Source organism: Synechococcus sp. BSA11S, assembly GCF_014224355.1.
Lineage (GTDB): Bacteria > Cyanobacteriota > Cyanobacteriia > PCC-6307 > Cyanobiaceae > Regnicoccus_A.
Genome location: NZ_VNWP01000006.1, coordinates 1 through 107239 on the forward strand (window position 1 = coordinate 1; position 107239 = coordinate 107239).

122 protein-coding genes and 2 tRNA genes (1 of these 124 cut by a window edge) are annotated in these 107239 nt (G+C 66.3%); 57 read left to right on the forward strand and 67 right to left on the reverse strand.

What is annotated here, in order from left to right:
- Positions 1–487 precede the first annotated feature (487 nt).
- On the forward strand, positions 488–733 hold the full coding sequence (locus FPZ61_RS06890) for a GlsB/YeaQ/YmgE family stress response membrane protein (RefSeq protein ID WP_185465399.1): 246 nt from the start codon (positions 488–490) through the stop codon (positions 731–733).
- Positions 734–804: 71 nt separating this feature from the next.
- Here the strand turns inward: FPZ61_RS06890 and FPZ61_RS06895 are convergent, their stop codons facing one another.
- The 3 genes from FPZ61_RS06895 to FPZ61_RS06905 all read right to left on the reverse strand — a co-directional run bounded on the left by FPZ61_RS06895 (position 805) and on the right by FPZ61_RS06905 (position 3079).
- Positions 805–1542 (reverse strand): hypothetical protein, encoded by a 738-nt coding sequence (locus FPZ61_RS06895; RefSeq protein ID WP_185465400.1) that lies wholly within the window; start codon positions 1540–1542, stop codon positions 805–807.
- Positions 1543–1648: 106 nt separating this feature from the next.
- Complete coding sequence (locus FPZ61_RS06900; protein ID WP_185474788.1) at positions 1649–1942, reverse strand: hypothetical protein; 294 nt, start codon at positions 1940–1942, stop codon at positions 1649–1651.
- Between the two features lie 24 nt (positions 1943–1966).
- Positions 1967–3079, reverse strand: a complete 1113-nt coding sequence (locus FPZ61_RS06905) for an META domain-containing protein (RefSeq protein ID WP_185465402.1) — start codon at positions 3077–3079, stop codon at positions 1967–1969.
- 274 nt (positions 3080–3353) lie between these two features.
- Here FPZ61_RS06905 and FPZ61_RS06910 point away from each other — a divergent pair, with 274 nt between their 5' ends.
- From FPZ61_RS06910 to FPZ61_RS15875, 4 genes are all read left to right on the forward strand, one after another.
- Positions 3354–3542: a hypothetical protein gene (locus FPZ61_RS06910; RefSeq protein WP_185465403.1), complete on the forward strand. Its 189-nt coding sequence runs from the start codon at positions 3354–3356 to the stop codon at positions 3540–3542.
- Between the two features lie 870 nt (positions 3543–4412).
- Positions 4413–5984 carry a class I adenylate-forming enzyme family protein gene (locus FPZ61_RS06915; RefSeq protein ID WP_185465404.1) on the forward strand — a complete coding sequence of 524 codons (1572 nt, stop codon included), beginning with the start codon at positions 4413–4415 and terminating at the stop codon, positions 5982–5984.
- Between the two features lie 362 nt (positions 5985–6346).
- Positions 6347–7015: an FAD-binding oxidoreductase gene (locus FPZ61_RS15290; protein WP_221629851.1), complete on the forward strand. Its 669-nt coding sequence runs from the start codon at positions 6347–6349 to the stop codon at positions 7013–7015.
- 175 nt (positions 7016–7190) lie between these two features.
- Positions 7191–7673, forward strand: coding sequence for a BBE domain-containing protein (locus FPZ61_RS15875; protein ID WP_221629852.1), 483 nt, complete (start codon positions 7191–7193; stop codon positions 7671–7673).
- 452 nt (positions 7674–8125) lie between these two features.
- Here the strand turns inward: FPZ61_RS15875 and FPZ61_RS06925 are convergent, their stop codons facing one another.
- Both FPZ61_RS06925 and dnaG read right to left on the reverse strand, forming a co-directional pair.
- Positions 8126–8326: a hypothetical protein gene (locus tag FPZ61_RS06925; protein ID WP_185465405.1), complete on the reverse strand. Its 201-nt coding sequence runs from the start codon at positions 8324–8326 to the stop codon at positions 8126–8128.
- Positions 8327–8430: 104 nt separating this feature from the next.
- Positions 8431–10506, reverse strand: coding sequence for a DNA primase (gene dnaG / locus FPZ61_RS06930; RefSeq protein WP_185465406.1), 2076 nt, complete (start codon positions 10504–10506; stop codon positions 8431–8433).
- A gap of 109 nt (positions 10507–10615) precedes the next feature.
- Here dnaG and FPZ61_RS06935 point away from each other — a divergent pair, with 109 nt between their 5' ends.
- Positions 10616–11473: a DMT family transporter gene (locus tag FPZ61_RS06935; RefSeq protein ID WP_185465407.1), complete on the forward strand. Its 858-nt coding sequence runs from the start codon at positions 10616–10618 to the stop codon at positions 11471–11473.
- Between the two features lie 82 nt (positions 11474–11555).
- On the opposite strand, the gene FPZ61_RS06940 is transcribed toward FPZ61_RS06935, so the two are convergent.
- Both FPZ61_RS06940 and FPZ61_RS06945 read right to left on the reverse strand, forming a co-directional pair.
- A complete protein-coding gene (locus FPZ61_RS06940) occupies positions 11556–12992 on the reverse strand; it encodes a glutamate decarboxylase (RefSeq protein WP_255476137.1) in 1437 nt (478 codons plus the stop codon).
- Positions 12993–13110: 118 nt separating this feature from the next.
- On the reverse strand, positions 13111–13629 hold the full coding sequence (locus tag FPZ61_RS06945) for a hypothetical protein (RefSeq protein WP_185465408.1): 519 nt from the start codon (positions 13627–13629) through the stop codon (positions 13111–13113).
- Positions 13630–13652: 23 nt separating this feature from the next.
- Here FPZ61_RS06945 and ruvA point away from each other — a divergent pair, with 23 nt between their 5' ends.
- The 3 genes from ruvA (at position 13653) to FPZ61_RS06960 (ending at position 15081) form a co-directional block, all read left to right on the forward strand.
- Complete coding sequence (gene ruvA, locus FPZ61_RS06950; RefSeq protein WP_185465409.1) at positions 13653–14315, forward strand: Holliday junction branch migration protein RuvA; 663 nt, start codon at positions 13653–13655, stop codon at positions 14313–14315.
- A 95-nt stretch (positions 14316–14410) separates the two neighbouring features.
- Positions 14411–14680, forward strand: coding sequence for a 30S ribosomal protein S15 (gene rpsO / locus FPZ61_RS06955; protein ID WP_006170432.1), 270 nt, complete (start codon positions 14411–14413; stop codon positions 14678–14680).
- An 8-nt stretch (positions 14681–14688) separates the two neighbouring features.
- Positions 14689–15081, forward strand: coding sequence for a PAM68 family protein (locus FPZ61_RS06960; protein WP_185465410.1), 393 nt, complete (start codon positions 14689–14691; stop codon positions 15079–15081).
- 4 nt (positions 15082–15085) lie between these two features.
- On the opposite strand, the gene FPZ61_RS06965 is transcribed toward FPZ61_RS06960, so the two are convergent.
- The 9 genes from FPZ61_RS06965 to FPZ61_RS07005 all read right to left on the reverse strand — a co-directional run bounded on the left by FPZ61_RS06965 (position 15086) and on the right by FPZ61_RS07005 (position 25786).
- Positions 15086–18598, reverse strand: a complete 3513-nt coding sequence (locus FPZ61_RS06965; protein ID WP_185465411.1) for a DNA polymerase III subunit alpha — start codon at positions 18596–18598, stop codon at positions 15086–15088.
- Positions 18599–18676: 78 nt separating this feature from the next.
- Positions 18677–20137: an Asp-tRNA(Asn)/Glu-tRNA(Gln) amidotransferase subunit GatA gene (gene gatA, locus FPZ61_RS06970; protein ID WP_185465412.1), complete on the reverse strand. Its 1461-nt coding sequence runs from the start codon at positions 20135–20137 to the stop codon at positions 18677–18679.
- Positions 20138–20166: 29 nt separating this feature from the next.
- A complete protein-coding gene (locus FPZ61_RS06975; RefSeq protein WP_185465413.1) occupies positions 20167–20415 on the reverse strand; it encodes a DUF1816 domain-containing protein in 249 nt (82 codons plus the stop codon).
- A gap of 82 nt (positions 20416–20497) precedes the next feature.
- A complete protein-coding gene (gene rlmB / locus FPZ61_RS06980) occupies positions 20498–22144 on the reverse strand; it encodes a 23S rRNA (guanosine(2251)-2'-O)-methyltransferase RlmB (RefSeq protein ID WP_185465414.1) in 1647 nt (548 codons plus the stop codon).
- Complete coding sequence (locus FPZ61_RS06985; protein WP_185465556.1) at positions 22141–22563, reverse strand: Mini-ribonuclease 3; 423 nt, start codon at positions 22561–22563, stop codon at positions 22141–22143. The genes rlmB and FPZ61_RS06985 overlap by 4 nt, the downstream gene beginning before the upstream one ends.
- A gap of 19 nt (positions 22564–22582) precedes the next feature.
- A complete protein-coding gene (locus tag FPZ61_RS06990) occupies positions 22583–22933 on the reverse strand; it encodes an STAS domain-containing protein (protein WP_185465415.1) in 351 nt (116 codons plus the stop codon).
- 94 nt (positions 22934–23027) lie between these two features.
- Positions 23028–24242, reverse strand: a complete 1215-nt coding sequence (carA, locus tag FPZ61_RS06995) for a glutamine-hydrolyzing carbamoyl-phosphate synthase small subunit (protein ID WP_255441444.1) — start codon at positions 24240–24242, stop codon at positions 23028–23030.
- 14 nt (positions 24243–24256) lie between these two features.
- Entirely contained in the window at positions 24257–25303 is a 1047-nt protein-coding gene (gene trpD, locus FPZ61_RS07000) for an anthranilate phosphoribosyltransferase (protein WP_185465416.1), read from the reverse strand.
- Between the two features lie 153 nt (positions 25304–25456).
- Complete coding sequence (locus FPZ61_RS07005; protein ID WP_185465417.1) at positions 25457–25786, reverse strand: DUF3288 family protein; 330 nt, start codon at positions 25784–25786, stop codon at positions 25457–25459.
- Between the two features lie 39 nt (positions 25787–25825).
- Here FPZ61_RS07005 and FPZ61_RS07010 point away from each other — a divergent pair, with 39 nt between their 5' ends.
- The 3 genes from FPZ61_RS07010 (at position 25826) to msrA (ending at position 28697) form a co-directional block, all read left to right on the forward strand.
- Positions 25826–27577: an ABC transporter ATP-binding protein gene (locus FPZ61_RS07010; protein ID WP_185465418.1), complete on the forward strand. Its 1752-nt coding sequence runs from the start codon at positions 25826–25828 to the stop codon at positions 27575–27577.
- Positions 27578–27650: 73 nt separating this feature from the next.
- Positions 27651–27914, forward strand: coding sequence for a hypothetical protein (locus FPZ61_RS07015; RefSeq protein WP_185465419.1), 264 nt, complete (start codon positions 27651–27653; stop codon positions 27912–27914).
- Between the two features lie 24 nt (positions 27915–27938).
- Positions 27939–28697, forward strand: a complete 759-nt coding sequence (msrA, locus tag FPZ61_RS07020; protein ID WP_185465420.1) for a peptide-methionine (S)-S-oxide reductase MsrA — start codon at positions 27939–27941, stop codon at positions 28695–28697.
- Between the two features lie 15 nt (positions 28698–28712).
- Here msrA and FPZ61_RS07025 read toward each other — a convergent pair whose 3' ends face one another.
- The gene (locus FPZ61_RS07025) at positions 28713–29066 is read right to left on the reverse strand and encodes a hypothetical protein (RefSeq protein WP_185465421.1); all 354 of its coding nucleotides are present in this window, start codon (positions 29064–29066) and stop codon (positions 28713–28715) included.
- A gap of 684 nt (positions 29067–29750) precedes the next feature.
- On the opposite strand from FPZ61_RS07025, the gene FPZ61_RS07030 reads away from it, so the two are divergent.
- Complete coding sequence (locus FPZ61_RS07030) at positions 29751–30410, forward strand: cupin domain-containing protein (RefSeq protein ID WP_185465422.1); 660 nt, start codon at positions 29751–29753, stop codon at positions 30408–30410.
- Between the two features lie 405 nt (positions 30411–30815).
- On the forward strand, positions 30816–30983 hold the full coding sequence (locus tag FPZ61_RS07035) for a chlorophyll a/b-binding protein (protein ID WP_255441460.1): 168 nt from the start codon (positions 30816–30818) through the stop codon (positions 30981–30983).
- 118 nt (positions 30984–31101) lie between these two features.
- Here the strand turns inward: FPZ61_RS07035 and FPZ61_RS07040 are convergent, their stop codons facing one another.
- Entirely contained in the window at positions 31102–33432 is a 2331-nt protein-coding gene (locus FPZ61_RS07040) for a sulfatase-like hydrolase/transferase (RefSeq protein ID WP_304623118.1), read from the reverse strand.
- A 508-nt stretch (positions 33433–33940) separates the two neighbouring features.
- Here FPZ61_RS07040 and FPZ61_RS07045 point away from each other — a divergent pair.
- The 3 genes from FPZ61_RS07045 (at position 33941) to FPZ61_RS07055 (ending at position 35314) form a co-directional block, all read left to right on the forward strand.
- The gene (locus FPZ61_RS07045) at positions 33941–34597 is read left to right on the forward strand and encodes a tetratricopeptide repeat protein (RefSeq protein ID WP_185465424.1); all 657 of its coding nucleotides are present in this window, start codon (positions 33941–33943) and stop codon (positions 34595–34597) included.
- Positions 34598–34777: 180 nt separating this feature from the next.
- On the forward strand, positions 34778–34999 hold the full coding sequence (locus FPZ61_RS07050; protein ID WP_185465425.1) for a GlsB/YeaQ/YmgE family stress response membrane protein: 222 nt from the start codon (positions 34778–34780) through the stop codon (positions 34997–34999).
- 105 nt (positions 35000–35104) lie between these two features.
- Complete coding sequence (locus FPZ61_RS07055; RefSeq protein ID WP_185465426.1) at positions 35105–35314, forward strand: hypothetical protein; 210 nt, start codon at positions 35105–35107, stop codon at positions 35312–35314.
- Here the strand turns inward: FPZ61_RS07055 and FPZ61_RS07060 are convergent.
- Positions 35304–35750, reverse strand: a complete 447-nt coding sequence (locus tag FPZ61_RS07060; RefSeq protein WP_185465427.1) for a TspO/MBR family protein — start codon at positions 35748–35750, stop codon at positions 35304–35306. The two genes, FPZ61_RS07055 and FPZ61_RS07060, sit on opposite strands and share 11 nt — an antisense overlap.
- A 101-nt stretch (positions 35751–35851) precedes the next feature.
- Between FPZ61_RS07060 and FPZ61_RS07065 the strand changes: the two genes are divergently transcribed.
- The 8 genes from FPZ61_RS07065 (at position 35852) to FPZ61_RS07100 (ending at position 39735) form a co-directional block, all read left to right on the forward strand.
- A complete protein-coding gene (locus FPZ61_RS07065; protein ID WP_185465428.1) occupies positions 35852–36394 on the forward strand; it encodes a DUF4334 domain-containing protein in 543 nt (180 codons plus the stop codon).
- Positions 36395–36430: 36 nt separating this feature from the next.
- Positions 36431–37432: an NAD(P)-dependent alcohol dehydrogenase gene (locus FPZ61_RS07070; protein ID WP_185465429.1), complete on the forward strand. Its 1002-nt coding sequence runs from the start codon at positions 36431–36433 to the stop codon at positions 37430–37432.
- A 25-nt stretch (positions 37433–37457) separates the two neighbouring features.
- The gene (locus tag FPZ61_RS07075) at positions 37458–37874 is read left to right on the forward strand and encodes an NUDIX domain-containing protein (protein WP_185465430.1); all 417 of its coding nucleotides are present in this window, start codon (positions 37458–37460) and stop codon (positions 37872–37874) included.
- Positions 37871–38662 carry an ABC transporter ATP-binding protein gene (locus FPZ61_RS07080; protein WP_185465431.1) on the forward strand — a complete coding sequence of 264 codons (792 nt, stop codon included), beginning with the start codon at positions 37871–37873 and terminating at the stop codon, positions 38660–38662. The genes FPZ61_RS07075 and FPZ61_RS07080 overlap by 4 nt, the downstream gene beginning before the upstream one ends.
- A 66-nt stretch (positions 38663–38728) precedes the next feature.
- Positions 38729–39085, forward strand: coding sequence for a hypothetical protein (locus tag FPZ61_RS07085; RefSeq protein WP_185465432.1), 357 nt, complete (start codon positions 38729–38731; stop codon positions 39083–39085).
- Between the two features lie 4 nt (positions 39086–39089).
- Positions 39090–39275: a hypothetical protein gene (locus tag FPZ61_RS07090; RefSeq protein ID WP_185465433.1), complete on the forward strand. Its 186-nt coding sequence runs from the start codon at positions 39090–39092 to the stop codon at positions 39273–39275.
- 5 nt (positions 39276–39280) lie between these two features.
- Complete coding sequence (locus FPZ61_RS07095; protein WP_255441445.1) at positions 39281–39646, forward strand: hypothetical protein; 366 nt, start codon at positions 39281–39283, stop codon at positions 39644–39646.
- Positions 39647–39661: 15 nt separating this feature from the next.
- Positions 39662–39735: transfer RNA gene (locus FPZ61_RS07100), tRNA-Pro, on the forward strand.
- A 4-nt stretch (positions 39736–39739) separates the two neighbouring features.
- Here FPZ61_RS07100 and FPZ61_RS07105 read toward each other — a convergent pair.
- Positions 39740–40690, reverse strand: a complete 951-nt coding sequence (locus FPZ61_RS07105) for a CHAD domain-containing protein (RefSeq protein ID WP_185465434.1) — start codon at positions 40688–40690, stop codon at positions 39740–39742.
- A 127-nt stretch (positions 40691–40817) separates the two neighbouring features.
- On the opposite strand from FPZ61_RS07105, the gene FPZ61_RS07110 reads away from it, so the two are divergent.
- Complete coding sequence (locus FPZ61_RS07110; RefSeq protein ID WP_185465435.1) at positions 40818–41264, forward strand: hypothetical protein; 447 nt, start codon at positions 40818–40820, stop codon at positions 41262–41264.
- Position 41265: 1 nt separating this feature from the next.
- Here the strand turns inward: FPZ61_RS07110 and FPZ61_RS07115 are convergent, their stop codons facing one another.
- On the reverse strand, positions 41266–41526 hold the full coding sequence (locus FPZ61_RS07115) for a Nif11-like leader peptide family natural product precursor (protein ID WP_185465436.1): 261 nt from the start codon (positions 41524–41526) through the stop codon (positions 41266–41268).
- Between the two features lie 365 nt (positions 41527–41891).
- The gene (locus FPZ61_RS07120) at positions 41892–42452 is read right to left on the reverse strand and encodes a hypothetical protein (RefSeq protein WP_185465437.1); all 561 of its coding nucleotides are present in this window, start codon (positions 42450–42452) and stop codon (positions 41892–41894) included.
- Between the two features lie 84 nt (positions 42453–42536).
- On the opposite strand from FPZ61_RS07120, the gene FPZ61_RS07125 reads away from it, so the two are divergent.
- From FPZ61_RS07125 to FPZ61_RS07135, 3 genes are all read left to right on the forward strand, one after another.
- On the forward strand, positions 42537–42761 hold the full coding sequence (locus FPZ61_RS07125) for a hypothetical protein (RefSeq protein WP_185465438.1): 225 nt from the start codon (positions 42537–42539) through the stop codon (positions 42759–42761).
- A 495-nt stretch (positions 42762–43256) separates the two neighbouring features.
- On the forward strand, positions 43257–44087 hold the full coding sequence (locus tag FPZ61_RS07130) for a 1-acyl-sn-glycerol-3-phosphate acyltransferase (RefSeq protein ID WP_255441446.1): 831 nt from the start codon (positions 43257–43259) through the stop codon (positions 44085–44087).
- Between the two features lie 141 nt (positions 44088–44228).
- Complete coding sequence (locus FPZ61_RS07135) at positions 44229–44924, forward strand: alpha/beta fold hydrolase (RefSeq protein WP_255441447.1); 696 nt, start codon at positions 44229–44231, stop codon at positions 44922–44924.
- A 224-nt stretch (positions 44925–45148) separates the two neighbouring features.
- Here FPZ61_RS07135 and FPZ61_RS07140 read toward each other — a convergent pair whose 3' ends face one another.
- From FPZ61_RS07140 to FPZ61_RS07175, 8 genes are all read right to left on the reverse strand, one after another.
- Positions 45149–45526: a hypothetical protein gene (locus FPZ61_RS07140; RefSeq protein ID WP_185465440.1), complete on the reverse strand. Its 378-nt coding sequence runs from the start codon at positions 45524–45526 to the stop codon at positions 45149–45151.
- Between the two features lie 126 nt (positions 45527–45652).
- Positions 45653–45937 (reverse strand): hypothetical protein, encoded by a 285-nt coding sequence (locus FPZ61_RS07145; protein WP_185465441.1) that lies wholly within the window; start codon positions 45935–45937, stop codon positions 45653–45655.
- Positions 45938–46042: 105 nt separating this feature from the next.
- A complete protein-coding gene (locus tag FPZ61_RS07150; protein ID WP_185465442.1) occupies positions 46043–46315 on the reverse strand; it encodes a Nif11 family protein in 273 nt (90 codons plus the stop codon).
- 119 nt (positions 46316–46434) lie between these two features.
- Entirely contained in the window at positions 46435–47538 is a 1104-nt protein-coding gene (gene corA / locus FPZ61_RS07155; RefSeq protein ID WP_255441448.1) for a magnesium/cobalt transporter CorA, read from the reverse strand.
- On the reverse strand, positions 47535–47687 hold the full coding sequence (locus tag FPZ61_RS07160) for a hypothetical protein (RefSeq protein ID WP_185465443.1): 153 nt from the start codon (positions 47685–47687) through the stop codon (positions 47535–47537). The genes corA and FPZ61_RS07160 overlap by 4 nt, the downstream gene beginning before the upstream one ends.
- Positions 47688–47739: 52 nt before the next feature.
- Positions 47740–49377 carry a Na/Pi cotransporter family protein gene (locus FPZ61_RS07165; protein ID WP_185465563.1) on the reverse strand — a complete coding sequence of 546 codons (1638 nt, stop codon included), beginning with the start codon at positions 49375–49377 and terminating at the stop codon, positions 47740–47742.
- A gap of 2 nt (positions 49378–49379) precedes the next feature.
- A complete protein-coding gene (locus FPZ61_RS07170) occupies positions 49380–49637 on the reverse strand; it encodes a hypothetical protein (protein WP_185465444.1) in 258 nt (85 codons plus the stop codon).
- A 122-nt stretch (positions 49638–49759) separates the two neighbouring features.
- Positions 49760–50650 carry a 3'-5' exonuclease gene (locus tag FPZ61_RS07175; protein ID WP_185465445.1) on the reverse strand — a complete coding sequence of 297 codons (891 nt, stop codon included), beginning with the start codon at positions 50648–50650 and terminating at the stop codon, positions 49760–49762.
- Positions 50651–50730: 80 nt separating this feature from the next.
- Here FPZ61_RS07175 and FPZ61_RS07180 point away from each other — a divergent pair, with 80 nt between their 5' ends.
- The 3 genes from FPZ61_RS07180 to FPZ61_RS07190 all read left to right on the forward strand — a co-directional run bounded on the left by FPZ61_RS07180 (position 50731) and on the right by FPZ61_RS07190 (position 52397).
- The gene (locus FPZ61_RS07180; protein ID WP_370593392.1) at positions 50731–51228 is read left to right on the forward strand and encodes a peroxiredoxin; all 498 of its coding nucleotides are present in this window, start codon (positions 50731–50733) and stop codon (positions 51226–51228) included.
- A 5-nt stretch (positions 51229–51233) separates the two neighbouring features.
- A complete protein-coding gene (locus tag FPZ61_RS07185) occupies positions 51234–51989 on the forward strand; it encodes a DUF1350 family protein (RefSeq protein ID WP_185465446.1) in 756 nt (251 codons plus the stop codon).
- Positions 51990–52079: 90 nt separating this feature from the next.
- A complete protein-coding gene (locus FPZ61_RS07190; protein WP_255441449.1) occupies positions 52080–52397 on the forward strand; it encodes a DUF805 domain-containing protein in 318 nt (105 codons plus the stop codon).
- 20 nt (positions 52398–52417) lie between these two features.
- Here the strand turns inward: FPZ61_RS07190 and acs are convergent, their stop codons facing one another.
- Positions 52418–54385, reverse strand: coding sequence for an acetate--CoA ligase (acs, locus tag FPZ61_RS07195; protein ID WP_185465448.1), 1968 nt, complete (start codon positions 54383–54385; stop codon positions 52418–52420).
- A gap of 47 nt (positions 54386–54432) precedes the next feature.
- Between acs and FPZ61_RS07200 the strand changes: the two genes are divergently transcribed.
- Positions 54433–55083, forward strand: coding sequence for an HAD family phosphatase (locus FPZ61_RS07200; protein ID WP_185465449.1), 651 nt, complete (start codon positions 54433–54435; stop codon positions 55081–55083).
- Between the two features lie 34 nt (positions 55084–55117).
- Here the strand turns inward: FPZ61_RS07200 and FPZ61_RS07205 are convergent, their stop codons facing one another.
- The 4 genes from FPZ61_RS07205 to FPZ61_RS07220 all read right to left on the reverse strand — a co-directional run bounded on the left by FPZ61_RS07205 (position 55118) and on the right by FPZ61_RS07220 (position 57275).
- Complete coding sequence (locus tag FPZ61_RS07205) at positions 55118–55339, reverse strand: hypothetical protein (protein WP_185465450.1); 222 nt, start codon at positions 55337–55339, stop codon at positions 55118–55120.
- A 64-nt stretch (positions 55340–55403) separates the two neighbouring features.
- Positions 55404–55688, reverse strand: a complete 285-nt coding sequence (locus FPZ61_RS07210; RefSeq protein ID WP_370594272.1) for a hypothetical protein — start codon at positions 55686–55688, stop codon at positions 55404–55406.
- Between the two features lie 195 nt (positions 55689–55883).
- On the reverse strand, positions 55884–56819 hold the full coding sequence (locus tag FPZ61_RS07215; protein ID WP_185465451.1) for a phycobilisome rod-core linker polypeptide: 936 nt from the start codon (positions 56817–56819) through the stop codon (positions 55884–55886).
- Positions 56820–57008: 189 nt separating this feature from the next.
- The gene (locus FPZ61_RS07220; RefSeq protein ID WP_185465452.1) at positions 57009–57275 is read right to left on the reverse strand and encodes a hypothetical protein; all 267 of its coding nucleotides are present in this window, start codon (positions 57273–57275) and stop codon (positions 57009–57011) included.
- A 278-nt stretch (positions 57276–57553) separates the two neighbouring features.
- On the opposite strand from FPZ61_RS07220, the gene FPZ61_RS07225 reads away from it, so the two are divergent.
- Positions 57554–57865 carry a hypothetical protein gene (locus tag FPZ61_RS07225; RefSeq protein WP_185465453.1) on the forward strand — a complete coding sequence of 104 codons (312 nt, stop codon included), beginning with the start codon at positions 57554–57556 and terminating at the stop codon, positions 57863–57865.
- 25 nt (positions 57866–57890) lie between these two features.
- Here the strand turns inward: FPZ61_RS07225 and lipA are convergent, their stop codons facing one another.
- Together lipA and recR are read right to left on the reverse strand one after the other, a co-directional pair.
- Positions 57891–58805, reverse strand: coding sequence for a lipoyl synthase (gene lipA, locus FPZ61_RS07230; RefSeq protein WP_185465454.1), 915 nt, complete (start codon positions 58803–58805; stop codon positions 57891–57893).
- Between the two features lie 5 nt (positions 58806–58810).
- Complete coding sequence (recR, locus tag FPZ61_RS07235) at positions 58811–59389, reverse strand: recombination mediator RecR (RefSeq protein ID WP_185465565.1); 579 nt, start codon at positions 59387–59389, stop codon at positions 58811–58813.
- Positions 59390–59502: 113 nt separating this feature from the next.
- Between recR and psbP the strand changes: the two genes are divergently transcribed.
- A complete protein-coding gene (gene psbP, locus FPZ61_RS07240; protein ID WP_185465455.1) occupies positions 59503–60087 on the forward strand; it encodes a photosystem II reaction center PsbP in 585 nt (194 codons plus the stop codon).
- A 12-nt stretch (positions 60088–60099) separates the two neighbouring features.
- Positions 60100–61227, forward strand: coding sequence for an NAD(P)/FAD-dependent oxidoreductase (locus FPZ61_RS07245; RefSeq protein WP_370593398.1), 1128 nt, complete (start codon positions 60100–60102; stop codon positions 61225–61227).
- Between the two features lie 8 nt (positions 61228–61235).
- Here FPZ61_RS07245 and FPZ61_RS07250 read toward each other — a convergent pair whose 3' ends face one another.
- From FPZ61_RS07250 to FPZ61_RS07265, 4 genes are all read right to left on the reverse strand, one after another.
- Positions 61236–62156 (reverse strand): LCP family protein, encoded by a 921-nt coding sequence (locus FPZ61_RS07250; protein WP_185465457.1) that lies wholly within the window; start codon positions 62154–62156, stop codon positions 61236–61238.
- Positions 62157–62399: 243 nt separating this feature from the next.
- Positions 62400–63041, reverse strand: coding sequence for a ParB-like protein (locus FPZ61_RS07255; RefSeq protein ID WP_185465458.1), 642 nt, complete (start codon positions 63039–63041; stop codon positions 62400–62402).
- A 58-nt stretch (positions 63042–63099) separates the two neighbouring features.
- Positions 63100–64896 (reverse strand): ABC transporter ATP-binding protein, encoded by a 1797-nt coding sequence (locus FPZ61_RS07260; protein WP_185465459.1) that lies wholly within the window; start codon positions 64894–64896, stop codon positions 63100–63102.
- A 74-nt stretch (positions 64897–64970) separates the two neighbouring features.
- Positions 64971–65297, reverse strand: coding sequence for an RNA-binding protein (locus tag FPZ61_RS07265; RefSeq protein WP_185465460.1), 327 nt, complete (start codon positions 65295–65297; stop codon positions 64971–64973).
- Positions 65298–65632: 335 nt separating this feature from the next.
- Between FPZ61_RS07265 and FPZ61_RS07270 the strand changes: the two genes are divergently transcribed.
- Entirely contained in the window at positions 65633–65833 is a 201-nt protein-coding gene (locus tag FPZ61_RS07270) for a hypothetical protein (protein WP_185465461.1), read from the forward strand.
- Between the two features lie 2 nt (positions 65834–65835).
- Here the strand turns inward: FPZ61_RS07270 and FPZ61_RS07275 are convergent, their stop codons facing one another.
- The 4 genes from FPZ61_RS07275 to FPZ61_RS07290 form a co-directional block, all read right to left on the reverse strand.
- Positions 65836–66198 (reverse strand): hypothetical protein, encoded by a 363-nt coding sequence (locus tag FPZ61_RS07275; protein WP_185465462.1) that lies wholly within the window; start codon positions 66196–66198, stop codon positions 65836–65838.
- A 38-nt stretch (positions 66199–66236) separates the two neighbouring features.
- Positions 66237–68093: a DEAD/DEAH box helicase gene (locus FPZ61_RS07280; protein WP_370593399.1), complete on the reverse strand. Its 1857-nt coding sequence runs from the start codon at positions 68091–68093 to the stop codon at positions 66237–66239.
- A gap of 275 nt (positions 68094–68368) precedes the next feature.
- Entirely contained in the window at positions 68369–68734 is a 366-nt protein-coding gene (locus FPZ61_RS07285; RefSeq protein WP_185465464.1) for a phosphomannose isomerase type II C-terminal cupin domain, read from the reverse strand.
- 22 nt (positions 68735–68756) lie between these two features.
- Positions 68757–68978, reverse strand: a complete 222-nt coding sequence (locus FPZ61_RS07290; RefSeq protein ID WP_185474789.1) for a hypothetical protein — start codon at positions 68976–68978, stop codon at positions 68757–68759.
- 170 nt (positions 68979–69148) lie between these two features.
- Here FPZ61_RS07290 and FPZ61_RS07295 point away from each other — a divergent pair, with 170 nt between their 5' ends.
- A complete protein-coding gene (locus tag FPZ61_RS07295; RefSeq protein WP_185465466.1) occupies positions 69149–71317 on the forward strand; it encodes a glutamine synthetase III in 2169 nt (722 codons plus the stop codon).
- A gap of 25 nt (positions 71318–71342) precedes the next feature.
- Here FPZ61_RS07295 and FPZ61_RS07300 read toward each other — a convergent pair whose 3' ends face one another.
- Genes FPZ61_RS07300 through FPZ61_RS07315 form a run of 4 tightly spaced genes read right to left on the reverse strand, consistent with a single transcriptional unit; the run spans position 71343 to position 80905 of the window.
- A complete protein-coding gene (locus FPZ61_RS07300) occupies positions 71343–73043 on the reverse strand; it encodes an AAA family ATPase (RefSeq protein WP_185465467.1) in 1701 nt (566 codons plus the stop codon).
- Positions 73040–76909: a UvrD-helicase domain-containing protein gene (locus FPZ61_RS07305; protein WP_185465468.1), complete on the reverse strand. Its 3870-nt coding sequence runs from the start codon at positions 76907–76909 to the stop codon at positions 73040–73042. The genes FPZ61_RS07300 and FPZ61_RS07305 overlap by 4 nt, the downstream gene beginning before the upstream one ends.
- Positions 76906–80214, reverse strand: a complete 3309-nt coding sequence (locus tag FPZ61_RS07310; RefSeq protein ID WP_185465469.1) for an exodeoxyribonuclease V subunit gamma — start codon at positions 80212–80214, stop codon at positions 76906–76908. Before FPZ61_RS07310 ends, FPZ61_RS07305 begins: the two co-directional genes overlap by 4 nt.
- A 10-nt stretch (positions 80215–80224) precedes the next feature.
- Positions 80225–80905, reverse strand: coding sequence for a metallophosphoesterase (locus tag FPZ61_RS07315; RefSeq protein ID WP_185465470.1), 681 nt, complete (start codon positions 80903–80905; stop codon positions 80225–80227).
- Positions 80906–81033: 128 nt separating this feature from the next.
- On the opposite strand from FPZ61_RS07315, the gene FPZ61_RS07320 reads away from it, so the two are divergent.
- Both FPZ61_RS07320 and FPZ61_RS07325 read left to right on the forward strand, forming a co-directional pair.
- Positions 81034–81378, forward strand: a complete 345-nt coding sequence (locus tag FPZ61_RS07320; RefSeq protein WP_185465471.1) for a hypothetical protein — start codon at positions 81034–81036, stop codon at positions 81376–81378.
- Between the two features lie 147 nt (positions 81379–81525).
- Positions 81526–81717, forward strand: coding sequence for a hypothetical protein (locus FPZ61_RS07325; protein ID WP_185465472.1), 192 nt, complete (start codon positions 81526–81528; stop codon positions 81715–81717).
- A 42-nt stretch (positions 81718–81759) separates the two neighbouring features.
- On the opposite strand, the gene FPZ61_RS07330 is transcribed toward FPZ61_RS07325, so the two are convergent.
- Entirely contained in the window at positions 81760–82098 is a 339-nt protein-coding gene (locus FPZ61_RS07330; RefSeq protein ID WP_185465473.1) for an MgPME-cyclase complex family protein, read from the reverse strand.
- Positions 82095–82844 carry a pyridoxine 5'-phosphate synthase gene (locus FPZ61_RS07335; RefSeq protein WP_185465474.1) on the reverse strand — a complete coding sequence of 250 codons (750 nt, stop codon included), beginning with the start codon at positions 82842–82844 and terminating at the stop codon, positions 82095–82097. Before FPZ61_RS07335 ends, FPZ61_RS07330 begins: the two co-directional genes overlap by 4 nt.
- A gap of 180 nt (positions 82845–83024) precedes the next feature.
- Here FPZ61_RS07335 and FPZ61_RS07340 point away from each other — a divergent pair, with 180 nt between their 5' ends.
- Genes FPZ61_RS07340 through grxD form a run of 4 tightly spaced genes read left to right on the forward strand, consistent with a single transcriptional unit; the run spans position 83025 to position 85017 of the window.
- Entirely contained in the window at positions 83025–83780 is a 756-nt protein-coding gene (locus tag FPZ61_RS07340) for a lysophospholipid acyltransferase family protein (protein WP_370593393.1), read from the forward strand.
- A 28-nt stretch (positions 83781–83808) separates the two neighbouring features.
- Entirely contained in the window at positions 83809–84345 is a 537-nt protein-coding gene (locus FPZ61_RS07345; RefSeq protein WP_185465476.1) for a hypothetical protein, read from the forward strand.
- A 54-nt stretch (positions 84346–84399) separates the two neighbouring features.
- Positions 84400–84642: a BolA family protein gene (locus tag FPZ61_RS07350; protein WP_185465477.1), complete on the forward strand. Its 243-nt coding sequence runs from the start codon at positions 84400–84402 to the stop codon at positions 84640–84642.
- Between the two features lie 51 nt (positions 84643–84693).
- A complete protein-coding gene (grxD, locus tag FPZ61_RS07355) occupies positions 84694–85017 on the forward strand; it encodes a Grx4 family monothiol glutaredoxin (RefSeq protein ID WP_185465478.1) in 324 nt (107 codons plus the stop codon).
- A gap of 74 nt (positions 85018–85091) precedes the next feature.
- Here the strand turns inward: grxD and FPZ61_RS07360 are convergent, their stop codons facing one another.
- Entirely contained in the window at positions 85092–85358 is a 267-nt protein-coding gene (locus FPZ61_RS07360; RefSeq protein WP_185465479.1) for a DUF6761 family protein, read from the reverse strand.
- Positions 85359–85533: 175 nt separating this feature from the next.
- Between FPZ61_RS07360 and FPZ61_RS07365 the strand changes: the two genes are divergently transcribed.
- A complete protein-coding gene (locus FPZ61_RS07365) occupies positions 85534–86271 on the forward strand; it encodes a response regulator transcription factor (RefSeq protein WP_185465480.1) in 738 nt (245 codons plus the stop codon).
- A 9-nt stretch (positions 86272–86280) separates the two neighbouring features.
- Here the strand turns inward: FPZ61_RS07365 and FPZ61_RS07370 are convergent, their stop codons facing one another.
- The 6 genes from FPZ61_RS07370 to FPZ61_RS07395 form a co-directional block, all read right to left on the reverse strand.
- The gene (locus FPZ61_RS07370) at positions 86281–86850 is read right to left on the reverse strand and encodes a hypothetical protein (protein WP_185465481.1); all 570 of its coding nucleotides are present in this window, start codon (positions 86848–86850) and stop codon (positions 86281–86283) included.
- Between the two features lie 5 nt (positions 86851–86855).
- On the reverse strand, positions 86856–87089 hold the full coding sequence (locus FPZ61_RS07375; protein WP_185465566.1) for a hypothetical protein: 234 nt from the start codon (positions 87087–87089) through the stop codon (positions 86856–86858).
- A 98-nt stretch (positions 87090–87187) separates the two neighbouring features.
- Complete coding sequence (gene crtH, locus FPZ61_RS07380; RefSeq protein ID WP_185465567.1) at positions 87188–88723, reverse strand: carotenoid isomerase; 1536 nt, start codon at positions 88721–88723, stop codon at positions 87188–87190.
- 64 nt (positions 88724–88787) lie between these two features.
- Positions 88788–90149: an FADH(2)-oxidizing methylenetetrahydrofolate--tRNA-(uracil(54)-C(5))-methyltransferase TrmFO gene (gene trmFO, locus FPZ61_RS07385; RefSeq protein WP_185465482.1), complete on the reverse strand. Its 1362-nt coding sequence runs from the start codon at positions 90147–90149 to the stop codon at positions 88788–88790.
- On the reverse strand, positions 90149–90271 hold the full coding sequence (locus tag FPZ61_RS07390; RefSeq protein WP_185465483.1) for a photosystem II protein Y: 123 nt from the start codon (positions 90269–90271) through the stop codon (positions 90149–90151). Before FPZ61_RS07390 ends, trmFO begins: the two co-directional genes overlap by 1 nt.
- Before the next feature lie 86 nt (positions 90272–90357).
- The gene (locus FPZ61_RS07395; RefSeq protein WP_185465484.1) at positions 90358–90861 is read right to left on the reverse strand and encodes a gamma carbonic anhydrase family protein; all 504 of its coding nucleotides are present in this window, start codon (positions 90859–90861) and stop codon (positions 90358–90360) included.
- 119 nt (positions 90862–90980) lie between these two features.
- Between FPZ61_RS07395 and FPZ61_RS07400 the strand changes: the two genes are divergently transcribed.
- From FPZ61_RS07400 to FPZ61_RS07410, 3 genes are all read left to right on the forward strand, one after another.
- Positions 90981–91052: transfer RNA gene (locus tag FPZ61_RS07400), tRNA-Lys, on the forward strand.
- A gap of 112 nt (positions 91053–91164) precedes the next feature.
- The gene (locus tag FPZ61_RS07405) at positions 91165–91380 is read left to right on the forward strand and encodes a hypothetical protein (RefSeq protein ID WP_185465485.1); all 216 of its coding nucleotides are present in this window, start codon (positions 91165–91167) and stop codon (positions 91378–91380) included.
- Between the two features lie 344 nt (positions 91381–91724).
- A complete protein-coding gene (locus tag FPZ61_RS07410) occupies positions 91725–93416 on the forward strand; it encodes a SulP family inorganic anion transporter (RefSeq protein WP_185465486.1) in 1692 nt (563 codons plus the stop codon).
- 22 nt (positions 93417–93438) lie between these two features.
- Here the strand turns inward: FPZ61_RS07410 and FPZ61_RS07415 are convergent, their stop codons facing one another.
- From FPZ61_RS07415 to FPZ61_RS07425, 4 genes are all read right to left on the reverse strand, one after another.
- Positions 93439–93864 (reverse strand): hypothetical protein, encoded by a 426-nt coding sequence (locus tag FPZ61_RS07415; RefSeq protein WP_185465487.1) that lies wholly within the window; start codon positions 93862–93864, stop codon positions 93439–93441.
- 245 nt (positions 93865–94109) lie between these two features.
- Complete coding sequence (locus FPZ61_RS15520) at positions 94110–94241, reverse strand: hypothetical protein (protein ID WP_255441451.1); 132 nt, start codon at positions 94239–94241, stop codon at positions 94110–94112.
- A 117-nt stretch (positions 94242–94358) separates the two neighbouring features.
- The gene (locus FPZ61_RS07420; protein WP_255441452.1) at positions 94359–94880 is read right to left on the reverse strand and encodes a hypothetical protein; all 522 of its coding nucleotides are present in this window, start codon (positions 94878–94880) and stop codon (positions 94359–94361) included.
- Positions 94881–95024: 144 nt separating this feature from the next.
- The gene (locus FPZ61_RS07425; protein ID WP_185474794.1) at positions 95025–95198 is read right to left on the reverse strand and encodes a hypothetical protein; all 174 of its coding nucleotides are present in this window, start codon (positions 95196–95198) and stop codon (positions 95025–95027) included.
- A gap of 13 nt (positions 95199–95211) precedes the next feature.
- On the opposite strand from FPZ61_RS07425, the gene FPZ61_RS07430 reads away from it, so the two are divergent.
- The gene (locus FPZ61_RS07430) at positions 95212–96093 is read left to right on the forward strand and encodes a PfkB family carbohydrate kinase (RefSeq protein ID WP_185465488.1); all 882 of its coding nucleotides are present in this window, start codon (positions 95212–95214) and stop codon (positions 96091–96093) included.
- 22 nt (positions 96094–96115) lie between these two features.
- Here the strand turns inward: FPZ61_RS07430 and FPZ61_RS07435 are convergent, their stop codons facing one another.
- Positions 96116–96697 carry a L,D-transpeptidase gene (locus FPZ61_RS07435; protein ID WP_255441453.1) on the reverse strand — a complete coding sequence of 194 codons (582 nt, stop codon included), beginning with the start codon at positions 96695–96697 and terminating at the stop codon, positions 96116–96118.
- 143 nt (positions 96698–96840) lie between these two features.
- Between FPZ61_RS07435 and FPZ61_RS07440 the strand changes: the two genes are divergently transcribed.
- The 4 genes from FPZ61_RS07440 to FPZ61_RS07455 all read left to right on the forward strand — a co-directional run bounded on the left by FPZ61_RS07440 (position 96841) and on the right by FPZ61_RS07455 (position 100059).
- Entirely contained in the window at positions 96841–97389 is a 549-nt protein-coding gene (locus tag FPZ61_RS07440) for a hypothetical protein (RefSeq protein WP_185465489.1), read from the forward strand.
- Positions 97390–97743: 354 nt separating this feature from the next.
- The gene (locus FPZ61_RS07445; RefSeq protein WP_185465490.1) at positions 97744–97923 is read left to right on the forward strand and encodes a hypothetical protein; all 180 of its coding nucleotides are present in this window, start codon (positions 97744–97746) and stop codon (positions 97921–97923) included.
- Between the two features lie 11 nt (positions 97924–97934).
- The gene (locus tag FPZ61_RS07450) at positions 97935–98327 is read left to right on the forward strand and encodes an MAPEG family protein (protein ID WP_185465491.1); all 393 of its coding nucleotides are present in this window, start codon (positions 97935–97937) and stop codon (positions 98325–98327) included.
- Positions 98328–98388: 61 nt separating this feature from the next.
- Entirely contained in the window at positions 98389–100059 is a 1671-nt protein-coding gene (locus FPZ61_RS07455; protein ID WP_370594273.1) for an NAD-dependent malic enzyme, read from the forward strand.
- Positions 100060–100089: 30 nt separating this feature from the next.
- Here FPZ61_RS07455 and FPZ61_RS07460 read toward each other — a convergent pair whose 3' ends face one another.
- On the reverse strand, positions 100090–100371 hold the full coding sequence (locus FPZ61_RS07460; RefSeq protein WP_185465493.1) for a 2Fe-2S iron-sulfur cluster-binding protein: 282 nt from the start codon (positions 100369–100371) through the stop codon (positions 100090–100092).
- Between the two features lie 221 nt (positions 100372–100592).
- On the opposite strand from FPZ61_RS07460, the gene FPZ61_RS07465 reads away from it, so the two are divergent.
- From FPZ61_RS07465 to FPZ61_RS07475, 3 genes are read left to right on the forward strand one after another with little or no spacing between them, the layout of a single operon-like run.
- The gene (locus FPZ61_RS07465; protein ID WP_185465494.1) at positions 100593–101744 is read left to right on the forward strand and encodes an NAD(P) transhydrogenase subunit alpha; all 1152 of its coding nucleotides are present in this window, start codon (positions 100593–100595) and stop codon (positions 101742–101744) included.
- Complete coding sequence (locus tag FPZ61_RS07470; protein WP_185465495.1) at positions 101741–102037, forward strand: NAD(P) transhydrogenase subunit alpha; 297 nt, start codon at positions 101741–101743, stop codon at positions 102035–102037. Before FPZ61_RS07465 ends, FPZ61_RS07470 begins: the two co-directional genes overlap by 4 nt.
- Complete coding sequence (locus FPZ61_RS07475) at positions 102037–103452, forward strand: NAD(P)(+) transhydrogenase (Re/Si-specific) subunit beta (protein ID WP_185465496.1); 1416 nt, start codon at positions 102037–102039, stop codon at positions 103450–103452. The genes FPZ61_RS07470 and FPZ61_RS07475 overlap by 1 nt, the downstream gene beginning before the upstream one ends.
- A gap of 16 nt (positions 103453–103468) precedes the next feature.
- Here the strand turns inward: FPZ61_RS07475 and FPZ61_RS07480 are convergent, their stop codons facing one another.
- Positions 103469–103933, reverse strand: coding sequence for a hypothetical protein (locus FPZ61_RS07480; protein WP_185465497.1), 465 nt, complete (start codon positions 103931–103933; stop codon positions 103469–103471).
- Between the two features lie 205 nt (positions 103934–104138).
- Between FPZ61_RS07480 and FPZ61_RS07485 the strand changes: the two genes are divergently transcribed.
- Entirely contained in the window at positions 104139–105422 is a 1284-nt protein-coding gene (locus tag FPZ61_RS07485; protein WP_185465498.1) for a DEAD/DEAH box helicase, read from the forward strand.
- 17 nt (positions 105423–105439) lie between these two features.
- Here the strand turns inward: FPZ61_RS07485 and fmt are convergent, their stop codons facing one another.
- Both fmt and FPZ61_RS07495 read right to left on the reverse strand, forming a co-directional pair.
- Positions 105440–106480 carry a methionyl-tRNA formyltransferase gene (gene fmt / locus FPZ61_RS07490; RefSeq protein ID WP_185465499.1) on the reverse strand — a complete coding sequence of 347 codons (1041 nt, stop codon included), beginning with the start codon at positions 106478–106480 and terminating at the stop codon, positions 105440–105442.
- A 24-nt stretch (positions 106481–106504) separates the two neighbouring features.
- Positions 106505–107239 carry the 3' portion of a TldD/PmbA family protein gene (locus FPZ61_RS07495; RefSeq protein WP_185465500.1) on the reverse strand. It continues 639 nt past the right edge of the window, so only the last 735 of its 1374 coding nucleotides appear in the window; its start codon lies off the right edge, out of view; it ends in the stop codon at positions 106505–106507.

A 107239-nucleotide genomic window follows, 5' to 3' on the forward strand; every position in this document is an offset into this window, starting at 1 on the left:
GTTGGGCGGGCTCATCCGCTTGCGGATCGCGGCTCGCACGGCGGCGTCATACGGCGGTTTCATCAGTCATGGTTGGAGCCCCCGGTGGACGGTCGGACCGAGGGGACAACTTCGCTGGTAGCGGGGGGAGGATGAGCTGAAGGATCACTTGCGGGACTCTCATTGACTTGTCTCCCTCGGTCTGACAAGGCGCCGGCTAAAGGAGCTGGGTCTCAATCAGGATGAGTTTGCTGGTGATGATTATGGAGCTTGAATTCCCGCAGAGTATCGTTTTTCGTGCCAGCGAAAGCAAGGCGGTTTGAGTCTAGCCCCGCCACAAAGAACTGGCTGCGCTTGGGTCGTTGCCAAAACGTCACGCTTTGAGCTGTGTCGTGTGGCGAATGGCCAGGATTTGCAACAAGTCTGTAAGGAGCACAAGTCTGAATGGCTCTTGGCATGCCATCGCGTCTACGTTTTGGTTGATCTTCAAGAACAGAGGTAAGAGCTTATGAACGTTCTCTGGTTTCTGCTGGTTGGGGTGATTGCCGGTTGGCTCGCTGGTGTCCTGGTCAAAGGCGGTGGCTTCGGCCTGATCGGTGATCTGGTTGTCGGCATCATCGGGGCCCTGATCGGTGGCCTGCTCTTCAGCGGTCTGGGTGGTGCCGTCGGAGGGGGTGTGCTGGGGAGCATCGTGGTGGCCACGCTCGGCGCCGTGATCCTTCTGGTGGTGCTGCGGGTGATCAGGCGCGCCTGAAGGGCGAACCTCCAGAAAAAAACCCCTGGAGGCTGAATGGCTCCCAGGGGTTGGTTGAGCATGCTGATGGCTCAGTTGCAGTCGCTCGGCTTGGTGTAGGTGATCGACTGATAACGGCCGTCGGTGGTGCGAATCGTCACGCAGTTGTTCGTGGAGGGCTGCTCCCAGTAGGTGAAGGAACTGTCGGCCAGCTTGGTGCCACCGCGGTAGGTGTAGCCCTTCGATGTCAGAGTGCCTTCGGCCTGTCCTCCCCTGGCGCCCACCAGCGATTGCAGATCGGACACCGGAGCGCCTACACGGGCAGGCTCCGTGGTGGTAACCGGCTTGCCTGAGATCAGGCCGCCGATCAGGGCACCCACCGCCGCACCCAGCAGGGAACCGGCGTCAGCCTTCTGGGGGGGGGACTCGAAGCGGGCATCAGGATTCTGGACCTGGTCGAGACGCACCGAGAGCCTGTGGACTTCGCCATCGTTCCAGCTGAAGACCTCATGATCCGCCTGAGCCTTGTGCTTCACATTGCGGACACCGGCGTAGGTCTGCACACTCAGGGCCTGCACGCCTGGACCCGAGAAGTTGAAATTTGTGCCATCATCAAGCTTCACGACATAGGCATCGGTGTTGCCTGCCTTTTTGTGTTTGAAGGTGCAGTGCCCATTGAAGGCTTGATAGCCACCGTTCATCAGCTTGCATCGACCCTGGGCCCTGACCAGCACTTCGGCCATGGCCGCTGGGGCGAAGGGGGCGGAAAGCCCTGACAGAAGAAGGCCCGCGCCGAGGGCTGCGGAGGTTTGACGAAGGCTGCGGATCATCAGGGAAGTAGGGAATCGGAACTCGGATCGGATCGCTTCGCTGGGCGACCCAGAAATGTGTCTTAACACACCATTCCGGGCTCGGCCATTCCCATGCCCCCCCCGCTCACCGTCTGACAGCGATCGCGCACCTGATCAACCCGTACAGCGTGAGCGCGCCCAGCAGCGGCCAGATCAGCAGCAGATCGACCCGGATGTTGGCCTCCGGCGTGCGCAGCTGCACCAGCGCTTCCCAGGCGGCATACAACCCCCAGCCTGCGGAGGACCACAGCAGGGGCCGGGCCGAACGTCGGTTGACGGCACCGGACCAGCACACCAGCCACCAGAGCGCCAGCAGTCCCAGGGCCACCACCAGGACATGTCCGGGCTGTGCGACCAGGAGTTCAGCCAGGAGAGCCACCCTTCAGGTCCCAGCGCTCCCCCATCATCGCGGTTGCTTCCGTTCCCAGACCAGGATGCCTGCGTCGGCGAGAAGGCTCAGATGCAGCCGTCCGTCCTTGACCAGGAAGGTGCGCACAAAGGGTGCCTGGGCAGCCAGGCGCTCACCGAGGCTGGGAGGTGGACAGAGGGCCCCTGTGGCGGCCAGAGGCCCGAAGCGGAAGCTGCCGCTGCTGCCATCCGCGCTGGGTTGCACGCTCCAGGTGCCGGTGGCGGTGTTGCAGTCGAGCCGCAGGGTGGCCCTGCCATCGGACTGGAGGCGCAGGCTGTAGCGGGATGGATCTGCGGGGCGTGTGATTCCCTGAGCGTCGTCCATCGACTGGATGGCCACCAGTTGCCACTCGGTGCCGGACAGAAGCACGGAGCTCAGGGCTGCCGCGATGGCAGGCCTGTCGCAGGGCAGAGGATGGGTGGAGCTGGTGTCGTCGTTGGTGTCGAGCAGGGCCACGCCTGAGACGGGTCGGCGCAGGGGCTCGGCGGGCGGCACGGAAGGATTGCTCGGATAGCTGCGCCCGTTGTAGGGCAGACGGGTGTAGTAGCCGTGGCCCGCATCGATCCGCACCCGGCTGATCAGGTCTCTCCAGCCATTGTGGCGTTGGTCGCTCACCACCAGGGGCGGCTTGAACAGCGACATCTGTGACACCAGGCGCAGACCCTTCTGCTTGGGACCGCTCTTGAACACATAGGCGTTGCAGCCGCCGGTGCCGCAGGCGTAGGGGCCGATGACGGTGGCCACCAGCTCGTCCTGCCGGTCGCCGCTCAGGTCGATGCTGTTGTAGGCGTAGCGCAAGGGGCCCGCCGCGCGGCAGGCGTTGCGGCGCTGGTGGGTCTCGGACTGACGCCACTCCTCCGTGCCCGGGTCGGGGCCATGGCCCTGAGTGTCCACCACCGTTACGGGAAACAGCTCCTGTCGCAGCGCCTCCTCGAGGAACCGGTTCGCTGTGGCGATCGGAGCCACGGTCTGACGGATCCGGGGGGGAGGTCCGCCCACGTTCGGCTTCGCTGAGGCGTCTTCAAGGCTTGCCGCCAGCGTCAGCAGCGCCGCGGCGGAGCCCAGGGCCGCCGCGCCGATGCTGGAGTGCTGAGCTGGTGAGGCCATCGGAGCTGAGGGGGAGTGCGGCTCAGCGTTGCAGGTCGAGCTGGCTCGGGGGCATCACGACCCACTCCGTCATTCTGGGGTTGCCCTGGTGTTGTGAACAAGTCGATCAGAGGCAGGCCGGCACTGCCGCGCTGTTCCTCGATGACGAACCCCACCAGGCAAGACCAGCCGCCGGTTGACAGCGCAGCAGACACACGAGGCCCTTGCTCTCTGTCTCCAGGAAGGCCTCCCCTGAGGGGGCGATGCTGCAGGGGTCGAGCGATCATCCCTGCCCATGTCCTTCAACCCGGAGACGCTGGGTCGTTTTGCTCTACGGGGCCTCCGCATCGGCGCTAGCACGGTGTCGATCGTGGAGCTGCTGCGCAGCGACTGGACCGGTGGCATCAGTGCCGGGGTGGCCTGGCTGGTGTTTCTGCAGGTGGAACGGCGGCTGCCGCCACCTACAGAGGAAGCCGAGGGCTGATCAGGTCCTCACCAATGGCTCGTCGTCACCGACCTTGACTTGATGCGGGCGATCGGTCGGATCTGCAGCGGGGATGCCGCCGGGGCCAGGGGCATCCAGTAGGAAGGCGCCCCATGTGGGGGCGCCTTTGCACCGGTTGCGAGTGGTCACCTTGGCAGTTGGGGTGCCCTCGGTCGGGTGTCTGGGTTCCAACGATCAGCCTGTCAGGGCCTGGCAGGTAAGGATTCAGTCACGACGCTGGGGAGAGATGCTCGGGGCTTGACCTCCTCAGTTGTGACCGATGCCCGGGTTATGCAGCCCGGGATTTCAACGGACGGGAACCAGATGTGGCGTATGACTCAACACGTACGGGGTGGCGTTCTCGCTGCGCCACCGAGACGACGTTCAACAGCAATGGCACCTCCTTTTGCCTAAACCGGCTCTGGCGAACACTGGCCGGACTCTCTGGGAGGGAAAGGTTGAGTTGGCTCCCATTCCTTCCCTCAACTACATAGTATTTCCACCAGCAGCAGGTGGAGGCGTCACGGCGTTCCTGTTCCCGTACCTCCCATGGCCTCTGCGCTCTGGCGGCGAACGATGACCCCACATCAACCCTTCGCCAGCCCATCAATGGGCACCCTGTGTGTTTCCTCCCCCTTCGATCGCTCCGGTCGCCTCGACCAGCAGGCCAGGAGGCTGACAGATCCGGTGTGAACGCGTCCTGAGACGTCCTGTTCGGTGCTGACAAAAGGCTGTGCATCGCCCCCGTGGATGCTGAACCTCGTGCATCATGAAGGCTGATGTTTCCTGGTTCCAGGGTGCTGGGTGGGAGATGTCTCTGGTGATCAGTCTGACTGGGCAGATCATCTGCTTCCATCGCTTCTCTCCTTGATGATCATTTCCGGCCCCACCCTCACGCAGCCCGATCGCCTCGATCAGCTTCTTGCGGAGGGTCTGGCCCGGGATCCGCAGGGACCCGCCCTGCAGGATCTCCACACGAGCCTCAGCTGGCAGCAGCTGGAGGAGCGAGTGGAGCGGTTGATGGTCGCCTACGGCGCCCTGCCACTGCAGGTGGGCGATCGGGTGGCCTCACTGATGCCCAACCGTCTGGAGCTGGTGATCCACTATCTGGCCTGCCTGCGCCTCGGGCTGGTGATCACTCCGCTCAATTACCGCTACGTGGTGCCGGAGATTGACCATGCCCTGAGGGTCAGCGGGGCTGTGCTGTTGCTCTACCACCAGGAGCGCCTTGCCGATCTGCAGGCCACGGAGCTGGCGGGATCTCTGCCTTATGGGCTGATCCGTTTCGACGACGCACCGACAGAACCGTCACCGGATCGAGAGCGGTGCTTTCACAACATGCTCTCCTCGACCGCCGACGCCACGGGCGTTGAGGCACCCGAGCTGGCCCCTGAAGCCCCCGCGATCATCTATTTCACCTCCGGCAGCACCGCCAAGCCCAAGGGTGTGACCCACAGCCGAAGGAGCTACGGAGCGACGCTGGCCAGCCTTGCCCAGGCAATGGAGTATGCGCCTGGAGAGCGCCTGATGGTGGGCTGCTCGCTGGCCCATGCAGCGGCCTCGATGTACGGGCTGGCAGCTCTCTCGGTGGGCACGACGCTGGTCGTGGCCACCGAGAGCGACAATCACAGCCTTGAGGCCGTGCTGCACCACCGGCAACCGAACCTGCTGCTGATGCTGCCCGCGCCGCTGATGGGCCTGATGCACGACCGGGAGTTGAATCCGGCAGATTTCGCCTACGTCCGCCTCTGCATCTCAGGCGGTGACAAGGTGCCTCTGCAACTGCAGCGGGATTTCGAGGCGTCCGTGGGCTTTGCCATCGACGAGTGTTTCGGTATGAGTGAGTGTGGGGTCGCCACCGTCTCCCCCCCCTCCGGCGAGAACCGCATCGGTTCAGTGGGCCGGGTCTGTCCTGGCTTCGAGTGCTCCATCCGCGATGAGGAAGGCCGGCAACTGCCCGTGGGTGCTGAGGGAAGGCTCTGGCTTCGTTCCGCGTCGGTGATGACGGGCTACTGGGACAATCCCACCGCCACGGCCGAAACCCTCGTGGAGGGCTGGCTGGACACGGGTGACGAGATGCGCCTGGATGACGACGGTTACCTCTGGTTCTGCGGCCGCCGGAAGCAGATCATCGTGCATGACGGCTCCAACATCTGCCCCCAGGATGTGGAGGATGCCCTCTGTGAGCACTCCGCCGTGGAGCTGGCCGGAGCGATCGGCATTCACGACCTCATGCATGGAGAGAACGTGCGCGCCTACGTCACGCTCAAGGAAGCGGCCTCAGTCCCGACGGTTCCAGAGTTGATCAGCTTCAGCCGCGAGCGCATTGGCTACAAGGCGCCTGAGGACATCGTGGTGCTGGCCGAAATGCCCCTCAACCCGAGCGGCAAGGTGGACCGGGTTGCGCTCAAGGCGATGGCGGCCGAAGCCCCAGCAAGCTGAATTGAGAAGCCCTAGCTGTTCTCCAAGCACCTTGCCCGCTCCCCCGGGGGTGCGGTGGCTGGCTGACCGCTGGGCCGCCTCAGAGCCTGTGGCAACGCTGTCAGTAGTTGTCTGAGCAAGTTGTCTGAGCACCTGGTCTTCAGGATTCCACGACCACTGCCTCCAGAACATCATTGCTAGCAAGCAGAATTGATTGAGCGCTGGCAATTCCTGAAAGCTATCTATTCCGGAGAATGTTCCAGTCAAGAATTTATGTTCGATTGCATGAGGCAATCAAAAATCATACGCGCTTGCCAAAGGTAGAAGCACTATGCCTGCGGCTTCGCCCTGTGACATGATGAAGGCGAAGTCAGATGGCTTGAGTGACTGGCACTTTGAGCGGAATTGAGCCCGAAGGCTTTGGAGCTGAGATAATAGTGTTTCAACGGGGATTCATTTCTCGCTCCGCCTCTGTCATTTCAGCGAGGGTCTCGCAGGGTGAAGGCGGGTCAGATCACTCATGGTGTTCGATCAAGGCTGTCAATTTTGCCCGCAAGCATGACCTCTTGGTCTCGATCCGAAGGGGCGGTCACAACATCGCGGGCAATGCCGTCTGCGACGACGTCCTCATGATCGACCTCTCGTTGATGAAGAACGTCCGGGTTGACCCAAGCGCCCGCAGGGCGACCGTCGAGGCCGGCAGAACACTCGCCGACTTTGACGCGGATGCACAGGTTCACGACCTCGCAACACCGCTGGGCATCAATTCAACAACGGGTGTGGCCGGCTTGACGCTCGGCGGCGGCTTTGGTTGGTTGAGCCGCAAGTACGGCATGACCGTCGACAACCTCCTCTCCGTTGAGGTCGTCACGGCGGATGGCAGGCGTGTGCACGCCTGCGAGACGGAACATGCCGACCTCTTCTGGGGTCTTCGTGGCTGCGGTGGCAACTTCGGTATCGTCACAAGCTTCGAATTCCAAATTCATCCCGTTGGCCCAGGCGAAGTCCGTGCTGACGCAGTTCGCCCGCTTCGCCGAGACGATGCCGGATGAACTCAGCGTCTGGATGTTCACCCGGAAGGCACCCCCATTTCCCCTCCTGCCCGAGCATGTCCATGGAACAGAGATTGTCGCGCTGGCCCTGTGCTAAGCAGGAGCCCCCTCCCAGGGAGAGAAGCTGCTCGATGTCCTGCACCGCTTCGGCACGGCTCATGGCGAGCACATCGGCGTGCAGCCTTACACCTCCTGGCAGCAGACCTTTGATCCATTGCTAACGCGTGGAGAGCGGAACTACTGGAAGTCGCACAATTTCTCTAAACTCAGTGATGACGTGATCGATGTCGTTATCCAATATGCTTCCACCCTTCCCTCACCGCAGTGCGAGATCTTCATCGCTGCTATTGGCGGTCAGACAGCTCGCCTTACGCCTGAAGCCATGGCCTATTCGAGCCGGGACGCCAACTACGTCATGAATGTGCATGGTCGCTGGGAATCGCCTGCCGATGAAGCCGTCTGCATCGCCTGGGCGCGCGAATTCTTCACGAAGTCACAGCCATTACCCAGCGGTGGCGCATACATCAACTTCCTCACCCAGGACGAGGTGGACTGCGTCGCATTCGCCTATGGTGCGATGTACAGTCGGCTTGTTGATCTTAAGAAGTACGATACGGCCAACTTCTTTCGAATGAATCAGAATATCAAGCCGGTCTGATGGAAGCTCAGACCCAGATAATCACATCCAGCAGATCATTCTTCGTGCCGCCACCGCTGCCACGCGACCTCATGAAGTTCCACCAGCTGATGGTGACGTGGCCAAAGCGATAGCGGACAGATCGGGAAAGACTGGACGGCCTCACCGGCGGAGGCGTTCGGACCCGATCGAGAACTGCGGCTGTTTGCCAATGACTGGCCTGGCCGCTACGGAAATAGCCGTGAGCTTCCTCCGCGTCTGGGCGGTCCGCTCTCCCTCACGATCACCAGGACCTCCTGAGGCCGATTCAAGGGAGAATGGGTACATGCTCGCTCGCCAGGATCAGGGTGATCGGTGGGCAGCAGACATCTCGGCCTCGTGGTTGTGCTGATCGCGAATCACCTGAATGCCGGACAACCCCCACTGACGATCGATCCCTCCCTCAGGGGCGGCGGTTCAACGTGCTGTTTGTTTCACGGATCCACTTCGTTTCCCTGATCCATTTCCGCGGACACCCCCATCTCCAGGTTCAGCAGCTGGCCGGCCTCCTTGTCGGGACTGATGTCCGCGATCTGGGGCGGGTTCAGCGAGCTGATCGCGCCGATCATCACCGCCAGGGTCATGGCGATGGCCAGGACGCCGACCGTGATCTGCCGCAGGGTGATTTGAGGCATCGTTCCAGGCCTTGGCGCCATCGGAGGTTCGCTCCTCTGACCATAAATCCGGAGGACCCGATCGGCTGTAGATGCGGCCGGCTCACCGCTCAGTCTGAAGCCTCTCAGCCCCGCGCGTCCCGTGCGGCCGCCACTGGGTCGGCGCAGCGCTGCCTGTCGAGGTGGCTGATGTGCCGCCGTTCGTTGTAGTACAGCTCCTGAAAGCGCAGGGCGTCGCCGTTCAGTTCGGCGAACATCGAATCGATGCGGCTTTCCATGCTCAGGGCGGCGGCGGCGCTGGCCTCCGCTTCGCTTTCTTCCAGCAACCGGGCGATGCAGCGCTCCAGTGTTTCCAGCCGCTGGGACCCCCAGGCATCGAGCAGATGGCGGCAACGCTTGAGGCTGCGCTGGCGTTCGAGCACGGCGGTGGTTCCGCGCAGCTGCAACAGCGGTTCAGCGAGGGCCATGCGTTGCAGTTCGCTCGGCTCCAGCAGAGGCGTCAGCCGGTTCAGCAGCTCGTTTTCCTCCACCAGCAGCCGATCGCCCAGCAGCCGTGGCAGGTCCAGATCGGCCAGGTCGTCGCCAGGATCGTTGCCCCGGTTGATCGCCTCGAGCCGGCCCACGCCGAGGTTGTCTTCCTCCAGCTCGCTGATGCTCGCCCAGAGAAGACGGTGGTGGGCGATGGCGAAATCCTCCAGCTCCCGCTGGCGCAGCTCCCGCCGGATCGCGGCGCGGTGACGGCCCGCATGCAGGTAAAGCCGCAGCAGTTCCGCTTCGGCGCGCTCGCGCAGGCCGATCTCCCCGGGTTGCTCCCAGCGGCTGGCGCGGCCATGCCAGCGCTCACCCTTCACCTGCTGACGCAGATCTTCCTCCAGTTTCTGCGCCAGCCGCGCCTGGCCTCCACTCAACCGCTCGGCCACCTGCTGCAGGTAATGGCTGCGCACGGCGCTCTGGGGCAGCTTGCCGAGCAGTTCCACCAGGGAAGCCACCGCCTGCTGGAACTGGTCGGAGCGGGCCAGATCCCTGCCCTCCAGCACCTGCTCGATCTGCCAGTCGAGCCAGAGGGGCGCCCGCTCCAGCAGGGCGCGGTACTCGCCGGCCCCGTGCTGCTGGAGGAACTCATCGGGATCCTTGCCGGCGGGCAGGTGCAGCACCCGTAGTTCCAGCTGCCCCTGCAGCGCCTGCTGCTCCACCGCCCCGATCGCCCGCTGGGCGGCGCGCACGCCGGCGCCATCGGTGTCGAAGTTGAGCACCAGCCGTCGGCTGTCGCAGCAGCGACAGAGCTGGGTGATCTGCTGGCTGCTCAGGGCCGTGCCCAGGGACGCCACCGCATTGGTGATGCCGGCGGCGTGGAGGGCGATCACATCGAAGTAGCCCTCCACCACCACCGCCTGGTCGTCCTTGCGGATGGCGTTGCTGGCGCGATCCAGGCCGAACAGGTGCTTGCCCTTCTCGAACACCTCCGTTTCCGGTGAGTTGAGGTATTTCGGCTCGCCGCCGTCGAGGCTGCGGCCGCCGAAGCCGATCACCCGGCCCTGACGGTCGCGGATCGGCACCATCACCCGGTGGCGGAAGCGGTCGTAGAAGCCGTCGCCGCCCTTGCGGGGCACCACCAGCCCAGCGGCCTCCAGCAGCTCCGGCGGGAGATTCTCCACCTGGCCGAGGTGCTTGAGCAGTCCGTCCCAGCGCTCGGGCGCATAGCCCAGATCGAAGGCGTCGATCGTGCCCTCACTCAGGCCCCGCTCAGCGGAGAGGTAGGCCAGGGCGCCGGCCCCTTCGGGGCTGCGCAGCTGGCTGCGGAACCAGCCGGCCGCCAGGGCGAGGGTGCGCAGCAGCGCTTCGCGACGCGAGAGCTGCCTGCGCAGCCGCTCCTGCTGGGGACCATCCACCGTTTCCACCGGCAGCTGGTACTTGCGGGCCAGATCCAGCACCACCTCGCTGAAGCTGGTGCGCTGCAGTTCCATCAGGAACTTGATCGCGTTGCCGCCGGCTCCGCAGGAGAAGCAGTAGTAGAACTGCTTGGCCGGTGACACCGTCATCGACGGCGATGTGTCGTCGTGGAAGGGGCAGATCCCCACGAACTCCCGCCCCTTCTTCTTGAGCACCACGTGCTCGCCCACCACATCAACGATGTCCGCACGCTCCTTCACCGCTTCGATCGTGCGGGGGTGCAGGCGGGCGTGGGGTTGGGGCTGGCTCAAGGGATGGCGCTACCGCTGGGGTCGCTCAGGCCTCCATTCTGCCCCACCCCACCAGAAGTGGCGTGACCCCGATCACGCTCAACCGCCTGCCTGGCGGGCCGGCCTGTGGATGCTCGCCAGTGCCCTGGCCTTCAGCCTGATGGGTGTGTGCGTCAAGGCCCTCGGAGGCCGCCTGCCGGTGGCGGAGGTGGTGCTGGCCCGGGCGGTGGTGAGTCTGCTGATCAGCTGGTGGATGCTGCGGCGCTCAGGGCTCGACGCCTGGGGCCAGAGGCGGGGGCTGCTGGTGGGGCGCGGCATGCTGGGCACTGCCGGCCTGTACTGCGTCTACCTGGCCCTGACCGGCCTGCCGCTGGCGGTGGCCACGGTGCTGCAGTACCTCCACCCCACCTTCACGGCCCTGCTGGCCTGGCCGCTGCTGGCCGAGAGGCCGGGCTGGCGGGTCTGGGGGGCGGTGCTGCTGGGCTTTCTGGGGGTGGCTGTGCTGGTCGCGCCCGGCGGGGGCGGGGCGGCCGCGGGCTCAGCTCTTCCTGCCCTGCCGCTGCTGTTTGCCCTGGCCGGTGCCCTGCTCTCGGCCCTGGCCTACGTGAGTGTGCGCGCCCTGCGCCGCAGCGAGCATCCCCTGGTGGTGGTGTTCTATTTCCCGCTGATGGCCCTCCCGCTCAGCCTGCCCCTGGTGTTGCTGCAGCCTGTGGCACCCACTGGCCCCGAGTACGGCTGGCTTCTGGGGGTGGGGGTGTTCACCCAGCTGGGGCAAGTCGCCCTCACCTATGGCCTGATGGGCATGGCGGCCGCCCGGGCCACCGCGATCAGCTACGTGCAGGTGCCGTTGGCAGCCCTCTGGGGGGTGTGGTGGTTCCAGGAGGCGGTGCCGGCCCGGGCAGGGCTGTCGGCCCTGCTGGTGCTGCTGGCCACCCTGCTCAGTCTCCGCGCCAGACCAGTCCCGGCCAGCGGCTCCGCCTCGTCGTGATGGACCGGCTGTAGGCCATGGGCCCTCCTGCACCAGGACGGAGCGTCCAGGACGGCCGGCACCGGTCGTCATCGCAGCTGTCTCAGTGATGGAATCCCGAGGCTTCTTCGCGGCTCAGCGATCTGCTGACGGGATGCCGCTGGAGATGGTCGATGGCGCTCCTGATGTCCTCCAGCAGCAGGTCGGCGAGGTCACGGCTGACGCCGTGCCGCACCAGGATTCTCTGGATGGCCTGATCGGCGCAGTTGGCCGGCAGGGTGTAGGCGGGTACCTGCCAGCCCCGCACCCGCAGGCGATCGGCCAGGTCGAAGAGGTTGAAACCCGGATCCACGCCATCCTTGATCCTCCAGCACAGGGCCGGGATTCCCGTGTCGGGATCACCGCCATAGATGATCTCGAACGGGCCAAGGGTTTCGATCTCCTTCGCCAGGTGCTGGGCCGTGGCGTAGCAGGCGTTGTGCACCTTGCTGTAACCCTCTTTGCCCAGACGGATGAAGTTGTAGTACTGGCAGATCACCTGGCCGCCGGGCTTGGAGAAGTTGAGGGTGATGTCGCGCATGTTGCCACCCAGGTAGTTCACCCAGAACACCATCTCATCGGGAAGGTCCTTCGCCTCTCTCCACAGCACCCAGCCGGCGCCAAGCGGTGCCAGGCCGAATTTGTGGCCTGAGGCATTGATCGATTTCACCCTGGGCAGGCGGAAATCCCAGATCAGATCCGGGCTGCAGAACGGAGCAAGAAATCCCCCGCTGGCACCATCCACGTGGATGGGGATGTCGAGGCCGGTCTGCCGTTCATAAGCATCGAGCGCTTCTGCCACCTGCTTCACCGGCTCATACTGCCCGGTGAAGGTGACGCCCAGGGTGGGCACCACTCCAATCGTGTTCTCATCGCAGTGTTTGAGCACCTGCTCCGGTGTCATCATCAGACAACCGGGTTCCATCGGGATCTCCCGGTGCTCGATGTCCCAGTAGCGCGTGAACTTGTGCCAGCAGATCTGCACAGGACCCGTGACGAGGTTCGGCCGGTCCGTGGACTTCCCCTGCTGATGTCGTACAGCTTCCCAGCGGCGTTTCATGGCCATCCCACCGAGCATGGCCGCTTCGCTTGATCCGAGTGTGGTGCAACCGATGGCCTCATCGATCTCTGGGGCATTCCAGAGATCGGCCAGCATGCGGGCGCAGCGGGACTCGATTTCGGCAGTCTGGGGATATTCGTCCTTGTCCTCCATGTTTTTGTCGATGCACTCATTCATCAGCTGATGAACTTCCGGCTCCAACCATGTCTGGCAGAAGGTGGCCAGGTTCTGGCGGGAATTGCCATCCAGCATCAACTCGTCATGGATCGCGGCATACACCGTTCTGGGATCCTTCTCCTGGGCGGGAAAGGTGCGCTTCGGCATGCCGATCGACAAGTCGCCGGAGGCATAGATGTCGTCATCCTCAGAGTGTCGCTCAAGTTGGCGATCTGCGGGGGATTCTGAATCGCGCTTGGGATGAAGATCTGGCTTGGAAGTCATTGAATGGGGTGGCGATTCTGCTGCGGAGACTTTATGGCAGGTTCCGATCCGGCGCGGTCATCACCGTTGCTACCGGGCCAGCCTTGATTGGGGGCTTCACGGCCTCCGCGGGCCCCGCTCAGGCCGGACGGTCGCCCGCCAGCGGCAGCGGATCCACCAGCCACTCCTGGTTGAGGCTGTCGCCGGAGGCTCCGGTTGGGCGTGCCAGCCGCCAGCTCTCGCCCCGCTCCCCACGCAGCAGGTACAGCTCAAAGGGGCTGTCCACCCGATAGGGGTCGTCCGCCAGGCGCCAATCGAACTGACCGGTGAGGTGCAGGCCCTTGCCCAGCCCGATCGGGATGGTCTCCTGGCGGTCGACGCGGACGCGGCTCACCTGGGGCCGCCGCTCGCTCGGCTCGAGCTCGAGGGCCTCGGCGATCGACTGCTGGGTGAGCTCGATCTGCAGACCCAGGGCCTGCAGCAGCACCGCCCGGGGGGGCTGGCCCGCCGCCTGGCAGCCGTTCAGTCCGAGCAGGGCCACCAGCAGGGCCACCAGCAGGGCCACCAGCAGGGCGGCCAGCAGGGGGCGCCGCCAGGGAGGCTGCGGCAGGGTGATGGCCTCAGACCGGCTGGCAGGGGTTGGCGGACCGGGCAGCATGGGGCGGATCGTTGGTGGTCTCCATGATCGGCTGGCTGCAAGGCCATGTGGCAGAGCCGTGGCAACAGGGCAACCGTTGTGGTCTCCTGCTGGCCTGCTCTGGCGTGGGTTACGAGGTGCAGATCACCCGCCGCCACTGGGAGCTGCTGCCCCCGGCAGGCAGTCAGCTCAGCCTTTACACCCACCAGACGATCCGTGACGACGGCTGGACCCTGTTCGGCTTCGGTGCCCGCCACGAGCGCGATCTGTTCCGCCTGCTGGTGGCCGTGAGCGGGGTCGGGCCGCAGATGGCCCTGGCCCTGCTGGGCACCATGCCCTGCGAGGAGCTGGTGCGGGCGATCGTTCAGGCCGACCTGCGCCGGCTCTGCAGGGCGCCTGGGGTGGGCAAGCGCACGGCCGAGCGGCTGGCGGTGGAGCTGCGCGGCAAGCTGGCGGAGAGCTACGGGGCCGCCGCTGGCTTCGACGACGACACCCTCGATGGCGCAGGCGGCAGCACAGACGGCGATCCGGGGCCGACCGCCTCCACCCGTGAAGAGCTGCAGATCACCCTCACCGCCCTGGGCTACGAGCCCCTGGAGATCAGCCGGGCGCTGCGCGGCCTGGGCCGTGACGGCCTTGATCCGGCCCTCGATGCTGACGCCTGGCTGAGCGCCTGTCTGCGCTGGCTCTCCCGCGAGGACGCCTGAGGCTGGAGGCAAGCCGCAGAGATGGTTCGCGGCTTGGTCGCCAGTCCCCTGAGGCGTTAGGTTGTCTGTTTGCACCGTCAGGGCCCGACGCCGGCATGCCGCTCGATACCACCAAGAAGCAGGAACTGATCAACTCCCACCAGACCCACGGCACCGACACCGGTTCGGTCGAGGTTCAGGTGGCGATGCTGAGCGAGCGGGTGACCCAGCTCACCGGCCACCTGCAGAAGAACAAGCACGACTTCTCCTCCCGCCAGGGGCTGCTGAAGATGATCGGTCGCCGCAAGCGGCTGCTCGGTTATCTGCGCGCCGAGAGCGAGGAGCGCTACAGCCAGCTGATCGCCAAGCTCGGCATCCGGGGCTGAGTCCAGCCATGGCGGCCAAGCGCAAGCCCCTGCCGTTTGAGCCGGAGCGCGAGCCCAAGACCACGCCCAGGGGGTCCCAGGTGATCCCGCCGGCCGTGGCCAACCGCATGGCCCGCCGTATCGGCGTGGCCACCGGGGTTCCGTCGCTGCTGGGCATGGGCGTGTTCATCGGCAGCTACCTGCTGGTCAGCCGCGGCCTGCTCGACATCCCCCCCGTGGTCACCCTGGCCAGCTCCGGCGGCCTGTTTCTGCTCGGGGTGCTGGGGCTGAGCTATGGCGTGCTCTCCGCCAGCTGGGAGCAGGCGCCAGGCAGCCTGCTGGGCACCGAGCAGATCGGCACCAATATCGCCCGCATGAAGGCCTCGATCAAGGCCATCCGTCAGGGCAGCAGCGGCGCCTGAGGGTTCAGGCGGTCTGCAGCACCGAGTGCAGCCTGGCGGTGAAGGCGGCGTCGGTGAGGGTGCTGACCGCGGCGGCCCCATCGCGGACGCAGAATTGATGGCCGAGGCGCACGTAGCGGGCCTCGCCATGGAGCCGCACCTTCGCCACCACCGGCACCCGCACGCCGGCCTCCTCCTGCTCCGGCCGGTGCCGCACCAGGCATTCCCTCAGGCGGTGCTGCACGGTGATGTCACTGGCCTGCTCCGCCATCAGCTCCACCAGCAGCACATCGAGGTCGTCGATGGCGCGGCAGTCATCCAGGATCAGCTGCACCCGTTCGTCGCGCCGGTCCACCGACCCCCAGATCATCAGCCGCGCATCCACCATCAGGTGGTCGCTCAGACGGGCGTAGGTCTTGGGGAACACCACGCACTCGGCGCTGCCGCTGAGATCCTCGAGCTGCAGCACGGCCATGCGATCCCCCTTGCGGGTGGTCACCTGCCGCACCTCCGGCAACATCGCCACCACGCTGACCCGGGCCTTGTCGGCCTGCTCCTCCAGCCGCCCCAGGCTGATCGGTGAGAGCATCTGAATCGGCCGCGCCAGCTGCCGCAGGGGGTGATCGGAGAGGTAGAACCCCACCAGCTCCTTCTCCAGGCGGAGTTTCTCCTTGGGGGGATAGTCGGCCACCGGCGCCGCCTTCGGGGCGGTGCTCTGATCAGCCTGGGCTGAAGTGACGCCGGCCATCAGGTCGAACAGGTTGCCTTGCCCGCTGGCGCGATCCCTGGCGCGGGAGCTGGCCCAATCCAGCACCAGATCGAGGTCGGCCATCAACTGGGCGCGGTTGGCGCTGGGCTCCAGCCCATCAAGGGCACCGCAGTGGATCAGCGATTCCAGCGCCCGTCGGTTCATCAGCGTGGTCGGGATCCGATCGCAGAGATCGGCCAGGGAGGCAAAGGGTCCATCCTGGACACGGGCTTCCAGCAACTGGCGAATGGCGCCATCACCGAGGTTGCGAACCGCCGAGAGTCCGAACAGGATTCTTTCTCCTTTCGGGGTGAAATCGATGCCGGAGGCATTGAGATCGGGTGGCATCACCTCGATGCCCATCGCCTGGCAATTGGCGATGTAGCGCTGCACCTTGTCGGTGCTGCCGGCATTGACCGTGAGCAGAGCGGCCATGTAGGCCACCGGGTAATGGGCCTTGAGGTACGCCGTCTGGTAGGTGACAGCGCCGTAGGCGGTGGAGTGGCTCTTGTTGAAGCAGTATTCGGCGAACAGCACCATCTGCTCAAACAGACCTTCCGCCACCCGCTGCTCCACGCCCCGCTGGGTGGCCCCCTGCACGAACAGGCTCTGGTGCTTCTCCATCTCACTTTTCTTCTTCTTGCCCATCGCCCGCCGCAGCAGGTCGGCTTCACCGAGGGAATAGCCGGCCAGATCCTGGGCGATGCGCATGATCTGCTCCTGGTAGACCATGATCCCGTAGGTCTCCTTCAGGATCGGCTCCAGGCCAGGACAGGCGAAATCAATCGCTTCGCGGCCATGCTTTCGGTTGATGAATTTCGGGATCAGACCGGCATCGAGCGGACCCGGCCGGTAGAGGGCCAGGATCGAGGAGATGTCCTCCAGCGACGACGGTCTGAGATCCCGCACGATCTGACGCATGCCGCTGGATTCGAGCTGGAAGATGCCCTCCAGATCGCCGCGGGCCAGCAGGGCGAAGGTGTCCGCGTCGCTGGGGGGAAGATCATCGGGATCGAGGCGCTCACCGCTGCTCTGCTCCACCAGATCGAGGGTCTTGTCGATCATGGTGAGGTTCTTGAGGCCGAGGAAGTCCATCTTCAGCAGCCCCATCGCCTCCACGTCCTCCATGAAGTACTGGGTGATCACCTGACCGTCGTTGTTGCGCTGCAACGGCACCAGCGAATCCAGCGGTTCAGCCGCGATCACCACGCCGGCGGCATGCACCCCGAAGGTCTTGTTGGTGCCCTCGATGCGGCGGGCCATGTCCACCCAGCGGCGCACCTGGGGGTCGTTCTCGTATTTCTCGCGGAATTCCGGTGCGGGCGACTCGGGGCCGATCATCTCCGCCAGCTTGGCGGGCTTGCCACGCACGACGGGAATCAATTTGGCCAGGCGGTCGGCATCGCCGTAGGGAATGTCGAGCACGCGGGCCACATCCTTGAGCACCGCCTTGGAGGTCATCCGGTTGAAGGTGATGATCTGCGCCACCTTGTCCTCGCCGTAGCGCTGGGTGACGTACTCGATCACCTCGCCGCGGCGCTCAATGCAGAAGTCGGTGTCGATGTCAGGCATCGACTTGCGCTCGGGGTTGAGGAAACGCTCGAACAGCAGGCCGTTGCTGACCGGATCGATGTTGGTGATCCCGAGGGCATAGGCCACCAGCGAACCGGCGGCGGAGCCCCGTCCCGGCCCCACCGGGATGCCCTGGTCGCGCGCGAAGCGGATGTAGTCCCACACCACCAGGAAATAGGTGGGGAAGCCCATCTGCTCCATCACCTGCAGCTCGAAGGCCAGCCGCTCGCCATAGAGCGGATCGATCGGATCAGCGCAGGCCAGCCGCAGCCGTTGGCGCAGGCCGGCCTCGGACACCTCCGCCAGATAACTCACCGCCGTGTGCCCGTCGGGGATCGGGAAGCGGGGCATCTGCTGGCGGCCGAGGATGTCGTAGGCCTCCACCTTCTCGGCCACCGCCGCGGTGTTGGCGATCGCTTCGGCCACCACGTCCGGCTCGAGGTGATCGGCGAAGAGGCGGCCCATTTCCGCCTCGCTCTTGATGTATTCGGTGCCGGTGTAGCGCAGCCGTTTCTCGTCGGTGACGAGCTTGCCGGTGAGCACGCAGAGCAGGGCGTCGTGGGCCTCCACATCGGCGCTGCTGAGGTAGTGGGCGTCGTTGGTGGCGATCAGCTCGATGCCCAGCTCCCGGGCGATCCGCACCAGCTCCACGTTCACGATCCGGTCTTCCGGTGAGCCGTGGTCCTGGATCTCGAGGTAGAAGTCGGAGCCGAAACGCTGCTGGTACCAGCGGGCCACATCCCGGGCGACCTCGGGTCGGCCGCGCAGGATCGCCTGGGGAATCTCACCGCCCAGGCAGGCGGTGGCCAGGATCAGCCCTTCGCGGTGCTGCTCCAGCAGCTGCTTGTCGATGCAGGCCCGCGAGAAGATGCCCCGGCCGCGCATGCCGCGCAGGTGGCTGAGACTGGTGAGCTTGACCAGGTTGCGGTAGCCGGTGTCGTTCTTGGCCAGCACCACCAGGTGATAGCGGCGTTCGCCCTTCACCCACGGCTCGTCGATCGAGCCGTTGATCACGTACATCTCGTTGCCGATGATCGGCTTGATGCCGGCCCCCTTGCAGAGCTTCAGCAGCTCGATGGCGCCGTACATCACGCCGTGATCGGTGAGGGCCAGGGCCGGCATGCCCAGCGCCACGGCCCGCTCGACCATCTGCGGCAGCTGGCTGGCACCGTCCAGCAGGCTGTAATCGCTGTGGTTGTGGAGGGGGACGAAGGCCAAGGGCTGAGGCGTCAGACGCCACCACGGGGTGCTGCCACGTTACCGGCCACCAGATGTGGTGTCAGTCAGGCGGCTGGTTCAGGGCACCAGGGCTGCGCTGGGTCTGGTGTCCATCACCCGGGCGGCCTGCTCATAGTGGTGGGCCACCTGCAGCAGGCGCGGCTCCTCGAGCACGCCTGTGATCAGCTGCAGGCCGATCGGCAGGCCGCCGTCGTCGAAGCCGCAGGGCACGCTGATCGCCGGCAGGCCGGCCATGTTGGCCGGGATGGTGAGCAGATCGGCCAGATACATCGCCAGGGGATCCTCGGCGTGGGCTCCGAAGCGGAAGGCTGTGGTGGGGGAGGTGGGAGTGAGCAGCACATCCACTGAGCCGAAGGCCGCATCGAAATCGCGGCGGATCAAGGTGCGCACCTGTTGGGCCTTTTTGTAGTAGGCATCCACATAGCCGGCTGAGAGGGCATAGGTGCCGATCAGGATGCGTCGCTGCACCTCATCCCCGAATCCCTCGGCCCGGCTGCGGGCCGTCATCTCCGCCAGGCTGGCGGCCTGCTCGGAGCGGTAGCCGTACTTCACGCCGTCGTAGCGGGCCAGGTTGGCGGACGCTTCCGAGGGGGCGATCACGTAGTAGGTGGCGATGCCGTCGTTGAAGCGGGGGCAGCTCACCTCCACCAGCTCGCAGCCGAGGGCCTCCAGCTGGGCGGCGGCGGCCAGCACCGAGGCCTTCACCTGGGGATCGAGACCCTCGGCCTCAAAGCATTCCTTCACCAGTCCGACCCGCAGGCCCTTCACCGGGGCCTTCAGGGCGGCGGTGTAGTCGGGAACGGGGGCCTGCAGGCAGGTGCCATCGCGGCGGTCTTCCCCGGCGATCACCTGCAGCAGCTCGGCGGCATCAGCCACGCTGGTGCTGAATGGCCCCACCTGATCAAGGGAGCTGGCGAAGGCCACCAGACCCCAGCGGCTCACCCGTCCGTAGGTGGGCTTGAGGCCCACCACACCGCAGAAGGCGGCCGGCTGACGGATCGAGCCGCCCGTGTCGGAGCCCAGGGCGGCGACACATTCGCCGGAGCCCACGGCGGAGGCACTGCCACCGGAGCTGCCACCGGGCACCCGTTCGGGGTTCCAGGGGTTGCGGCTGGGCCCGAAGGCGGAGGTCTCGGTGGAGCTGCCCATGGCGAACTCATCGAGGTTGGTCTTGCCGATCAGGATTCCGCCGGCCTGCCACAGCCGTTCGGTGACGGTGGATTCGTAGGGAGGCACGAACTGCTCCAGCATCCGGCTGGAGCAGGTGGTGCGGATGCCTTTCGTGCAGAGGTTGTCCTTGATCGCCAGGGGCACTCCGGCCAGGGGCGGCAGCGACTCCCCGGCGGCCCGGGCGGCATCGACACGGTCAGCATCGGCGCGGGCGCGCTCCGTGGTGACCTCCAGGAAGGAATGGAGGGTGCCGTCGACGGCCTCGATCCGGGCCAGATGCTGGTCTGTGAGCTCCCGGGCCGACACCTCGCCGCGCTCCAGTTGCCCACGCCACTCGGCGATCCCCATCAGCCCTTGCCTTGCATCGAGCGACGCTATCAGCCAGGCTCAAAGTCTTCGGTGAGGGGTTCGCCGCGGCGGACCTGCAGCAGTTCGTGTTTGATCGAGCCGGGCTGTTCGCTGCCCACATCGCCGAGAAAAGTGGGCAGGCTCGCCTCGAGATGCTCCTGTCGCACGAAGGGTCCGAACCAGTAGACGACATGGGGATCGTGGGTTTCCACCCGGGCCCACCAGGCCACCCCAAGACCGTTGGCCAGGCTTCTGAGCAGCCGAATCAAGGGGTTCATCGAACCGTGGCGAACCTGACCATTGTGCCGATCGAAGGGCACCGCTCCCGAGCTGGATCCGGGCCTGCAGACGGCACCACCATCACAATCTGATGTCTCCCTGGAAGGGGGAGGTGGAGGAGTGGGCGAAACTCAGTTCGATCTCGGCGGGCAAGGCCACCTGCAGGTCCAGCTCAGGCGCGGTCTCCGCCTGTGGGTGCTCCGTGCTCTCCTGCTGGATGGTGTCCTGGCCGTCGGCCTGATCGGCCTGGTCAGCCTGGTCAGTTTGGCTGTCCTGGTCGTCTGTCTCGCTGTCGGCCTGATTCAGAGCTGGCTGAGGGTCCTCGCTCAGCTCCTGAACCACGGGCTGGATCTCCTCGGCGGTCTCTGGAGCCGAGTGATGAGGGCTGCTGGCTGGAGCGGCGGTGGTGGGCACCTGGGGCCGCACCAGGCGTGGCGCTGGGGCGTTGCCGCTGATGGTCTTCATCCAGCCCCGTCGGGCGATTTCATAGAGCAGCAGGGCAGTGGCCACCGAGGCGTTCAGGCTGGGGGTGGCCCCCCGCAGGGGAATGCGGATCAGCTGGTCGCAGTGCTTGCGGGTGAGCATCGAGAGGCCCTGGGCCTCAGACCCTGTGACCACCACCAACGGGCCGTCGAGATCAGCCTCCATCAGGCTCACATTGCCTTCCTCGGCCAGGCCCACCACGCGGTAGCCCGCGTCCTTGAGCTGCTCGATCGAGCGGTTGAGGTTCACGACCCGGGCCACGGGCAGGTGCTCGAGGGCACCGGCCGCCACCTTGGCCACCGAGCCGGTGAGGCCCGCGTTGCGCCGCTGGGGCAGCACCAGACCATGGGCTCCAAGTGCTTCGGCGCTGCGCACGATCGCCCCCAGGTTGTGGGGATCGGTGAGGCCATCGACAGCCATCAGCAGCGGCGCTTCGCCGAGTCCGCGGCAGCCTTCGATCAGGCTGGGCAGGTCGAGGGTTTCAGCGGCTGCGGCCTGCAGCACGATCCCCTGGTGGACGGCACCGCTGCTGATCTGACCCAGGCGCGCCCAGGTGACCTCCTCCACCAGAACGCCACTGGCCTTGGCATCGCGCAGCAGCTGCAGGAAGCGGGGTGCGAAACGCAGCTCTGGGGTGCACCAGATGCGGTGAATCGGGCGATCGCTCTCCAGGGCGGCCTGAGCGGGGTGGCGGCCCCAGATCAGGTCGTCAGCGGGCTCGGCGCTGAAGCGCTCGGAACTGCCGCTGGCCTCGGGTCCCGGCGACTCCTGCTCGTTGAAGCGCGGGGCACGGGCGGGGGGGCGCCCGGACTGGAAGCGGGGCCTCTCGCCGTCGGGACGGCTGAAGCGAGGCGCGCCGAAGCTGGGGCGTCGGCCCCCGTCGCGGCCCTCTGGGCGACCCTCAGGCCGCCGGCCCCCTTCCGGGCGCTGGTCGTCGAAGCGGCGTGCCGAGGGTCGGCTGCCGATCACCCGCGTGGGACGCCCCGATGGGCGGCCATCCCCCTGGGGACGCTGAAAACTCTCCCGCCGGGGGGCGTCGGGGCGGTAGCCACCCCGGCTCTCCGGGGGGCGTCCTTCGCGCTTGTCACGGCTGTCGCGTTCGGAGTCGCCGCCGGATCCGCCGCTGCCACGCCATTCGGGGCGGGGCCCGCCGAAGCGGGAGGGTTTGCCCCCTCTGGCTCCTCCCGAGGGGCGATCACCTGAGCCGGCGCCCTTGGGACGGCGGCGCTCGAAACGTTGGCTCATGGGTCGCTCGTCAAGGGGTCAGAAGGGTCCGTTTCGTCCAGATGATCCAGAAGCTGGGCAAGCCGCTCGGGATTCTGCAAAAAGAGCCAGCCCACCATTGTCTCAAATCCCGTAGCCCGGCCGTAGCTGGCTGGATCTCCGCCCCGGGGGCCCCGGCCGGCCCGGTTGCGGCCCTGGCGCACCAGAGCACGCTCCCGGTCGTCGAGCAATGGCTCGAGCCGCTCCAGGGCCCTGGCCTGGGCCTGGGCCCGCACCTGGGCCACCACCGCCTGGTGGAGCTCATCCGGGCGGCCGGGCCTGTTGCAGTGCCTCAGGCGCTGGTGAAGCTCCCAGACTGCATCTCCCAGCCAGGCAAGCTGCAGGGCACCGAGCCGGTCGGGCTGAAGCTGATGACGGGCATCGGGCCGGATCTGGCGCAGCCAGGAGTGTCCGTCGGATTCAGGGTTTGGCAAGGGCGGCCAGGGCCGTGTCCAGATCGGGCTGAAGGTGCAGGAACTGCTCCAGCCGCACCAGCTTGACCGTCTGAATCACGCGGGCATTGCCCACCATCACGAAGCCGACCTTGGCATCGCTGCACTGCTTGGCCAGCTGCACGAGCACCCCCAGCCCGGAGGAATCGATGAAATCGATGTGGGTGAGATCCAGCAGCACCGCCCGCTTGTCGCTGCCGCGATGTTCGGTGACGAAATCCCGGAACTGCTTGTCGGAGTAGGCGTCGAGCTGGCCGGTGAAGCTGAACAGCAGACAACTGTCCCGTCGCTCGAAGCCGCCCCGGAGGGATACGGTCAACCGGTGCAGTTCAGGAATCGTTCCAGCCCTCACGAGAAAACAAGAGGCTGAAGTGTAAGCAGCAATGGGCGCAGCTTCACCTGCGCCCGGGGCCTCAGGGGCGTCGCTCGGCCATCAGGCGCATGAAACGACCGAAATGGTGATCCGCGTCGTGGGGGCCGGGGCTGGCTTCGGGGTGGTACTGCACCCCGAACACCGGCTGGTGGCGATGGCGCAGGGCCGCCACGGTGCGGTCGTTGAGGTTGCGGTGGGTGACCTCCACCAGCTCCTCGGGCAGGGATGTGGCCTCGATCGCGAAGCCGTGGTTCTGGCTGGTGATCTCCACCAGCCCCTCGCCCCCGCAGGGATGGTTCAGCCCGCGGTGCCCGTAGCCGAGCTTGAACGTGCTGCCGCCGAGGGCCAGGCCCAGGATCTGGTGGCCGAGGCAGATGCCGAACACCGGCAGATCGGCCTGCCCCAGCAGATCCCTGGCGAGGGCGATGCCTTCGGCCACCGCGGCCGGATCACCTGGGCCATTGGAGAGGAACACCCCTTCGGGCTCCAGGGCCAGCACCTGAGCCAGGGTGGCGCTGGCGGGCAGCACCGTGACCGTGCAGCCATGGGCCGTGAGCCGCTCGAGGATGGCTCGCTTGATACCGAAATCGATGGCCACCACCCGATAGGGCCGCTCCGGCGAGGGTCGCAGGCGCTGATCGAAGTCGGTGGCGCTGAGTTGCTGCCAGAGGTAGGGACTGGGGGTGGTCACCCGCGCGGCCAGGTTGAGCCCCTCCATCGAGGGGCTCCGGCGCACCAGTTCCAGCAGCTCGTGGGGGCCAGTGCCATCGCTGCAGATCGCTCCGTTCATGGCCCCCCGCTCGCGCAGGTGACGCACCAGGGCACGGGTGTCCACCCCAGCGATGCCCACCACCCCATGGGAGGCGAGCCAGCCGGGCAGGTCGCCCTGGCTGCGCCAGCTGCTGGGGGTAGGCGCCAGCTGGCGGGCGATCACGCCGCGCACGTGGGGGGCTTCGGCCTCCTGATCCTCCGGATTGACTCCGGTGTTGCCCAGTTCCGGATAGGTGAAGGTCACCAGCTGACCGGAGTAGCTGGGATCGGTCATCACCTCCTGGTAGCCCGTCATCCCGGTGTTGAACACCACCTCACCGATGGCGGTGCCCCGCGCTCCGAAGGCCGTGCCGCGGAGCACGGTGCCATCGGCCAGCACCAGCACCGCCTCGTTGGAGGCTGGGCTGCTGCTGGCGGGCTGGGGGGTGCTGGCCGAAGCCGGGGCTGCAGCGCTCAAGGGGGAAGAGTCGAGTGAAGCGATCATCTCCCAGGCGACGCTCAGCTGGCTGATGCCGGCGCCTGAAGTGCGGCGCTGAGCTGCTCCAGCCGCTGCCAGGGGCGCTCGCCGCCGAGGGCCTCGAGCGCCTGCGCCAGCCCGGCCTGCACCGAGTCGGCCCGCCCGGCGGCCCAGAGCACCAGCGCCGTGTTCAGGGCCACCACGTCGCGCTGGGCGGTGTTGCCCTGGCCGCGCAGCACGGCTTCGAGGATCCGGCGGTTGGTGTCCAGATCGCCGCCGGCCAGGGCCGTGAGAGGGGCTAGACCCAGGCCCAGCTGCTCTGGATCGAGCTCCAGGGCCCGCACCGTGTCACCCTCCACCAACCGCAGCTGGTTGACCCCGCTCAGGGAAGCCTCATCCAGGCCACCGTGGCCGTGGACCACCACCGCCCGCTCCAGCCCAAGGCGGGAGAGGGCTTCGGCCATCGGCTCCAGCAGCTCCGACCGGGCCACCCCCAGCACCTGGGCTTCGGGCCGCAGGGGATTCACCAGAGGGCCGAGCAGGTTGAAGACGGTGCGCACCCCCAGACGCCGGCGCACGGGGGCGAGTTCCACCAGGGCCGGATGCCAGCCCGGAGCGAACAGGAAGGTGACCCCGCTGCCGGGCAGGGCCGCCACCACCGTTTCGGGATCGGCCCGGAGGTTGAGTCCGAGTGCCTCCAGCACATCGGCGGAGCCCACCTTGCCGCTGGCGCTGCGGTTCCCGTGCTTGGCCACCGTGGCACCGCAGGCGGCAGCCACAAAGGCCACGGCCGTGGAGATGTTGAAGGTGTCGGCCCCGTCGCCGCCGGTGCCGCAGGTGTCGACCAGCTTCAGGGGCGGGCGCTCCCCTGGCAGGCAGGAGGCCTCGCGCAACACCCGTGCCATCGCCGCCAGCTCCTCGCCGCTCACCCCTTTGCAGCGCAAGGCCGCCAGCAGGGCACCGGTGAGTTCGGGCTCCAGGCTCCCCGCCAGCCAGGCCTGCATCAGGTCCGTGGCCTGCGGTTCCGAGAGTGCCTGGCCCTGCAGCAACTGCTCCAGCAGGGTCGGCCAGGCGTTTGGGGCAGCCATCGGTGGGGGGCGGAGGTCAGAACAGACCCGGTCAGAAAAAAACCCGGGTGCGAGGCACGCCGGGCCGGGTGATGGGGAAGTTTCCACTATCCCCCGCAGCACTGGTCCGCTGCCGTCCACTCCGCCCCCGGACGGGCCCATGCTCACGCTTCGTTACCCCTCGGGAGCGGAGGTGTCGAAACCGCTGCCCACCGCCTCAGCGCCCACCACCGCCCCGGGCCGGTAGCCCCGGGCCCAGAGGGCACGGGTGCGGCGTTGCAGGTCCTCCACGCTCAGGCCCCAGAGGCGGAGGGCCTTACTCAGATCATCGCGCAGGTCCTCGGCTCCGGGGAAGCCGTCGTAGCGGTTGAGCAGCCGGGCCAGATCGGCCAGTTGAGCGTCGCTGGGCTGCTGCGCCGCCAGCAGACCGTCAACCAGTTCGCGGTCGGTGGCGTAGAGGGGATGGGCCTGGGAGTGGGCGGAGGAGCCGTCGGACGGGGCCATGGGGCGAATCCTTAGGTTGGTTCGATCCTGCTCCGCATCATGGCCGCCATCCGTCTGGGCCTGATCTGGCGCTACCTCCGTCCCCACCGGCGCGAGGTGTTCATGGGTGTCACCGCCCTGGTGGTGGTGAACCTGCTGAGCGTCAGCATTCCACTGCTGGTCCGTGGCGTCATCGACGACCTTCAGGACGGGTTCGCCGCCTCCATGGTGCTGCGTCAGGCGGGGCTGATCGTGCTGCTCGCCACCGTGATGGGAGGCGCCCGCCAGCTCTCGCGCATGCTCGTGTTCGGCGTGGGACGCCAGGTGGAGGCCAGCCTGAGGCAGCGCCTGTTTGATCACATGCTCCGCCAGGAGCCGGGCTGGGTGCAGGTCACCGGCAGCGGTGAAGTGATCAGCCGCTCCACCAGCGATGTGGAGAACGTGCGTCGCCTGCTGGGCTTCGCGGTGCTCAGCCTTTCCAACACCGCTCTGGCCTATGCCCTCACCCTGCCGGCGATGCTCTCGATCGACCCTGCCCTCACCCTGGCGGCGGTGGGGCTCTACCCCGTGATGCTGGTGGTGGTGCGCCTGTTCGGCGGGCGGATGATGCGGCAGCAGCGGCGCCAGCAGGAGGCGCTCGGCAGCCTCAGCGACCTGATCCAGGAGGACCTCTCCGGAATCAGCGCCATCAAGATCTACGGACAGGAGGACCACGAGCATGGGGCCTTCGCCCGGCGCAACGGCCGCTACCGCGACGCAGCCCTGTCCCTGGCCCGCACCCGCAGCACACTCTTCCCGCTGCTGGAGGGGATTTCATCGATCAGCCTGCTGCTGCTGCTGGCCCTGGGCAGTGGCCAGCTGGAGAGCGGCCGGCTCAGCATCGGCAACCTGGTGGCCCTGATCCTGTTCGTGGAGCGGTTGGTGTTCCCCACCGCCCTGCTCGGCTTCACCCTCAACACCTTCCAGACCGGCCAGGTGAGCCTGGAGCGGGTGGAGGAACTGCTGGCCCGGGAGCCGCAGGTGGTGTCACCGCCCGTGCCCAAGCCTCCGGCCAGGGTCGGGCGCGGGGCTGTGGAGGCCCGTGGGCTGAGCGTGCGTTACGACGGCGCCCAGCGCGATGCCCTCCGGGAGGTGAGCTTCCAGCTGCGGCCGGGAGAGCTGGTGGCGCTGGTGGGGCCTGTGGGCTGCGGCAAGACCACCCTGGCCCGGTCGCTGGGACGGATGGTGGAGGTGCCTGAGGGGCAACTGTTCCTCGATGGGGTTGATGTCACGGCCCTCTCCCTCGATGACCTGCGCCGTCAGGTGGCCCTCGTGCCCCAGGAGGGTTATCTGTTCACAGCCAGCCTGGCCGACAACCTGCGCTACGGCGACCCTGAGGCCGACGATTCCCGCGTGGAGGCGGCGGCCCGGCAGGCACGCCTGGACGGTGACATCCGCGGGTTTCCCGATGGCTACCAGACCCTGGTGGGGGAGCGCGGCATCACCCTCAGTGGCGGTCAGCGCCAGCGGGCGGCCCTCGGCCGGGCCCTGCTGGTGTCAGCTCCCCTGCTGGTGCTCGACGATGCCCTTGCCAGCGTGGACAACAACACGGCTGCGGAGATCCTCGATTCGATCCGCGCCGAGAAGGGCCGCACCATCCTGATGATCAGCCACCAGCTCTCCGCCGCCGCCGCCTGCGACCGGGTGCTTGTCATGGAGGACGGCCGCCTCGTGCAGCAGGGTCATCACGGGGAGCTGGTGGCCATCCCAGGCACCTACCGGCGGCTTTGGGAGCGGGAGCAGGCCGAGGAACGCCTCCACCAGGTGGCCTGATTCGCACGAGTTGTTGAACAGCGCAGACAAGCCCGCGGGGAGGGGCTTAGCTGAGGCAGATCCCGCGAGGCCGATGGAGAACCCCAAGGGCTACAACCTGCGCTGCACCCTCACCTTCGGTGACATCTACGGCCAGGTGCTGGTGTGGATGCTTGTGATCTTCGTGAGCCTGGCGGCGGGACTGGCCCTGATGGGCTCCAGCAAGCCGATCTTCGCCCTGGTGGGGGTGGGCGTGATCCTTGTGCTTTCCCTGCCCTTTCTGCTCTTTGCGTTCACCACCACCCTGCTGAACCACATCGCCCTGGAACCCGCTCCGGCCCCCGACCGCGTTGCCTAGGCTCAAGGCCTAAGCAGAGCAGCGGTGTTCGGACTCTTCAACCAGGCCCCCGGCGCGACCAAGGGCAGGATCGTTTCTGCCGAGGAGGCTCTGCCGGGACGTGACACGCCGATTGCCACGGCACGCACCCACGTGGTGCTCGGTACCCCTCTTCAGGCGCCTCTCCTGCCTGGCCAGGAGGAGGCCTTCTTCGGCTGCGGATGCTTCTGGGGTGCGGAGAAAGGTTTCTGGCGTCTGCCTGGCGTGATCACCACGGCCGTGGGCTACTGCGGCGGCCACACCCCCAACCCCACCTACGAGGAGGTGTGCTCCGGCCGCACCGGCCACACCGAAGCGGTGCGGGTCGTTTGGGACACCGATCAGGTGGGCTTCGCCGATCTCCTCAAGCTGTTCTGGGAATGCCATGACCCCACCCAGGGCATGGGCCAGGGCAACGATCGCGGCAGCCAGTACCGCTCGGCGATCGTGACCAGCACCGAGGCCCAGGCCGAGCTGGCGAGCGCCAGCCGCGACCATTACCAGGAGCAGCTGAGCGCCGCCGGTTTCCCGGAGATCACCACTGAACTGCTGGCCGGCAAGCCCTTCTACTTCGCCGAAACCCACCACCAGCAGTACCTGGAACGGCCCGGCAGCAGGCCCTACTGCTCCGCGCGGCCTAGCGGGGTGACCCTGGGCGCCTTCCCCGGTGCTCACTTCAAGCTCCCCGCAAAGGTCTGGGATCACTACGACTGGAGCCAGCCCCATTGCGTCCTGCGCAGCCCCGGCGGCCCGATCAGGCTCTGAACCACCCCGGCGATATCAGCCCCGTCGTGACCGGTTCACCTGGAGCATCAGGCCGATCATGATCGCGGCGAACGATTGCAGCATCGGTACGACGATCAGGGTCATCCGCTGCACCATCCTGTGTTCAGGAACCGTGTGGTAGCGGTAGCTGTCCAGTCCGAGAAGGATCGTTCCGGCCAGGGACAGCACCAGCACGGCCACGAACAGCACCGCCGAGAGGCGCCGCCGCCCCCGCTCCCGCCAGGCCAGCAGTCCCAGCAGAAGGTAGGGGGCAAGCAGGAAGGCGAGGAACGGCAGATCGTCCATCCGTACGCCAGGGACCCCCGTGATCACAAGGATCAGGCTCGTGAGGGCGGCAAGCGTGCACACGCTCCTCGTGGGGTGATCAGTCACGTCCAGGCCGCCTAGTGCCACTAGCGGCTCCACGAGGGCTGGTAGCGGGAGCGCCCCCAGCAAAGAGGCGACGACCAGAGGCACCGACCTCATCCACCACCTCGAGGTCGCGAAGCTGGCCGCCGCACTGGTTGCTGGCCGCGACCATGCCCATACCGATGATCAAGTGGGTGGAGCGTCAACCTTGATGCCGTGGTAGCCACAACAAAGCCCAGGACCTTGGCCCTGGGCTTTGTCTGGTCAGCTGTGTAGCCGGTGAAGGATCGCAGCTGGTTCAGCGGACGTTTCGTCCGATCTGGTGTCTTCAGTTGTGGGGCGGAGCTGCCTGGCGATGGCACCTGGGGCCATGGCTCTAGCGGGGCTTCCCAATTCGGCCCGGGGCACCTGAGGCAGGGCCGTGAACGGTGCATTGGACGGCGTCGATAGGGGACGCCAGGGAAACCAGTGATCCTTGAAGATTGTTGGAGCAGGGTCCGAACGTCAGTTCGCTCCTATCACCTGCTCAGGGGGGGTGTCGTCCATGGGCTGGAACCTCCGAATCCCGATGAACACACAATCGGACGGGCGTCCTGTCCACGCAAGGGGAAGCGCTCCGGACGCAATGGGTCTTCATCTCATGACAAAGGTCTTCACCTGAGCCGGACCAGCAGAATCAAAGCCATGGAACTCCACGCCGATCTCGCCCAGCGGGTGGTGCTCGACACCGCGGCCCTCCCCTGGAGCCCCTCGCCGATGGCGGGGGTGGAGCGGCGCATGCTCGATCGCCTTGGCGGTGAAGTGGCCCGTGCCACCTCGATCGTGCGTTATGCCCCCGGGAGCCGATTCGAGCGGCACAGCCATGGGGGTGGCGAGGAGATCCTTGTGCTGGAGGGCACGTTCTCCGACGAGCAGGGCGACCACCCAGCCGGCACCTACCTGCGCAACCCCGCCGGCTCCGCCCATGCGCCCTTCAGTGAGCAGGGCTGCACCCTCCTGGTGAAACTGCATCAGATGCACCCGCTTGATCAGCAGACCGTGGTGATCGACACCCGCAGCAGCGACTGGTTGCCAGGCCTGGTGGCTGGCCTGCAGGTGCTGCCGCTCCATGCCTTCGGTTCCGAGCATGTGGCCCTGGTGCGCTGGGCTCCGGGTACGCGCTTCCAGTCCCATGGGCACCCTGGCGGTGAGGAAATCCTTGTGCTGGACGGCGTCTTCCAGGACGAGCAGGGCAACTATCCCGCCGGCAGCTGGCTGCGCAATCCCCACGCCAGCTCCCACCGCCCGTGGAGTGAGGCCGGCTGCACCATCTGGGTCAAGACCGGGCATCTGCTCACTGATTGAGCCGGGTGGATGGGCCATACGGATTTCCTCACCCACAACGGCATCAATGCAGACCCATGCCTGATCCGAGCAGGCGGTAATCCGTCACTGGCAGATTCGGCCTGCGGCTTATGGGTTCGAGGAAAGTACTTCGACTAGAATTGTGGGTAGGAAGGGAAGATCGAACAGATTTGATTCGATGCGTTTGATGAAAATTCCAGAAGATCAGCAGGCAAATGCCATGGAGATTGAGGCCATGGATGCTGTCCTCCGTTCCCTTCGCCACAGCCCATCACACTGACCAAGGTGAATGCCATGACAGCTCCATCAGAACTTACCAAAGTCAAGAATTACGCAGAATCAGAGGGAGGAATGTGGGATTCCGATGGCTCCAAGCTGCTTGATCCCGCTGTCGTTGAGCCGAGGATGTACCGAGCCAGTCCGGATAGCGAAAGCGGGTGGGGCTTTCACCGCCGTGCAGAGCTTCTGAATGGACGGCTGGCCATGCTTGGTTTCGTGATCGGGCTGTTGGTCGAGGCCCTCTCTGGCCAGGGGATTCTCCACCAGATCGGCCTCGGTGCCCTACTCAATTAAGTCAGCCCGACAGGCCCATCCCGCCCAATGCCAGCCTCCCCCTGCCCTGATCAGCAGAGGGAGGCACCTCGGCGAAAACGCACCTCGGCGAAAACGCACCTCGGCGAAAACGATCGGCTCATTGCCGCGCCATCGCCAGCTGGACCGCCAAGGCCGGATCGATCAAGTGATCCAGGTTCTCGGCAGCGTCATCGATCGCCAGCTGCACGCCCTTGACCCGGCCATTGAAGGCATTGCCACGCGGCCCATAGTCTTCCGACACTGGCGCGCCGCTGTCCTCGCCTACGTCGCAACCGTCATCAGCGGAGAAGATCATCGCCAGGCTGGCGCCGATCGGCCCTTGGCCCACCTTCTGGCCGTCGGTGTAGAGGCTGACGGTGCCGCCCTTGCCCAGGCCGCCGCCGGCGTAGGAGAACTCCATCCGCACCTGGTGTTCACCGGCAGGGATGGGCGACTCCCCCTCCACATAGAACCGCTGAAAGCCTCCCCAGTTATAGCAATACTTGAGTTTCCCTGCTTTGGCATATAGGCTCCAGCCACCGATGTTGGCGCCCTGGGAGATGATCACCCCCTCAGCACCGTTCTCCGGCACCACGATCTCGGCCGTGACCGAGTGGGATTTGTTCTTGATGTTGAGAACGCAGTTCTCTGACAGGCGGCCCATCCCACCGAACAGCAGTTGCGTCTTGCCCTTGATCAAGGTCGGGCGGCCAGCTGTGTCGGGGTTGAGCTTCTCAAGCAGCCGATCGTCGATCGGCAGCACCTTGTAACGCGTGGCCTCGATCAACCAGAGACGCTTCAGCTCGTGCAGTTTCTGCGGCATCTCCCTGGCGAGATCCTTGGCCTGGCTCCAGTCTTGACTCGTGTCGTAGAGCTCCCAGACGTCGTCATCAAGGGCAGGCGGAGCGGCCTGCACCCAGGGCGTGGAGTGGTGGGTCACAGCCGTCCATCCCTTGTGATAGATGCCGCGGTTTCCGAACATCTCGAAGTACTGGGTTTCGTGCCGCTCAGCGGCGGCCGGATCGTCGAAGGTGTAGAGCATGCTCACCCCTTCGATCGGATCCTGTTGAATTCCATCGACGGACATGGGTTCAGGCAGGCCGGCGGCCTCCAGAATCGTCGGTGCCACATCGATCAAATGGGTGAACTGGGAGCGGATCTCGCCCTTGGCCTGGATCCCCTTGGGCCAGTGGACGACGGTGCCATTGCGCGTGCCTCCGAAGTGGGACGCCACCTGTTTGGTCCACTGGTAGGGCGTGTTCATCGCGTGGGCCCAGCCCACCGCGTAGTGGTTGTAGGACTCCGTCCCGCCCAGCTTGTCGAGCCGCTCGCTCAGGTACTCAGGCGTTTCAAGCGCCTGCAGGCCATTGAAATAGCTCATCTCATTGAAACAGCCATTCAACGAACCCTCGGCAGAGGCACCGTTGTCACCAATGATATAATAAATAAGTGTGTTGTCGAGAATGCCGAGCTTTTCAAGGCCTTCGATAATGCGCCCCACGTGATGATCGGTATAGGCCATGAACCCGGCATAGACCTCCATCTGGCGGCTCAGCACCGGGCGGAAGGCCTCCGGCATCTCTTCCCAGGCGGGGATTTCACTGTGCCGGTCGGTGAGTTCGCATTCCGGCGGGATCACACCCAATTGCTTTTGGCGGGCGATCGTCTGCTCGCGCAGAGCATCCCAGCCTGCATCGAATTGACCTTTGTATTGATCGGCCCATTCCTTTGGCACGTGATGCGGAGCATGGGTGGCGCCAGGCGCGAAATAGGTGAAGAAGGGCTGATCGGGCGTCAGTGCTTTCTGCTGCGCGATCCAGTTCAGGGCCTTGTCGGCCATGTCCTCCACGAGGTGGTAGCCCTGCTCGGGTGTCTTGTCAGGCTCCACCGGTGTGGTGCCTTCATAGAGCGTGGGGTACCACTGATTGGCTTCGCCGCCGACAAATCCATAGAAATGATCGAAGCCGCCGCCGCCCGTCGGCCAGGCGTCGAATGGTCCGACGGGGCTGGTCTGCCACACCGGGACTTCGTGGCACTTGCCGAACTGCGCGGTGGCGTAGCCATTCAGCCTCAATGTTTTGGCCAGAGGGGCCATGCTGTTGGGCAGAACCGAGCAGTACCCCGGCGCTCCCGTGGCGACCTCGGTGATTCCGCCCATCCCGGCAGAGTGGTGGTTGCGCCCGGTGAGCAGCGCCTGGCGCGAAGGCGAGCACAGAGCGGTGCTGTGGAAGCGGTTGAACTTAAGACCGCCGGCAGCCAGTTTCTCTGCCGTGGGCGTCTGGCAGGGGCCACCGAAGGCGCTGGAAGAGCCGAACCCGGCATCATCGATCAAAATGAGCAGCACGTTTGGCGCTCCCTCGGGCGGTCGCAACTGCTCGATCGCAGGGGAGGAGGTATCCGGATCCTTTGCGTCGTAGGTGATCAGTTTCGGCCGAGCCGTGTTGGGCATCGGCAGGTGGGACCGGTGTTTCCTGTTCTGATTCCCCATGATCCTGTGCGTTCTCCGCTGCCGATTGGCGTGCTGATGCAGCCACTCTGGCTGAAGCCTTGCTATGCCCTATGGCCCTTGTGAGTCGCCGCAAGGAAACGTTAAAATATCTGAATTGAACCTCGTGGCATTGCTCGCCAGCCAATCACTGATAGGCAATTAGCCGTCGATGGCACCACCAAAAAACGCCACCTTCCTGAGCAGACTCTTGCAGAGGCTGCTCGATCGACTCTGGGATTGAATCGGTATGGGTTAGGATTGCTCAATCAGGTTCCATTGACATCTCTTTTCGATTATTCTCCATTCACTCCTTTTGCTGATTCACGCTTTTCCCCCTTTCTCAGGGCCTCCAGATCGTGAGTTCAGCCCTCGCACCGCTCAGCAGTCGTCCTCTTTCCGCAAACAATTCACCACCATGGCCCTCAGACTACGCAGGCACCTGCTGACCGTGCTTCCCTGCATGCTCCCCATGCTGCTGCCATGGGGACTTGTGCCAGCGGCGGTGCGCGCCGGTGAACTGGTGCCCAACGCGACGATGGCCAGGAGCGATTCTGCTGGCATTCCCGCTGAAGCGGCCCTGTGCAGGGAACGGATCAATTCTTCAGATTGGCAGGGTGCTGTGCAGGCCTGCAGTCAGGCGATCAAGATCAATCCAAAGTTCGCCACGGCCTGGATCGACCGCTGCAGGGCCCAGCGCGAACTCAATCAGCTCAATCAAGCGATGTCGGATTGCCTGCAGGCGATCCAGCTGGAGCCGGATCATTCAGATGCCTATCTCCGACTTGCTGATGTCAAAGGTGCTCTCAAGCCCGTGGATTACTCCAACGTGCTTGAGCATTACGGCAAGGCCATCGAGCTCGATCCGAAGAATGCAACGGCCTACAACAACCGTGGCGTCACCCGCCAATCTCTTCAGGATTACAAGGGAGCCCTTGACGACTACAACAAGGCGATTGAGCTGGTGCCCGGCGAGGCCTTGTATTATTTCAATCGCGGTGAAATCCTTTTTCTCCAAGGGCGCCGTGAGCTGGGCTGCTCCAGCTTTCGTCAAGGCCGTGCACTGAACACTGACTTCAACCTGAATACGCCGGACTTTGATTCCACCTACATCAAGGTCTGCAGCTGAGAGCGCCTTGGTTGGATCGTTTCAGGGGAAGCCCTCAGTTGTTGGTGCCAGGGTCTGTCGATCAGGGACCATGGGGCTGAACCTGGTTGTCCCCCCCCCCCCCCCGTTTCTTCGGGCTGCCCTCAGGTCTCCAGGTACGCCGATGGCGATGGTTCCCTCCTTCACTGCTTTGATCAGCCCATGACTGTTCTGCTCTTCCTGCTCGTGGGTGTGGTCGCTGGATGGATGGCCGGTGGGCTGGTCATGCACCTGGTGGCCGGGATCCTCGGTGCCCTGATCGGTGGCCTGGCGCTGGCGGGCCTGGGCCCCTCCCTGGGCAGTGCGCCGCTGGATGGCGTGATCAGGGCGGCCATCGGTGCTGCGCTGGCGGTGCTGCTGTTGCGACTGATCAAGCGCCCCTGAGCCAGTTGCCCACTGCCGTGGCAGCTTGGAGATGGGCACACGTCCCGTGTTGCCCAGCCACTGGCTTCACAAGGAGCACTGGCTTCACAAGGAGGAGGTGTCCCCATGACCGTCCATTCACTGGATCTGCCCGAAGCCCTGACCCTGCTCGACCTCGAAGACCTGCCCGAGGATTTTGGTGAGCTCTCACGCCAAGTGGCCTGGCATCAGCCCGCCACCCAGCCATGGGGTGAATCCGAGACCCAGGCCTATCGCGTGGTCTGGGAGGCCGTTGAGCAGCACGTCGAGCACCCGGACGAGAGCCTCAGCGGTTGAGCCTCTCCATGCGCCAGGTCACGAAGCTGCCCACCGGGCTCCAGAGCAGGAAGGGAATCAGCAGCACCGCCGCCGGTCGCATCTGCGAGAGCACCACCACCCCCAGGGCCACGCCCCAGGCCCAGCCGGCCAGGCCGATCAGTGTGCCGTTGCGCAGACTGCGGCTGCGGCAGATCACCAGCGTGTAGCTCTGCACCAGCACCACCAGCACCAGGTACCCGCCCATCAGCGCCAGGCTGGCTGTGGCCTGCCACACCAGCAGTGCGGAGGCATAGAAGCAGAGGTAGATCACCAGCCAGATCGCCGGGATCCAGCGCTCGAAAGTCAGCCAGCGAGGCCGGTGCAGCTGCAGAAACCAGCGGAAGTCTTCCCGGGAGGGATTGAGCAGCGCTGCTACTGCCACGATCACCGCCAGGATCACCAGGGCCGCCACCATGTTTCTCGTTCTGCGGGGCTCTCCAGGCTGATCGGCCGCGGGACGTTGAAGGTGCAGGTCGTGTTGCGCCGTCACCTTTCCAACCGCCCAGGGTTCAGACCATGGCCATCGACCCCAGCCTTCATTCCCTGTTGCAGGAGCGCCGCGCCGGCCTCGAGCAGGCGCTGGCAGTCTTTGATGGATTGCCTCCGGTGCCTCTTGACCTCCTCTGGGGCCGCTGGGAAGGCCGCGAGATCCGCACCGGTCATCCCATGGAGGGCTGGTTGGAGGCCTCGGGTTGGTACGGCAAGGAGTTCCTCGATGCGGAGCATGTGCATCCCCTGCTGATGCGCCTCGGGGATGGGGAGCCCTTCCCAATCCGCGCTCTGCCAGGGTCGCTTGCCCTGGCACGCCGCCTCTCCCCCCGGTCGTTGACTGTGCCGCTGCCCTTGCTGCGCCGGGCCTTGTGGCTGCTTCGCACCGAGCACTCCCAGGCCCGGCTGCGGCGCATGGAGGTGCGCGGTGTGGTGAGCGCCACGATGCTCTACGACCATCTGCCGGTGCAGGACACTTTTCGCCAGGTGGATGGCGACACCGTTCTGGGTCTGATGCAGGAGAAGGGCGTCCCGCGGCCCTATCTGTTCCTGTTGGAACGACGTCCATGAGGCTGCGTTACGTTGATTCCTCAACGCTGAGGACGGGTGGAGATCACCGTGTGGCAGGCGGCAGCCAAGGGTGCTCCGCTGGAGCGCTCCAAGGCCACACTGCTGGATCCGGGCCCGGATGAAGTGCTGCTGGAGGTGCTGCACTGCGGGCTGTGCCACAGCGACCTCTCGATGCTCGAGAACGCCTGGGGGGTCAGCACCTATCCACTCGTGCCCGGCCATGAGGTGGTCGGTCGGGTGGCGGCGGTGGGTGCCGGGGTGGACAGCGGTCTGCTGGGAACGACCCAGGGCCTGGGCTGGATCGCCGGCAGCTGCCGCCACTGCGACTGGTGCCTCGGTGGCAACGCCAACCTCTGTCCCTCGCTCGAGGCGTCGGTGGTGGGGCGCCATGGTGGTTTCGCCAGCCATGTCATGGCCCATCAGGACTGGATCGTGCCCATTCCCGACGGAGTTTCGCCCGCCGATGCCGGGCCGTTGTTCTGTGGTGGAATCACCGTCTTCGCTCCGCTCTTCGATGAGGCCGTCTCGCCCACGGCGCGGGTGGCTGTGATCGGCATCGGCGGGCTTGGGCACCTCGCCCTTCAGTTCGCCCGGGCCTGGGGCTGTGAGGTCACCGCGCTCACCACCTCCCTGGCCAAGGCGGACGAGGCCCGCCGTCTCGGAGCCCACCGGGTGCTGGCCCTCTCCGAGCTGGGTTCCCATCCGGGCGCCTTCGATCTGGTGATCAACACGAGCAACCACGCTCTCGATTGGCCGGTCCTGATCGCCAGCCTCGCGCCCCTGGGCCGGCTGCATCAGCTCGGTGTGCCGCTCAACCCCCTGCAGATCCCGGCCTTCCCGCTGATTGCCGGACGTCGAAGCGTCACCGGCAGCCCCACCTCATCTCCGGCCTCCCTGCGCCGCATGGTGGAGTTCTGTGCTCGCCACGGCATCGCGCCGCTGGCGGAGCATCTGCCGATGGCCGAGATCAACACCGCCATCGCCCGGCTGCACCAAGGCGATGTGCGCTACCGCTTCGTGCTCGATGGACCGGCCTGATGCAGGCTCTGCCTGAGCCGGTCTGATGGTGGAGGTGGCCCTGGCAATGCTCGAGCAGGAGGGGCGTTGGTTGCTGCAGCTCCGGGACGACCTCGCGGGCATCGTGGCCCCGGGCACCTGGGGCCTCTTCGGCGGTCATCTCGACCCGGGGGAGAGTCCCGAGCAGGCCCTGCGGCGGGAGCTGCAGGAGGAAATCAGCTGGTGCTCCGGCGACCTTCACTTCTGGTTCAGCCACAGCAGTCCCCAGCGGATTGCCCATTTCTTCCGCTCGGGTCTGCCCGTGCCCCTGGAGGCGCTGCAGCTTCTGGAGGGGCAGGACATGGTCCTCGCCGGCTTCGAGGAGTTGGCTTCCGGCCAGATCTGGAGCCCCAGACTTCAGCAGACCCGGCCCCTGGCCCCCTCCCTGCAACTGGCGCTGGAGGCATTGCGACAGATGCCATGATGGCCGCCGAGCCCTACCTCGAGCTGCAGGCCGTGGAGGCCTGGCTGGGCCCCCGGCGGGTCTTTGACAACCTCAGCCTGCGCCTCCACCGGGGGGAAAACACCGTGATCCTGGGGCCGAACGGGGCCGGCAAGAGCGCCCTGATCAAGCTGGTCAGCCGTGAGATCTATCCCGTGGTCAAGCCGGGCTCCGGCCTGCGCCTGTTCGGGAGTGAAACAGTCAACCTCTGGGATCTGCGTGCCCGGATCGGACTTGTCTCCCGTGACCTCCAGGCCGGCTACGTCCCGGGAGTCAGCGCCCAAGACGTGGTGCTCTCGGGATTCTTCGGCTCGGTGGGGATCGGCCCCAGCCAGCACCCCAGCCCCGAGCAGCGCGAGCGGGTGCGTGAGCTGATGGTCCGGCTGCGGCTGGAATCGCTGGCCGAACGGCCCTACCGCCATCTCTCCGATGGCCAGCGCACCCGCCTGCTGCTGGCGCGCGCCCTGGTGCACGATCCCCGGGTGCTGGTGCTGGATGAACCCACCGCCGGGCTTGACCTGCGCGCCAAACACCAGCTGTTGATCGACCTGCGAGAGCTGGCCCAGGCTGGCACCACCCTGCTGCTCGTCACCCATCAGATCGAGTCGATCATTCCCGAGATCAGCCGCTGTGTGCTGATGCGTGAGGGTGCGGTCGTGGCGGATGGCCCGGCGGCGCAGCTGCTGGACGAGGCCCCCCTCAGTGCCCTGTTCGAAACCCCCCTGCAGGTGATCTCTGCCGGCGGTTACCGCCAGGTGCTGCCGGGGTGAGGGATCACTGATGCCTGGCGTTCCCTGGGCGGCTGGTGCAAACTCAGGTTCTGGCAGGTCATGGGGATGTCGTCGACAAAGCAGCACCGCAGGCTCGGCTGGCCTCGGCTTCTGGCCTGGGTTCCCCTGCTTGCCCTTCCCTTCGCTGGCGCAGCCGTGGCGATGTCCTCGCCCTGGTGGGAGAACTACGAGGTGCGCGAAACCTTCCTCTGCAACGACACCAACAAGGTGGTGGTGGAGCGCAACGACGCTCAGGCCTCGCTGCTGGCCGGCCGCTCCCGCACCACCCTCTTCCGCGAAGACTCGCCCCTCCCCGGACTGCGCTACGGCACCGATCGTCTGCGTCTGATCCTGCGTGGCGATGAACTCACCCTGGAGCGTCTTCCCCAGCGGCTGCACTGCCTGCGCACGGATCAGGTCTGATGGCATGACCCCCCTCCCCGATCGAACCGTGCTGCTGCTGATGGCGATCACCCTCGGAGTGGTGGCCGCCCTGGTGTTCTGGAGCGTGCGGCTCCAGCCGACCCGGGAGACCCCCCTGCTCTGGAAGGAGTCGCCGGGGCGCAGTGTCCCCGCCGCTCCGGCGGGCCAGCCGAAAGGCACTCTGCTCTGAGTTCCTTGGCATCCCCCGACGACGGCCCCGACGGCAAACGACAACTCCACCCCTTGCCCAAGGGTCTGGTGGAGCTCTACGGCCTGCTGGCGGTGCTGTTCGTGCTGGTGCCCGAGTGGATGGCCGGAGGCGCGATGCGCTCGATCCCGGGGGTGAACCAGGGCAATCCCCTGCCGGTCACAGCCAGCGCCTGGCGGCGTTTGCCGGAACTGCGCCTGGCGGCCCTGAACCTGGTGCAACTGCGGCAGCTGGCCCGGCAGCTTCGCCTCTGGGGCTACGCCAGTCAGGGTCGCGACCGGCTCACCGCCCGCATTCTGCGCCGGCTGAAACGGGTGCGCGCCTGGGAGTCCCGGCTGCCGCGGGGGCTGTGATAGCTTCCCTTCTGACGGGGCGTAGCGCAGCTTGGTAGCGCACCACTTTGGGGTAGTGGGGGTCGTGGGTTCAAATCCCGCCGCTCCGATTGATCAGCCGTTCATTGCTTCTTCACCGGCTTCCCCAGCCGGTTTTTTTGTGTCCTGATCCGGCACCGCCAGCAGGGCCAGCAGCGACCTGCGGTTGTCCTCCAGGCGAAGACGGTCTGAGAGGGCCAGCCAGTGCTGCCAGGCGTCGCTCTGCTGGCGCTCGATCCAGTGGCTGAGCTGGGGAAACGTCTGAGCGGGGGTGGTTCCGAGCACATCCCCGAGCACTTCGGCCAGCACCTGCAGATCGTGCAACTCTCCCAGGATGTCCTGGCCCTGCCTCAGATCGGCGATCCAGTGGCTCAGGGATGGCTGGAGGTAGGGCTCGAGGTTCTCGAGGCCGTAGCGCACCCCCTTGATTCGCTTGCGAAGGCCATGCAGCGCCGGATCGTTGGGGTCGTCGCTGAACCAGCCCTGTTCCAGAAACAATCCGGCCACGGCCTTGGTACCCCACTCCCCCAGCCAGGGTTGCAAGGGCAAGACCCCCAGGCTCGTGTAGCGGGGGCGATCCTGCCAGCGATGCAGGCGCTCCAGCAGCTTCAGGTAGCGATGGCTGCGCAAGGCTTCCGCCAGACCCTCGAAGGCCCGGCGCCGATCCCGGCCCAGTTGCTTCATGGCAGGCCTCAGCGCCTTGGCCTCTCGCTGGGGCAGCGATGGCAGCAGCCCTGTCTCCAGGCGCTGGCGCAGCACGTCGAGATCGCGGCAGAGTCCGGTGCGAGCGGCCACCCGGGCGATCCGGCGCTCACTGACATGTTCGGGAAGGACCAGGGCCGGCTGGAACTGCGCCAGAACCGTGCGCAACCGCCGGAGGCTCACCCGCAGCTGATGCAGCGGTTCGGGATCCGAGTCGGCCAGCACCTCCGGCTGCAGGCGGCCCAGCCGGCGGGTCTGTTTCTGGATCAGCTGGGCGGCATGGGCACCGTTGCTGATGGCCTCAGGGTCCCTGGCTGGTTCCATGCTCTCCAGTGGCGATGGCTTGATTCTCGGCACGATCCTGTCGAGAACCGATCGGTTGGGGCCGGGTTGTCATGGCCACAACCCATAGGCTATGGCGCAGTCGGTTCAGGGCTTGGGGGGATGGCCTATGGCATCGGAGCGCTCCAGCCCGTCGGCTGAGCAAGGCGTCAACGGGGCCCGCCCTGTTGCGGATCCGGCCTTCGATGATCGTCTCAGCGACCAGCCGCTCGAGCACTGGCCTGAGCTGGTGCGTCAGCGACGTCGCTGGTTCTGGGGGGAGGGTTATGCGTTGGTGCAACTGCTCCAGCGTTTTCTGCTCGAGGCGCCCCGCCTGGCGCAGGCCCTTGGGTATGCCGACAGCGAGAGCCTGTTGCGCGAAGGCTATGGCCTGGATCTTGTGCTGGGCGAGCTGACGGACTGCCGCTCGCTGCAGGACCGGAGCGCGCAGACCCAGCACCTCTGCGCCTGCTGCCATGAACCGTTCAAGGCCCGGCGGCGCGATGCTCGCTACTGCTCCAGCACCTGCCGCTCCCGGGCGAGTCGCCACCGACGGCGCCACAATCAGTGGCCTTGAGTCAGGGTCCCCAACCCTTCAGAGCCCAGACCAGTTCCCCGGCGTCCCAGCCCAGGTTGTCGAACAGGGCCACGGCCCTGTCATCGTCGCTCTCCAGCAGCAGGTGGGCGAAACTCTTCACCAGTTCAGCCGGTGTGAAGGTGATTCCCACCTCGCCGGCCAGCTCGGCCAGTTCTTCAGCTTTGAGGGCTCGTTTGACCTTCTGCTGCAGGTCGTCATCAGCTTTGACCTGTTCGATGAACTGTTCAACGGCTGGAAGCATCAGTGCCACAGATCTGAGCTGATCCTTCAGCCTCCTGCAGCACCCTGGATCTGTCAATCCAATCGACTCAACGTCACTTGCCTGCAATTGAATCCGCTCAAGAGCGAGTCAATCAATGGAGCACCACCAGGTGACAAGGTGAGAGGCGCGACAATGGTGGAGACGACTCACCAATCAGGACGGGGAGCATGTCATCAAGGAGATGGATCTGAAGTTCAGGCAAGGTGGGCTGACTGAGGTGATGGAATTGGTGTTGGGAGAAGTTTTGCCGGGCCTCCGATGCCTGCGAAACGCCACCTCAGAAACGAATCGCGGTGTCCTTATTCCCCGTTATGGGTGTTGTATTCAGACCGGCCCGGCTTGGCTTAGCGATAAGGTCTGGCTGAGTCGTTGAACATAAATGTAGGCAACTTTGAGCCGCCAGTTACATGGCCAATGCCCGCCAGGGCAAGGAAGCCTGCGATCAATGCAGCCACGAGTGTCTTGTATCCTGTAATTTGATTTAGCTTTTGACTTGCCTGTTCTTTCATGCATTCTGAGCGAAACCCAGGATCCTCAAGAAGTTCTTCCACAAGCGCCTGGTTTTCCTCGTAGTGACGCTCGACATCGTTTCTGTACTCTTTCCAGTCAGCATGACCCAGGGCCCACTGTTTCCAGCTTGTCCATACCTGCATCGCAGCAATTTTCTCTTGATTCTTTAAGTGAGCTCCGCCGAATGAAGCAGCAGGCCCCATCGCGCCTAAGAAGGCGCCGCTGAGAGCATCTCCAGCAGTTGTTCCACGAGGCGGGGTTACGTCAACACCATGCTTGCGAAGAAACATCACTACCATTGAATCAATGGTAGGCATTGGATCAAGAGGTATTCCGCGTTTCTTGCATAGCCGTTGCACGGCTGGATCTTCCTTGGTAAGGATTTTTGTCGTCATGGCCCTGAGGTGAGGTTGCTGAAGAGGTCGCCCCCTCCCACCTCATCACCATCCCCCAGGTGCCGCCGTCACCACATCCCCAGGATGGGGGATCTTTCGGAGGAGCATCACCAGGCGAAGCCGTGGCTGGTCAAACGGTCGTTCCCAGTGAAGCTGCTGGAGCTCCGCAACCCTGCCAAGGGCTCCAGCAAAGTTGAACTGGAAAACGGCACATGCCGATTCGCTGGCCCCTCTTGCAGTGATGGCGACAGTCGCGAGCATCCGCTCCTGACCCGCTTGGTCGACGAAAGCCGTGAAAATGTCAGCTGATCTCCCTGAGGCCTTGGCCGCCTTGGGCCTGAGAACCACGCCCAGAACCCGAGAGGATCTGGCCCGGGGTGGTGCTGCTGGCCCTCAGCTGGGCGCGGCGCATGAGTCGAGCGACTCGGTGGCTGCCGATCGAACTGCTGGCCTGCTGAACGGAGCTCATGGTGAACCCGGGGGGGGGGGGGGCCGCAGAAGCCGCGGTGCTGCATGAACACACTCCGAATGTCTGCGGTGATCACGGCGTTGTCGGCCGCCCGCTTTCACGCACCTCCCACCGCTGCCGCCAGGCGTGGTAGCCGCTGCGGACCACCCCAGACGCGGTTCAGCCATGAGCACCGTATAATTGGTATTCACTAGGTTCAGCAGCTAGACATTAAATCAACCGACCAAGTCGGCATGCTTCGAACCAGCTGCTGTCTCATTGGAGCGAGCCCTCCAGCCAGGACTAAGCTCGTGACTGCATCACTCGCAATTCAATTTGATTAATAGGCATCATACTTGCCCGCACTCAGCGATGTCGAGCATCCCCAAGACATGATAGGAAGACAAATCAGATCTCCATTGTTAAGCCCTTTGGCAGCCAGCGCCGTTGCATCAGCTCCTGAGCTGATTGCCGACCTGCCGCTCCATCTCTCACGGCTTCTCATTAGTGCCGCAGGCACGAAAGCTACTTATCATTTCATCGAGCGAGTTCCCACTGTTAATCGCATCATCCTTGTCAGCAACCATCGCAGCTTGCTGGACGCTCCATTGCTGATGGCAGCACTGAACCGGCCAATACGTTTTGCATGCCACTACTACATGAGTCGGGTGCCAGGCTTGAGGGAGATGGTCTCAGCTATGGGGGCATTTCCTCTCGATGCACCACAAAAAAGACACAAGGATTTTTTTCAGAAGGCCGTCAGTCTTCTGGACGAGAAAGAAGTTGTCGGGATCTTTCCAGAGGGTGCAGAACCCATGATTCAGTTATCGACACCAAATCGAATCAGGTCCTTCCACCGCGGTTTTGCCCACCTCGCCATGCGGGGTTCAGTTGGCGATGTGGCCATCCTGCCAGTGGCCATCGCTTCGCTTCAGGAGAAGACAAGCAACCTCGCCCCACTCAGCCTCTTCAAACTGGTTGACCCATCAGAACCCTTGTTTGATCGTGGTGGCTGGCATCACAGCGTTCGTTATCAGCATGTCCGCGTACTTGCGGGACACCCCATATGGGTCAAAGACAAGCAAAGAGCAGAGTATTACGGGCGACAAGGTGGCTTGCTTGCACGAGAGCTTACCAACTCTTGCCGTAATCAGATTATCAAACTGATACGCGAAGGCTGCTCGTAACTGGCTCTTTCCTCCATGCCACTTTTGGTTAATCCACTGTCATCTCCCCTTGTCGGATCTCTCAAGCCGTCTCGTCCCTTGTTTATCTATCTGCCAGGGATGGATGGAACTGGAGCACTACTCAGGCCTCAGATTTCAGGGTTGAAGGCCTCATTTGACATCCGTTGCCTTTCCATTCCCTCGGATGACTTGGCCGGCTGGGATATGCTTGTTGCGCAAACAGCTCGATTGATCGCCAGTGAGCAGCGTCAAGTCCAGTCACGTCCCACCTACATTTGCGGTGAATCCTTTGGTGGTTGTCTGGCCCTGCAGCTTGCAGCTTCCCACCCTTCTCTTTGCCAACATCTGATTCTTGTCAATCCTGCCACCTCTGCTGTCCATCAACCATGGGTCAGCTGGGGAGCATCAATCACTCAACGCTTGCCGCCCACCCTGTATCGGCTTTCAGCCTTCGGATTGCTTCCACTCCTGATCCAGCCACAACGGGTTTCTCTGTCTAATCGACAGGCTTTATTGCAGGCCATGCAATCAGTTTCCCCCAGAAGTGCTGCCTGGAGGATTTCCCTGCTCACGAAGTTCACCCTTGAGACGTTGCCCTTGGGACGAATCAGGCAGCCCGTCCTGCTGCTGGCGTCAGGTGCAGACCGGCTCCTTCCATCCCTTGACGAAGCCGGAAGACTCGTTCGACACCTTCCCAATGCGCGTACTGTGCAGCTACCAGACAGTGGCCACGCTTGCCTTCTGGAATCTGAGGTGAATCTCGGAAAGCTCCTGAAGACAACAGAATTTGATCCTTCCATCCACGCACTTCCCCTGAGCCTGAGCCACGGGCATTGAGATGGCCATGTCCACCCTCGTCTGCAAGACGGGCAGGAGCAAGAGAGGGAATCCAAAGGAGGTCGGCAGCAACTCACACCGTGTGTATCAGGACGAAAAGTTGATTCACGGTCCCTTGAGCCATAGATAACTTTTGTCAAGCGATATCCGCTTTTGGTCCTCCAGTTTTCGCTGTCGCCTGACACCTGGTGGCACGCGAACCGGGTGCCGTTCGTGCACGCACCTCAGGCCACCACCATGCGCATCATCTCCCCCTGGATGAAGTGTCCATCTGACTTCATCAGGTGGCCGTCGGGATCGGTGAAGTTGCGCTGGTTCTTCTTGGTTGGTGTGCCATCAGCACTTCTCTCCAAGCCCCGCCAGGGCATCGCAACCGCTGCGTGGAAGCCTCCGGCTGCAGACACAAGTCGCTCCAGATCCGGCAGTTCGATGCCGGCGTTTTCGGCGGCCTCGATCGCTTCCTTCCTTGCCGCCTTGGCCTCTTCTGCTTCCTCCTGACGCCGACGCAGTTCATCGGGAAGATCACTTCCGCGGTTGCCCTTGCTGTAGGGGCGATCCTCCTGGGCATCGAGGATCTCGACCTTCTGACACAGCCTGAGCACCTGAACAAACAGCCCGGCCAGGGCGCTCAGGTGACGGCGGCTGAAGTCGATGATGCGGCTGTGGTCCGGCTGTTGGTTGCCGGTCAGGACCCGGAAGGCAGTGTCCTCCCAGCAAGCCTTCTCGATCTAGTGCCTCCGGCACGCTGGCCTGCGGCCAGGTAGGCGAGAGCTTGGCAGTCCGACGCGGTAGGCATAGAGGAGCAGCACAACCATCATCCGCGGCTCGTACGCCTTCTCACCCCGCGGATCCTTCTGGAGGTCGTAGGAGTGGATCTCGCGCAGATCCAGCTCAGCCGCCAGATCCAGCAGGAAGAACACCAGATGGTTCTCCGGCAGCCACTCCACCGGTGAGGGCGGAAAAAGCAGGGTCTGCTCAGGGTTCCAGGGGCGGAAGGACTTGGGCTTGACCATGCCCCGTTCTCTCACCCAGAACCATTGCAATCACAGAGGTCTGGGCGGATTCAGTGCCGTCTGTGGAGAAGCTGGACCCTGATCTATGTGCGACAGGCTCCCAGGTCAGGATCCTGATCCGAGTGATTTGAGGAACCAGAGGATTTCGCCGGCATCCCAGCCCAGTTCGTCGAACTTCTTCACCACGACCTCATCGGAGCCCTCCATCAGAGTCCGGGCGAAACACCTCACCAGAGAGGCGCTCGAGAACTCCATGCCCCTGGAGGCAGCGGCTGCCACCACGTCATCGGCGCTGGTGGCCATTTTCACGCTGTGTTGTAGATCCGCGTCGCTGCGCAGGCATGCTACGAATCGATCGATCACATCGTCTGCTGCCATAGCTCCTGAGTGCTCAGTTAATACCTGCTTAATCTAACCCATCTGTTGGCCCACTTCCCCCTCAGGCGAGTCGATCACACCAGCCCGTCGCAGACTGAGCTGGGCGATCCTTGCGATCCTCAGTGCCGAGGCGCCGTCCAGTCCTGGAACCAGCCGCGGCGCCACAGCCAGTAACTCTGAACCAGGGCGACCAGCACCATGAACACCAGAATGATTCCATAGCCATACTTCAGGTGCAGTTCCGGCATGTTCACAAAATTCATGCCATAGATGCCGGCGATGAAGGTGAGTGGCGCAAAGATCGTTGACACTATCGTAAGCGTCTTCATCACCTGGTTCATGCGGTTGCTGATGCTGGCCATGTAGGCCTCGGTCACCGAATCGCACTGATGGCGGATGAGTTCACAGGCCTCAAAGATCAGGATCACCCGCTGCTCCATGTCCTGGAAGCCACGCAGGGCGTCGGGGCCCAGCAGCCGTTGGTTCTGGCGCAGCAACACCATCAGCTGATGGCGCAGCGGCCACACCTGGCCCCGGATGTCCCTCAGGCTGCTGCGGATCTGGTACGTGCGGCTGAGCAGTCGTGGTTTGGGCCGTAGCAGGGCAGCCTCCTCCAGCTGCTCCAGCAGCTCCGCCAGTTGTTCCAGCAATGGAAAGTGACCGTCGAGCAGTTCGTCGATCAGGAAGTGGAGAATGTCATCCAGATCGTCCCGCGTCGGGGCCGGATCCAGGCACGAGAGCCACTGGGTGAGCTGCGGAAACGATCCGGCGCTGGGCACCTCCTCGAGGCTGATCAGCAGGTCGGGCAGCAGCAGCAACCCCACCTGCTCGGCGATCAGTCGGTCGGGCGTCTCGGAGAAGCTGAGGCGGTGCAGCACCGTCAGCACCGCCTCACCGATCGAATCGACACGGGGGCGCTGTGGATGCTCCAGCAAAGGAGCCTGCATGTGGGCCGGCACCCCCAGGGTGTCGAGCACCGTACGGATCAGGGTCGTGTCGGCCAGTCCCTGGATGCGGACCCAGAGCGGTACCCCGCGGCTCAGCAGGGGTTCGAGCCCCTGGGCTCCCTTCAGCTCGCACTCCTCGATCCCCGCAGGCTGAAAGCAGAGCACCGAGAGCCTCGTGGGCGCCCGGCCGCCATGGATGAAGAGCTGGCTGGGGAGATCACCCGGCCGCCCCGCGAGGCGCATGGAGCGCAGGGTGCCCGGATCGAAGCGCGTCATCCACGCGTTGAGGCGATCCGTGCTCCCCCGGGGGAGGGGATGGTGCGCTGGAGAAGGTGCTCAAGCACCAGGCCCGTTGCCAGCAGGCTTCCCTGCAGCAGCAGGCAGCAGCCGATCTGTGCGCGGCGTTCCCAGAGCAGGCCCGTCATGGCATCAGCGGAAGGAGCCCTGCAGTTGAGACGACCTGCCCTCATCGCGCTGCTATCCGGGCGACATCGTGGGGCATGGGAGATCACCGGAGCCCCTGGCCAGGGCCGCGGCTTCGAGATGGCCGCTGATCCGGCCCAGGTGCTGGCTCACCCGCCGCAGCCAGCGGATCGCCTCCAGCCGCTGGCTCGCCAGCTCAACCTCGACGCCGCCGCTGGCCACCTCCGCCATCACCCCTTGCCTCAGCGGCTTCACCCGCCGGTGCAGGCTGCGGCCGGTGGCCTGGCTCCGCCGTGCCACCTCACCCCACTGCTGTGCCTCCACCAGGGGCTCCAGCTGCTCCAGGGCCGCCAGCAGGTCCTGGCGCTCCCGTTGCAGGGCGCTGCTCTGGCGCACGGTGCTGGCCCGCTCCGGTTCTTCCTCACAGCGTTCATGCAGGCGCTGCAGGTGGTCGAGGCTGTGCAGGAGGTGCAGCAACTGCTGGGCTTCGGGTTCATCCAGACGGCGCAGGTGGATCTGATCGAGGAACTGCTCGATCCGAGCCAGGTCAGCCTCCAGATCTTCGAGGCCTGCGGCCCTCCGGCGCTGGTCGTTGCTGGCGGGGGCACCCAGGGCCTGGCGCAGATGGCGCATCAGCTCCAGCAGCCCACGCTGCTGAGCGGTCTGGGCCAGATCCAGGGCCCGCCCGGTGTCGGCGCTGGGAGGCTCATCGAGATCATCGGCCGCGCGCCCGTCCGGGGCCGGCAGCAGGGCCTGGATCATGTGGGCGAACGACTGGGTGAAAGGCAGCAGCAGCGCCACCCCCAGCAGGTTGAAACCTGTGTGGAAGGCCGTGAGCGCGAATTCGGGATCCGCGGCGATCGCCCCCGCCAGCCAGCGCTGGCCCAGGGTCAGGTAGGCCGGCAGCAGGACGAAGGCCAGCCCTGCGGTGGCCAGGTTGAAGACCAGATGGGCGGCGGCCGTGCGGCGGGCGCTGAGGTTGGCTCCGAGGGCGGCGATCTGGGCGGTGATCGTCGTTCCCACGTCCATCCCGATCACCAGCGCGCCGGCCTGGGCCAGATCGATCGCACCCGCGGTCAGCGCCGTGAGTGCTGTCGCCACCCCAGCCCCCGACGACTGGGTGATCACGGTGGTCAGCAGACCCAGCAGCACCAGCTGAAACCGTCCGCTCAGGCTGGCTCCATCGAAGCGTTCCGGTTGCAGCAGCACCCCATGGCCCGCCATGGCCTCCTGCAGGGTGCCGATGCCCAGGAAGAGAACACCGAAGCCAGCCAGGGCGAAGCCGATCTGGGCCAGCCGCCCCCGGCCGAGCAGCCGCAGGCAGGCGCCGATGGCGATCATGGGTGGCATCAGGCCGGCCAGGTCGAGCTTCAACCCCAGCAGCGCCACCAGCCAGCCGAGGCCGGTACTGCCCACGTTGGCTCCGAAGATGATGCCCAGGGAGCTGGGAAAGCTGATCAGCCCCGCCTGCACGAACCCAACCGTGGCCACGGTGGTGGCCGACGACGACTGCAGGGCCGCGGTGGTGGCCGCACCAATCAGAGCCCCCGACCAGGGGGTGCGGGTGAAGCGCAGCAGCCAGGCCCGCAGTCTGCTGCCGGCAAGGGTGCGCAAGGACTCGCTCATCACGGTCATGCCCATCAGGAACAGACCGAGTCCCGCCAGGGCGTTGACGGTGGCGCCACCACCCATGCTCAAGCCAGCCTGGTCAGTGCTCCGTAGCCCTCGAGCCAACGGTTCACCCGCGGTCGGATCGAAGGCGGCACTTCCTGCAGAAGCTGAGCCAGCTCAAGCGCCCCCAGCCGGCGCAGATCCCGCACGTTCACGCGCCATAGAGCCTCCGCCTCCCGGATCAGGCGTGCCCAGGTGCGGGCCTTCTGCCAACGGCGCAACTGCTGCTGGTGGCGCCGCCGCTCCGGCTGGGCCGGTCCTGCCCTCTGCTCCATCGCCATGGCTGTCTCCGACGTTTGCGCTGTTGACCACAGCTTGCGCATGGCTGCAGCACTTGACAGCTTCCAGCACCGATCGAGTCGTGATCGGATGCAAATGAAATGTTCGCCTGGGTCAGGCCGGTTCAGGCGGCGTGGGACTGGGCTGGATCCGGATCCACCGGACTCACCGAAAAATCAAGCTCCCGCACCTCCCGCTCGCTCAGGCGCCGGCTCCAGGCCTTCGCCACAGGCTGGTTCCAGCGGAATCCCGCGTCCCGGGCTCGATGGCGCTGGTCGTAAGGCAGCTCGGCCCGGTAGAGGCGCCGTGGCTCCAGCCCGGCCAGCAGCAGCGACTCCAGTTGATCGCAGCGTTCGAACACCTGGGCCAGGTAGATGCAGTCGGTGAGGGCCCGGTGCGCTGCCCAGACCGGAATGCCGTAGGCCAGGGCCAGATCCCGCACCGAGGGGGTGGCCTTCAGGCGGCGTTCCCTTGGCCAGCGCAGGTCCTCCATGGTGCACAGCCAGGGTTTCTCGATCCCTGGCAGGGGGCCGCGGCCGAACCAGGACCGGTCGAAGGCGGCGTTGTGGGCCACCATCACCTCGGCGCTGGCCACCAGGGCTCGGAGATAGGCCAGCCCCGCCTGCCAGGGCTGCTCCAGCCGGCTCACCGCGGCATCGATGCCGTTGATGTCCTCGGCCCGGTTGCTCTGGCAGGGAAGCAGCAGGGAGAGCTGGCTGAGCACGGCACGGCTCTGCACATGAAACAGCACCGCTCCCACTTCGATGCAGTGGTCGCGCTCGGGGTCCAGGCCGGTGGTTTCCGTATCGAGGATCAGCAGCCGCTGGGGGCAGGCGCCGGGAGAGCCGCTGGCTGGGGCGGGTACGTGCGCGGCTGGTTCAGACCTGGGCGGTTGTTCGGGCGGGCTCTGAGGGGCCGCAGGCGGCACCAGGCTGAGCAGGCTGGTCTGCTGCCAGCGGCTGGCCGCCTGGTCCGCCGGATCCTCGGCCCCAGGACATCCCGACTGTGCTGCCATGGGCGGGCTCCCCCAGGGTGGTTGCCTCCCATGATCCCAGCTTCGGCAAGCGAATCGGCGCGATCCTGATGCTGCCTAGGGTGGCTAGCACAGTTTTCGATGCACCCGTGGGCAAGGCCATCCAGGTCGGTGACAGAGCTCCCCTGATCAGCCTGAACGATCAGAACGGAACCGAGCGCCGCAGCGATCAGCTGGGGGGCCGGCCGCTGGTGCTGTTTTTCTATCCAAAGGACGACACCCCCGGTTGCACGATGGAGGCCTGTGCCTTCCGCGACAACTACGCCGAGCTGCAGGCCCTTGGCGCCGAGGTGTGGGGCGTGAGCGGCGATGACAGCGCCAGCCATGGGCGCTTCTCCCAGCGCCACCAGCTCCCTTACCCCCTGCTGGTGGATCAGGGCAACGCCCTGCGCCAGTCCTTCGGGGTGCCCGGTGCGCTGCTGAATCTGCTTCCGGGCCGGGTCACCTATGTGATCGATGGCGACGGGGTGGTCCGCCATGTGTTCAACAACCTGCTCGATGGAGCGGCCCATGCCCGTGAGGCCCTGGCTGCCCTCAGGCGGCTGGTTCCTCAGGCCTGACTCCGGTGAGCCGCTGGCGTCAGCAGGGGAGCCTCTGGTGTCTGGATCCGCCCGATCCCTCGGGGGTGATCGAGTTCATTGGTGGCAGCTACCTGGCGGCCACACCCCAGATCAGCTACCGGCGCCTGCTGGAGTCGCTCGGCCGGCTTGGACTCACGCTGCGGGCCTGGAGTTACGTGCCGGGGTTCGACCACCAGGCGCAGGCCACCGAGGCCTGGCGGGCCTTCCGCTCAGCCCGGGCGGGCCAGGGCACCCCGGCTGGAGATCCTGTCCTGCCGGTGTTGCGTCTGGGCCACAGCCTCGGTTGCAAGCTGCACCTGCTGGCCCCGGACGGGGGCCGGAGCAGCAACGCCCTGGTGGCCATGAGTTTCAACAACTTCTCCGCCGATCGTTCGATTCCACTGCTGGCCGACCTGGCCCCCCGGCTGGGGGTGCGCACCGAGTTCAGCCCGTCACCGCAGGAAACTCTGCGCCTGGTGAGCCAGCTCTACGGCGTGCCCCGCAATCTGCTGATCCGCTTCGGCCGCGATCCCCTCGACCAGAGCCCACCCCTGCTGGAGGTGCTCCAGCAGCGCCCCGGTGACGCCAGCTCGCTGGTCCAGCTGGGGGGCGACCACCTCACCCCCGCCAGCGCCGGCCTGCGCCAGAACCTGCTGGGCACCTGGGCCGATGACCCCCTGCGCCAGCGGCAGATCGACCGCCTGGCCGCCACGATTGACAGCTGGTGGCGGCAGGACGGGGGCCGGGCCGAGCTGGGGTAGGAACGCTACGGTTGCAACCGATTGATTGACAGCACCAGCAGGCCCCGACACTGTTTGTGCGATCGAATACCAAACCAGGACGGCTTGATCATGCTTGATGCCTACATTTCCGGCTGGAAACGCGCCTTCGATTACAGCGGCCGGTCCACCCGTGGCGACTACTGGTGGTTCATTCTGGCCAACATCATCATCGGCCTCCTGCTTGGACTGGCGGCCAAGCTGGTCAGTCAGTTGAGCGCACTGCAGAACCTTTATGCCATTGCCGCCATCGTGCCGGGAATTCCCCTCTGCGTGCGTCGGTTGCGCGACGCCGGTAAGGGCTGGCCCTGGATCTTCATCGGGCTGGTGCCCATCATCGGCGCCATCTGGTTGATTGTGCTGCTGGTGATGCCGTCGGTGCCTGGCTGAGCCAGAGCCGACGGGCACGATCAGACCCGCAGCGCATCGAGCACGGAGCGGTCCTCCAGGGTGCTGGTGTCGCCGCTCACCTCTTCGCCGGCAGCCAGGGCCCGCAGGATGCGGCGCATGATCTTGCCGCTGCGGGTCTTGGGCAGGGCATCGCTGAAGCGGATTTCATCCGGCCTGGCGATCGGACCGATCTCGGTGCCCACGTGCCGGCGCAGTTCAACGCCGAGGGCTTCGCTGCCGTCCACGCCCGCCTGCAGGGTCACGAAGGCGACGATGCCCTCACCCTTGAGGTCGTCAGGGCGGCCCACCACGGCCGCTTCCGCCACTGCCGGATGGCTGACCAGGGCCGATTCGATCTCCATCGAGCCCAGCCGGTGGCCCGACACGCTGATCACGTCGTCGACCCGGCCCATCACCCAGTAGTAGCCGTCGGCGTCGCGGCGGGCGCCATCACCGGCGAAGTAGAGAGGCCGGCCATCGTCGCCGGTGATGTGCTCCCAGTAGCTCCTGCGGAAGCGCTCGGGGTCGCCGTGCACGGTGCGCATCATCCCCGGCCAGGGGCGGCGCACCGCCAGGTAACCGCCCTCATCCACCCCCACGCTGTGGCCCTCGTTGTCGACCACGTCAGCGGCAATGCCTGGCAGCGGCAGGGTGGCGGATCCAGGTTTGGTGGGGGTGGCCCCGGGCAGGGGGCTGATCATCACCCCGCCCGTCTCGGTCTGCCACCAGGTGTCGATGATCGGGCAGCGGCCATGGCCGATCACCTCCCGGTACCACATCCAGGCCTCGGGATTGATCGGCTCGCCCACCGTGCCCAGGATCCTCAGGGTGCTCATGTCGTAGTGATCAGGCACCTCGCGGCCGCTCTTCATGAAGGCCCGGATCGCTGTGGGAGCGGTATAGAAGAGGGTCACCTTGTGCTTCTCGATCACCTCCCAGAACGCACCGGGTTTGGAGGGCCGGGGGGCCCCCTCGTACATCACTGTGGTGGCGCCATTGGAGAGCGGGCCGTAGACGATGTAGCTGTGGCCGGTGATCCAGCCCACGTCGGCGGTGCACCAGTGCACGTCGTCGTCGCGGAGGTCGAAGATCCACTGAAAGGTGAGATGGGCCCAGAGGTTGTACCCCGCTGTGGTGTGAACCACCCCCTTGGGTTTGCCGGTGGAGCCTGAGGTGTAGAGCACGAACAGACGGTCTTCGCTGGCCATCGGCTCGGCTGGGCAGTCGGCGCTCTGGACCTCCACCAGCTCATGCCACCAGCGGTCGCGGCCTGGCTCCATGGCGGTTGGTTGCTCGGTGCGGCGCACCACCAGCACGTGCTCCACCGTGGGGCAGGCGCCATCGGCGAGGGCCCTGTCCACGGCGGGCTTCAGCGCAACGGGCTTGTCCTTGCGGAAGCCGCCATCGGCGGTGATCACGGCCTTGACGCCGCCATCGATCAGGCGGTCGCGCAGGGCCTCGGCGGAGAAGCCGCCGAACACCACCGAGTGGGGCGCGCCGATGCGGGCGCAGGCCAGCATGGCAATGGCCGCTTCCGGCACCATCGGCATGTAGAGGGCCACCAGATCTCCCTTGCCGATCCCGAGGGCCTTGAGGGCGTTGGCGGCCCTGCAGACCTCGCCGTGCAGGTCGCGGTAGGTGAAGTGGCGGCTGTCTCCCGGCTCCCCTTCCCAGATCAGGGCTGTCTTCTCGGCACGCGGACCGTCCAGATGGCGGTCAAGGCAGTTGTAGGCCAGGTTGGTGGTTCCACCCTCGAACCAGCGGGCAAAGGGCGGATTGCTCCAGTCGAGCACGGTGTGGAAGGGCTCGAACCAGTGCAGCTGCTCCCGGGCCTGCTCACCCCAGAAGGCATCGGGATCGGCTTCGATCCGCTCCACCAGCTCCCTGTAGGCGGCCATGCTGCCGATGCGGGCCCCGGCCGCCAGCTCCGCCGGCGGCTCGAACACCCGCTCTTCCTGCAGCACCGATTCGATCGTGACCTGGCTCATCGGGTGGAGGGCGACACCACGTCATTGTGGACTGAGAGGATGCGGCCATGACCAGCCCCGCGGCCTGCCTGTTCGACCTCGATGGCCTGCTGCTCGACACCGAGCCGCTGCATGGCCGGGCCTGGCGACAGGCGGCCCGGATCTTCGGCTTCGAGCTCAGCGATCAGCAGTTGCTGGCGCTGCGCGGACGCCGACGGCTGGACAATGCCGGCAGTGTGATCGCCTGGATCGAAGCGGCCGGCGGCACCCCCCCCAACCCCGAGCAGTTGCTGGCGGTGCAGCAGCCGATCGCCCGGCAGCTGCTGCCCGGGGCGCGGGCCATGCCAGGGGCGCCCGAGCTGCTGAGTCGCTGCCAGGAGCTGGCCATTCCCATGGCCCTGGTCACCAGCAGCACCCGGGAGTCGGCGGGGATCAAATGCGCTCCCCACCCCTGGCTGAAGCAGATCGAGCTGATGGTCTGCGGGGATGATTCCGAGCTGGCCGAGGGCAAGCCCGCCCCGGACATCTTTCTTCTGGCGGCCCGGCGGCTCGGGGTGGCCGCCAGGGCCTGCTGGGCGTTCGAGGATTCTCCTGCGGGTGCCCAGGCAGCCCTGGCTGCGGGAGCCCTGGTGCATGTGCTGCTCCCCGACGGGATCGACCTGGACCACTACCCCCCCCAGGTGCGTTGCCTGCGCTCCCTCGGCGAGCTGGAGCTCTGAGCAGGGCCCCTCGGTCCTGGCTCCCTGGCGGCCTTCAGCTGTCCTGACTGGAGCCAGTGAACCGCTGGTAGAGGCGAAAGCCCAGCCCTCCCCAGATCAGCGTCCAGACCGTGAAGGTGGCCAGAGTTCCCAGCTGGTTGGTCTCGATCGAGTACACCCCGGCCTGGATGAATCCGGCATCGATCAGGGAGCCACCGATCCCCCAACCCAGCACCCAGCTGATCAGGAAGCCAACGGCCTGGAGGTTCCCGGTCATCTGTCAGCGTCCTCTGCAGCCGATCGCGGCCATGAACTGGTTTCTTTGCTCCGACGCTCCTCCATCAGGCTCTCGATCGAAGGGCTGCATCCTGGCGCTCCGGATCGGATGCCCCCTGGCTCAGGGGAGCCTGAGCAACTGATACCGACGAAACGGTCACCGAGGAGGCCATGGCCTGCTGGCGGTAGGCGCGCAGGCAATACTTGCAACCGCCCGTGGTCTGCAGATGGCGCTCGGGCGTGATCACGATCAGCCGAACGGGATGATCCAGGCAACGGATCTTGATGGGGCTGCGATAACTGCGGTATTCAATGTCCTCGTAGCTGTAGCGATGTCCAAACCGCTCCATCGCCCGCTTCAGGAACGTTTCACGATCGATCCTCACAGCCATGGACTTCCTTGATTGGCGACAGGCCCAGAACGTCAATCCACTCTCAGCCTATGGGAGAGCTGCCGGGGGCTGCCCAGGGCCTTCCATCTTTCTGAAGATTCCCGGCGGCCAGGAATGTCTCCTGGCCCATGGCTGCCCCGCGCGGTGGATCCCTCAGCTGACCACGACGTTGGTGACCCTCCCGCCCAGGCGGTTGACCCGTTGCAGGGCCTGGTTCATGCGGCTGAACGGAACCCGGATCACGTAAGCGCCACTGCGCACGTAGTCGTTGTTGGCGATCCCCGTGGCCGAGATGGTGACCAGCCGGCCGCTGCCACTGCTGCTCTCGCCGGAGGAGACCCTCAGAGCCTCCACCCGGTGCTCCTGGGAGGGGGCCCTCAGGGAGGTTTCCGGAGCGAACTCCGAGGAAATCCCTGATTGTTTGCTCACAACCGCCTTGAACGGTCCTTCCGTGGAGACGATCACCACCCGAGCCCCGGAACCCCGCACCGGTACGGCTTTGTCCTGGTGCAGGGCTTTGCCGAGGCGGAACTGGGTTCCGCTGGAATCCCCCTTCACCGAGGCCGCCGCCCCTCGGGCCAGTTGCATCAGCCAGGAGAACTGACGACCTTCATGGCCTTTGGAGTAATCCCAGCCGTGCAGGTAGGGCACACCATCAAGACCAAAACGTTCCTGGTACTCGTTGCTGTCGATGTAGGAGTCGATCTCGGCATCGTAGCCCTGCTCCTGCAGGATCGTGAAGTGATGCAGCATCTCTGCCTTGTTCTGCGGCGCTCGACCAAGGAGATGCTTGTGGTTCAGTTCGATGAACCGATAGGGGTTGCAGTTTTCAAAGAATCTGGAGCGATACAGGCCACTCTTGGCCACGGTTCGCACCAGTTCTCTTACATTCAGATCTCCATTGCGGAACAGGGACTCCGCCCCATTCAGTCGCTCGCTGGCCATCACGTACTGCTGACCGAGCACCTGCTGATAGACAGCCCGGAGGATCGTGTTCGTGTCCTGCTCGGAGCCGTGCGACCAGCTTTCCCTGTTGCGATCATTGGCGAAGCGATCAATGCCTAAGGCGGGCGCCTGGACCAGTGCCATGGGGGAAAATGCGTGTTGGAAGGGAGGAGAAGAGGGGCGACCAAAGGGGTTCCAGACAGGCGGTTATCGAAGCCTGATGGGAAACGTGCAGACTTTGGTGCCAGCAAGACTCTACGCTGAGTGAGCGTATCCGCGCATTTCTCCATAAGCCTTCAGACAACGCAAAATCTCTTCATGCTCGAGATACCGCTATGGCGTGCTGTGCCGTCGCTTCAGCAGCCAGTCGGCAATGGTTTTGATCTTCTCAACACGAGGATGATCACTGAGATCGTCAAAGGCCGTGAAGCCAACCATGCCGGCAAGCAGAACGCTTGCGGATGGGTGGGTCCGAGCGATGGTCCGCTCCCCATCCTTCATCTCCTTGTCAATGGATCTTGGAAGGATGCTCAGTGACAGATCCTCAGTTCCACGCCACTCCTGCTCGGCGTGATTCTCTGCCTCCTGCCGGTGATTCATTTCCCTGTTGGTGCGCAGAAAAGACTGAATGAAGACGACTCGGCATCGGCCAGTTCATCATCTCTTGTCACTGTAATCAGGATCTTCTCCTTGTTGATCGAGCCCGCTTCAGCCACTGGTCTCGTGGCGAATGATCAGCCGGTGATCACCTGGACGATCCAGTCACTGATCCGGCGGGAGAGTGGTGCCTGCAGATCAAAGCCGGTGTCAGGGCCGTTTGTTGACCCCTTGGCAGATGGCGCCGCCCCGATCATTCACCCCGCCACCCCGCCGAAGCCTTGCCCAGCGAGGCCCATGGCATTGTGGTGATGCCGTTTTCGTTGCCGATGATTCCCAGGTCATGCCTGATCACGCTGACATCCAGTCTTGTTGTGATCGCTCTGACCGGTGTCGCTCAGCTCTGGATCCGCACGGCTGAGCACAGATTGCATTGGAGTTGCCTTCTTTATGCCTCAGGTGAGAGTCCCGGTGTCGTCACCCGATCGATTCAGACGGTCCTGCCGGGATTCAAGGCCAAGGAGAAGGAATCCGTCGATGGGGAGCGCCTCTACCGCCTCTGCTCCACGGTGCTCGACTCCGTGGCCTGGTGAAACCAGCGGCAGGCCTGGTCTGGCCTCAATCGCCTGCGGCGCGATAACTGCTGCGCACCAGGGGGCCACTGCGCACCTGCTGGAAGCCGAGCTCACGGGCGATCGCCCCGAGCCGCTCGAATTCCGCGGGCTCCCAGTAGCGCGCCACCGGCAGGTGGGCCAGGGATGGGCGCAGGTACTGACCCAGTGTGAGGCGCTGGCAGTCGACCCGCCTCAGCGCTTTCAGAGTGGCCACCACCTCCTCTGGCGTCTCGCCCAGCCCCAGCATCAGCCCTGATTTCGTCGGGATTCCCGGGGCCAGCTCCCGGGCCGCCGCCAGCAACCCCAGGGAGCGCTCGTAGGTGGCGCCCCGCCTCACCTCCCCCTGCAGCCGCTCGACTGTCTCGAGGTTGTGGTTGAAGCAGACGGGCTGGGCTGCCAGCACAGTGGCCAGCCGCTGCCGCTGGGCGGCCTCTCCTTCTTCCCGGTGGGTGTGGCCCCCCCAGAAATCCGGGGTGAGCACCTCGATCGCGATCAGGGGATTGCGCTGCCGGATCGCCGCCATGGTGCCGGTGAACAGCGCGGCTCCGTGGTCGGCCAGGTCGTCGCGGGCGACGGCGGTGAGCACCACGTAGCGCAGCCCCAGCTGCACCACAGCCTCCGCCACCCGCTCGGCCTCCCGGGGGTCGAAGGGCTGCGGCGCGCGGCCCTTCTCCACCTGGCAGAACGCACAGCTGCGGGTGCAGATCGGCCCGCCGAGCAGGAACGTGGCGGTGCCGGCGGCATAACACTCACCCCGATTGGGGCAGCGCCCTTCCTCGCAGATTGTGTGCAGGCGCTGGCCCTTGACCACGGCCTGAACCGTTTCCAGGGCGGAAGCGCTGCCGATCGGGCGGCGCAGCCAGGCAGGGAGCCGTTCGGCAGGGGGGATCGGGCTGTAACGGCTGGTGCGGCGAACCATGACCCTCACTCCATCCGGCGCCGGCCCTCCAGGGCCCGCGCCAGGGTGACCTCATCGGCGTACTCGAGCTCGCTACCCACCGGCAGCCCATAGGCGATGCGGCTCACCAGGCAGAACGGACGCAGCAGCCGGGCCAGATAGAGGCTGGTGGTGTCCCCTTCGACGCTGGGGGGCAGGGCCAGGATCACCTCCCCCATCGCCTCCTGATCGACCCGGTGCACCAGGGGCTGGATCTGCAGCAGTTCTGGCCCGATGCCATCCATCGGCGAGATCAGTCCGCCGAGCACGTGGTAGCCCCCCCTGTACTCACGGGTGCGCTCCAGGGCCAGCAGGTCGCGGGAGTCGGCCACCACGCAGAGCTGACCATTGCGCCGCTCCTCGTTGCGACAGATCTCGCAGAGAGGTTCGGCCGAGAGGTGAAAACAGCGGCTGCACTGCCCCACCTGACGCCGGGCGCCGACCAGGGCGTCGGCGAAGGCGTGCACCTGTTCCTCGGGTTGGCGCAGCAGGTGCAGGGCCAGGCGCTGGGCCGTGCGGGGTCCGATCCCAGGAAGGCGCTCGAACTGATCGATCAGCCGCGCCAGGGGCCTGGTGAAGCCGCTCAGGAATCCGCCGCAACTGAGGCCAATCTAGGAGCGAGGCCACCGGCAACAATGGTGTCGGTGTGATCCCACCCCATCCGCTTGCTCGGTATCCCATGGCGCAGCGCCCTTTGTTTCCCTGGCTCCCTTCCGTTCGTCGGGGTGTGCTCGGCCTGCTGCTGGGGACACTCCTGATGGTGGGCGGCCTGGCCGGGTGCAGCGCCGCGGCGGCCGGGCTGAATTCCTTCCAGAGCCCGGATGGACGCTATGCCTTTCTCTATCCCACGGGATGGACCCGGGTGGCGGTCAGCAACGGCCCCCAGGTGGTCTTCCACGATCTGATCAACAGCGATGAAACCCTCAGCCTGGTGATCTCGGAGGTGAACGCCACCAACGAACTGGATTCTCTCGGCAGCCCCGTGGCGGTGGGCGAGAAGCTGCGCCGCATCGTGATCGCCCCGGAGGGCAGCGGCCGCGAGGCCGAGCTGGTGCAGGCGGATGAGCGGGACGACGGCGGCCACACCTTCTACGACCTGGAGTATGCGGTTCATCTCTCCGACCGCGATCGCCACGAGCTGGCCACCGTGGTGGTGGACAGGGGTCGGCTCTACACCCTGGCGGCGAGCACCAATGAACTGCGCTGGCCGAAGGTGAAGGATCTGTTCCGCAGTGTGATCACCTCCTTCACCCTGCAGATCTGACGCTTGGCCGATGTGCTGGTGATCGGAGCCGGTCTGGCTGGCTCCCTGGTGGCGCTGGCCCTGGCCGAGCGCGGCGCCACGGTGGAACTCCTCGATCCCTGCACAGGCTCTGGCGCCACGGGTTTCAGTTACGGCGGAGTGCCCTGGTGGGCCGGTGCCCCAGGGCCTATGAACCAGCTGATGGCGTCAGCTCCGGCGGCCTGGAAACGGCTGGAGTCCCGGCATGGTCCTCTGGGCTGGCGCCCCTGCTCCCTGAGGCTGTACTGGAGCCAGGACGATGGGGCCTCGTCGGTGGACCGGGCCCTGGCCCAGGTGGAAACCCTGGTGCGCCGCCATCTGGCTGCTGATCAGGTGGAACGCCTGGGCGCCTCGCCTGTCTCGGGAGTGGCAGGAGCGCTGCGAGTCGACTATGGCCGTGTCGACGGCCATGCGCTTGCCCTGGCCTTGCCCGTGGCCCTGCAGCGGGCCGGCGTGCACTGGCGCCGGGAGCGCTGTGCCCCGCTGCGGCCGGGGGGCCTGCCCGCCGGGCAGGTGGTGCTTGCCGCCGGGTCCGGTTGTCGTGCCCTCTGGCCGGGCCTGGCCGATCGCCTGCGGGTGAGCTGGGCCGGGGTGCTGCTGCTGGAGGATCCGCGGCTCACCCGGGAGCTCCTGGACGCCTGCAGCCTCATGCCGGCCAATGACATCCTTATGCCCCTGCTGGCGGAGCGCATGGCCCTGGAGCAGCGCGCGGAGCAGCTGCAGCAGCCGGCCTGGATCATCGACGCAGGGCTGGCCCCCTGGGGCGATGGCCTGTTGCTGGGTCAGAGCAGCCTGATCAGGCCAGGGACCGCCTGTGGAGCCCCGCCCGAGGCTGCACCGTTGGAACTGCGCCTGCGCCGGAGCCTGGGGAGGATCGATCCCCGGCTCGCCAAGGTGCCCGCCTGTTTCCAGCAGGTGCCTGTGAGCTTCACGGGCTGTGGACCACCGTTGGTGGGCCCTGTGCCAGAGGTGGCGGGCCTGTGGGTGTTTGCCGGACTCAGCAGCCCCTTTGCTTTGGCGCCTCCCCTGGCGGAGCTCCTGGCTGATGCGCTTGGAGGAGATCCTCGGGCCGTGGCCCGGTTGCCGGGGGGCTCAGATGATGCCGTCTCCAACTGGGGCTGAGCCTGATCTCAGAACAGGTAGCGGTCGCCCTCCAGCCTCTCGCCGGAGGATGTGGATGTGGTGCTGGCTTCCACGGAGAGGGGGGGCCAGTCGGCCTCCCAGTAACTGATCCCATGCAGATCAAAGGGGCGTCCACTGAGACGCTCCGCATCGAAGCGGGTGGTGGCCATGGCGGTGATCAGTCCACCGATCTCCATCGGTCCCAGGTCGGTGTTGAGGTCCTGGCCGGCTGCTCCGATCAGGCTGGGCAGCCGGACCAGGTTCTCGGGCCGGGTCAGCTTGCTGAACAGGGCGGCCAGCACCAGCTTCTGCCGATCGATCCGGCCCAGGTCACCCTCCTCATCGTGCCGCCAGCGCAGGAAGCCCTCCAGATCGCGGCCTTTGAGGGTCTGCAGGCCAGGTTGCAGATCGATGTAGAGGCCCTGGCTGTTGTCGACGTAATACATCCGCTTGGGCACGTCCACCTCCACGCCGCCGAGCACATCGCCCATGCGGCGGATCGCCCCCAGGTTCACCAGCAGGTGATGGTCGATCGGACGTCCGAGGCGCTCCGAGAGTTCCTGCTTCACCGCTTCGGCGCCACCGTAGGCATAGAGCGCATTGGCCTTGATTCCCCCGAAACGGGCCGAGTCGATGTAGGTGTCCCTGGGGACCTGGGTGATCCGGGTGACGCCGTCGGCGATCCGGATCGAGAACATCACATCGGTGTTGCCACCGCTCACGTCGGTGCCCAGCACGAGCACATCGCGGCCCTCACCTCCCCAGGCGGCGAAGGGATTGCTGAGCTGACCGGTGAGTTTGGCGGTCTGGGTGGCCCAGTCGCCCTTGAGGACTGAGGCCAGGGGGCCAGAGAGGGCCAGACCTCCAGCCAGTCCAAGCAGCGTCGCCAAGAGAAGCGGGACTCGGCGGGATCTGGGGCTGGAGGTCATCGGCACCGAAGGAGGGTGAGGCTTCATGGACGCCTGGCCGTGGAAGCCGGCCCGACGGCCCGGAGCTCAGAGGGGAGAAAGCCTGAAGCGCAGGGCATGGGCGTCAGCCATCGATGGGACTGATCCCACCGGTTGTCACGTTGATGAAACCTTATTTCATCCACACCGTCCAGATCCCATTGTCCCTGGGTGGCAATGGTCCAGTTCCCCTGCTGGACCCGGGCTGTGGCTGCCGGCCCGCGTTCAGGGGGGCGGCGGGCCGCCCTGCCCGCCCCGGGCGCGCACCAGGCGTCTGGCCTCGGGCAATGCGGGGTCCAGATCCATCGAGTTGAAGGCCGGCAGGTCCTGGCGACGCAACCAGCTGCCCCAGTGAAACTCCAGGAAGGGCACCTGGGGTTGGGCGCGGATCAGACCCTCCTGCTTCAGCTTCCAGACCAGGCTGCGGAAGGGATCGTCCTCCAGGCCGGCCAGGTCCATGGGCAGGCGCTCCGGCGGGTGGGGCCCCCGGCCGCCGGCATCGCGCAGATACAGCCAGCCGCGGCGGTTCAGCTCTTCAAGGCAGTGGGTGCGACTGGCACCGGAGAGCACCAGCACCACCGCACAGAACGCCGTGGCATCGGCATCCACGTCCAGCAGAGCCCTCAGCCGGTGATGACGGTCGATCATCCAGTGCTCCCCGGCACTGCTCACGGCCACCGGAACCGGCCGGGTGCGCAGATAACGGCGCCGTTCCGCCGCCGTTTCCATGCTGAAATCCCGGGCTCTGGAGCGCACCTCCGCCAGTCCGAGGCACAGCTGGGTGGGCTGAAGCCTGCTGATGGGCAGCTCCAGGAGGTCCTGCCTGGCCAGGGGCGGCAGCTCGAAGGGACCGGATGTCTGGGCCATGGGCGAGGGCCCGCCGCCGCTGGGGACCTGGAATCACTGTGGATCCATGGTGGAGCATTCAGGCCAGGAGTGCCTCGTTTTCGCGCAGGCCGGCCTGAACCCTCCAGAGCCGGGCGTAGGCCCCTCCTTCGCGCAGCAGGTCGTCGTGACGGCCCTGCTCCACGATGCGGCCCTGCTCCATCACCACGATCCGGTCGGCGTGGCGCACCGTGCTGAGCCGGTGGGCGATCACCAGGGTGGTGCGCTCGGCCGTGATCTGCTCGAGCGAGCGCTGGATGGCGGCTTCTGTTTCGTTGTCGACGGCAGCGGTGGCTTCATCGAGGATCAGCACGGGAGGGTTCTTGAGAATCGCCCTGGCCAGGGCGATGCGCTGGCGTTGGCCGCCCGAGAGCCGCTGCCCCCGTTCCCCCACAACGGTGTCGTAGCCCAGGGGAAGGGCCTCGATGAACACGCTCGCTTCGGCCAGGGCCGCAGCCCTTGCGATGGCGGTAGGGCTGGCGGCGAAGCTCCCGTAGGCGATGTTCTCGGCCACGGTGCCGTGAAAGAGGAACACCTCCTGGCTCACGAGGCCGATGGCGTGGCGAAGGTCGCCCAGCTGAAGCTCCTGGATCGGCTGGCCGTCGAGCAGGATCTCGCCCTGCTGCACCGCGTAGAGCCTCAAGAGCAGCTTGACCAGGGTGCTTTTGCCGGAGCCGGTGGCGCCCACCAGGCCCACCGTGTGTCCGGCTGGAACCGACAGGGAGAAGTCGACCAGCAGCGGCTCGCGTCCCTGGTAGCCGAAGCCCACGGAGCGGAACTCCAGCGCGCCGCGCACCCCTGCCAGGGGCAGCGGGCGATCGCCGCCTGGGATCGCGATCGGTGTTTCGAGCAGGTCGAGCACCCGGTTGCTGGAGGCCATGGCCCGCTGAAAGTCGTCGAGTGTGCGTCCCAGGGTGGTGAGGGGCCAGAGCAGCCGCTGGGTGATGAACACCAGGAAGCTGTAGGTGCCCACGGCGATGGTGCCCCGCCAGGCCTGCAGTCCACCGACCACCAGGATCGCCAGAAAGGCGAAGAGGATGGCAAAACGGATCAGGGGAATGAAGGCGGCGGAGACACGGATGGCCCGCCTGTTGCTGCTGCGGTAGGCCTCACTCTGGTGGCTGATCCGCTCCAGTTCCCAGGCTTCGGCGGCATAGCTCTTGATCGTCAGCATGCCGCCGAGGTTGTTCGATAGGCTGCTGTTGAGATCACCGGCACGTTCACGCACCTCCCGGTAACGGGGAGCCAGCCGCTTCTGAAACAGAATCGAGCCCCAGAGGATCACTGGAATGGGGAGAAAGGCTGCGCCTGCCACATCGGGGGAGAGGGCCGCCATCACACTCCCCACCGCCAGCACAGTGGTGGTCAGTTGCAGCAGTTCATTGGCACCGTGGTCAAGAAAACGCTCCAGCTGGTTGATGTCGTCGTTGAGAATGGCCATCAGGCGGCCAGTGCTTCCGGCCTCGAAGAAGGCCATCTCGAGCTGCTGCAAGTGGCCGTAAGCCTCGAGCCTGAGCTCGTGCTGCATGGTCTGGGCGAGGTTGCGCCAGAGCACCCCATAGAGGTACTCGAACAGGGACTCGGCGCTCCAGATCAGAAAGGAAGCGACCGCCAGGGCGGTGAGCTGGGAGGGGACCGTTCGCAGCCCCAGGTCCGCCAGCCAGGAGGTCTGCTGGCGGACCACCACATCCACCGCCAGGCCGATCAGCACGGGCGGGGCCAGATCGAACAGTTTGTTCAGCACTGAGCAGACCGAGGCCAGCCAGACCAGACGGCGGTGGGGCCTCAGGGCCTTCAGCAGCCGGCTGATCGGGGAGCGGTTGCGCGGGTGGGTCATGGAATCAGGCAGTTCGCCTTCAGTCTGAACACCACCCGATCAGCCGAAGCCCGAGGCGGGTCTGCGCTGAAGGGTCACCAGCGGCCGCCACCTCCGTAGCCGCCACCACCACCGCCTCCGTAGCCGCCACCGCCGCCACGCTGACCACCGCCGCTGCGCTCACGGGGACTGGCTTTGTTGACCCGAATCATGCGACCCATCCACTCCACATCCTGGAGATCGTCGATCGCCTTCTGCTCTGAAGCGTCGTCGGTGAGCTCCACGAAGGCGAAGCCACGCTTGCGGCCGGTTTCGCGATCAAGAGGCAGGCTGCATTGACGGACTTCGCCGTACTGGCCGAAAAGATCAAGCAAATCCTCCCGTTCGGCCTGGAAGGAGAGATTGCCAACGTAAATAGTCATTCCTTGAAGGGAACCTGGAACTGATTCGTGAATGCTTGGGGTTCCTCAAGGACTGCCCGTCTGGAGCGGGTCCTTTGGAGCTGATCGATGGGAGCCTTGGAGCCTGGAATCGGATCAATTTTACAGGATGTCCACAGGTCTCGCTGGCATCGTCTTGGCGCTGTGCCCTGGGACACCGTTTTTGGCCTGCACCCCAGCGTCGTTCTGGCGGGCCTGAATCGTCCCGGCGTTGATGGCGAAGCATGAAGTGGAGTGGAAGGAAATCCAAAGAAAAGAGGGCGTCTGAGCAGGGTGCTCCAATGTCATGAAACCAAGACTTAAGTGATCCCGAAGCAATGCCTGCCCCCGTTCCCTGGAGCCTGGACTGGTGTGACGATGGTGAACTCGCCGCCCAGGATCGTTTTGATCTCCTCCAGACCCTTGTCGTCTGTGAAACTCCAGAAGCTCAACCAAGCCTGATTGCCGCCATCGAAACCCTCTCCGTCACTCAGCTGAGTGTGGTCGGCACCGATGATGTCACCAGCCTGTGCGCCTGAGCTCAGAGGCTGTAGTGGGCCATGGTGCGCTGACGGCAGGTGGTCTGGGCCACATCCAGCCCAGCGCCCTGGTTCACCTCATCGAGAAAGCAGGAGCAGGCGAAAGTTCCGAGGCCCGGGGGCAGGGCCTTGCGGGCTGCCTGGAAGGCCGCGCTGACGGTGGCGAGACAGAGCTTGCTGACCTGCTGATCACGCTGGCTGGTGGAAGCAGAGGCCATCACGGTGGCTTCTGCTTCCACGGCCCCGGCCATGGTCAGCTCCGCCAGGCCTGCCAGAGCAAGGGTGGCCAGGGGCAACAGCAGCACAGTGGTCGAAGCGGACTTGGTCCGTTGAGCGCTGGCCGCTGTGCTGTGAAGAGCTGACATGGAATAGGAGAGACGCCGGATTGAATTGCAGGGCTGACTCAGGACTTGTGGCGGGTGATCTGGAGCTCCTTGTTCATCACCCGCAGCCGCCGCAGCGCATTGAACACATCTTCGGGCATCCCACTGGGAAGATCCACGGTGCTGTGCGTGTCGAAGATCTGGATGCGCCCGATGCTGCGGCCGTTCAGTCCTGCTTCATTGGCGATGGCACCGACGATGTTGCCGGGCTTGACCCGGTCCTGCCAGCCCACCTCGATCCGGAACCGTTCCATGTCGGCCTCCGGAGGTGAGGAGGCTTCCAGGCGGCTGGAACCACTGCGGGAGGAGCCCCCACGGGGATCACTGCGACGGTCGTCATCGCTGCCGCGCTGGCGGTCCCGGCTGGGGGAAGTTTGGCGCCAGGTCTCTGGCCCTTGAATCAGCAGGGGCCTGTCGCCGACGGCCAGTTGCAGGGCGGCGAGGGCCAGTTGCTCGGGGGTGGCGCTGATCTCGCTGCCGACCCGCTGCAGGATTTCGCTGAGAAGGGCCAGTTCCTGTTCATTGGAGCGAGGGGTCCCCACCAAGGTGGTGAGCCGTTCCCGCAGGCGATCGAGGCGACTCTGGTTGATGTCGGCATTGGTGGGCACCTCCATCGGGCTGATGGGTTTGCCGACGGCCCGTTCCAGTCCGCCGAGGAAACGTCTTTCCCGGGGGGTGAGAAAGAGGATCGCGTCACCCTGACGGCCGGCCCTGCCCGTGCGGCCGATGCGGTGCACATAGGCTTCGCTGTCGAAGGGGATGTCGTAATTGATCACCAGGGTGATCCGCTCCACATCCAGCCCGCGGGCGGCCACGTCCGTGGCCACCAGCACATTCACCTGACCGCTGCGCAACCGCTCCACGGTGCGTTCCCGCTGGTTCTGGGGCACATCCCCGTTGAGCACCGCCACGTCGTAGCCCTGTTGTTCCAGGGCTTCCGAAACGGTGAGGGTGATGGCTTTGGTGCGGGCGAAGATGATCACACCCTCGCTGCTCTCGGCTTCGAGCACACGGGTGAGGGCTTCCAGTTTCTGGCCACCGTGCACCACCAGGTGGCGCTGACGGATCGTGCTGTTCTCAGCACCCTTCTGCTGGATGGTGACCTCAGCCGGGTTCTGCAGATACTTGCGGGACAGTCGGCGGATCTCCGCAGGCATGGTGGCGGAGAAGAGCACCACCTGCCGCTGTTCCGGCAGTTGCTCCAGCACCCACTCCACGTCGTCGATGAAGCCCATGCGCAACATCTCATCGGCCTCATCGAGAACAAGGCAGCGAAGAGCGGAGAGATCGAGGGTGCCCTGGCGCATGTGGTCCATCACCCTGCCGGGGGTGCCCACAACGATCTGAACGCCCCGCTTGAGGCGAATGATCTGGTCTCGGAAGTCGGCGCCGCCGTAGATGGGCAACACCCGCACCTGGGGAAGCTTGGCTGCATAGCCGTTGAAGGCTTCGGCCACCTGGAGCGCCAGTTCGCGGGTGGGGGTGAGAACCAGCACCTGGGGGGTGCGCTGCTGGGGATCGAGGCGAGCCAGGAGGGGCAGGGCAAAGGCCGCGGTCTTGCCGGTGCCGGTCTGGGCCTGGCCCACCAGATCGCGACCGAGCATCAGCTCGGGTATGGCGGCCTTCTGAATGGGTGAAGGATCGCTGTAGCCGCAATCCGCCACAGCGCCGAGGATCTCAGCCCCAAGCCCGAACCCCGCAAATCCACCGGCAGGCTCCTCTAGAGCTCCTTGAGGCTGCTCATCAAGCGGCCCGATCAGAGTGGATTCGACGGCAATGGCCGTGAGGTCGCCGCTGGCTTCACCAGCCGTTGACTCTGGCCCTTCGAGGGCACTCAGATCGACACGGCTGGAGAGGGTGGAGTTGCTGGGCTGGATGGAAGGGGTGGTGGTGATGGGATCGCTCGCGGTGGGATGAAATGGAAGATGGGCGGGATGGGCGCTCAAGTCGATGGAGCACGCAAAGCTCTCGCTCGCGTTGGGCTGGGTCACGATGAGTTGATGGGGCCTTGGCCTGGGAATTCCTTCAACGCAGGCCGGCAGGTACCCGTATCTCGCGGCCACAGGGCCTGAAGAAAGACTGCCTTGCCCTTTATCAAAGGGGGAATAGAAATCTTAGCACCCGAACACATCCAGGCCCCAAGGCCTGGTCATCAGCCCAGTCGTCCGTAGGCATCCTCGAACCGTTCGATGTCGTTGTCGCTGAGTTCCTCGCCACGCTGCACTTCCAGGATCATCAGTCCCCGTGTTCCGGCACTGGCCCGATGGATCGCCAGAGTGGGGATGCTCAGAGTGCTGCCAGGGAAAGCCCTCAGCCGCTCGCCCCGGCACTCCAGCAGGCCGTCACCCTCCACGACCACCCAGAGTTCGCTGCGGTGGCGGTGCCGCTGCAGGCTGATGCGGCCGCCTGGATGGAGCCAGAGCCGCTTGATCAGATAGCCGGGACCGCTGGAGAGGATTTCGAACCAGCCCCACGGGCGCTCGCAACGGAGCTCGGGTCGCCCGCGGGGTTCTGCCATCCGGGCTGGCGGCCCTGCGCCCTCAGACAAAGGCGGCTGGCTTCCAGGCCTGGGCCCGGGCCTGGCTGATCTCGGCGATCTTGTCGTGGGCGTGAAGGCGGCGCTGGATCTGGTTGGTGCAACCCTGCCAGGTGGGGGGAGTGCTGCTGGCGTCGAAGCAGGCCTCGCTGCGGTCGTCCATCATCCGGCCGAGGGTGGGTTCTCCTCCCTTGGGGTCCGGCAGCAGGAGGTAGTAACGGATCATGGGGACCGAGCTGGGGACAGGTCCAGTCTGTCCCATGGCGGAGGGGACGCCAGCTCGGCGGTGCCATCGGCACCGATCCAGTGTGCAGGCTGCACGGCTTCTCTGTAGCAACCGCTTCATCCCGGGGCAAGGCTGCCTACTTGGATGTGTTTCCAGACACACGGTCTTCAATGCCCAGCTCCCCGCGTCTCGACGCCATTCAGCGCACCCAGCAACGACCGGCGGCGGCGACCGCCCCTGCGGCACCCCTGCAGGACATCTGGGCAGTTGACGTCTTCAATCTCTCCAAGATGAAGTCGTCCTTGCCAAAGGAGATCTTCAAGTCAATCCAGAAAACCATCAAGGACGGCGGCAAGCTTGATGTCTCGGTTGCCAATGTGGTGGCTCAGGCAATGAAGGACTGGGCCGTGAGCCGCGGCGCTCTGTATTACGCCCACGTTTTCTACCCCCTCACCAACTCCACCGCTGAGAAGCACGACGGTTTCATCTCCACCCAGAGTGACGGCTCCGCCATCTGTGAGTTCACCGGCAAAGTTCTTGTGCAGGGGGAGCCTGACGGCTCTTCCTTCCCCAACGGCGGCATCCGCTCCACCTTCGAGGCCCGCGGGTACACCGCCTGGGATATCACCAGCCCTGCCTACCTGATGGCGACGCCCAATGGCGTCACCCTCTGCATCCCCACGGTCTTCGTGTCATGGACTGGCGAGGCCCTCGACAAGAAGACCCCGCTGCTGCGCTCCAACGCAGCCATGAACAAACAGGCTCAGCGTCTGCTCAAGCTGCTGGGCAACTCCGATGTGGCTCCGGTCAACTCCAGCTGTGGCGCTGAACAGGAGTATTTCCTGGTGGACAGCGCCTTCGTGAGCCTCCGCCCCGACCTGTTGCTCTCGGGCCGCACCCTGTTCGGCAATCCGTCTGCCAAGGGTCAGCAATTCGACGACCACTACTTCGGCGCCATCCCCCAGCGGGTCCAGGTCTTCATGCAGGACGTGGAGCAGCAGATGTACAGGCTGGGTATTCCCGCCAAGACCCGCCACAACGAAGTGGCCCCCGGTCAGTTCGAGATCGCTCCCTTCTTCGAGGCGGCCAACGTGGCCACCGACCACCAGCAGCTGACGATGACGCTGCTCAAGAACACGGCGCGAAAGCATGGCATGAACTGCCTGCTGCACGAGAAGCCCTTTGAGGGCATCAACGGTTCCGGCAAGCACGTGAACTGGTCGGTGGGCAACTCCACCCAGGGCAACCTGCTGGATCCCGGCAGCAGCCCCGAGGAGAACATGCAGTTCCTGCTGTTCTGCGGGGCCGTGATCCGCGGTGCCCACCTCTATGGCCCGCTGCTGCGTGCCGTGGTGGCCACGGCTGGCAATGATCACCGCCTGGGCGCCAATGAAGCACCTCCGGCGATCATCTCGGTCTACCTCGGCAGCCAGCTGCAGGAGGTCTACACGATGATCAAGGACGGGAATCTCGGCAGCACCGACCACGGTGGCCTGATGCAACTGGGTGTCGACACCCTGCCGGAATTCCCCAAGGATCCCGGCGACCGCAACCGCACCTCCCCCTTCGCCTTCACCGGCAACCGTTTCGAATTCAGGGCCGTGGGCTCGAATCAGTCGGTGGCTGGGCCGCTCGTGGCCATGAACACGATTCTGGCCGATTCACTCGAGTACATGTGCAACGAACTGGAGGCCAAGATGGGGGCCGGGGAGTCGCTGGAATCGGCTGCCGCCTCGGTGCTGAAGGCCATCATGGAAGCCCACGGCAACGTCGTCTTCGGCGGCGACGGCTACTCCAGCGAATGGCACCAGATGGCTGTCAACGAGCGAGGACTGGAGAACCTGCCGACCACCGCCGATGCCCTGCTGGTGCTGGAGCGCGACTCCGTCAAGGACCTCTTCGCCCGGATGGGTGTGCTCACACCGGTGGAACTTCAGAGCCGCTTTGAGGTCTACGCCGAGCAATACGTGCTGGCCGTCGAGGTCGAGGCCAAGCTGGCCCTTCAGATCGCCCGCACCCAGGTGTATCCCGCGGTGATGCAGTACCTCGGAGATCTGGCCAATTCCCTGCGCTATCAGGAAGATCTGGGCCTTCCCCCCGATCGTGCGATGGCCGGACGCATCGCCACTCTCAACCAGGAACTCCTGGCCAACTGCACGGCGCTTGAGTCGGCCCTGGCCAGTGCCCCCCACGGTTCTGCCGCCCACATGCGGCATTGCGCCGACGGCCTGCTGCCGCTGATGCACAAGATCCGGGAGGCCGTAGATGGCCTGGAGACCCTGGTCGATGACAAGGCCTGGCCGCTGCCCACTTACCAGGAGATGCTGTTCATCCGCTGAACCGGCTCGGCTGGCTCGGCTGCCCTCAGACGGGCAGCCACCCCTGGCCTTCGGGGGTGATCAGCACGGCCTCCTGCCGGGCCCTGGTGAGGGCCGTGTAGAGCAGCCGCCGGTCCCAGCGGCTCTCGCTTTCCGGCATCAGCACCAGCACCTCTTGGTACTGGCTTCCCTGGGATTTGTGGATCGTGATCGCAAAGGCCGCCTCGGCAGCGGCCATCCGGCTGGGATGAACCAGACGCGATCCGGCCATGCCCTCACTGCTGTCGTCACCAGGTTCCTGGCTTCCCCAGAACAGCAGCCTGCGCTCACCGTCAGCTTTCACCACCACCCCCACGTCACCATTGGCCAGCCCCTGCTCCGGCAGGTTGCGCTGGCAGAGCACCGGCGTTCCAGGAGGCCATCCGCCTGGTCCCCGGCTCCAGTCGGCTCCCAGAAGCTGCTGGTTCAGCCTCTCCACCCCCCAGGGCCCACGACGGGTGGGGGCCAGCACCACGCAACGCTCAAGACACTCCAGCAGCTCCCCCGCCAGCTCGTGCTGGCCGGGGGTCCAGCGGCAGGCCAGCTCAGAAAGCTGCGCCTGATGGGCCTGCAGCCGCTTGAGCAGCGCAGTGGGCCTCTGGCCTGAAGCGGAGCGCCACCAGCTGAGGTTGTCTGAGCCTCCCAGCTGGCTGAGACCCTGCAGAAATCCTGGGCCGTCACCCCGCCGCAGCCGCTCGGCCGCAAGGGCAAGGGCCCCGTCATTGCGGTAGGCGGTGGTCAGCTCGATCGCGGCGTTGCCCAGGGATGCGCGCCGGGCCGGGGCCTGGAGTTCCTGCAGCACCGCCCCGGGTCCCACCGGAGCCAATTGTTCGGGATCTCCCACCAGCAGCAGCTGGGCTGCCGCGGGAAGGGCCTCCAGCAGGGCGGCCATCAGGGGGAGATCCAGCATCGACACCTCATCCACCACCAGCAGATCCAGCGTCAGCGGCTGCTCCCGGTTGCGCCCGAATCCGTCCCCGCGGCTTTCCAGCAGACGATGCAGGGTGGTGCAGGGGATGGCGGCCAGCTGCAAGCGCAGGGGCCGCGGCAGGCTGGAGCCAGCCACGGTGATCGCCTGGCGCAGGCGAGCGGCGGCCTTGCCTGTGGGCGCCGCCAGGTGAATCCGCCAGGCCGGACGCTCCTCCAGCACGGCGGCCAGCATCTGCACGACGGTGCTGGTCTTGCCGGTGCCGGGTCCTCCGCCGAGCAACACCAGCCCCTGGCTGAGCAGGGCCTCCACGGCCGCCTGCTGACGGGGGTCCAGGGTGCCCCGCCGCCTGGCCCGCTCAGAGGCGGCCTGCCGGCTCTCGAGGCTCAACGGGGGCTGCACGGCACCTCTGGCCCGTTGCTCCAGCTGGGCCATGGTGGCCTCCAGCACCATCAGCCAGCGTCGCCAGCCCACGCCCCGTTCGTTGAGCACAACCGGTGAGGGGCAGTCTTCCTCCGGTGCCGACGTCTGCTCCGGTCGCTGGATCCAACCGCAACGCACCAGGGCCTGGCGGTGGCCCTCAGGCCAGTGCTCGGGGCTCTCAATGCCCTCGGGGGCAGGGCCGTCCAGCGGCAGCTGCAGGTCTCCTCGCACCAGAGCTGCGCTCAGGGCTTGGATCAGCTCTTCCAGCAGGGGATCGGCCTTCAGGCCGTAGAGCCTGGGCAGGGCTTCTGCCAGGGCAGGTCCCAGGGGGGTGAAGGGGAGCTGGTGTGGTGTCATGGCTGACCCTCCCGCAGCAGAGCATCGAGGGCTTCAAGCCTCCCCAGGGGGGCCTCTTCCACGAACACTCCGGGCACCGAGAGCTCCGCCATCGTCAGGCCGGGTGGTGGGCAGATGGCACCGGGGACGCCCCGCAGGAAGATGTAGACATAGCCGCCGAGATCGCGTTCGGCGCTGTAGCCCGGCAGGCGCCAGCCCAGGTAGCGGTGCAGGGCCACCAGATAGAGATGAGCCTGCAGCGGGTAATGGTGGCTCTCCATCACAGCCGCCATGGCGGCTCGCCCGTAGTCGGTGGGCCCACAGGAGATCGGCCGGCCCTGGGGATCGCTCAGCCCCAGCCAGTTGCTTTTCCAGTCGGCCACCCACCAGCGCTCCCGTCCGTCAGCCCCCGGGGCGGTGAAGACCAGATCGATCGAACCGGTGAGAAAGCCGCGGCTGGCCACCCCCAGCCCCGCCAGACGCTTGGCATAGGCCCCGGTGAAACTCCCTTCCGGGTGTCGGCTGAACACCTGGGCCAGACCCTGGGCCCTCACCAGCGCCTCTCCTGCGGAAGCACCTGAGTCCAGGGCCAGGGGGAGATCGAAGGACATCTCGCGCAGCTGCCGCCGGGGATCCAGATCAGCCAGACGCACGTCGCCCAGGGGGCCTCCCAGGGGGGTGTGGCGGAGCTGCTCGAGAAACCGGAGGGTGGCCGGGACGTGCTCCGGCGCCAGCCCAGCACGCTCCAGCTCCCCCTCCACCAGCTCGAGATGGGCTGGGTGGTCACCGGGCAGGCGGTGGTCAACCCGCTCCAGGATGCGGTGCAGGCAATCACCGGCACCGGCACCGCGCGGGAACGCTGCCAGGGGGCCGTTCCCCCGATCCGGGTTGATGGGGGCATGTCCTTGATCGCGCCGGTCGTCGTCATCGCTGCGGGTGCGATCGCTTCCTGGGCGATCGATGGCATCGGTTTCGCGCCCCTCCTCGATGGCTTCCGGGGCCAGGGACTCCCCATGGGCGGCCTGGGTCCAGCTGGAGTAGCTGCTGCGACCCCAGCCCGAGAACAGAGACCAGCTGGGCACGGGGCCGGTGCGCAGGTTCCCGGAGGCCGCCGGGGGCTTCCAGCGCAGTTCGGCCGGCTGCTCGGCAGCGCCGCTGATCAGGGTGATCGGCAGGGAGCGCCGCTGGATCTCCCCCTCGAGCTGCTCGAGCCACTGCTGGTCGGAGTGATCGTCGTAGAGGTCGTCGTCCTGTCCCAGGGGCGGCAGGGGGCGGTCGCTGAACAGCCAGGGGATCAGGGGATTGCTGCCCTGGCCCTTCGCCGGACCGAAACCGAGCACCAGCAGCTCCCGGGCGCGGGTGAGCGCCACGTAGGCCAGCCGTTCCCGCTCCGCCGCCAGGGCGGCCTGCTCCTGCTCGGCCGCCTCCTGACCAGGTCCCCAGCGCTGATCGAGATGGACATCCAGCTGGGGCTGGCCGACGTTCGTGGGGGTCCAGCGGCGTCCTGGGGCCTTGGAGCCCCGACGGCTGGCGCTGCCCACCCCCTGCCAGAAGTAGGGACAGATCACCACGGGGAATTCGAGACCCTTGCTGCGGTGAACCGTGACAACCCCCACTGCGGAGGTCACCGCATCACTGTGGGGCTGGTGGTTCTCCGGCACCGTTTCGGGTGGGTGCAGCCGCCGCCGCCGCAACCAGTCGGCGATGGCGGCGGCCCCGAGCTGCTGCTGGTGCAGTCGCTCCTGCACCAGTTCGGCGCATTGCTGCAGGTCAGCCAGCCAGCGCCCGTTCAGGGAGAGACGGGCCAGCTGGTCGCTGCGCAGCAGCCGCCCCAGGGTGGCGAGCAGTCCGTCGCCGGGCAGGCGCTCGGCGAGGCGGGCCAGCTGGCCGGAGAGGTGATCCCACTCCTGGCTGCCGGTGCTCTCCAGCTGCTGGGGACTCCAGCCCAGCAGGGGGGAGGCGGCCAGCAGCCGCAGCCGCGCTCCGCTGCCCGGTTCGGCGAGGGCATCGAGCAACCGCTGCAGCAGGGTGGCCCCCTCTCCGGCGAACACATCCCCCTGGCTGAGCAGGCGGCTGGCCAGGCCACGCCGCTCCAGGCTCCTGCGCAGGTCCTCGGCCTGCTGGTGCCGGTCCACCAGCAGACAGATGTCGGAGGGCTCCAGGGGCCGGCTCCCCTCACCTTCAGCCACCCGCCATCCGCGCAGCAGCAGATCAAGCACCAGGGCCGCCGTCCGATCACTCACGCGCTTTTCCATTGCGCCGCGGCTGGGGGGGGGCTCACCAGCAGAACGGTCGCCCCCCAGCCAGAGCAGTTGCAGGGGATGCTCCCCCGCAGGGAGGATCAGGGCCTCGCACCCGCTGGGGCGGGCGGCCCGCAGGGGGGACACCGACAGCGCCGAGCGGGGGAGGCCCGGGCTGAGCAGGCGGTTGATCGCGTCGAGCAGGGCTGGCGAGGAGCGGAAGTTGCGCGTGAGTCGGTGGTTGGCGGCGGCGCTCCTGCTGGCCGTGCGGTAGGTGTCGAGATCACCTCCCCGGAAGCGGTAGATGGCCTGTTTGGGATCTCCCACCAGCACCAGCAGCTGCCGAGGCCGGGCCCGTGGAGCTGCGAAAGCCTGGTGGAGGATGCGCCACTGGAGGGGATCGGTGTCCTGGAACTCATCGATCAGTGCCGCCCCGTAGCGCTGGGAGATGGCTTCGATCAGGCCAGGCCGGAGGGTCCCGTCGTCGCCGGGATCCAGGCCAAGCAGCAGGTCTCCGTAGCTCATGCGGCCTCCCCGCTGACGTCGCCGTGCCAGCTCGGCCCGGCCCCAGTGGCAGAAATGGCTCAGTACCGACTCGGCCGCACCGTCCACCAGGGCAGCCGCGGCCTCCAGCAACGGGCGTTCGGGCAGCCGTGGCCGCGGACCCTCCAGCGCGGCCGCCGCCTCGCTGACCGGTCCCGGATGGAAGTAGTCGGGAATCCAGCTGGTCCTGTCCTCCAGCAGCTCGGCGTAGGAGCCCGGACACGGCTGAGCCTGCAGCCAGGTGCCCAGCTGCTGGGCGCGTTTGAGGCGGGGCTTGGCGCTGTAGGAGCCCTTGCTCTTGATTCCGGCCTGCTTGCGCTCGCTCGCCGCGGCGCAGAGGGCCTGCTCCAAGGCCTCGCCCCGCTGGTCCCAGAGGGCCTGAAAACGGCGCCAGTCAGCCTCCCACTGGCTCAGCCACTGGGGCGGCAGGGGGCTCTCGGGGTCCCAGCCCTCCGGCAGCTCCGGGCTGGCCAGGGTCGGATCTCCCTCGAGCATCGCCAGCAGCGTCTTGAGCGCCGAAATCCGCACCCCCCGGCCGATCAGTCCCTTGAGGGCGTGGGCCGGCAGGGGCAGCACCTGCTGCTGCCAGTAGTCGTGGACCACCTGCTCCTGCAGCAGCGCCCCGTCGTTCTCCAGCTCCAGCTCCGGAGTCAGGCCCGCCTCCAGGGCCTGGCGCTGCAGGCTGCGGTGGCAGAACCCGTGGATCGTGGTGATGTCGGCGGAGCCCAGCTCCTCCAGCGCCAGCAGCAGCTGGGCGCGCAGACGCTCCTGCCCCTCGGCCGGAACCTGCGCCAGCCACTCCCTCAGCTCCTGATCGAGCCCCTCGTGGCCGGCCGGATCAGGGGCCTGGAGCAGCAGCTGGGCCTGCTGCAGCCTCCGGCCGATCCGATCCCTGAGTTCGGCGGCCGCGGCATTGGTGAAGGTGACCACCAGCAGGGATCGCAGGGACAGCTGCCGCTCCCCCACCAGCCGCAGCACCAGATGGGCGAGGGTGAAGGTCTTGCCGGTTCCGGCACTGGCCTCGATCAGGTGCACCCCGGGATCCAGCGGCAGACCGTTGGCCGCCAGCTCCGCCGGCTGGGCTGTGGCGCTGGCGCTGGTCATGGCTTCAGCTGCTGCTCCAGCAGCGGTTCATGCAGGGCCAGTGCCAGGGAGGAGAACGCCCCGAAATCGCCACGCAGCAGGGATTCTCCCGGGCAGTCGCGGCCGAAGCTGAGGGCCATCGCTTCCTGCAGTCGTTCCCCGTCCGTCCAGGGAGGAACTCCTTCCCAGCGCTGGAGAGCCTTGCCGGCTCCATCGCCGGGACGCTTGTGTTCGGCCTCGGCGTAGGCCCAGCCGGTTTCAGGGGGCACCGGCCAGCAGTGGTGGCGATGGCTTTGCCGCCAGCTCAGCAACTGCTGCAGCTGCTCGGTGGCGGCCTCCGCCCCGATGGCCTGCAGCCCCTGCACCACCACGAAACAGTCCTTTTCGCGGGCGATCAGGATCCCCTGCCGGGGAGGATGACCGCTGGCCGTCGCCAGCAAGAGCCGCAGCCAGAGATCGAGCCGGTGGGGGGTGCGTGCCTGGGCGGTGTGAACCAGGACCAGTTGATCGCCGCGCCAGTCGAGCTCCGCCTCCAGGGGGTGGTCGAGGGGGCCGGGCTGCCAGCGATGGAGCTGGCGGCGAGGTTCCCCCAGCTGAGTCAGCAGCAGCTGAAGCGACGACCAGCGCCGGCCGAGGGCCTCCCCCTCCAGCTCGCCCGCCGTCAGGGGAGGGGCAAGGCCCCGGCCCCGCCAGATCCGGGACCAGTCGGGTGGCGTGGGGTCGTGGCCGCCGCGGGCCAGCTGGTCGCGCAACAGTCGGGAGCGCTGCCGCTCATCGAGGCTGAGGGGTTCGAGGTCCTCCACCGGGTCGGCCCACTCCCTTGGCCGCAGGCCCAGCTGCCGCAGCCAGCTGTCCTGGGGCGCCATCAGCCAGCGGCGCAGATCATCGAATGGATCGCTGCCGGGATCGTTCTCGAGCGCCTGTGACGGCTCGGGTGGTTCACGCAGGGCCAGGGGTTGAATCGGTTGTGCCGCCAAGGCCGGATCGTCGAGGCGCTGGCGGGCCTGCTGCAGCCGTTGGTCGCAGCTGGGGGCCGGCCGGTGCTCCGCAGCCAGAAAATTGCGCCGATCCAGCGGGTTCACCGGGTGCACCATCTGCAGCCCATCGAACCCCTCGCTGCCGAGATCGGCATGCAGCTGATCCAGCCACTGGCGTACCGGTGCCGGCGGCGGGAGGGGGTCGCCCCTGCGCTCATCCCGGCTGCTCCAGCAGATCAGCAGATGATCACGGGCGGAGAGCAGAGCTTCCAGCAGCACGTAGCGGTCCTGGTCGGCCGGGTCGGGATCGCCCAGCAGGCGTTGGTGCTCCATCGGATGGAAGCTGGGTCGCTGCCGCCGGCGTGGGAACACCTCCGCGTCCAGGCCCATCAGCACGATCACCCGGTAGGGGATGGCCCGCATCGGCTCGAGGGCGCTGATCGTCAGGGCGCCGCTGCGGTGACCGAAGCGGCCGCTGTCGGCTGACAGCCGCTCCTGCAGCACCGCCGCCACCACCATGGCCGGGATCCTCAGCGAGCAGCCGGAGGCCCCCTCGCTCCAGTCGGCGATGGCCTGGTGAATCGTCGGCAGTTCCCAGGCCCGCTCGCCGCCATCGCCGAAAAGGTCCTCGAGCAGGGCCCGGAGGCAGGGGGCCCAGTCGTGGGCGGTGCGGCTGCGGCGCAGCTGGCCCAGGGCCTGCCTGAGGCCGGTGAGCAGCCGGATCCAGCGCCCCTGGCTCTCGGGTGTGCCGACCAGGGGATAGGGCGCGCAGTCGCCGATGGCCAGCCCGGGCTGATCGGGGAGCACCAGGCCCAGCAGCAGGCGATCGATCGCCCAGCTCAGGGTGTGCTGCTCGAGGCCGCCGCGCTCGCCCCCATCCAGCCCCCAGCGGAAGCCACTGGCCTGCAGCGCCCTGGTGATGGCGGCGGCCTCCTCTGGTTCCAGATCGTGGTGCTTCTGCAGAGCTGTGCTCTCGAGCAGCCCTTCCAGGCCTGAGGCGGTGAGGCGCTCACCCGCCAGGCGCAGCAGCTGGAGCAGGGTCTGGGCGATGCCGGTGTCATCGAGCTGGCTGCGGTCGGTGAGCCGCCAGGGCAGCTCCACCCCGGTGGCGTCGCTGTCGGAGAAGACCGAGGCCAGCAGGGGCGCCAGCCGGTCCACCTGGGGAGTCATGACCAGGATGTGGCGCGGCTCGAGGCTGGGGTCTGCCGCCAGCAGCTGCAGCAGGCGATCCCGCACGATCTGCACCTGCCGCAGTGTCCCCGGGCAGGGGTGGAACTCCAGGGAGTGGTCATCCGCTGCCCGCTGCAGGGGCTGCTGCGCCGCTGGCTGGGCGAGTTGCTCCTGGATCTGCTCCAGCAGGCTCGCTCTCCGCTGGGCAGCGGCCGCCGCCGTGGCCGGCAACAGGAACAGATCACGTTCCTCTGCGCTGCCCAGCTGCCACTCCCCGGTGCCCTCCAGCAACTGCTGGTACTCACCTCCGAGGCGGCCGAAACGCGCCTCGAGCCCCGGGGTCTTCAGCAACCAGTCAAGGCCGAAGGGTTGCTCCAGGGCCAGGGCGTCCTGGAGCTCGCGGCGCCGTTCGATGCAGCGCTGCCAGAGGTCGGCACAGGGGGTGAGCAGGTAGATCTCCACCGGCACCACCAGGGCCAGGGCCTGGAGCAGCTGCACCTGCACCGGCGGGGCGCTGCTGAGTCCGAACAGGCGAAGGGGGGCGGAAATCCCCACGCCGCTGATCCGGCCCTGACGCAACTGCTCGATCAGCTCCAGCATCCTCAGCCCGAAGGGCTTCCGCTGCAGTCGATCACGCAACAGCTGGACCAGAAGGGGCTGCCAGCGCAGTGCCTCAGGCAGAGGATCTCCGAGGCTGTCCCCAGAGCCGCCCTGCCACCAGGCCTGAGCCATGGCGGGCCTGTACAGGCTGATGTCGTCGAGGGCATCGGCGATCGCCCGTGCCAGTTGCCAGAGGGGGGCATCCAGTTCGCCCCCCTCGTCGCGGCACTCCAGCCAGCGTCGCAGCGGGGCGGCTTCGGGGACCTCCACCAACTGTGGCAGCAACTCGAGCACCGGCCAGACCAGGTCGGTGGCCCGCCAGGGATCGCTGCCCTCACCCTCCTCCTCCAGGAGGTGCTGGACGAGGGCGCGCAGATGGCTGCCGGGAAAGGGGAAGCGGATGTTGGCGGCGATGCCGCCCAGCTTCAGGGCCAGTTGCTCTCCCAGCCAGCGACTGGTGGGCCAGGTGTTCACCACCACAGACACCGTCTCGAAGGGGTCGGGGGGCGTCTGAAGCAGGTGCTCTCCCAGCAGCTGGGCGAGCAGGTCGGCCCTGTTGCTGCGATACACCGTCAGCATCGGGTCGCTGTCAGCGGGACCCGGCCACGGGCTCGGACGAACAGATCAGCCCCGGGGCCGGAAGCTGGGGTGAGATGCTGCGCAGGCCGGGCACGCTGCGCTGCTCGGTGGTTTCCGGGCAGTAGGCGGTCAACCGACCCCCATAGCAGGCGCCCGTGTCGATCTTGACGATGCCGTTGGCGCTGCGCTCCACCCGTGCCACGGGAGTGTGGCCGATCACCACATCCCCGAAGCGGCCGTCGTACTGGCTCCAGAAGGTCTGACGGATGGAGAGGTCGGGCAGCCAGCTGGAGGGATCGAAGCCGGCATGGGTCGCCACCCACCCCCTGCCCCAGTAGGCCAGGGGAAGGCTGTCGAGGCGTTCCCGCCACAGACGGCACTGGCGGCTGCCGAGCTGTCGGTAGGTGTCGCACCCTGCCAGGGCCGGATCAGCGACACCGCGCTGGCGGGTGAGTGCCCTGAGCAGGCTCTGCTCGTGGTTTCCTCTCAGCCAGACAGCTCGACCCTCCTGCACCAGCCCCCAGGCCAGCTGCATGGTGCGCTCGATCTGTGGTCCGCGGTTGATCAGATCGCCGCAAAAGAGCAGACGGTCGGTGTCCGGAAGTCTGCTGATCAGATCCTGGAAAGCTGTGGCGCAGCCATGGACGTCCCCGATCACCCAGTGACGGAAGGGCTGCGGTGGGGACGCCATGCAGAAGTTGCGCCGAAGTGAGAACTGCGCTTCCCACAGTCTGGCCCCTGGAATCAACTTTTGTCAGCCCACCACCGCCAACCGGCTGGCTGATGCTGGTACGGTCCGATCCATGCCGCTGGGATCCGATGAATCCTGCTTCCCTCCCGGTTCCGCAGAAAGTGCAGGCTCTGGTGAAGGCTCTGAATGGGGCGAAGCGCACCAATGAGGCCCTGGCCCGCTGCCGTGACGGTGAGGCGATGATCGAAGTGCTGGTGGATGCCTCCCGCAAGCTCGGTCTCGGCCTCAGCCGTGAGGATCTGCTGGCAACCCCCCCGATCCGCGACTGGATCTGGTGGAAGAACAAGGAAGCCCTGCTTACCATCGGCGACAATGCGCCCCGCTACCAGCAGGACGGGGGCCAGGGGCGCGCACCTCGCCGGACGGCGGAGGGTGAGCCCGAGCCCCGCCGTCGCTTCCTCGGACTGTTCTGAGCGCCGGCCTGTTCCGGATGATCACCAGCTGCTGGGTCCCGGAGCGGCCACCGAATCGGCGCAACCTGCGCGATCTGAGACATGAAAGCGATCTCTCAAGGAAATCCTTTGATTTGAGGACGGGAAGGGCGTGGTCCAGCTGACACCATGAACAGATCTAGACGTCAGCACGTCAACACCTTGATCACCACGGATCTCCACTGGCAAAAAAATGGAGAGTTGCATCCCGACGATGTCGCTCGCCTGAGGGAGCGGTTGCTTGCCGATGCCGCCCTCAATCCGGTGCAGCTTCAGCTGCTGGATGGGTGGATGGTCACCAGGCAGAAACAGACGGCCTGAGCGGGGTGGGGTTCGCCGCTCTGTCTCCCCGGCCCGGCACCCTCAGGCGTCGAGGATCTGGGCGAAGGGATCCTCAATCGCAGCAGTGGGAGCCTCGAAGCTGCCCTTGGCCACGAATTCCAGCCGCAGCTTCAGGAAATCGATGAACTTGGAATCGGTGGAGATCACCGCCGCGGCCGGGCTCGGCACCGTGGTGGCGAGCCCGGCCAGTTCGGGCGCCTTCAGAAAGGCCGGACGTCGCACCAGCCAGAAGTCGATGGCTTTGCCCACCTCGCCGTAGTTGCGCACCCGTTCCCGCAGGACCTCCTCCAGGGGTTCCTCCACCGTCAGGAATTCCTCACTGGCCGCGATGAAGTGGTAGGTGGTGGGGGAGGTGCTCATGGAGTGGTGCCGCTGAACAGAGGGTCGCGGCGTGGATTCTGGATCAGGGCCCGCATCTCCTTCACGGCCCTGCGCAATCCCACCGCCAGGGCTCTGGCCACGATCGTGTGGCCGATGTTCAGTTCCTCCATGCCCTCGATCGCTGCGATCGGCTCCACGTTCTGGTACGTGAGGCCATGGCCGGCATTGACCCGCAGCCCGAGGGAGCGGGCCACAAAGCTGCCCTCCTGGAGTCGGGCCAGTTCCCGCAGTTGTTCATCCCAGGCGGCTTCGGCGTAGGCACCGGTGTGCAGCTCCACCCAGCGGGCCCCGCTGGCACGGCTGGCCTCCAGCTGGGCGGCCACGGGATCCACGAACAGGCTCACGGGGATGCCCGCTCCCTGCAGACGGCCCACCAGGGACTGAAGGACCTCCAGCTGGGTCACCACGTCAAGGCCCCCTTCGGTGGTGACCTCCAGGCGATGTTCCGGCACCAGGGTCACCATGTCGGGATGGATCCGCAGGGCGATCGCCTCCATCTCGGCTGTGGCGGCCATCTCCAGGTTGAGGCGGCTGCGCACCGTGGCCCGAAGTAACTCCACGTCACGCTCCTGGATGTGGCGCCGGTCTTCGCGCAGGTGCACGGTGATTCCATCGGCACCCCCCAGCTCCGCGAGCAGCGCCAGGGTGACCGGATCGGGTTCCCGGGCCTGGCGGGCCTGGCGCACGTTGGCGATGTGATCGATGTTCACGCCAAGGCTGGCCATGGCTTCGCGGCGATGCTGTTGAGACCGTTGATCCTATGGATTCAACCCGGGCTCCCCAGCGGCGGTGGTGAGTCGATGCGGCGGCGACGGTTCGATCAACCGCAGAGGCAACTGCCCGTGCCTGGAAACCAGGCCCTGTGGTGCCCTTTAGCTTTCAGCCATCGAGATGTGCGGCTTCAGGTGACGGCCGAGACGAAGGAAGTGACCCGGGAACCCGGGAGGAGCGCGCCGAATCAGCGCTCCAGCCTGGTGGCGCGGGAGGGCAATGTCTGCCGTGGCATCAGCCCGGTGCTGGCGCCGATGGCGATGCTCGTGACCCAGGATCTGGCTCTTCCGGGCTTTTTCAGTTCGATCGCGGTGCTCGGGTCCGAGCATCTGCCGCTGCAGGGGCCGGTCTTGCTGGCCCCCACTCACCGGGCCCGCTGGGACGCGCTGCTGCTGCCCCACGCCGCCGGCCGACGGGTCAGTGGACGCGATTGCCGTTTCATGGTCACCGCCACGGAGATGAAGGGGCTCCAAGGCTGGTTTCTGGATCGCCTGGGATGTTTCCCGATTGATCAGCGGCGGCCGGGCACCAGGGTCCTCCGCTATGCGGTGGACCTGCTGGCGGCCTCGGAGCAGCTGGTGGTGTTTCCGGAAGGTCAGATCCGCCGTCAGGATGAGCCGATCCGGCTTCAGCAGGGTTTGGGGCGGCTTGCGTTCCTGGCCGCCAGCCAGGGGGTGGATGTGCGCGTGGTCCCTGTCGGCATCGGCTACAGCCAGGCCCGACCGCACTGGCGTGGCGAGGCGGCCCTGGCTTTCGCGCCCCCCCTGGCCGTGGCGGGCGATGGTGGGCGCGCTGCGGTCAGGGCGTTCAATGAGCGACTGGCGGCGGCGATGCAATCAGCTGAGGAAGCGGCCCGCGTCGCGGTGGGGCGTCCCTTCGCTTCCCCGTAGAGTCCAGTCGACTTTCGGTGTTGCCCCCGTGCGCCGGCCTCACGTTGCCCTCGGGCTTGCCCTGGCGGCAACCCTGTTCCCCCTCTGCCCGATCCTGCCCCTCCAGGCCCAGGGTGAGCCCCAGAAAGTGCTGGAGGGTTCGGCGGGAACCTTCAATCTTCAGGCTGTCAGGGATCTGCTCAGCCGCGGCGATGGGGCTGTGGCCCGGGGTGACCTGGCCTCCGCCCGCAAGGATTACGACCAGGCCAGGGATGCCAGCCTGCGCTTGCTGGGGTTCTATCGGGATCTGAGTGGATCCTTCCGCGGCCTCGACGCGCGCATCCCCAGGGAGATGGACCAGAAGGGTCGCGAGTCCCTGGAGCTGCTGGCCCAGTCCAATCTGCGCCTGGCCGCCCTGCTGCGGCGCCAGAATCAGCCTGAGGTGGCAGTGCCGCTGCTGGTGGAGGTGGTGAAGGTGATGACGCCCACCCGTGAGGAGGGTCGACGCGCCTACCAGACCCTGGTGGAACTCGGCTTCGCCACGATTCCCTACACCGCCGGCGCTGATGCCCCGGCCTCGCCGTAAGGCAGGCAAGCCCCACGGCTTCTAGATTTCCCGTCTTGTGGATGGACCCCAGTCATGGTGCAGTCGGAGCAGGTGAAGGAGGCGATCTGCGCAAGCCTTCCCGATGCTCAGGTGGAGGTGGAGGATCTCACCGGAGGTGGCGACCACCTCCAGGTGAAGGTGGTTTCATCCGCTTTCGCGGGGCTCTCACGCATCAAGCAGCACCAGCTGGTCTATGGGGCCCTGCGCCGTGAGCTGGCCAGCGAGGCCATCCATGCTCTGGCCCTGCAAACCACCGTTCCCATCGGTGTGGGCTGATCCCTTCGATCGTTTCGTCCCCAACCAACCCTTCTTTTTCTCCTGGCACCCATGGACAGCGCCGTCAAGCAACGCATCGACAGCCTCGTGAGCAGCAGCCCGATCGTGGTGTTCATGAAGGGCTCGAAGCTGATGCCCCAGTGCGGGTTCTCGAACAACGTGGTTCAGATCCTCAACTCCCTGGGCATGCCGTTCGAAACCTTTGACGTGCTCTCCGATGCGGAGATCCGGCAAGGCATCAAGGAGTATTCCGAGTGGCCCACCATCCCCCAGGTTTATCTGAACGGGGAGTTCATCGGCGGCTCCGACATCCTGATCGAGATGTACAACTCGGGCGAGCTGCGTGAAACCCTCACGGTGGCACTGGCCAGCTAGTGATTCAGGCCCAGCCACTTCGCTGGGCTCCACGGACCGCTGACCGGCAAGCGATGAATCAGTGGGAGGGATGATCAGTTGCGGCTGTTCTCGAACAGGGTGCTCAGGTTGCCGTCGGGTCCGATGAAGCTGGAGGGGTCCATGATCCAGCGCTCGATCAGGTCTTCGAGGCGGCGTTGATCCAGGGGTTGGAGCACGGCGCTGCGGCGCAGGGCATGCAGATAGCCATCGGCATAGAGCCTCAGCTCCGACGGACTGTGGTAGCGGCTGGCCAGGTCCTGGCAGGCGTCACAGAGCGACTGAAAGTGTCGGATGGCGTCGGGATTCTGCAGCGCGGTCATTGGGGCACAGGCTGTCTGGGCGGGGGTGGCATCGATCGATACCGACTGCTCCCGGGGTGTATCAGGTAGCCTAAAGAATCACCCGTGGCCGCGTGTGGCGCTCACACCAAAGCCTGATTCCACCCCTCCCCCTTCCCCCAGCCTGAAGCTGGAGTCACGTTCGGGTGGATCCGCCATGTTGAAGCGGGTCCTGGTGGTCGACCCCCATCCCACCCTGCGCACGGTCCTGGCCCAGCGCCTCCGTCAGGACGGCCATCTGGCCGCCGCCGTAGCCACGGCGGCGGAAGCTCTCCAGCTCTGTGACGACCAGACTCCTGACCTGCTGGTGAGCGCCGAGCTTCTCGAGGAGAGCACGGCCCTGCGTCTGGCGGCCCATCTCCGTTCTCCGGTGATGGTGCTCACGGCCCGCACCGGGGTGGATCCTGTGGTGGCGCTGCTCGATGCCGGTGCCGACGACGTCCTGCGCAAGCCCTTCGGCCTCGAGGAGCTGGCCGCCCGTTGCCGCAGCCTGCTGCGGCGCAGTGGCACCGGTCTGCAGGAGCGGGTCTGTGTCGGGCCCCTGGAGGTGCACCTGCTGTTGCGGCAGGTCACACTGAGGGATCAGCCCGTGGAGCTCAGCCCCCGGGAGTTTGCTCTGCTCTGCGCTCTGTTGATGCCTCCGGGGATGGTCCGCAGCCGCCAGGAGTTGCTGCGCATGGCCTGGCCCCCATTCAGTGGCGGGCCCCGCTCCGTCGACACCCAGGTCCTCACCCTGCGCCGCAAGCTCGAACTGGCCGGTCTCGGCGAGGGCGGTGGCATTGAAACCGTGCGCCAGCAGGGCTACCGCTTCAGCCTGGAAACCCTGCCCGATGCTCAGGAGCCTTCCATCGGCTCCCCCGGCAATGTGCGACACCAGGCCACCAGTGCCAGCTGAGCCATCGGCTCAGCTCAGGTTCTTGAAACCGTCCATGGGCAGGGCGGCGAACACCACCACCTCGGCCAGCAGCAGCACCAGCGACAGTCCCGCCAGGGCCCAGTAGGTCCAGGGCGGGGAAATCCTTCCCACTCCGGAGAGATCGAGGCCGCTGGTGCGTTGGATCTGCAGCAGGAAGGCTGGGAAGCGGGCCACCCGCTGGGGCAGCAGCAACCGGCGTCCATCCTGTGCCTTCAGGTAGAAGACCCGTCCGCCCTGGCTTGTGCCCAGGCTGGCCAGACCCTGCACCTGATCCCAGGGGAGTTGCCAGCCCCGGCGCAGCAGCCAGGCGCACCAGAGAGGGTGTCCCACCGTGATGCCCTGGCGATCCAGGCTGACCCGTTCACTGAGCAGCGCTCCCACCAGAACGAAACCAGCCGGCAGGGCGGCCGTGAGCCAGGGCCGCAGTGCGGGCGGGGCCAGCAGAGGCAGGGGCAGCACCAGGGCCAGGTAAAGCCCGAGCAGGGTGAGCCGGATCAACGGCGCCACCGGGTAGATCTGAGCCTGCTCCGGTGTTGAACCCGGTGGGTTGGTGGACATGGGGTTCAGCCCCGACCGAACAGTTCAGCTTCGCGGCCGCGCCAGAAGGTGCCCAGTCGCATCAGGTCTTCATGGGCATCCTGGACCCGGCGCAGGTACTCATCGGCCCCGAGCGAGTCCTTCTCCTCCTTGAGTCGGCTCAGCCGCAACTGAAGCAGAAGCCAGGGCTTGGTGAGGGCATCGTTCTGCTCCAGGTAACGGGCGAGATCCTCGTGGTTCGGGGTGGGGACGGGACCCATGGAGGCTGGAGTCTGAAGGGCGTTCACGCTATGGAGCGTGACCTGGGCCCGCGAGTCGGGTGGGGTCGGGTTTCCGGCGCGGCCCTCTCGGCTCAGGCTCAATCCGGCAGGGCCCAGGGGTTGAGGCCCAGGTCGGCGCCGACCCGGTGGGCACAGGCGAAGCCACTGAAGGCCACCGCATTCAGCCCCTGGCCAGGGAAGCAGGAGTCGCCCACGAGATAGAGCCCGGGGATGCCGCTGCGGTTGAAGGGCATCGGCAGCAGCCCCGGCAGGCGCAGGGCCGGCACCGGTCCATAGCTGCCCTGGTGGCGGCCCAGAAAGCGGCGATGGCTGCGGGGAGTCCCCACCTCCCGGTGGGTGATCGCTGCTCCCAGGCCGGGCAGGATCAGCTCCAGCCGACGGATCAGGCGATCGGCGGCCGCTTGCTTCGCGCTGCGGTAGTCACCCGGTGAGAGCCCCTGCCAGGTTTCCATGCTCGAGGGGGTGAAAGCATGGACGATCTGTCTCCCCTGGGGCGCCAGGCCCGGGTCGAGCAGGGTGGGGATCGAGACGAAGACCGTGCCCTGCTCGGCCTCCATCGCGCTCCACTCCTCCAGCAGCAGGTGATGGCAGTGGCTGCCGGCTGGAACCGCTTCGGCCCGCACCCCCAGATGCAGCGAGAGGAAGGAAGGCGAGGCCTTGTAGCGCCGGCGCCAGGTGTGCTCGGAGGCGGGCACCTGCGCCTCCTCCACCAGGCCACCGAAGGTGTCCCAGCGGGTGGCGTTGGAGATCACCCGGGCGGCCCGGATCGTCTCTCCGCTCGCCAGCTCCACCCCCACGGCCTTGCCGCCATCGATCAGCACCCGGGTGACGCGGGCCCGGTAGCGGATCGCGCCACCATGGCGCTCCAGTCCACGCACCAGGTGCCGGGCGATCGAGCCCACGCCGCCGCGGGGATAGTTGATGCCACCGGCATGACGGTCGGAGAAGACCATGCCGGCGTTGATCATCGGGGTGCGATCCGCAGGCATCACCGACCAGCAGAAACACTCCATGTCGATGAATTTCAGCAGCGCCGGATCGCGGATGTGCTGACGCGCCACATCACCCACATTCACCGGCAGCCAGCGGGCCAGGCCGAGGCAGGCCAGCGGCGCCCGGAAGAACACCTTCGCCAGATAGGCCGGATCCTCCAGCGAGAGCAGCGGCATCGCGTCGAGGCAGCGGAAGACGCTCCAGCAGGTGTCGTAGAACCGACGGATGCCACGGGCTTCGTGGGGGAAAAGGGCGCTGAGTCGGGCGATGAAGCGTTCGTAGTCGCGATCGACCGCCACGGTGAGACCCCCGGGGAGGTGGTATTCGAGCTGGGCGGGATCGGGGATGGTCTCCTGGCGTTCCCCGACATCGGCCAGGGCGCGGGTGAGCAGATTGGTGTGACCGCGCTCCCCGAAGCCGAAGATCATCGAGGCGCCCACGTCGAAGGTGTAGCCCTGGCGCTCGAAGCTGCCGCCGCTGCCACCGGGAATCAGGTACCGCTCGAGGACCAGCACCCGCGCCCCCTTGGCGGCCAGCTGGGTGGCCGTCACCAGGCCACCGATGCCGGAGCCGATCACCACGGCATCCCAGTCCAGGGAGCAAGCCGGGTCGGTGGCCATCGTGCTGGCGGGGCTGGAGAGGACGCTCACTGGGATGGGCCGGGGCCTGCAGTCAGATTCGACCCTAGGCAAAGGTCAGGACAGCACTGCGGGCTTCGGGTCTGAACGGGGCCAGATCAGCCAGGGAGCGGTCGCGGTAGGCGCCGTAGCGGGCCCGTTTCTCCCGCACCCGCACACTCAGCTCGGGCATCAGCCCGAAGTTGGGTGGCATCGGCTGGAACTTCGCGCTTGGGGCTTCGGCGATGAAGTGGGTGAGGGCGCCGATCATGGTGGTGGGCGGCAGCGTGATCGGGCTCTGGCCATGGGCAAGCCTGGCGGCGTTGGTGCCGGCCAGCCAGCCCCCGGCCACGGCGGCCGCATAGCCCTCGGTGCCGGTGATCTGGCCCGCCGCCAGCAGGGTGGGCCGCTGCCGGAACTGCAGGGTGGGATCCAGCAGCTGCGGGGCCTCGAGAAAGGTGTTGCGGTGCATCACCCCGAAACGCACGAACTCGGCGTTCTCCAGACCTGGAATCAGGCGCAGCACCCGTTTCTGCTCGCCCCACTTCAGGTTGGTCTGAAAGCCCACCAGGTTCCAGAGCCGCCCCTCGCGATCTTCCTGGCGCAACTGCACCACGGCATGGGCCCGCCTGGCCCGCCGCACATCACGGTCGTGGAGGTCACCCCAGCGCGGATCCCAGAGGCCGATCGGTTTGAGCGGGCCGTAGCGCATCGTGTCATCGCCGCGGCGGGCCAGCTCCTCGATCGGTAGGCAGCCCTCGAAATAACTGGCACTCTCCTGCTCGAAGTCCTTGAGCTCGGCCTGCTCGGCCGCCAGCAACGCCTCCCGGAAGACCTGGTACTGCTCCCGGTCCATGGGGCAGTTGATGTAGTCGGCGTCGCCCTTGTCGTAGCGACTGGCGCGGAAGGCCACGTCGAGGTCGATGCTCTCGCCGGCCACGATCGGGCTGGCGGCGTCGAAGAAATGGCAGTCGTCGCGCCCGGTGAAACGGCGCAGATCCTCGGCCAGGGGGTCGCTGGTGAGAGGTCCGGTGGCCAGCACGGTGAGTTCGTCCGGCGCGGGCAGGCGCAGCTGCTCCACCCGCTCCACCTGGATCAGGGGATGGCTTTCGAGCGTGCGGGTGAGGCTGGCACTGAACTGACCACGGTCCACCGCCAGGGCGCCGCCGGCTGGCACGGCGTGGTTGTCGGCGCTGTTGATCACCAGCGAACCCAGCTGTCGCAGTTCTTCCTGCAGCAGTCCAGCGGCCCGATCACTGGAGAGGGCGCCGAAACTGTTGCTGCACACCAGCTCAGCGAATTCGGCACTGTGGTGGGCGGGGGAGCGCCGCACGGGACGCATCTCCACCAGCTTCACAGGCAAACCTGCCTGGGCGATCTGCCAGGCCGCTTCGGTGCCGGCAAGACCGGCACCGATCACCAGAACCATCAGGCGCGGGAACGCTTGAGCATCAGTTGCAACTGGCCGATGGCCGCACGGCCGATGTTGAACACGGCCCAGCCCACAGCGATCAGGATCGGGGCAGTAACCAGCAGCAGCCGAGCGTCCATCGAAGAAGAATCATCGTGGAGCAATCTTACGGACATCCGCAGCCGCCCCAGAAAGGCTCCTGGGCGGTTGATCCAAATCGCAGCATTCAGGCCGCGCGAGCGGCATGGGTGGCGGCCAGCTGGCTGTAGTCCAGGGCGTGCTGGGACTGCGCGGCGGCCTCGCTCTCACTGAGGGTTCGTTTCGCCTTGGCCGGGATGCCCGCCACCAGGGTGCGTGCGGGCACGTCCCGGGTCACCACCGCCCCTGCGGCCACCAGGGCTCCCTCCCCCACCCTCACCCCATTGAGAACGATCGCGCCGATGCCGATCAGGCAGCCATCGCCGACCTGCGCGCCGTGGACGACGGCGCGGTGGCCGATGGTCACCTTCGAGCCGATCAGCACCGGTTGGCCTGGATCCCCGTGCAGCACGGCCCCGTCCTGGATGTTGCTGTTGGCTCCGATCTCGATGCTGCAGAGGTCGCCCCGGGCCACGGCCATCGGCCAGAGGCTCGCTCCGGCGCCGATGCGCACGTCCCCGATCACCACGGCGGAGGGGGCCACCCAGGCTTCGGGGTGAACGCTGGGCTCGGGCCAGGGCAAGGAGGGCATGGGGGCGGGATGGCTGCCGGGGGATCAGCGCCCCCTGATGACCCGACCATGCTCTCTTGGAGGAGGTGACCCCTGGGTGATACTTTCCATGGGTGCTCGAAAGGGCAGTCCATCCCGGCGGGTCGCTAGCTCAGCGGTAGAGCACTCGGCTTTTAACCGATTGGTCCTGAGTTCGAATCTCAGGCGACCCATGATTCACAGAATGCCGACGACCGTGTCGCTGAGATCCTGTCTCAGCCAAGCTGACCGGCTATGACTGCCCTGTGGAGGGCTGGGCGACGCCCCATTGCCTGCTCAGGTTCCATGGATGATCTTCTCAATCAGCCGCCCGTCTGCCACCAACAGGACTGGCGCCGGATCCGCGATGCTCTGCGCTATCTGGGCAGGGATCTGCACCGACGCTCCTATGGCGTTGATGCCCAGCGCCGTGAACTGCTCTGGGCCGAGATGGATGCCTGCCTGAAGCTGGCGGATCGGATCGGCGCCACGCTTCCGGAAATGGAGACCTGGGCCGACTGACGGCGGAATCATCCGAGACCGCATCCATGGGCAGGGGCTGTGCATGCTCCTTTCCAGGAGAGGAGTTGCCCTGACTGGCTTGTTTGGTTCATGGGAATTCAGGGCTGTGCTGATGGGCGGCATTGGCCATGGCTTAAGGTGAACCAAGTCAATGTCGCCTCCTCATGACCAGGTGGAAGATTCATGGCTACCTTGAGTGCTGAAACTCTTTTCTACTCAGGATCGGTCTTCTCTGCTCAGAGCGAATAGTTATTGCGAGTCCAGTTCGCTTTCCTGATCGGATCACAGGGTTGCCCTCGAGCCGCTTCACTTTCTTGCCTTTTTCAATCTTCGTCTGTTGATTTATGGTTGCTCCCGCCTCAGTTGCACGACCCGGCAGAAGCGGGCGTATTTTCAACTACATCGGTCGCAACAACATCCGGGGGGATTTCTTCGGTGGCCTTACTGCGGCCGTGATTGCCCTGCCGATGGCCCTGGCTTTTGGGGTGGCCTCCGGAGCAGGAGCCGCGGCAGGGCTGTGGTCGGCCGCCATCATCGGCCTGGTCACAGCCCTCTTCGGCGGCACGCCCTCGCTGATCTCGGAGCCCACAGGCCCGATGACGGTGGTGTTCACCGCTGTGCTGGCCACACTCACCACCAGGGCTGATTCCCCCGCCCAGGCCCTGGCCATCGCCTTCACCGTGGTGATGCTCTCCGGGGTGTTTCAGATTCTCTACGGGGTGCTCCGTCTGGGCCGCTACATCACCCAGATGCCCTACACGGTGATTTCGGGTTTCATGAGCGGCATCGGCACGATCCTGATCGTGTTGCAGATCGGCCCGCTGCTTGGCCAGGCACCTCCTCCGGGTGGCGTGCTCGGAACACTTCAGGCCGTGCCGCAACTGCTTCAGGGCATCCAGCCGATGGAAACGGCGCTGGCCCTGATCACCCTGGCCCTGCTCTGGTTAACTCCGGAGCGTGTCAAACGCCTGATCCCGGTGCCGCTGCTGGCGCTGATCGTTGGCACGATCCTTTCCCTGGTGGCGTTCCAGGGGGTTGAGCTGCGCCGCATCGGTGAGATCCCCAGCGGTCTGCCGCAGCTCACGCTGCCAGCTCTGGGACCTGATGTGCTGCAACTGGTGGTGATCAATGCCGCCTTGCTGGGCATGCTCGGCTCGATCGACTGCCTGCTCACCTGCCTCGTATCCGACAGTCTCACCCGCACCGAGCATCAATCCGACAAGGAACTTGTGGGTCAGGGCCTTGCCAACATCGTGGCCGGTCTCTGTGGGGCTCTGCCCGGATCAGGAGCCACCACCGCCACGGTGGTGAACATCCAGGCCGGGGGCCGTACGGGCCTCTCGGGCCTGTTCAGAGCGTTGATCCTCGCCCTCTTGATCCTCGCTGGATCGGGTCTCGCCTCACAGATTCCTCTGGCTGTGCTGGCGGCGATCGTGTTCAAGGTGGGTCTCGATATCGTCGACTGGGGCTTCCTGGTGCGCGTGCCCCAGCTCTCCAGAAAAGGGGCCCTGATCACTTATGTGGTGATTGCCCTGACGGTGTTGGTGGACCTGATGGTGGCCGTGGGTGTCGGCATTTTCATCGCCAACATCATCACCATCGACAAGATGAGCCTGATGCAGAGCAAGGCCGTCAAGGCTGTCAGCACGGCTGACGATGCTCTTGAACTCAGCGATCAAGACAAGCGGCTTCTCGATCAGGCCGGGGGACGCGTGCTCCTGTTTCAGCTCAATGGCGCGATGATCTTCGGCGTGGCCAAGACCATCAACCGTGAACACAACGCCATCAGCGATTGTGATGCGGTCATCTTCGATCTCTCGGGTGTCTACCACCTCGGGCTGACTGCTGCCCTGGCGATCGAGAATGCCGTTGAGGAGGCGATTGATGTCGGTCGCAATGTCTATGTGGTCGGAGCGGGCGGCACCACCCGTAAACGGCTGGATCAGCTCAAGCTGTTCCAGCTGCTTCCGGAGGATCACACCGAACTCACTCTCCATGAGGCCCTCACCCATGCCGTGGAGGCCCAGCGCAGCTGAGCCGAGCCTCCAATGGCAAGGCTCAGGCGGATCCGAAGGCAACCTGGCAGGCGGCATTGAGCAGTTCTGCTTCAGAGGCGCTGGTCGGTTCCCGGCCATCCAGCAGGCCACGGTTGCAGTCGGCTGAGAGCTGGTAGGTGCTCCCATCAGCGGTGACAGCGAAGCTGACACCCTGGGAGCCCGAGGGCTGAACGGAGCCGTACAGCAACTGGTAGTCGGTGTTGGGCACCACGATGTAGGTGGTGTTGGTGCTCACCGCGTTATCAACGGCACTGTTGATGATGGCTGCCGTGGCCAGGGAGGCCACACCCCAGGTTGCGGCTCTTGCTCCCCACCATCCCCAGCTGGGAGACGACCATCCGCCGTACCAGCCGTGATTCCACGGCCGCGCCACGCCCCAGCCCGGGCGAGCCCAGCCGGCATTCACGTTGACATTGTTGATGTTCACACGCCGATTCGCGTTCCAGTTCACGTTTCGGTTGACGTTCCGGTTCAAATCCCGGTTCCGGTTGACATTCCGATTCGCATCCCGGTTGACGTTTCGGTTCATGTCGCGGTTGGTGGTCCGGTTGCTGCCGCGATTGCCATCACGGCTGACGCCGCTGGACCCTGAAGGCCGTTGGATCGACGGCCGTGCCGAGGGCGAGGACACCCTGTTGCTCCAGCCACCACTCGGACGTGTGTTGCCCCTGTTCAGACTCGAGCCGGAGCGGCTGAAGCCGCTACGGGCTCGGGAGCCCCCACCGCCTCCGCCGCGACTGCCGCCGCCTCCACGACTGCCACCCCCGCTTCGGCCACCACCGCCGCGACCGCCCCCTCGTGCAATCAGCTCAGCTTGGCTGACTCCGTGGCCAGACTCACCAGGCTTCTCCAGCGCAAGGGTTGCGCCAGCGGGCAGGGCGAGGACACACGAGAGCAGCAGGCCCAATCCAGCAGTTTCTTTCATTGGCTCACCACCTTGCAGCCGTCGTCGTAGCAGCTGGCATCGACCCGGCCGTCTTCGCCGAAGTGGACCATCACGTGGTCACGGTCTTTCATCAGGACGGGACGGGCCTGGCGGACGCTGTTGAGATAGTTGGGGTTGATGACACACAGATCGGTGCCGTCGTAACAGATGGTGTTCGTCGAGAAGCGGACCTCGGCCCGCTGAACAGGCGACCACGACTTCGTGTCTTGAGCCCAGCGATCCATACGCACGGGTTCATCTCTGACTCGGACGGTCAAGGCCTCTGTGCCGATCTTGTGTCGGTAGAGGGTGGAGCCTCCCTCATTGACGGCCTCGACGATACAGGCTTTGGAGTCACCACCCTTGACACTGCACTGGGTGGTGAGGCGGTAAAGAACCTCGCTTTTCGCTTCTCCGGCGCTCAGGAGACCGGTGGAGAACAATGCCGCCACGACAATGCCGCCGCGCAACAGAAACTGACGTAGAGACATGGGCAGGGTTTGCAGTCGTGGAGACATGGGGTTAAGGGTTGCAGCCTGCAGCCATCAACCTGAATTCAACGTACCAAGAGGGTCGGGCCCAGGCAGAAATCGTTTCACCTCTTCGTTCAGCCCCTGATGCCATGGGGCCATCCCTGCTCGGCACGTGGTTCAGCACATCCTTCAGCCCCCCGGAAGCGGTGGGCTGAAGAAACCGAGCGAATTCAGCCACAACCCCAGCAGGAGCAGCGGCAGAAACACTGCACCGGCGATCTGAAGCTTGACTGTGGTGGCAGAGCGGTCCTTCGGGGCCATGGCCGTGGGGGAGCCGGTGGAGGAGTTGCCATCCTGAAGCACCCTCTGAGCCTGGATGTCCGTCGCGTTCCCGTCCCGGTCGTGGAGTCTGCCGCCCCTGCCGCCCCTGCGACTGGCGGTGGTGGGCCACGTGGAGTGGGTCAGCTTCGTGACGGTGGAACACCTGCCGCTGGCGGGCCAGATCCAGCATGCTCTCGAGACCCTGGAGCAACCCGCCGGTGGCGGCGCCGTGGTGGCCGCTCAGTTCAGCAGGCTCACGGACCATCCAGTGGCCTTCTTCACCGCCCTGGGCCGCGATGCCCTCGGAGAGAGGGCCGCCGCTGAGCTCCGTGCCATGGGGCTGGAGCTGCACGTGGCCTGGCGCGAGGCCCCCACCCGTCGGGCGATCACCTTCGTGGAGGCCAGCGGGGAGCGCACTATCACCGTGATCGGCGAGCGGCTTGCTCCTGCCGCCAGCGATCCCCTGCCCTGGCCGGAGCTGGCCGCCTGCGACGGGGTGTTCGTGACCGCTGCCGATGTGGCCGCCCTGCGGCTGGCCCGCCATGGGCGGGTGCTGGCGGCCACCCCCCGCGTGCGACTGCCTGTGCTGCAGGCCGCCGGTGTCCAGCTCGACGCCCTGATCGGCAGCGCCCGTGATCGCGCGGAGCGTTACCAGCCCGGGGACCTCAGCCCCGCTCCTCGCCTCTATGTGGCCACCGAGGCCGAGCAGGGCGGCTTCACGGTTCCCGGAGGCCGCTTTGCCGCCCTTGAGCGCAGGGATCCACCGGTGGATGCCTATGGCGCCGGCGACAGCTTCGCGGCGGGTTTCACGGCGGCCCTGGCCGCCGGCTGGGAGCGGCCAGCCGCCCTGGAACTGGCCTGCCGCTGCGGCTCGGCCGCCCTTGATGGGCGCGGAGCCTATGCCTCCCAGTGGCGCGCCCGCCGCGGTGTGGCGTGAACCGGACCCGTGGATGTCGCCGTCACTGGATCACCACAAGCTCCCGGGTGCCGCTGTCCTCCAGCAGTGTCGCCAGCCTGCGCAGATCGTCGCCGCGGATCAGTCCGATGCAGCCATCGGTGCCGCTTTCGGGGCCCAGCCCCGCGCTTGGATCGTGGTGGATTCCCAGGCCAAGGCGCGCCGTGGGGAACTGTGGCTCCAGCCCGATCCAGAGCACCCGCCCGAGTTCCACGGGATCGTCGGGTTCGATGGCGCTGATGTCGGTGAGCCGGTAACGCCCAGGCGGCAGGGGCGCCTGGCTGCCCAGCCGGTGTCGATCCGCTCCCTGACGGGAGGCCCTGCCCACCAGGGCCTCGAAGCTGCGGCTCCTCTGCCCTGGAACGTCCAGTTGCAGCTGCCAGACCGGATCACCTGTGGCGGGGAGGTGGCGTGGACCGCGCTTGAGGGTGAAGACGGCGTCCTGCCGGGGTGAAGGATGCCCAACCCTGCCCGGAGCCAGACGGGCGGAGGCTCCCGCCCCGGCCATGAGCGTGAACGCCCAGGCCATGGCGCAGGCCATGGGATGGGCCGCCCAGCGGGTGGCCTTGCGTCCGGTTTGACCCATCGCCTCGGTGCAGGGGACTGGTCATACCGGTCTTGCCGGCGCAGGCAATGGGCCATGGCCCGGAGCTGTCCCCACCTTCCAGGGGGCTCAGCCAGGATCCCTTCAAGGGGTGGGCCCCGGCCAAGCCCCCATGGAGGCCTGGTATGGACCTGACACTGACCCGCAGCCCCGAAGCGGCGGAGCTGCTCGAGATGGAGAGGATCAGCCGCCGCCAGGGCAGTGGCCTGAAGGTTGACCAGCTGATCGGGCCCTGGCGTCTGCAGCGCACTTGGCCGCGGGGGAGTGAGCGGCCCGCTGGCCTGGCCAGTGGTCTCCTGCGTGGACTGGGTGCACGGCTGGTGATCGAAGCCCCTGGGCCCGGACAGGAGCTGGCCGAGCTGGCCATCCACAACAGCGTTCAGCTGGGAGGCCTCGTGCTGACCTTCTCGGGGCAGGCGCGTCTGGAGGGCAAACGGCCGCTGTTGCTCTTCCGCTTCGAGCGCCTCTGCCTGGCGCTGGGCCCCTGGCGGCCCCTCGACCGTCTGCTGCCCCATCCGCTCCCGTTCGCGCAGCAGCGGGCCGGGGTGCTGCCGTTCTTTGCGCTGATCGGTGGCGGAAGGGCCAGGGGTTGGTTGGCGGCCAGGGGTCGTGGCGGTGGCCTGGCGCTCTGGACCCTCGATGGCGCTGATGACACGGGCCTTGAGGGCGCCTAACTTGCTACCAGAGCCCGGTCGCCCCGACCCTGAAACCCTTTCTGCAGGTTCTGTTTCTCACCTGGGTGGTGTTGCGTTGCCTCGACTGGTACGGCCGCTGGCGTGCCGCGCTGGCCAGGGACCGGCTCTCCAGCGAGTTCGCCCGGGAACTGCGGCGACGGGGCCTGATCCGTTCCCTGCGCTGAGGCCACGCCCTGTGCGGCGATCACCCTCGTTGATCGCTCTCGCTTGATTCGCTTTTGTTGCTGTTGATGTGGGGCACGTCAACATCGGCAAAGCTCTGTCACAACTGCCTGCTTCCAGAGGCAGGACCCGCCAGTTGCGGCCACGCTGGAGGCAGCTCATGGAGCCTTCATGCATACCCACGATCTAGAAAACCACGACAATCTCTATGCCGAGGAAATGCCGATCCAGGGCAGTGAACCTGCGATGGAAGCCCGCAGCCATGTCTCCTGGGCCGTCATCGCCATGGCGGTGATGGTGGCAGTCCTGGCTGGAGTGGCCGCCGTGGGTCATGGTGGGTCGCTGGGCTGAGTTTGAGCTCCATGACCATTGCCCCCCTGCCCGGGCTGATCACCCTGCTGGCCGTGATCACCTTTCAGGCCACTGCCATGCAGGTGGGCCGTGCGCGCCTGCGCGATGGGGTGAAGCCACCGCTGATGACCGGACCGCCGGCCTTTGAGCGGGCCGTTCGGGTGCAGCAGAACACCCTGGAGCAGCTGGCGGTGTTCCTGCCGGCTTTCTGGTTGGCGGTGCTGGTCTCCAATCCCACCGTGGCCTCGGTGCTCGGGGGCCTCTGGGTGCTGGGTCGGGTGCTCTATGCCGTGGGGTATCTGCGGGCTCCGGAGCAGCGGGCCCCGGGATTCGCCATCAGCTTCATCGCTTCGGCGCTGCTGCTGGTGATGGCCCTGGTGGGCTGCCTGATGCGCCTGCTCTGAGCTGCTGGCCTACGCTCCGCTGCCAGGTTGCTGAATCCCCCTGGCTCCCCCGATCCCCCCCGTGAGCCCCCGCCTGCGGGGCCGCAACCTCCTCGCCGATCCCTCCCTCAACAAGGGAACGGCCTTCAGCCGCCGCGAACGCCTGGCGTTCGGGCTCGATGGCCTGCTGCCCCATGCGGTGGAGAGCCTGGAGCTGCAGGTGGAGCGCCATTGGCAGGCCTTTCTCGGTCTTGGCAGCGACCTGGAGCGGTTCCGCTTCGCCGTGGCCCTGCGCCAGACGAACCTCACCCTCTTCCATCGCTTCCTGGAGGATCACATCGAGGCGGTGATGCCGATCGTGTACACCCCCACCGTGGGTTCGGCGATCCAGCGCTTCAGCCTCGATCACCGCTCCCCCTCTGAGGGTGTGTTCCTGGCGGCACCGGATCTGGAGAGGATCGACACGGTGCTGCGCCAGGCGGCGCCAGAGCAGGTGGATCTGATCCTGATCACCGACTCCCAGGGGATCCTCGGCATCGGTGATCAGGGCATCGGCGGCATCGAGATCTGCCTGGGCAAGCTGGCCGTCTACACCCTCTGCTCCGGCCTGGATCCCTCCCGGGTGCTGCCCCTGGTGCTGGATGTGGGCACGGATCGCCCCGGGCTGCTGGAGAATCCCTTCTATCCCGGCTGGCGTCACCCTCGCCTCGATGGCTCCGACTACGACCGTTTCCTGAGCAGCACCGTGGAGGCTCTGCAACGGTTGTTTCCAGGGGCTCTGCTGCACTGGGAGGACTTCGGCACCAGTCATGCCCACCAGCTCCTGGCGGAGTACCGCGAACGGGTGCCCAGCTTCAACGACGACATCCAGGGCACCCGCGGGGTGGCCTGCGCGGTGGTGCAGGCGGCCTCCCGAGGCGCCGGCCTGCGGCTGGAGGACCACCGCATCGTGGTGTTCGGGGCGGGAACTGCTGGCTGCGGCATCGCCGAAGGCCTGGTACGCCTGCTCACCAGGGCCGGCCTGAGTGAGGTTGAGGCGCGCCGACGCCTCTGGGCCATCGATCGCGAGGGTCTGGTGCTGGCGGATCAGCCCGGCCTCACCCCCATGGCCAGGGCCCTGGCCAGGGATCCGTCGGAGCGGGAGTCGTACGGGCGCGATCAATCCGGCCGGATCGGCCTCCTGGAGGTGGTGCGGGGGGTGAAACCCACCGTGCTGATCGGCACCTCCACCGTGGCCGGAGCCTTCACCCGCACGGTGGTGGAAACGATGGCCGCGGCGGTGGAGCGGCCAATCATTTTGCCGCTCTCCAATCCCACGCGCCTGGCTGAGGCCGCCCCCGCCGATCTCTACGACTGGACGGCAGGTCGGGCCCTGGTGGCCAGCGGCAGCCCCTTCGAGCCGGTGGCCTGGCAGGGGAGCCATCGCCGGATCGGGCAGTGCAACAACTGTTTCCTGTTTCCCGGTCTGGGTTTCGCCAGCGTGGCGGTGGGGGCCGTGCAGGTGAGCGAAGCGATGATCGATGCCGGGCTCGACGCCCTGGCTGATCGGATTCCAGCTTCCCAGGATTCCAGCGCACCGCTGATGCCCGAGCTGACGGAGGTGCGGCCGGTGTCGCGAGCCGTTGCCGAAGCCGTGGCGCTGGCGGCGGTGCGGGAGGGCCTCGCCAGCCGGGCCGCCACGGCCGAAGAAGCGATGGAGCGGCTCGATCAGGCCACCTGGTCGGCGGCCTACAGGGATCTGGAGGCGATCTGAACCGCTGGTCGTCTGCCTCCAGGGCCGGCTTCAGAGGTCGTCTTCGACGTTGGGCTTGATCGTGCAGTCTGAGAGTGGATAGCTGACGCAGAGCAGCGCGAAGCCTTCGGCGATCTGCTCGTCATCAAGGAAGCTCTGGTCCGACTGGTCGACGCTGCCGGAGAGGATCTTGCCGGCACAGGTGCTGCAGGCCCCTGCGCGGCAGGAGTAGGGCAGATCGATCGACTGCTCCTCGGCGGCATCGAGGATGTACTGGTCGTCGGGGCAACTGAACGACTTGCCGTCTTCGAGGGTGATCGTGAAGGAGGCCATGGATGGGGATCAGCGCAGAACTGCCCTCTCTTGCTAAACAGCGCGGAGCAGCTTTGGGGTAGCCCTCGTGACAGAGGCACGCCATCACCGTGGCCGACCGGGGCAGGCACGCCTCTGTGTGGTGGCTTGAACACAACGTTCAGAGGCGACTTGCGTCTCTCCACCACGCGGACCCTCAATGGAGGAGGTGAGCACCGCTGGAGTTGTCTGTGGTCAGGGTCTTGGTTCCCATCGAAAGCCGGGTGGGGGAACGGCGCGTCGCCGCCACACCTGAAACGGTGCGCCGGCTGGTCGCCAAGAAATCCGAGGTGTTCATCGAGGCCGGCGCAGGGCTGGAAGCCGGATTCAGCGATGACGCCTTCAGCGAGGCAGGGGCCTCGATCGTGACCAAGGGCTGCCCCGACACCTGGAGCGGCGCCGAACTGGTGCTCTGCGTGCAGCCACCTCTGCAGGAATCCGACGGGGGATCGGGGGGACTCGAGCGTCTCCCCTCCGGCTGCGTGCTGGTGGGCCTGCTTGATCCCTACCTGAACCGTGCCCTGATCGAGCGGCTCAGCAGCAGGGGGCTCTCAACTCTGGCCATGGAGCTGCTGCCGCGCATCAGCCGCGCCCAGTCGATGGATGTGCTCTCCTCCCAGGCCAATATCGCCGGCTACAAGGCGGTGCTGCTGGCAGCGAGCGAACTGGATCGCTTCTTCCCGATGCTGATGACCGCCGCCGGCACGGTGCAGCCCGCCAAGGTCCTGGTGCTGGGCGCCGGCGTGGCCGGTCTGCAGGCGGTGGCCACGGCGCGCCGCCTTGGAGCGGTGGTGAAGGTGAGCGACGTGCGTCCCGCCGCCAAGGAACAGGTGGAGTCGCTGGGGGCCCGCTTCATTGATCCCCCCAGCCGTGAGGCCCCGGGTGAAGCAGGGGGCTATGCCCGCGAGGCCGGAGCCGCCTTCCTCGAGGCCCAGCGTCAGCAGCTCACCACCCATCTGGCCGAAGCCGACGCGGTGATCACAACCGCCCAGGTGCCAGGGCGGCCCGCGCCGTTGCTGATCACCGAAGAAATGCTCTTGGCCCTGCGCCCCGGCTCGGTGGTGGTGGACCTGGCGGTGTCCACCGGTGGCAACTGTGCCGGCAGCCAGCTCGACCGCACCGTGGAGATCGGAGGGGTGCGCATCATCGGCTCCTCCAACCTGCCGGCCTCGGTGCCACACCATGCCAGCGCCCTCTACGCCCGCAACCTGACTTCCTTCCTCGAGCCCCTGTTCGCGGAAGAAGGCCTGCAACTTAACCCCGAGGATCCATTGCTCGACCCCTGTCTGATCTCCCACGCGGGCGCCTGTCGCCGCCCCGATCTCTGGCCCAGCCTCGAGGAGGTGACGGCATGAGCGGTCATCTCGGTGGCACCGCCGCCCTCTGGGTTCTGGTGCTTGGAAGCCTGCTGGGGCTTGAACTGATCGGCAAGGTGCCCCCCACGCTGCACACGCCGTTGATGTCCGGGGCCAATGCCATCAGCGGCATCACCCTGCTGGCCGCGCTTGCCCTGATCGGTCAGGCTCCCACCCCTGCTCTGAAGCTGATCGGGGCCGTGGCCCTGGGCTTTGCCCTGTTCAACGTGGTGGGAGGGTTCCTCGTGACTGACCGGATGCTGGCGATGTTCCGCCGCAGGGAGGCGAACTGATGATTGAACTGACGATCGAACTCGGCTCCGTTCTGCTGCTGGCCTTCGGGCTCAAGGGACTGGCCAAGATCCGCACGGCCCGCAGCGCCAATGGCCTGGCTGCTCTGGCCCTCGGCCTGGCAGTGGTGGGCCTGCTGCTGCAGCAGGGTCTGGGCGGCTGGCCCTGGATGCTTCTGGGGCTGGGCATCGGCGGCGGCCTCGGTGCCGTGCTCGCCCTTCGGGTGGCGATGACCTCCATGCCCGAGACCGTGGCGCTCTTCAACGGCTGCGGCGGCATGTCGTCGTTGCTGGTGGCGATCGGTGCCGTGCAGCTGCCCACCCCCCTGAACCTTGTGGGGCAGGTCTCGGTGCTGGTGTCGGTGCTGGTGGGTGCCATCACCTTCAGTGGCTCTCTGGTGGCGATGGGCAAGCTGCAGGAGTGGCTGGGGACCCCCGACTGGACCCTGCGCCCCCAGCGCCATGCGGTGAACATCCTCCTGGCGCTGGCCTGTCTGGCCTGCTGCGCGCTGGTGCTCAAGGGGGTTCCCGTGGCTCTGGCCCCCCTCACGGTGCTGGCCCTGCTGCTGGGGGTGGGTCTGACCCTGCCCGTGGGCGGTGCCGATATGCCAGTGGTGATCTCCCTGCTCAACTCCTATTCCGGGGTGGCGGCTGCCGCTGCCGGTTTCGTTGTGGGCAGCGAGCTGCTGATCGTGGCGGGCGCCATGGTGGGCGCGGCCGGCCTGATCCTCACCCAGGTGATGTGCACGGCCATGAACCGCTCGCTCACCTCCGTGCTGTTCGGTGGCGCCCTGGGTGCCGGATCGAGCCAGACCGGTGATGGCGATGGTGGCCGTGAGGAGTACACGAATGTGACCTCCTGCAGCCCCGAGGAATGTGCCCTCACCCTGGAGGCGGCCGAGCGGGTGATCTTCGTTCCCGGCTACGGCCTGGCCGTGGCCCAGGCTCAGCACAGCCTCAAGGAGCTCGCCCGTCTGCTCGAGCAGCACGGCATCGAGGTGCGCTACGCCATTCACCCGGTGGCCGGACGCATGCCGGGCCACATGAACGTGCTGCTGGCGGAAGCCGATGTTCCTTACGACCAGCTGGTCGAGATGGATGCAATCAACCCCGACTTCCCGCGCACCGATGTGGTGATCGTGCTGGGGGCCAACGACGTGGTCAATCCCCGCGCCAAGAACGACCCGGCCAGCCCCCTCTACGGGATGCCTGTGCTGGAGGTGGATCAGGCCCGCACGGTGTTCGTGGTCAAACGCAGCCTGGGATCGGGCTATGCCGGCATCCGCAACGACCTCTTTGAGCTGCCCCAGACCTCAATGGTGTTCGGCGACGCCAAGCAGGTGCTGCAGAGCCTGTTGCAGGAGCTGCGCTCCCTTGGCGTGGGCAAGGTGGCTGCGGGGGCTGGCGCCTCCCGCTGAGCAACTGTTCCAGCCCTCAGGGAAGGCTGGCCAGCGGCGCCGGCCAATCCCCTGGCAAGGCCCCCTGGGTTCGTCGGTTGCGGCGGCTTCGGGGGGCTTTCTCTGTTCCGTGCGGGGCCAGCTGAGCAGCCAGCTCCCTGAGGGCCATGGCCGCATCGATCAGCAGCAGCACGGCCCACAGGAACAGCATCAGCAAGGTTCTGCCGATGGGCTCGGGCTGGCCGTGGGGTGAGTGCTGCCGGTGTGGCTCGGCGGCGATGGCTTCGCTGCTCTGCACTGGTCTGGCCGCCTCCGGGACGGCCTCCACCGAGGCGGGAAGGGACTGCTCGCCGTTCAGCGGTTGGGGTTGCTGGTGCGGTTGGGCCACACTCTCCTGCTCCAGCAGGGCCTGGGTGGTCTTCCAGGGGGTGGGGGGATGCAGGCGCCAGTAGGCCGCTCCCGGGGTGCCCCGACGACCACGGCTGGAGAGGGTGGTAATCATCGCCACATCAAGACATGGATCCGAGGGTCTGGCCACTGTTCCCATCGCCACAGCCCTGTTCTCCTAGGTTAGGTGTCCCGTGAGGATTGCTCCGATTTCCCGTCTGACCCACCCAGCTCCGGGAGAGGAGCAGATCAGCCCTGTCGTTTCAGGGGCCGATCCAGCCACTTCCGGAAGCCCGGTTCAGGATTTCGCCTCCTTCGGGTTGTCTGAGCCACTGCTCAAAGCAATTGCGCTGAAGGGCTACACCTGCCCCTCACCGATCCAGGTGCAGTCGATTCCGGCGGTGCTCGGCGGCCGTGATGTGATGGCCGCCGCCCAGACCGGCACCGGCAAGACCGCCGGCTTCACCCTTCCGATGCTGGAGCGGCTGCGGCATGGGCCCCATGCCCGCAACAACCAGGTCCGTGCTCTGGTGCTCACCCCCACCCGGGAGCTGGCTGCCCAGGTGGCGGAAAGTGTCCAGGCCTATGGCCGCTTCCTCGACCTGCGCGGCGACGTGGTCTTCGGCGGCGTCAAGATCAATCCCCAGATGCAGCGGCTGCGTCGCGGCGCCGACGTGCTGGTGGCCACCCCCGGCCGTCTGATGGATCTCTACCAGCAGAACGCGATCCGTTTCGACCGGCTCGAGATCCTGGTGCTGGATGAAGCCGACCGCATGCTCGACATGGGTTTCATCCGCGACATCCAGAAGATCCTGGCCCTGCTCCCTCCCAGGCGTCAGAACCTGCTGTTCTCAGCCACCTTCAATCCCTCGATCCGCAGGCTGGCCCACGGGCTGCTGCATCAGCCCCTGCAGCTGCAGGCCACACCCGAGAACCGTGCGGCCCCCCTGGTGGAGCAGGTGATGCATCCCTGCGACATGGCCCGCAAAGGAGACCTGCTCTCCCACCTGATCCGCAGCAACAACTGGCAGCAGGTGCTGGTCTTCTCCCGCACCAAACACGGCGCGAACCGGCTGGCCGACCGCCTGAGCCAGGAGGGTGTCACCTCCATGGCCATCCACGGCAACAAGAGCCAGGGGGCCCGCACCCGCGCCCTGGCGAGTTTCAAGAGCGGGGAGCTGAGGGTGCTGGTGGCCACCGACCTCGCCGCCCGCGGCCTCGACATCGAGCAACTGCCCCATGTGGTCAATCTGGATCTGCCCAACGTGGCCGAGGACTACGTGCACCGGATCGGCCGTACCGGCCGGGCCGGCCAGAGCGGCCATGCGCTCTCCCTTGTGGCCGCCGAGGAACACGAACTGCTGCGCGCAATCGAGAAGCTGATCGGCAATCCCCTGCCCCGAGCGGAGATCCCAGGCTTCGAGCCCACGATCCTCTCGGCGCCGCCCCTGGATCTCAGTGGCGGGCGGGGCAAGGGAGGCCGCCGTGGCGGTGGCCAGCGCGGTGGCCCTGGTTCTTCAGCGCCTCGGCGCAACGGGCCGCGCAGTGGCTCGCCCCGCAGCCAACCGCTTTCGCGGGAGACCCGCCCCAGGGGTCGGGGCTGAACAGAGGGACTGGCCCCTCAGCCCAACCGATCTCCCACCTGTGCCCCCAGTTGCTGGATCAGGGCCTCGCCCGTCGCAGCACGCTTTCCCTCCAGCTGCGCCTCGCGGATCAGGAAGGGGCAGCCGCCGGTAGCCACCACCAGGCCCACGCCGCGGACCAGCTCCAGCACACATCCGGGTTCAGCGGCCTTGGCTTCAGCCAGTTCGGCGCGGCCCGGCTCACTCCAACGGACAGCCAGTTGGGCGCCGGCGGGCGTGAGCTGATCGGCCAGCCGCTGCACCAGTGGTTCGCTGGCCAGCAGCTTGAGCCGCTTGCCGCGCCACTTGGTGTGCGCGCCGGGATGCAGTCCCATCACCCGCCGGTGGATCGCCAGGCACTGCGCGTTCCAGCTGATCGCGTAGTCGTCCTTCTGCAGCAGGCGGGCGTGGGTGAGGCCCTCCTGGAGCTGGGGATGGAGTCCAAGCCGCTGCCAGCGGTCGGTTTCAGCGCCCGGCCCCGCCGCAGCAATCCGGGGCATCGCCTCCACCAGCAGCTCGGCGGTGAGCCGGCTCAGGCGCTCCCCGAGCTGGTCCGCGTTCTCCAGCAGCCCGATCGAGAGGCGCCGCTCCAGCAGCACCGGGCCCGTGTCGAGACCCTCTTCCATGGCCATGATCCCCACGCCGGTCTCGGCGTCGCCTTCGATCAGGCACCACTGGATCGGGGCGGCGCCACGCCAGCGGGGCAGCAGCGAGCCATGGCCGTTCCAGCAGCCCAGCGGCGGCTGGGCCAGCACATCGGGAGGCAACAGTTGCCCGAAGGCCACCACCACCGACGCCTCCGCCCCTAGGGCCGCCAGCTGCGCCTGCAGCTCGGGTTCACGCCGGATGCGGCTGGGGGTGAACACCGGCAGACCCAGCTCCAGCGCCCGGGCCTTCACGGCCGAGGTCACCAACGCCGAGCCCCGTCCGCGGCGGCGATCGGGCTGACTGACCACCCCCACCAGCTCATGGCCCGCTGCCCGCAGCGCCTCAAGGCTGGGCACCGCGTAGGCCGGGGTGCCCCAGAACAGGATCTTCATCGCCGGCTCCTCGCTCTGCTGGCCTCAGGCGTCGCCGGTGATCGAGAGACCTTCCACCCACACCATCGGGCAAACGCCGTCGGGGGTGACCTTGGGCTCCCCTTCGAAGCCCAGCAGTCCCTTGAGGACGGCGCGGATGTCGCCGGCCACGGTGGCGGCTTCGATCGAGCGGGCTTCGCCGCCCTGGATCAACCAGCCGTCGAAGGGGAGGGAGAACGATCCCTGGCTGGCCTTGACGCCGGCATGGAGCGCCGAGAGCGAATCGATCCAGACGATGCCGTCCTGGCTGAAGCGATCAAGGCCCCGGGCGCCGGTCTGCTCATCGGAGCTGCCGGCAGGGCCGATCTCGTACCAGTGGGGCCCCACCGACACCTTGGCCCCCAGGCCGGCATGGCCGGTGGGGGCCACAGCGAAAGCGCGGGCCGTGGCTTCCGAGTGCAGGAAATGTCGCAGGAATCCTCCTTCCACCAGCGGCAGGCGCGCCACGGGCGTGCCCTCGCCATCGAAGCTGGTGGCTCCGATGTTGCCTGGGTGCAGCCCGTTGTCGTGGATCGAGAGGAAGGGCACCGCCAGCTGAGTCCCCAGCGAGTCGCGCTGGCTGAGGCTGACCCCATCAAGCACGGCGCGGGCATTGAAGAGGCTGCTGAAGGCGCCGATCAGGTCGAGAAAGGCCTCTGGGCTGAACACGCAGGTGTAGTGGCCGGTGGCGATCGGGGCGTAGTCGAGGTGCTGGATCGTGCGCTCAGCGGCTTCCTCGAT

Excerpts from the sequence above, each read along its gene's own strand:
- FPZ61_RS07420 (WP_255441452.1), bottom strand. The coding sequence starts at position 94,880 with ATGTCTCCACGACTGCAAACCCTGCCCATGTCTCTACGTCAGTTTCTG.
- FPZ61_RS07315 (WP_185465470.1), bottom strand. The coding sequence starts at position 80,905 with ATGGCGTCCCCACCGCAGCCCTTCCGTCACTGGGTGATCGGGGACGTC.
- FPZ61_RS07450 (WP_185465491.1), top strand. The coding sequence starts at position 97,935 with ATGACCATTGCCCCCCTGCCCGGGCTGATCACCCTGCTGGCCGTGATC.
- FPZ61_RS07030 (WP_185465422.1), top strand. The coding sequence starts at position 29,751 with ATGGAACTCCACGCCGATCTCGCCCAGCGGGTGGTGCTCGACACCGCG.
- FPZ61_RS07390 (WP_185465483.1), bottom strand. The coding sequence starts at position 90,271 with ATGGACGCTCGGCTGCTGCTGGTTACTGCCCCGATCCTGATCGCTGTG.
- FPZ61_RS07335 (WP_185465474.1), bottom strand. The coding sequence starts at position 82,844 with ATGGCCAGCCTTGGCGTGAACATCGATCACATCGCCAACGTGCGCCAG.
- FPZ61_RS06945 (WP_185465408.1), bottom strand. The coding sequence starts at position 13,629 with ATGCTGCCCGGTCCGCCAACCCCTGCCAGCCGGTCTGAGGCCATCACC.
- FPZ61_RS06925 (WP_185465405.1), bottom strand. The coding sequence starts at position 8,326 with ATGCCTCAAATCACCCTGCGGCAGATCACGGTCGGCGTCCTGGCCATC.
- FPZ61_RS07050 (WP_185465425.1), top strand. The coding sequence starts at position 34,778 with ATGACTGTTCTGCTCTTCCTGCTCGTGGGTGTGGTCGCTGGATGGATG.
- FPZ61_RS07350 (WP_185465477.1), top strand. The coding sequence starts at position 84,400 with ATGGTGCAGTCGGAGCAGGTGAAGGAGGCGATCTGCGCAAGCCTTCCC.
- FPZ61_RS07300 (WP_185465467.1), bottom strand. The coding sequence starts at position 73,043 with ATGACACCACACCAGCTCCCCTTCACCCCCCTGGGACCTGCCCTGGCA.
- FPZ61_RS07205 (WP_185465450.1), bottom strand. The coding sequence starts at position 55,339 with ATGACCGGGAACCTCCAGGCCGTTGGCTTCCTGATCAGCTGGGTGCTG.
- FPZ61_RS07475 (WP_185465496.1), top strand. The coding sequence starts at position 102,037 with ATGATTGAACTGACGATCGAACTCGGCTCCGTTCTGCTGCTGGCCTTC.
- lipA (WP_185465454.1), bottom strand. The coding sequence starts at position 58,805 with ATGGTTCGCCGCACCAGCCGTTACAGCCCGATCCCCCCTGCCGAACGG.
- FPZ61_RS07260 (WP_185465459.1), bottom strand. The coding sequence starts at position 64,896 with ATGACCCACCCGCGCAACCGCTCCCCGATCAGCCGGCTGCTGAAGGCC.
- FPZ61_RS06960 (WP_185465410.1), top strand. The coding sequence starts at position 14,689 with ATGGCGGCCAAGCGCAAGCCCCTGCCGTTTGAGCCGGAGCGCGAGCCC.
- FPZ61_RS07460 (WP_185465493.1), bottom strand. The coding sequence starts at position 100,371 with ATGGCCTCCTTCACGATCACCCTCGAAGACGGCAAGTCGTTCAGTTGC.
- FPZ61_RS07160 (WP_185465443.1), bottom strand. The coding sequence starts at position 47,687 with ATGACGGGCCTGCTCTGGGAACGCCGCGCACAGATCGGCTGCTGCCTG.
- FPZ61_RS07035 (WP_255441460.1), top strand. The coding sequence starts at position 30,816 with ATGTACCGAGCCAGTCCGGATAGCGAAAGCGGGTGGGGCTTTCACCGC.
- FPZ61_RS07405 (WP_185465485.1), top strand. The coding sequence starts at position 91,165 with ATGGATGATCTTCTCAATCAGCCGCCCGTCTGCCACCAACAGGACTGG.
- FPZ61_RS06910 (WP_185465403.1), top strand. The coding sequence starts at position 3,354 with ATGTCCTTCAACCCGGAGACGCTGGGTCGTTTTGCTCTACGGGGCCTC.
- FPZ61_RS07210 (WP_370594272.1), bottom strand. The coding sequence starts at position 55,688 with ATGGAGCGGTTTGGACATCGCTACAGCTACGAGGACATTGAATACCGC.
- FPZ61_RS07295 (WP_185465466.1), top strand. The coding sequence starts at position 69,149 with ATGCCCAGCTCCCCGCGTCTCGACGCCATTCAGCGCACCCAGCAACGA.
- FPZ61_RS07440 (WP_185465489.1), top strand. The coding sequence starts at position 96,841 with ATGGACCTGACACTGACCCGCAGCCCCGAAGCGGCGGAGCTGCTCGAG.
- FPZ61_RS07015 (WP_185465419.1), top strand. The coding sequence starts at position 27,651 with ATGGAGAACCCCAAGGGCTACAACCTGCGCTGCACCCTCACCTTCGGT.
- grxD (WP_185465478.1), top strand. The coding sequence starts at position 84,694 with ATGGACAGCGCCGTCAAGCAACGCATCGACAGCCTCGTGAGCAGCAGC.
- psbP (WP_185465455.1), top strand. The coding sequence starts at position 59,503 with ATGGCGCAGCGCCCTTTGTTTCCCTGGCTCCCTTCCGTTCGTCGGGGT.
- acs (WP_185465448.1), bottom strand. The coding sequence starts at position 54,385 with ATGAGCCAGGTCACGATCGAATCGGTGCTGCAGGAAGAGCGGGTGTTC.
- gatA (WP_185465412.1), bottom strand. The coding sequence starts at position 20,137 with ATGGGGATCGCCGAGTGGCGTGGGCAACTGGAGCGCGGCGAGGTGTCG.
- FPZ61_RS07330 (WP_185465473.1), bottom strand. The coding sequence starts at position 82,098 with ATGAGCACCTCCCCCACCACCTACCACTTCATCGCGGCCAGTGAGGAA.
- FPZ61_RS07005 (WP_185465417.1), bottom strand. The coding sequence starts at position 25,786 with ATGGCCCCGTCCGACGGCTCCTCCGCCCACTCCCAGGCCCATCCCCTC.
- rpsO (WP_006170432.1), top strand. The coding sequence starts at position 14,411 with ATGCCGCTCGATACCACCAAGAAGCAGGAACTGATCAACTCCCACCAG.
- FPZ61_RS07110 (WP_185465435.1), top strand. The coding sequence starts at position 40,818 with ATGGCATCGGAGCGCTCCAGCCCGTCGGCTGAGCAAGGCGTCAACGGG.
- FPZ61_RS07085 (WP_185465432.1), top strand. The coding sequence starts at position 38,729 with ATGTCGTCGACAAAGCAGCACCGCAGGCTCGGCTGGCCTCGGCTTCTG.
- FPZ61_RS07125 (WP_185465438.1), top strand. The coding sequence starts at position 42,537 with ATGGGGGATCTTTCGGAGGAGCATCACCAGGCGAAGCCGTGGCTGGTC.
- FPZ61_RS06975 (WP_185465413.1), bottom strand. The coding sequence starts at position 20,415 with ATGAACCCCTTGATTCGGCTGCTCAGAAGCCTGGCCAACGGTCTTGGG.
- corA (WP_255441448.1), bottom strand. The coding sequence starts at position 47,538 with ATGACGCGCTTCGATCCGGGCACCCTGCGCTCCATGCGCCTCGCGGGG.
- FPZ61_RS07040 (WP_304623118.1), bottom strand. The coding sequence starts at position 33,432 with ATGCCCAACACGGCTCGGCCGAAACTGATCACCTACGACGCAAAGGAT.
- FPZ61_RS07145 (WP_185465441.1), bottom strand. The coding sequence starts at position 45,937 with ATGGTCAAGCCCAAGTCCTTCCGCCCCTGGAACCCTGAGCAGACCCTG.
- FPZ61_RS07090 (WP_185465433.1), top strand. The coding sequence starts at position 39,090 with ATGACCCCCCTCCCCGATCGAACCGTGCTGCTGCTGATGGCGATCACC.
- FPZ61_RS07285 (WP_185465464.1), bottom strand. The coding sequence starts at position 68,734 with ATGGCAGAACCCCGCGGGCGACCCGAGCTCCGTTGCGAGCGCCCGTGG.
- FPZ61_RS07310 (WP_185465469.1), bottom strand. The coding sequence starts at position 80,214 with ATGCTGACGGTGTATCGCAGCAACAGGGCCGACCTGCTCGCCCAGCTG.
- FPZ61_RS07320 (WP_185465471.1), top strand. The coding sequence starts at position 81,034 with ATGAATCCTGCTTCCCTCCCGGTTCCGCAGAAAGTGCAGGCTCTGGTG.
- FPZ61_RS07060 (WP_185465427.1), bottom strand. The coding sequence starts at position 35,750 with ATGGTGGCGGCCCTGGTGATCCTGGCGGTGATCGTGGCAGTAGCAGCG.
- FPZ61_RS07170 (WP_185465444.1), bottom strand. The coding sequence starts at position 49,637 with ATGGCGATGGAGCAGAGGGCAGGACCGGCCCAGCCGGAGCGGCGGCGC.
- FPZ61_RS07175 (WP_185465445.1), bottom strand. The coding sequence starts at position 50,650 with ATGGCAGCACAGTCGGGATGTCCTGGGGCCGAGGATCCGGCGGACCAG.
- trpD (WP_185465416.1), bottom strand. The coding sequence starts at position 25,303 with ATGGCTGCCCCAAACGCCTGGCCGACCCTGCTGGAGCAGTTGCTGCAG.
- FPZ61_RS07365 (WP_185465480.1), top strand. The coding sequence starts at position 85,534 with ATGTTGAAGCGGGTCCTGGTGGTCGACCCCCATCCCACCCTGCGCACG.
- FPZ61_RS07010 (WP_185465418.1), top strand. The coding sequence starts at position 25,826 with ATGGCCGCCATCCGTCTGGGCCTGATCTGGCGCTACCTCCGTCCCCAC.
- FPZ61_RS07290 (WP_185474789.1), bottom strand. The coding sequence starts at position 68,978 with ATGATCCGTTACTACCTCCTGCTGCCGGACCCCAAGGGAGGAGAACCC.
- FPZ61_RS07190 (WP_255441449.1), top strand. The coding sequence starts at position 52,080 with ATGCTTGATGCCTACATTTCCGGCTGGAAACGCGCCTTCGATTACAGC.
- FPZ61_RS07325 (WP_185465472.1), top strand. The coding sequence starts at position 81,526 with ATGAACAGATCTAGACGTCAGCACGTCAACACCTTGATCACCACGGAT.
- FPZ61_RS07360 (WP_185465479.1), bottom strand. The coding sequence starts at position 85,358 with ATGACCGCGCTGCAGAATCCCGACGCCATCCGACACTTTCAGTCGCTC.
- FPZ61_RS07045 (WP_185465424.1), top strand. The coding sequence starts at position 33,941 with ATGCTGCTGCCATGGGGACTTGTGCCAGCGGCGGTGCGCGCCGGTGAA.
- FPZ61_RS07480 (WP_185465497.1), bottom strand. The coding sequence starts at position 103,933 with ATGATTACCACCCTCTCCAGCCGTGGTCGTCGGGGCACCCCGGGAGCG.
- FPZ61_RS07375 (WP_185465566.1), bottom strand. The coding sequence starts at position 87,089 with ATGGGTCCCGTCCCCACCCCGAACCACGAGGATCTCGCCCGTTACCTG.
- FPZ61_RS07165 (WP_185465563.1), bottom strand. The coding sequence starts at position 49,377 with ATGGGTGGTGGCGCCACCGTCAACGCCCTGGCGGGACTCGGTCTGTTC.
- ruvA (WP_185465409.1), top strand. The coding sequence starts at position 13,653 with ATGATCGGCTGGCTGCAAGGCCATGTGGCAGAGCCGTGGCAACAGGGC.
- FPZ61_RS07395 (WP_185465484.1), bottom strand. The coding sequence starts at position 90,861 with ATGCCCTCCTTGCCCTGGCCCGAGCCCAGCGTTCACCCCGAAGCCTGG.
- FPZ61_RS06915 (WP_185465404.1), top strand. The coding sequence starts at position 4,413 with ATGATCATTTCCGGCCCCACCCTCACGCAGCCCGATCGCCTCGATCAG.
- FPZ61_RS06905 (WP_185465402.1), bottom strand. The coding sequence starts at position 3,079 with ATGGCCTCACCAGCTCAGCACTCCAGCATCGGCGCGGCGGCCCTGGGC.
- FPZ61_RS07270 (WP_185465461.1), top strand. The coding sequence starts at position 65,633 with ATGCCTGCCCCCGTTCCCTGGAGCCTGGACTGGTGTGACGATGGTGAA.
- FPZ61_RS07305 (WP_185465468.1), bottom strand. The coding sequence starts at position 76,909 with ATGACCAGCGCCAGCGCCACAGCCCAGCCGGCGGAGCTGGCGGCCAAC.
- carA (WP_255441444.1), bottom strand. The coding sequence starts at position 24,242 with ATGATCGCTTCACTCGACTCTTCCCCCTTGAGCGCTGCAGCCCCGGCT.
- FPZ61_RS06895 (WP_185465400.1), bottom strand. The coding sequence starts at position 1,542 with ATGATCCGCAGCCTTCGTCAAACCTCCGCAGCCCTCGGCGCGGGCCTT.
- FPZ61_RS07200 (WP_185465449.1), top strand. The coding sequence starts at position 54,433 with ATGACCAGCCCCGCGGCCTGCCTGTTCGACCTCGATGGCCTGCTGCTC.
- FPZ61_RS07445 (WP_185465490.1), top strand. The coding sequence starts at position 97,744 with ATGCATACCCACGATCTAGAAAACCACGACAATCTCTATGCCGAGGAA.
- FPZ61_RS07435 (WP_255441453.1), bottom strand. The coding sequence starts at position 96,697 with ATGGGTCAAACCGGACGCAAGGCCACCCGCTGGGCGGCCCATCCCATG.
- FPZ61_RS07115 (WP_185465436.1), bottom strand. The coding sequence starts at position 41,526 with ATGCTTCCAGCCGTTGAACAGTTCATCGAACAGGTCAAAGCTGATGAC.
- FPZ61_RS07255 (WP_185465458.1), bottom strand. The coding sequence starts at position 63,041 with ATGGCCCAGACATCCGGTCCCTTCGAGCTGCCGCCCCTGGCCAGGCAG.
- FPZ61_RS07430 (WP_185465488.1), top strand. The coding sequence starts at position 95,212 with ATGTCCGTCGCGTTCCCGTCCCGGTCGTGGAGTCTGCCGCCCCTGCCG.
- FPZ61_RS07150 (WP_185465442.1), bottom strand. The coding sequence starts at position 46,315 with ATGGCAGCAGACGATGTGATCGATCGATTCGTAGCATGCCTGCGCAGC.
- fmt (WP_185465499.1), bottom strand. The coding sequence starts at position 106,480 with ATGAAGATCCTGTTCTGGGGCACCCCGGCCTACGCGGTGCCCAGCCTT.
- FPZ61_RS07120 (WP_185465437.1), bottom strand. The coding sequence starts at position 42,452 with ATGACGACAAAAATCCTTACCAAGGAAGATCCAGCCGTGCAACGGCTA.
- FPZ61_RS07220 (WP_185465452.1), bottom strand. The coding sequence starts at position 57,275 with ATGAATCACCGGCAGGAGGCAGAGAATCACGCCGAGCAGGAGTGGCGT.
- FPZ61_RS07215 (WP_185465451.1), bottom strand. The coding sequence starts at position 56,819 with ATGGCACTGGTCCAGGCGCCCGCCTTAGGCATTGATCGCTTCGCCAAT.
- rlmB (WP_185465414.1), bottom strand. The coding sequence starts at position 22,144 with ATGAGCCAACGTTTCGAGCGCCGCCGTCCCAAGGGCGCCGGCTCAGGT.
- FPZ61_RS07075 (WP_185465430.1), top strand. The coding sequence starts at position 37,458 with ATGGTGGAGGTGGCCCTGGCAATGCTCGAGCAGGAGGGGCGTTGGTTG.
- FPZ61_RS07250 (WP_185465457.1), bottom strand. The coding sequence starts at position 62,156 with ATGACCTCCAGCCCCAGATCCCGCCGAGTCCCGCTTCTCTTGGCGACG.
- FPZ61_RS06935 (WP_185465407.1), top strand. The coding sequence starts at position 10,616 with ATGCTCGCCAGTGCCCTGGCCTTCAGCCTGATGGGTGTGTGCGTCAAG.
- FPZ61_RS07055 (WP_185465426.1), top strand. The coding sequence starts at position 35,105 with ATGACCGTCCATTCACTGGATCTGCCCGAAGCCCTGACCCTGCTCGAC.
- FPZ61_RS07470 (WP_185465495.1), top strand. The coding sequence starts at position 101,741 with ATGAGCGGTCATCTCGGTGGCACCGCCGCCCTCTGGGTTCTGGTGCTT.
- trmFO (WP_185465482.1), bottom strand. The coding sequence starts at position 90,149 with ATGGTTCTGGTGATCGGTGCCGGTCTTGCCGGCACCGAAGCGGCCTGG.
- FPZ61_RS07080 (WP_185465431.1), top strand. The coding sequence starts at position 37,871 with ATGATGGCCGCCGAGCCCTACCTCGAGCTGCAGGCCGTGGAGGCCTGG.
- FPZ61_RS07410 (WP_185465486.1), top strand. The coding sequence starts at position 91,725 with ATGGTTGCTCCCGCCTCAGTTGCACGACCCGGCAGAAGCGGGCGTATT.
- FPZ61_RS06890 (WP_185465399.1), top strand. The coding sequence starts at position 488 with ATGAACGTTCTCTGGTTTCTGCTGGTTGGGGTGATTGCCGGTTGGCTC.
- crtH (WP_185465567.1), bottom strand. The coding sequence starts at position 88,723 with ATGGCCACCGACCCGGCTTGCTCCCTGGACTGGGATGCCGTGGTGATC.
- FPZ61_RS07105 (WP_185465434.1), bottom strand. The coding sequence starts at position 40,690 with ATGGAACCAGCCAGGGACCCTGAGGCCATCAGCAACGGTGCCCATGCC.
- FPZ61_RS07065 (WP_185465428.1), top strand. The coding sequence starts at position 35,852 with ATGGCCATCGACCCCAGCCTTCATTCCCTGTTGCAGGAGCGCCGCGCC.
- FPZ61_RS07275 (WP_185465462.1), bottom strand. The coding sequence starts at position 66,198 with ATGTCAGCTCTTCACAGCACAGCGGCCAGCGCTCAACGGACCAAGTCC.
- FPZ61_RS07265 (WP_185465460.1), bottom strand. The coding sequence starts at position 65,297 with ATGACTATTTACGTTGGCAATCTCTCCTTCCAGGCCGAACGGGAGGAT.
- FPZ61_RS07370 (WP_185465481.1), bottom strand. The coding sequence starts at position 86,850 with ATGTCCACCAACCCACCGGGTTCAACACCGGAGCAGGCTCAGATCTAC.
- FPZ61_RS06940 (WP_255476137.1), bottom strand. The coding sequence starts at position 12,992 with ATGACTTCCAAGCCAGATCTTCATCCCAAGCGCGATTCAGAATCCCCC.